This is a genomic window from Microvirgula sp. AG722, assembly GCF_003269145.1.
In the GTDB taxonomy this organism is placed as follows: domain Bacteria; phylum Pseudomonadota; class Gammaproteobacteria; order Burkholderiales; family Aquaspirillaceae; genus Microvirgula; species Microvirgula aerodenitrificans.
The window spans coordinates 112,142-223,751 of sequence record NZ_QLTJ01000005.1 but is presented as its reverse complement, the minus strand read 5'-3'; the positions used below and the strand labels follow the sequence as shown (position 1 = coordinate 223,751).

Sequence of the window (111,610 nt, the reverse complement as noted above, 5' to 3'; positions counted from 1 at the left end):
GTGGCGAGCTACCTGCCGGGTGGCCTGACGCCGGAACAGGCCAGCGTCTCGGCCAGCGACGCGCTGCAGGGCATGGCCGAAGTGGTGATTTACGCTGCGGGCAGCTGGATCGGCGAGATCGACAGCCGGCTGCCGGCGCACCGGCTGGTACTGAGCGCCGACCGGGTGAGCACGGATCCGGCGCGGCAGATCCGGCAGCGGATGGATTACCGGGACGGGCACGACCGGGCGTGGCGGACGGTGCAACTGGTCGAACCGGGAGACGGCTACCGGCTGAGCGAAAACGGCGACTTTGTCTACGACGAAAGCGGGGAAGCGGTCAGCGGACCGCTGGCGGTGCGCTGGCAGGTGGCGGCGGGAGACGAGTGCAGCGCGGGCGGGCTGGCGCTGCTGCAGTATCCGGGCTACTGCGTGGACCGCAGCCGGCCGGCACGCGAGGCGCCGCCGCTGCCGTTTGCGCAGCACTATCGGGATGCCACACGGAAGCCGGTGCTGGTCCGGCATGGCAACGGCAGCGCCCGTACACACGGCTATCGTCCCTGGTACTGCGTCGCGGCAGATGAAAACGACAGTGCCCGCCATGCCCCGCCGCCGCAGGTCTCCGCCCCCCGCCAGGAAAGCGACGCCTCCCGCCCGCGAGTCGGCATGAACGGCGAGCATATCGACTGGATCGGCCCGCGCAGCCAGTTGTACCCGCTCGGCAGCGGCGTACGCAGCTACGATCCGGGCATTCAACGCTTTCTGACACCGGACCCCTACAGCCCGTTTTCCGTCGGCGGCCTCAATCCTTATGCTTATTGCTTTGGCGACCCGGTCAATCTTGGCGACCCGTCCGGCTACGCTCCCACTGTCAGGGTTCGTCGCCTGAGCGCCAGTGCCAGCCTGTCCATAGCGGGAGGCAGCATCGGTCTGATTATCGGCGTGCTGAGTATTGTGGCCAGCCTGGCATCGGGCGGGTGGCTGACCATTCTGCTGGGCGTCATGACCGGCTTCATGGTATCGACAGGGGCGGCACTGCAAATCGCCTCAGGCAGCTACCTGGACACCGACCCGGGCCTGGCGACAGAGTTGGGAGACATGGCAAATGTGTTCTTTCTTGTCGGCGCCCTGATGAGCGCACCACTAATGCTGAAAGAGGCGTTTCTCGGCATGAAGGCGCTCGTGTCTTTTTCCAGAAAATTATTGTTCGGCAGCCCGTCACGACAATCCATTGCCGGCATGGCAACACATGGCAGCACACAGATAGCCCGCACGCTGTCTGCGCCATTGCCCCGTACTCTTCAGCTTCCCCGGGTTGTCATCTCGCAGTCCACCCCCAACCTGGGCCTGGTGAGAAAATTGACCATGCCGAAAACAGCACCCACCACGCAAGTATCCATGGAAAGCCTGTACTACACAGCGCAAACCTCTCCGGCATCATCGCTTCAACATTCCATGGCAAATTTCAACCTCATGCCCTGAGCCTGGAAGCGAAAACAGGAAAGCACTGCCATGCTTTTTTATTCCAATGCATTCAATCTGACAGATTGGGAACAAGAAGGCGTCGACCCAGCAACAGGAATATATATCCGGCACATCCCCATTGCCAGCCTGTCTGCCAATCGTCTGCTCGGACCCACCTTCACGCTGGCGCTGCGATTCAACCTTTTCAACCCTATTGATTATGGGTTTGGTACTGGCTGGGAGTTGAATCTGACACATATCGACACCGAGCAGCCGTCAGACAATACACAGCCTGCCATCGATACGCTGGTACTGGCAGACGGGCACAGATATCGCCTGCAAGCGGGCAGCGAAGAAGAGAGCATTCTTAAATACAAACGAACAAACACCTTCCAGATTTTCAAGGATACCGATACGACCTACACGCTGGTTTACAAAAACGGCACAACAGAGACCATTGAAAATGGCAAAACGACAGTCATAAAATCCGCCAATGGAAAACAAGTCAACATCAGCTGGTCTTCGGATAATTCATTTAAAATGACCGACAATGACGGCACGGTTCTGCTTTCCACTGCCCTCAGCAGCACCGCCCCCCCGGGTGCTGCCAGCAATTTCAGGAACCACGTTGTCACCACCGCACGCAGCGTACTGACGTTTTACTGCAACCAGTCCGGCATCCCGCGTCTGGAGCGGGTCAAACAGACAACTGCCACCTCGTCGAGCCTGTTGTACAGCATCGCCTACGGCACGCACAATACGTCCTTTCTGCGCATAGACTCCTGGCAATCTTTTGTCGATTACTGCCAGCGGGATACCGTCCGCTATCTCACCCTGCCTTCGCCAGACGGCCTGGGAAAAGCCGTGCCGGCCACCTCATCGATCACGCGCAGCATTTGCTCCCGCATAGGCCAGCCGGCAAAAAACCGTACGATCACTTATCAGTATGGTGAAAAAAATTATCTTGGTTATCCTGATGTAACAATATGGAATGACAGCACCGACAACCTGGAAGGGCTGCCGGACAGTTTTTCCTATCAAACCACAGAAACCATTGGTGATCCTGCCCGCCCCGCCCTGGTCACGACCCGAACCTACAACAAGTTCTATCTGCTGGTCCACAGCACACCCCGCGGCCCTTCCCCGCTCCGGATCAAGGACCATGCCTATACCTACCCGCTGACCCCGAATGCCGGCATTGATGCCCAGCCGCCCGCTTTCACGCTGTATACAAAAGACGAGCAAACCTGCACGACGCAAACGGGCCAGACAAGCAGGCAGACCAGCCAGTCCACGGTACGCGAGTACGACGATTATGAAAACCTGACCAGGGTCTGCCCGCCGTCCGGCATGACGGAATGGAATACTTATTATCCGGCGGCAGGAGAAATGACCGAAGACGGCACCATTCTCTGCCCGGCAGACCTTTATGGGTTTGTAAAATATCTGAAAAACCAGGTTATTTCCTCCGGAAGCAATGCAGATGCCGTTCCGAAAAAAATATGGCAATACACCTATAGCCAGATGCAGGACACCAACCTGGTTCAGATCAATGAAGAGCAGTACTTCATGCAGCCTGCACTCCCTCCCGTCACGCGTCTGACGGCACTGAAGAAAACGGCCTATCTGTATGATAATGCAGGGCGGCCCACGCAGATCACGTCAAGCATGGCCAGGATAACGGCCCCCAACACCCCGCCTTCCTACTTGCCGACTACAACCTGCTTTACCTATACGGAAAGTAGCGCTGACAGCACAAGCACCATCGCCAAGGAAACGACCGGCTACGATAGCAGCACGGTAAAGAAAACGGAATCGCTGACCCAAGCATTCATTACTGCAGAGACCTTGTCCGTTATCGACACCAACGGCATTGTTTCGTGTTTCGAATATGATGCACAAGGCCGCGTCACCAGGAGCACTCGTGCAAAAGGAACAGAAAACGAAATCACCACACTGGCCACTTTCCAGCCCATGTCCAACCGGAGCCTGACTAAAAAAACATCCAGCCAGTTTACGGAAGTCACCGTAACCGACGATCTGGGCAATCCATCAGAAGTGTTCTGGACCCTGCCAGCCTCTTCGACCCATGCGGGCATGAGTTACAAGATCTGCAGTTATGCCTACAATGACCTGGATCAGGTCATCACGGAAAATGAATACGACTATATTCAGCAGACCACGTCAAAAATAATCATTCCCCCCGACATAACGCAAACGACAAAATTTGAATGGAATGTTTATGGCGAACCTGTTTCCAGGCAAAATCCAGATACCAGCACTATTTCCTACGTTTATGATGCCCATAGCAGAAATGACTACCCTGCATCGATTGCTGTTACATATTACCCTGGCGGCAGCACGACCCTGTCCTACTATAATGCAATCGATCAGCTATTCCTGCAGGAAACTTATGCGAGCCACGCCAGAAAAAAACCGGATACTGCCCAGGAGTTCAGTTACGATCCGTTCATGCGCGAAAGCAAGTCCACGCTCAGCGGGCAAGAAACTTTTACATATGAATACGATGCCTTTGATCGGCTAATCGTCAAGAACGGCAGCGCAAGCGGCAAACAATCTTTTTTTTACGCCCCGCACAGCGCCGCCCCCCTGGTTTCCGTCATCGATGTAGACGGTACGGTCATGGGAGAAAAAAGTCATGATGGTCTCGACAGGGAAATATCGACCACCATCAATGGCGTCAAGACCCGATACGACTACAGCGGATCGTCCGTCTTCTCCCGACCCGCTCTGGTCTCGATTACCGGAGGCCGGCAATGGGCATATAAATATCACCCTGTATTCGAAAGCATTACAAGAGAAGCCATCGAAAACAGCGTTGCCATCCCCCTTGCCATCATGTCGTTCAGCTACGCGCCGGATTCCGGGCGGTTGATGGGGGAAAAAACGGTGCGGCGAGCTTACACGTATTCCCGCACACTGAGTTACGACGCATTTGACCATCTCTGTGAAGATGCTGCCGCCTGGGACAGTAGCGATCTCGGCAAATACAAAACCACAATCACCAGCACAGTGCGCGGCAAGCCTGTCGAAATTTCAGTCCAGTTCAACAGCGAAAGCACCACCATAAAAAAGCAGTATGTGTACGATGATTGCGGGCGGGGAAAAATCATCCGCTACCTGTCGAGCGATACAAACCACACGAACAAAATACTCAGCGCCTCCTATCTTCACCGGTCAAAATCGACGGGCAATCTGACCCAGATAGACAATTACGCCATGACAATTTACAACAATTTCAGGCACATAAAACAAAACCAGACTTACAATCAATACAATGATGAAAAAAGCCGTTCCCATTATTTGTTTTCACATTACGTATTCGGATGCAAAATATCATATACCCCACACCGGAAACTCAAAAAGGTTTCGTACACGTTTCAGGCACAGCATGCGTATCAATGGGATGAGAGCTATACATATAATGACAGGGGCGCCTTGCTGTCCTGGAAGAGAAACGGGAATGTCACGTATCGCAATGAGTATGGTGACACGGTTCTGAAACAATCCTTCATGCGGGACAGACTGGGAAATATTTCAACCATCAACAGCGAGCTCAGCCAGGGCAGCCTGCTTTCACGCTACGCGTATGAAAACAAAACAAACCTGGTAAAAATCGACAACTCGGCAATCAGCGGAAATTCAAATACCCCAGAAAAAATAGATTTCAAATACGATTCCGAGGGCAATACCACAAGCCAGATCTATCAAACAGCCAATGGCACATCGGAAAAACATTACCATTATGAAGATTCAAAAAACATCAGCTACATGGCCGACAAATACAACGATGTCGATACTTCTGCTTTTTATTACTACGATGCAACAGGGAGAAAAATATGGACGACCGTCAGCAGCAAAACCGGCACGCTCTATTCTGCCAATATCTATGTCGATGGACACCTGCAAATCGACCAGCACCAGACCAACAGAACCGACCCCCCCTTTTTTATTCTCTATCATCTTGTCGACGGGGAGACCATGTTCATTACTGAAGTCAATGCGCAAGGCGAAGCAAATGTCCACCCCTGCCTTAATGGTCCGCATGGCACACCGGTCGTGGAAGGCCATCAGTACGTTACGTACGGGATAGCGACCACCGAGACACGTGTTTTTTACCGCTATTACAATTTCCATATCCGGGGCCAGAATGCCTACGGACTGACGTTCGACCTGGGGGCCAGCGAGTATGATGCCAACCGCAGTGCCGATCTGCCCGAAGAATAGACACCCCGCTCCGGCCGGGAATTGGCGATAATGTTTGTCCCTGCCCTGCATTGCCCGCCATGATTCCCATCGACGCCCCGCTCGCCCAGACCATCGTCGACCGCACAATGTGCATTCTCGACTGCAACGTCAATGTGATGGACGCCCACGGCACCATTATCGGCAGCGGCGACGCCTCGCGGCTCGGGCAGATGCACGACGGTGCCTTGCTGGCCCTGTCCCAGGCACGCACGGTCGAGATCGACGAAGCCATGGCCAGCCGCCTGTATCAGGCCCGGCCCGGTATCAATCTGCCGCTGCGCAGCGATGGCACCATCGTTGGCGTGGTCGGACTGACCGGTCAGCCCGACCAGGTCCGCCATTTCGGCGAGCTGGTGCGAATGACGGCCGAGATGATGCTGGAGCAGTCGCGACTGACACGGCTGATTGCCCGGGACACCCGCCAGCGCGAGGAATTGCTGCTGAACCTGATCCGCAACGACACGCTGAGCCCGGGACTGACAGACTGGGCCCAGCGGCTCGGGCTGGATCTGGACCAGCCGCGCGTGGTCGCGGTGATCGAGGTCGACAGCCATACGCTCGGGGTCGATGCCACGCTGGCGGAGCTGCAGCAGCTGCAGGTGCTGCTGACCACGCCGGAACGCGACAACCTGATCGCCACGGTATCGCTGAACGAGATTGTGGTGCTGAAGCCGGTCGAGGTCCGCGCCGACGGCTGGAATGCCGATGCGCACCGCGAACGCGTGCACCGTCTGCTGTCGCGCATGCGCGATGGCAGCGAACTGGGGGTGCGTATTGCACTGGGACAGTATTTCCCCGGCCCGGGCGGCATTGCCCGCTCCTACCGCACGGCGCTGTCGACACTGGATGTCGGCCGCCGGCGAGCGCCTGACGAGCGGGCCTATTTCTATCAGGACCTGATGCTGCCCGTGCTGCTGGACAGCCTGCGCGACGGCTGGCAGGCCGACGAATTGCGACGCCCGCTGCGGACACTGGCCGAGCACGATCCGCACGGGCTGCTGCAGCGCACGCTGACGGTGTGGCTGGCCCACGATGCGCAGCCGGGCGCGGCGGCCCGTGCACTGCACATCCATCGCAATACCCTCGATTACCGGCTGCAACGAATCGGTGCCTTGTGCGAACTGGACCCTGGCCGGCTCGACGACCGGCTGCTGCTGTATGTGGCGCTGCAGCTGCATGCCGGTGCCCGCCCGCAGGCAATTTGTAAAAACGCCTAATAAATTCTGTTTTCATCTCCGGTTTTACGGGCATTCGCACGAGGCCGGAAAATGACGGCATCGTTACCCTTGCCGCTTTCCGAAATCGCCCGTTACGGGCATGCAAGGAGCGGCATGGTCGAGGTATCCACACTGGGCGCGCTGGCGGCACTGGTCGTCGCCATCGTACTGATTCTGAAGAAGGTCCCGCCGGCTTACGGCATGATGGTCGGCGCCCTGGTCGGTGGCCTCGCCGGCGGCATCGACATGTCGCAGACGGTCGATCTGATGATGGGTGGTGCCAAGGGCATCATCCCGGCGGTGCTGCGCATTCTTGCCGCCGGTGTGCTGGCCGGCGTGCTGATCGAATCCGGCGCTGCATCGACCATTGCCGAGACCATCGTCAAGCGCCTCGGCGAAACCCGCGCCCTGCTGGCGCTGGCGCTGGCCACCCTGCTGCTGACCGCGGTCGGCGTGTTCATCGACGTTGCCGTCATTACCGTGGCACCGATCGCGCTGGCGATCGCCAGCCGGGCCGACCTGTCGAAAATGGCCATCCTCATCGCCATGATCGGGGGCGGCAAGGCCGGCAACGTAATGAGTCCGAACCCGAACGCCATCGCGGCGGCCGACGCGTTCCACCTGCCGCTGACCAGCATCATGACCGCCGGTATCGTGCCGGGGATTTTCGGCCTGATCGTGACGTATCTGATTGCCAAGCGCCTGGTTCAGCGCGGCAGCAAGGTGGCGCCGGAAGAGCTGATCTCCCACGAGCATGCAGCCCTGCCCGGCTTCGGCCCGGCCATGGTCGCGCCGCTGGTCGCCATCGCCCTGCTGGCCCTGCGCCCGCTCGCCGACATCAAGATCGACCCGCTGATTGCCCTGCCGCTCGGCGGCCTGCTCGGCGCGCTGGCCATGGGCAAGCTGCGTCACAGCAACCAGTATGCGATCGCCGGCCTCGGCCGCATGGCGCCGGTGGCGATCATGCTGCTCGGCACCGGCACCCTGGCCGGCATTATCGGCTCGTCGGCGCTCAAGACGCTGCTGATCGACGGTCTGCAGGCGTCCGGCATGGCCCCGTACCTGCTGGCGCCGGTGTCCGGCGCGCTGATGTCGCTGGCAACCGCCTCGACCACCGCCGGCACCGCCGTTGCCTCGCAGGTGTTCGGCAGTACACTGCTGGAACTGGGCGTACCGGCGCTTGCCGCCGCGGCCATGATTCACAGCGGCGCCACGGTCTTCGACCACATGCCGCACGGCAGCTTCTTCCACGCCACCGGCGGTGCCGTGAACATGAGCATGAAGGAACGCCTGAAGCTGATTCCGTACGAAACGGCCATCGGTCTGGTCATCACCATCGTGTCGACCCTGCTGTTCGGCGTCTTCAAGGTCTTCTGAGAAAACGTGCCATGAAAATCGTCATTGCCCCCGACTCGTTCAAGGAAAGCCTGACCGCGCTCGAAGTCGCCACCACGATAGAGAACAGCATGCGCGAAGTCTGGCCAGACGCCGAGTTCGTCAAGCTGCCGGTCGCCGATGGCGGCGAAGGCACGATGGAAGCGCTGGTCGCCACCACCGGCGGCCGCCGTATCGATCTGGCCGTTACCGGTCCGCAGGGCGATACCGTCCAGGCCTGCTACGGGCTCAGCGGCGACGGTGCAACCGCCATCGTCGAGATGGCCACGGCCAGCGGGCTGGCGCTGGTGCCCCCCGGCTCGCGCAATCCGCTGCAGACCACGACCTATGGCACCGGCGAGCTGATCAGCTCGGCACTGGATGCCGGGGCGCGGCGCTTTATCGTCGGCATCGGCGGCAGCGCTACCAATGATGGCGGCGCCGGCATGCTGCAGGCGCTGGGCGTGCGCCTGCTCGACGAGCATGGCCGCGAAATCGGCCCGGGCGGCGGTGCACTGGCACGGCTGGTCCGCATTGATGCCGGCGACCTCGACCCGCGGCTGGCAGACTGCCGCATCGACGTCGCCTGCGATGTCGACAATCCACTGACCGGTCCGGACGGCGCCTCGCACGTGTTTGGCCCGCAAAAAGGCGCGACACCGGAAATGGTCCGCCAGCTGGATGCCAATCTGAAGCACTTTGCCACCCTGATCGAACGCGATCTCGGCGTGCAGGTGGATGGCGTGGCCGGCGCCGGTGCCGCCGGTGGCACCGGTGCCGCGCTGCTGGCCTTCCTCGGCGCGCGGCTGCTGCCGGGCATCGAAATCGTGATGGAAGCGGTCGGACTCGACGCCGTGGTGCGCGATGCCGACCTGGTCATCACCGGTGAAGGCCGCATCGACAGCCAGACCATTCATGGCAAGACCCCGATCGGCGTCGCCCGGGTCGCCAAGCGGCACCATGTCCCGGTCATCGGCATTGCCGGCTGCCTGACGGCGGATGCGGAAGTGGTCCACGCCCACGGCATCGATGCCGTGTTCAGCGTGCTGTACCAGGCCTGCTCGACCGCCGAAGCCCTGCGCGATGCCGCCGACAACCTGCGTCTCACCGCCCGCAATATCGCCGCGACCCTCGCCATCGGCCAACGGCTGGGGCATGCCGGTCGTGGCGGCTGACCCCTCACCGGAGACCCGCATGTCCAGAGGCACCAAGATTGTCGCCACGCTCGGCCCGGCCAGCAGCGATCCGCACACGCTGGAACGGCTGATCGTTGCCGGCGTGAACGTCGTCCGGCTCAATTTTTCCCATGGCAGCGCGGCCGACCATATCGCCCGCGCCGGGCTGGTACGCGAAACGGCCGATCGACTCGGTGTATCGGTCGGCATTCTGGCCGACCTGCAGGGTCCGAAGATCCGTGTCGGCGCCTTTGCCGACGGTGCCGTCCAGCTGCACCCCGGCGACCCGTTCGTTCTCGATGCCGCCTGCACGCTGGGTAACGCCGGCCGGGTCGGCCTCGACTACAGGGATCTGCCGCGCGATGTCGAAGCCGGCGCCGTGCTGCTGCTCGACGACGGTCGCATCGTGCTCGATGTCGAGCGGGTGACCGGCGGGGAAATTCATACCCGTGTCCGCGTCGGCGGCACGCTGTCGAACAACAAGGGCATCAACCGCCAGGGAGGCGGCCTGTCCGCACCGGCACTGACCGGCAAGGACCGCCAGGATCTGCAGACTGCCGTCGCACTCGGCGCCGACTATATTGCGGTATCGTTCCCGAAGACGGCTGCCGACATGCACGAGGCGCGGGCGCTGGTCGCGGCAGCCGGCGGCAGCAGCATGCTGGTGGCCAAGATCGAGCGCTGCGAGGCCATTGCCAATCTGGACGAGATCCTGCTCGCCTCCGACGGCATCATGGTCGCGCGCGGCGACCTCGGCGTCGAGGTCGGCGACGCGGCGGTGCCAGCCCTGCAAAAACGCATGATTCGCGAGGCGCGCCAGCACAACCGCTTTGTCATCACCGCCACCCAGATGATGGAATCGATGATCTCGGCGCCGATTCCAACCCGGGCCGAAGTGTCCGATGTCGCCAATGCCGTGCTCGACGGTACTGATGCCGTAATGCTGTCGGCGGAAAGCGCCACCGGCCGGTATCCGGTAGAGACGGTCGAGGCGGTGGCCCGGATCTGCGTCGCGGCCGAGACCTCGTCCGTGAACACCTTCGACAAGGAACTGCTCGACCGGCCGCAAACCCGCGTCGATCAGTCAATCGCCATGGCCGCGCTGTTTACCGCCGGCCACATAGGCGCCCGTGCCATCGCCGCGCTGACCCAGTCCGGCTCGACCGCACTGTGGATGAGCCGGGTCGACGGCGGCGTGCCCATCTATGCGGTCACGCCGGAAGAATCGACCCGCCGCAAGGTATGCATTTTCCGTGGCGTCTATCCGGTAAAAACGGTGAACAATGCCAGCACGCGCGAAGAAGCGGTTGCCCAGGCCGAACGCGCACTGCGCGAGCTGGGCGTCGTCGGCCATGGTGACCGGCTGCTGGTCACGCTCGGCGAATCGATGGGCCAGCCGGGCAGCACCAATACCCTGCTGATCGTCGAAGTGGCCTGAGCAAGGCAGCGGGCACCGATGCCACGCCGGCCATCGGTGCCCATTTCCGCATGATGCCTAGAACTGCCGCAGCCAGTTCGCCATCACCCCCCGGTCCGGCAGGCCGTCATCCCGGCTCAGATACGCACCGAGGGTGAATCGCGTCCCCCGCCCGTGATGACTGAGGCTCAGGCGGCTGTCGTAGCTGAATCTGCCCCTCGGCCCCTCTTCCAGTGCAAAACGCTGTCCCGGTGCGGCAGTGAACTGCGCATCGCGCGTACCGGCCCGTCGATACAACGTCGGCCGGCCCTTGACCTCGAAGCCCGCCAGCCAGCCGCGGCCGCTCTGCCTGCCGTCATGGTCGAGCCGCAATCCGACGACCCCCTCCAGCGCCGTTTCCCGCCGGGCAGCGATTTTCAGGGCAGCGATGCCACCGTCCCGCTCGTTCAGCGCCGCATCGCGGGAATGGTGCAGTTTCAGACCGGCCAGCGGCGTCAGCGCCCAGCCGCTCGCCGAGACCCACGGTCTGGCAACCCGCAGCACCTGGCCAGTAAAGTGGTCGCGACGCTGGTCGGCACGCGGCCGGGCATCGACCACGACCCGCTCCTGCTCGGGAACCTGCAGCTCGTCCTGGCCGTAGCGTACCGTGCGCCGGGTGCTGACCTGGTGCAGTGCATAGCGAAACTCGCTTTCCAGCAGCGGTCCGTCCTTCCCCCCGCTGGCTGACAGCGGCTGCTGATGACTCACGCTCAGCAACTGGCTGCTGCCGCTGAGGCCGGTGTCGTCCGTCCCGTCCGGCTTCACCCGGGCGATCCCGTAACGCACGGCCACCTGCCCGTGGCCGGCGATGTCGAAGCGCTGTTGCAGCGCAACCATGTCATAGGACGAGGCGCCAAGCTGCGTGCCGCGCTGGCCACGGCTGAGCAGGTTGAAGCCGAAGCCGGAGCCCAGATCGACCGCCGCATCATCGGCCAGACGTGCAAAACGGCGTTCCAGCACCTGCACCGGACGCAGTGCCTGCTGGATGCCGGCACCGGACAGCTGCCGGATCGCCTGGGCGATATCCTTGCGATGCATCAGTTCCAGGCTGCGGAACAGCGCGCCCGCGTCGTAGCCCTGCTGCAGCGCCCCGGCCACCCGGCGCAACGACGCGTCATCCACCAGATCGCGGTAATCGTTCTTGATCATGGTGACACCGACATCGCCACTGGCATCCCGCCAGCCGACGGCGCGCCAGGCATCCGTCATCGAGCGGATGCCGTCGACGCCTTCGATGTAACCGGCTCGCGCCAGCCTGGCAAAATCCATGCGCGTGGCCGCCGAACCAAGGGTAAAGCTGGTGTCGACCCTGACTTCGTCAAGATTCAGGGCATCCCCGTCCAGCGTGCCGATCCGCCCGTCCGGCCTGGTCATCGCCACATAACCGCGCAACGAGGCCGAAGAGAGTGCGTCACCGCCGCCGAGCAGGCGTTCTTCGTTCTGGCCGGTCCGGTCCTGCGCCCTGGTAGACTCATCCCCGAACGTCCCGCAACTTTCGTCGCCACACTGTGCATGGACCTTCCCGCGATTGACCAGGAAGCCGATTGCGTCCCCGTTGCCCCCGGCAATGCTGAAAGCATGGGAGTTCCTGGCGTGGATATTGATAATGCCAGTGTGATCATTGACGATGGCGGCCTTGCGCGCCGGTCGGCCGGGCTCGCCATTTGCCGAGGGCCCCCGCTGCCCGAGTTCCATCGCGATCATGCCGGTATCGGTCGTCCCGGCTTCGCCCAGATTGATCGTTCCGCGATTGATCAGCCGCGTGTTTTCGCCATGGCTGCTCATGGCGACGGCACCGTTGCCGCGGACGGTAATCTCGCCGCCCGCCGCATTGATCAGGGTATTGTTGTCGCCAAAGGACCCGATCTGCAGCGCACGCGTCGTCCCGCGGGCCGCAGTAAAATCAATGCTGCCGTAGTTCAGAAAACTGCGCCGTCCCATGCTTCCCCTGGCAGCCAGCACCCGATAGCCGTCGCGGGCGACCAGCTTTCCGTGGTTGGCGAGCTGCATATCGGGGTCGTTCTCCCGGACGCCGAGGTCCAGCGACAGCATCACCGGCTCGATGGCACCGGCCTCGGGCCGTTCGGCCAGCACCGTGCCACGATTGCTGAACTCGCTGCGGAACGACAGTTCGATTCGCCCCTTGCCGGACAGGTTGAAGGTGGCACCCTCGAAGTTGGTCAGTGCGGCATTTCCTATTCCCCTCAATGGCAACGTCGCCGCCAGTGTCCCGTGATTGTGCAGCTGCGAGAGGAAATAGCTCGGCTCCGGCCCGGCCAGTGACAGCGTGGCGCCAGCGCTGTTCGTCACGTCCCCTTCCGCTGCCAGCATGACGCTGCGGGTTCCGGTATGGGTATAGTTCTGGCGGGCCGGGACAATCAGCGATGCCGGCGGCTGCGTCGGGTCGGGCAGTGCCTGCAGCGGCGGCGGCACATAGTCGTACTCGAGCCCCTGCACTTGCCAGGCAGTCCGGTCAAGTGAGCTGGTATGCGTATCCTTGAAGTGACTGCAACTGCTGTTTCCGCAGAGCCGTTCCACCCGGCCGCGGTTCAGCAGATAGGCGCGGGTCCTGGTGTCATCGGCAATGAGGAATGCGTGCGAATTTTTCGCATGGATATTGATGACCCCGCTGTCGTCGTTGAGCAGGACCGACGTCCTCGTTGCGGGATCGGGCTGGCCGGGCCGGTGCCGCGCAGCCCAGGCGCCAATTTCCAGCGCCACCATGCCGGTATCCTGCGTACCGGGCTCGCCCAGGTTGATCGTGCCACGGTTGACCAGCCGCGAATTCTCGCCATGGCTGCTCATGGCAACGGCACCGTTGCCGCGCACGGTGATCGAGCCCCCCACGTCGTTGACGATATCGTTGTATTCGCCGTACGACTCGATCCGCAGTGCCCGCCTGACGCCGCCCTCGGCCGTGAAATCGATGGTGCCGTGGTTGATGAAGCTGCGCCGTGCATTCTTCCCCGCCGCCCCGAGCCCGAGCACGGAGTAACCGCCGCGGGCAATCAGCGTCCCCAGATTGCGGTGAATCCGCTCGCCCTTGTCGGATGGCCCGGCCGTCACCATGTTCACCATCTCGCGCTGCCCCTGTTCGGGGTTGAAGGATTCAGCGGTGATCTTGCCGTAATTCATGAATTTGCTGTTGAACACCATCTTCATGTGCCCGGCACCGGAGAAACGGATATCGCCGTTTTCGAAGTTGACCAGGTTACCATTGCTCTCGGCCAGCAGCGCTGTCGCCGATACCTCCAGCCGGCCGCGATTGTGCAGCCCGCTGCTGAAGCGGCTGCTTTCCTCCCCGACCAGCGTCAGCGTGGCATCGGCATTGTTTACCAGCAGTCCTTTTGCCCTCAGCAGGGCATTCAGGCTCGTGCCGTCGTGGACGTGGCTGCTGCCCTCGGCGACCACCAGCGGCACCGCGTAGGAGAAGGCCCGCCCTTCAGGAGAAAGGGTCCGCTCCCGGGCCGTGCTGTACGGGTTGTGGAATTTCCTGCAACTGTTGTCACCGCAAAGCGAGCGCACCTTGCCGAAATTGAGCAGATAACCGAGATCACGGCTGTCGTTTTCTATCCGGAATGCGGATGAGTTCTTTGCATGAATGTTGATCACGCCGGCATGATCGTTGACCAGCAAGGCTGTTCGCGGGCGCTGGTCGGGCGCCCCCTCCCCCCAGCGTCCCAGCTCCATCGCGACCATGCCGGTATCGTTGGTTCCCGGATCGCCCAGATTGATCACGCCGCGGTTGATCAGCCTGGAGTATTCGGCATGACTGCTCATGGCAACGGCGTGGTTGCCGCGCACGGTAATCTCGCCGCCGACATCGTTGACCAGCGTGTTGTGATTGCCGAACTGCTCGATATGCAATGCACGCGTCCTGCCGTTCCCGGCAGTGAACTCGATCCGGCCGCGATTGATGAAGGTCCGCAGCAACTCCGGCCTGGCACTGCGCACACTCAGTACGCCGTAGCCGTCACGGGCAATCAGTTTGCCGCCATTGATGATTTCGCTTGTCCGGTCATTGCCCTGCTGCACATTGTGCAACGTCAGCAGATGACGCTCGCTGTTGGTGTCGGCCAACTCATGCGCAACAATCGTGCCGTCATTGCGGAACGAAGCACCGGGCGACAGCACCATGACGCCGTCGCCATAGAACTGCATCAGCCCGCCCTTGCTGTTGATCAGATCGCTCCCCTCCGATCCGGTCAGCCGGGTGGCCACATTCAGGGTGCCGTCGTTGCGGAGCATGGCGTGGTACCAGCTGCGATCTTCTCCCTCCAGCACCACGGCGCCACTGGCCGTGTTGTGCACGTTGCCCTTTGCCTCCAGCGTGATGCCCCGCAGGATCCCGGTATTGGTGTGCAGACGCGCCTTGCCGACGGGCAACCGGACCTGCACCTGTGACTGCGGCTGCGGCAGCGTGGCCGGCAGCGCATAAGAGAATTGCGAATCCTGCACCCGGCCGCTCAGGTCATGCAGCCGGGTATGCTCGGTCTTGAAGAATCCGCAACGGCCCATGTCACCGCATGCCACATCGACTTGACCACGATTGAGCAGGTACCCGGTTTTGTGCGGAGAGGCCCCCTCTTCAATGTTGAATGCATAAGAGTCTTTGGCATGGATATTGATCCGGCCACCGTAGTCATTGACGATAACCGCGCTGAGTGACGCCGGCACGCCTCCCCATTCGCCTGATGGTTCCATCCTGTACCCCTGAAGGGACAACTGCATGGCCACCATCCCGGTATCGGTCGTGCCGGGCTCGCCCAGATTGATCGTGCCGCGGTTGATCAGGTGCGAATATCCACCATGGCTATTCATGGCGACCGCATTGTTGCCTCTTACGGTAATCACGCCGCCACGGTCGTTTATCAGGTCATTGTAGTCGCCATACGGTGCCACATTCAGCGCCCGAGTCATGTGGTCCGTGGCGGTGAAATCGATGGTCCCGCGGTTGATGAACTGGCGTTTTACCGAACCATGTTCCGCACTGACCACGCCAAAACCGCCACTGGCAGTTATCTTTCCGTTATTGACGACCGGCCGGCTCCCTCCCCGGGATCCGTTTCTGGCGCTGCCGCCGGCCATGCTCAATATCACCGGCGAACGCAGAGCGCTCTGGTCATTCCCGGATGCCGTGATCTCACCATCGTTGACGAGGGTACTGCCCGGCGAGAGAAAGAAGGCAGCATGTCCCTGCAGCGCGATTTTGCCACCGGCCTGGTTCAGCATTTCGCTCTGCTGCAGCACATTCAGCCGTGCCGTCAGGTTCAGGACGCCGTCATTTCGCAATACCCCGCCATAAAGCGCATTCGAATCCCGGGAGGGGGTCACATCCCCGACCATGTTCAGGATCCCGCTGCCGAGATTGTGCAATTCACCCCGCACGGTCAGGTTCACATTGCTTTCCGGACCAGCATGCATATGGGTCTGCTCATTTGCGACGGAGAGCAGGACAGTCGGGGATACAGCAGCGGTCAAGCTACCACCCGGGGTTCCTCCAACCGTGCCGCCAGTACCGCTGCCCGGATTTACTCCTCCCGCGCCGCCAGAACCGCTGCCCGGATTTACTCCTCCCGCGCCGCCAGAACCGCCGCCCGGATTTACTCCTCCCGCGCCGCCAGTACCGTCACCCGGATTTACTCCTCCCGCGCCGCCAGTACCGTTGCCCGGATTTACTCCTCCCGCGCCGCCAGTACCGTTGCCCGGATTTACTCCTCCCGCGCCGCCAGTACCGTCACCCGGATTTACTCCTCCCGCGCCGCCAGAGCCGCCGCCCGGATTCACTCCTCCCGCGCCGCCAGAACCGCCGCCCGGATTTACTCCTCCTCCCGCGCCGCCAGAGCCGCCGCCCGGATTTACTCCTCTCACACCGCCAGTACCGTCACCCGGATTTACTCCTCCCGCGCCACCAGTACCGTTGCCAGGATTTACTCCTCCTCCCGCGCCGCCAGTACCGTTGCCAGGATTTACTCCTCCCGCGCCGCCAGTACCGTTGCCCGGATTTACTCCCCCCGCGCCGCCTGTACCGCCGCCCGGATTTACTCCTCCCGCGCCGCCAGAGCCGCCGCCCGGATTTACTCCTCCCGCGCCGCCAGTACCGTTGCCCGGATTTACTCCTCCCGCGCCGCCAGAGCCGCCGCCCGGATTTACTCCTCCTCCCGCGCCGCCAGTACCGTTGCCCGGATTTACTCCTCTCGCGCCGCCAGTACCGTCACCCGGATTTACTCCTCCCGCGCCGCCAGTACCGTCACCCGGATTGCCGCCTACTGAGCCGCCAGGACCGCTGCCAAGATTGCCTCCTCCCGCGCCGCCAGTACCGTCACCCGGATTTACTCCTCCCGCGCCGCCAGTATCGTCGCCCGGATTACGGCTGGGGTTAACGCTGGCCACGCCCTTTACCTGCGATGTTGCAACCGGGGTATCAGGCGCAGCGCCCTTTCCTCCCGAGGTTTTCTGCTTGTCATCCGATGAGGATCCCCCGCCGCCCGCCGACACCAGCAACGCAATCCCCCCCCCTGCGGCCAGCGCATACCCGATTGTGCTTATCGACGGCATGCTCATGCCGCCGCCTTCCGCCTTCTCCTCCAGTTGGCGGAGGCAGGGAAGTGGCTGCCCGGTGAGCGGGTCGGTACCGCAGGCCATGGCTTTTGCGACCTGAATGTCAGACGTGTCGCCGCGGCTGCCCTGACCGGCCATGGCAGCCTGTCCGACCAGGGCCGTCAGCAGTGCAGCACGCCCGCCACGGAGTACGGCGGCAAACATCCAGCGCAACCAGCCCGGCATCGCCCGGCCGTTTCGCCACTGCTGGTACTGCAGTGCAGACTGTCGCCGGACCAGCACGCCGAGCCAGAAACGGTCCAGCCGGCGGCGCCGTTTTGCATGAAGCGGTTTACGCCAATGACCATTCCGCGCGGATGACCCGCTGATGCCCCTGGATCCCGTGGATGCATTCTTCACAATAACCTCCATAGATTAATAGCGCAGTCCGCCATCGGAGGAAAACCCGACAGAAACCGCATGGCCATGGCACGCAAATCCAATACGGAGCGTGCTGGCCATCGAAATGTTTTGATGAAAATTGCCCGAAATGAGCTGGCAAAAAACGCAGTGATCACTTGACCATCAGCGAAACAATCACTCAAGAGGAATACGCTGTAATTTCATTGCAAAACCACAGCCATGGCACGTAATAATGCTTGTTTATTTTCAAGAAAATTCTTTAACCGATTAAATTCCGCATTCAATTCTGAAGGAAAGAAAGCGGGGGGGGGCGAATCGGCGCGGTAACATCCAGCACGGATTCAGCCGCCTGTCAGCGACGCCTGGCGGCCTTGACCCCTGGCGCAAAGAAACGCCAGGCCAGTGTCAGCGCATCAGGTCCGCCCGGATCAGAAAATGCCTGCCGTGCCGCGCCACCACTCCAGGCATGGCCCAGCCCCGCTATCCGGATCTGGCGCACATGGCAGGTGCTGCCCAGCATCCAGTCAGTCTGGGCAAAAGCACGCCGCGCGCCGCGCTGCAGCGTGCGCGTCGGCCCGGGCTGCGGCATTTCGCCAGGCAGCAGGTCCAGCCACAGCTGAGTCGTCGCAGCAGCGTTGTCGATCGACACGACGGCATCGTCGTCACCGTGCAGCACGATCAGCGGTGGCAACCGCCCCCCCGCCAGCCGCAGGCGCAGGCTGGCCAGGTCCGGTTCGCGGTCGCCGCGCATCGCCAGCCGGCCCTGCAGCGCATTGCTGGCGCTGTGCGGTACCGCGCCGGAATGGGCACCCACGGCGGCAAAGCGTTCCGGAAACTGCAGGACCAGGGTCAGCGCCATGCTGGCGCCGGCCGACAGTCCCATGACATAGCGCCGCTCGCGTCGCACCGGATAGCGCCGGCTGACCTGCTCGGTCAGCGCCATCAGGATGGCCGACTCGCCCGCCACCTGGGTATCGGAGCGAAACCAGTTCCAGCAGCGATACGGATTGGCGTGCAGCGATTGCTCCGGCAGCAGGACGATGCAGCGTTCTGCCCGGGCCAGAGCCGCCGCCCGGGTCGTCGCCGCGAAGCTGGCGGCGTCCTGCTTGCAGCCGTGCAGCAACAGCAGCAGTGGTGCCGGCCGCGAAGGCGTCACTCCGGCCGGCACAAAGACCAGGTAGCGGCGCATCAGGGCCGGCCCCAGGCCCCCCTGGCCGCTTTCCCAGCGCCCGCTGCCGCGACTGGTCGGCGTCGCGGTGGGCGATGCCACGCCGGTCAGCGCCTTGCGCGCGGCCCGGCTGGCGGCATTGGCCTGTTCGACAGCGGCGTTGACCATGCTGCGCGCCACCGCCCGCTGCAGGCGGGTGGCGCTTCTGGTTGTGGCATCGGACAACGCGGTCCAGATGCTGACCGGTTTGCTGCGCTTGCGTCCCATTACTTCTCCAGACTGTCCGCCCGGCCCCGCCGCTGGCAGCGACGGGATGCCGGACCGGTTTCCCGCCCGATCACGCGTTCACTCCAAGCACTTTTTGTTATTTGTTTTCCATTTAATCGTTTTTCCGGTTTTAAGGGAGCGGCGTAAAGTGCGTTCAACGGTGTACCGACACCGTAGCCGATTTTCCCCCTTTCCACTGTGACAACAGGACTTCTTCGTGACTGACGCCATCACGCCACGCAACGCTTCCTGCCGATGTCGGCACCGCTGACGAGACGCATCGCCATTTGCCATCCGGCCCCCGGCCGGACCGACCAGACCCAGGAGTCCCGGAACATGAAACGCCTTGCCACTCTGACTGCCGCGCTGTCGCTGCTGTCCGCCTCGCTGTCCTTCGCCGCTGCACCGGTCAAGCTGACCGTCGCCGCCTCCGCCGTCCCGCATGCCGAAATCCTCGAAGCCATCAAGCCGACGCTGGCCCGGGAAGGGGTCGATCTCGATATCAAGGTCTTCAACGACTACGTGCAGCCCAATGTGCAGGTCGAGGAAAAACGCCTCGATGCCAATTACTTCCAGCACATTCCGTACCTGGACGAGTTCAACAAGACCCGCAACACCCATCTGGTGGCGGCCAGCAAGCCGATCCATATCGAGCCGTTCGGCGCCTATTCGCGCAAGTTCAAGCGCATCAGCGATCTTCCGGATGGCGCCACCGTCGCCATTCCGAACGATCCGGTCAACGCCGGCCGCGCGCTGCTGCTGCTGGACAAGAACAAGGTGATTGCGCTGAAAGACCCGAACAACATTACCGCGACGGTCAAGAGCATCACCTCGAATCCGAAACACCTGAAGTTCAGGGAGCTGGAAGCCGCCACGCTGCCGCGCGTGCTTGATCAGGTCGATCTGGCGCTGATCAACGCCAACTACGCACTGGAAGCCAGACTGGTGCCGACCCGCGACGCGCTGTTTGTCGAGACCCGCTCCCCGTACGCCAATCTGCTGGTCGCCCGCGACGACAACAGAAACAGTGACGCCATCAGGAAACTGGCCGCCGCCCTGGCCAGCCCGGAAGTGAAGCAGTTCATCCAGAGCCGCTACAAGGGTGCGGTGATCCCGGCATTCTGAGCCGGGCAGATGACAGCCAGCCGGGCGGTGCCATGTTCCGGGGCGTCTCCCCGGCATTGACACCCGCCCTGCCCACCGGTAGGTTTGGCGCATGAACAGCATCCTGCAGACTCTCACTACCACCGCGACCGCTTATGGCGGGTCGTGAGGTAGCGGTATCGGCACGATAACGCGCACTGTCCCACAGGCCCCGCCCGCACCGGACGGGGCCTGATCGTTTCTCCGTCCGTGCCGGCACACTCAGGAGAAACGGCATGAATCCCGCCCACCCCGCACCGCGCGCACTGCTGATCGTCGACATGCAGGTCGGCCTGTTTCACGGCCCGGAACGACCATGGCACGGCGACCGCGTGCTGGCGAACATCAACCGGCTGATCCACGCTGCCCGCGAGGCCGGCGCACCGGTCTTCGCCGCCCGCCACACCGGCGCGCCCGGCTCCCCGATCGAGGCCGGCAGTCCGCTGTGGCAACTGCTGCCGGCACTGGACGTGGATGAAAACCGCGACACGGTCTTCGACAAGACCCGGCCCAGCTGCTTCCATGGCACCGGCCTGCAGGCCCGGCTGGTACAGGCCGGTATCCGCGAACTGGTCATCGCCGGCATGAAAACCCAATACTGCATCGACACCACCTGCCGCGTGGCGACCGAACTCGGCCTGCAGGCGCTACTGGTCGCCGATGCCCATACCTGCATGGACACCCCGCTGCTGACGGCGGAAGCGATCGTCGCCCACCACAATGCGACCCTGGGCGGGCCGCTGGCCCGGTTGATGGAAACGGAGGAGGTGCGGTTTTGAGTGCGGGGCCGGGGAGCAAGGCCTTTTTTCCCCGCGCTACAGACTGCCAACTCCCCCATCCACCAGCAACTCCGTCCCCACCACGAACCCGGCCTCGTCCGATGCCAGAAACACGGCGGCCTGTGCCAGTTCGCGCGGTGTGCCCAGGCGCCCGATCGGCACCAGTTTGAGGATCTCGTCGTTCAGCACCGCCAGTTGTTCCGGCGGCAGGCCGAGCTTGCCCAGCGCCGAGGTCCGGGTCGGGCCGGGGCTGAGGCCGTTGACGCGGATGCCGCGCGCCAGCCACTCGCCCGACAGCGTGCGCGCCAGCGACAGCAGGCCGGCCTTGCTGGCGGCGTAGGCGCTGCTCTGCGGCAGGCCGATGCGGGCGCTGACCGAGCCGCACAGGATGACCGACGAGGGATTGGCCAGCAGCGGCAGCAGCGCCTGCAGCAGAAAGAACGGGCCTTTCAGATTGGTGGCCATCAGCCGGTCGTAGCTGTCCTCGTCCCAGTCCTGCACCGGCCGGTGCGTGACATCGCCGGCGTTGACGAACAGCACATCGAGTTGCGACCAGTGTGCGGCCAGTTGCTGCGCCAGTTCGCGCTGGTCGGCCAGCTGGCCGGCGTCACTGCGGATCAGGATCACGTGTTCGCCGAGTTCGCGGCCGGCGGCGGCCAGCGCATCGGGGTTGCGGCCGGTGATCGCCACCCGGGCGCCTTCGGCCAGGAACTGGCGTGCAGTTTCCAGGCCGATGCCGCTGGTGGCACCGGTAATGAGGGCGGTCTTGCCTTGCAGGCGTGGCATGTCAGGGTCTCCGTTCTGTGTCAAAACCCCAGTGTCAACGCATTGGTACCCAATGTATAGTAGGCACCAATTTGATACCAAAGAGGAGACTGGATAGCCATGCCGACGAATCATGCACAGCGGGACACGCCGCCGGAACCCTGCCCGATGGTGCAGTTTGTCGGGCTGATTTCCGGCAAATGGGCGATTCCGATCCTGTACCGGCTGATCGTGATCGACGGGCCGGTCCGTTTTGGCGAGTTGCAGCGCGCGGTGGCGCCGATCACCCAGAAAGAGCTGACCCGGCAGTTGCGCCTGTTCGAACAGAAGGGGCTGTTGCGGCGTCAGGTCTATGCCGAGGTGCCGCCCCGGGTCGAATACACCGTCACCGCCCTGGGCAAGACCCTGCGTCCGCCACTGGATGCACTGGCCGACTGGATGCGTACGCACGCGGCCGACCTCGGCGCGGAGGCCTGACGCCGCAGGCGCTCAGGGGCGGCGCCGGGCGCCGAGCGCCTTTTCGATTTTCCTGTCGGTCTTGTACTGGCTCAGCGCATAGACCGACCAGATCGCCGCCGGAATCCAGCCGATCACGGTGAGCTGCAGCAGCAGGCAGAACAGGCCGGAAAACGGCCGGCCAATGGTAAAGAACTGCAGCCACGGCAGGAAAATGGCGAGCAACAAGCGCATGAATCTCTCCAGACAAGACAGGGAAGCCGGACGCGGCGTCGCCGCTACCCGTCAGGCACCTTGCCACAATGCCGTCGGCATCATCAAGCCGACCCACATCACGCCAGATTCAACTTGGTCAGTATTTGACATTTTTTGAACGGTTTTTGGAATGGCAGCACTCGGGTGGGCGCGTACAAATATCGGCGTGCAAGACACACATCCACACGAGAAAAGGTGATTTACCATGACCAAGATCGTTAATTCCTGGAATGACTTTGATCCGCTGAAACACGTCATTGTCGGCCGTGCCGATCACAGCTGCGTGCCGCCGGAAGAACCTGCCACTTCGGAAAAGGTACCGATCGACAGCCCGATGCGTGGCATGTGGGGTCCGCGCCCGCTGGAAACGGTGGAAAAGGCCAATGCGCAGCTCGACAATCTGGCCCGCATCCTCACCGAGCGCGGCGTCAGGGTGGACCGTCCGGAACCGCTGCAGTGGAACCAGCCGGTCATTACCCCGGACTTCCGCACCGGCTCGATGATGACCTGCATGCCGCCGCGCGACACGCTGCTGACCATCGGCAATGAAATCATCGAGGCGGCGATGTCGTTCCGCTGCCGCTACTGGGAATACCTGGCCTTCCGTCCGCTGCTGTCGCAGTACTTCAACGAGGACCCGGAATTCCTGTGGAGCCAGGCGCCGCGTCCCCGCCTGTCCGACAAGTCGTACAAGCACAACTACTACGACGAGAAAATTTCGCTGGAAGAGCGGCTGGTCCGCACGGCGAACAAGGACTTCGTCACCACCGAGGAAGAAATCCTGTTCGACGCCGCCGACGTGATGCGGCTGGGCAAGGACCTGTTCATCCAGCACGGGCTGACCACCAACCGCAAGGCGATGGAATGGTTCAAGCGCCGCTACCCGGAACTGCGGGTCCATGCGGTCAACTTCCCCGGCGACCCGTACCCGATCCATATCGACGCGACCTTCGTGCCGCTGCGCCCGGGCCTGATCATCAACAACCCGCACCGGCCGCTGCCGAAGGCACAGCGCGAGATCTTCGAGAAGAACGACTGGCAGATTGTCGAAGCTGCCATGCCGGCCCACAAGGAACCGCCGCCGCTGTGCTACAGCTCGGTGTGGCTGTCGATGAACTGCCTGGTACTCGACCACAAGACCGTGATCGTCGAAGCGTCCGAAGTGAACCAGCTGGAACAGATGGACAAGCTCGGCATGAACGTGATCCCGGTGCATTTCCGTGACGCCTATGCGTTCGGGGGCGGCCTGCACTGCTCGACGGCGGACGTGTACCGCGAGGGCAGTTGCCTGGACTACTTCCCGAAACAGGATTTCAACGACATCACCCGCGTGTAACCCGGGACATCACCCGCGCCAGCCCGGTCATCGTTCGCCTGCATGACCGGGCTTTTTGGCCACGTGACATCCCCCAGGAGCTTCGCCATGTCCACTGCCGTCCCGGCCGACAACAAGAAACTCGGCTTTGCCAATGCCTTTATCGCCGCCACCCTGATGGGGTTCGTCGGCTTCTTCGCCCGCCATATCGATGCTCAGGGCGATTTGATCGCCTTTTCGCGCATGCTGTGCGGCGGCATCCTGTTCTTCGCCATCCTGGCCTGGAAGGGCCGGCTGTCCGAGCTGCGCAGCTACCGCATTTCGGCCGGCATGGTCGCCAGCGGTTTCTTCATGGGCAACTGCCTGTCGGCCTATATCGCGGCGACCCAGCTGACCTCGATCGCCAATGCGGTGTTCTTTATCTATATCGGGCCAATCATTTCCACCCTGCTGGCTGTGATTTTTCTCAAGGAAAGGATGAAATTCGCCACCTGGTTCGCAATGGCAGCCGTGTTTGCCGGCATGATGCTGATTGTGGGGCTGGTGTCGGTCGACGCCGGTGGCGTTCACTTCGGCATGACGTTTTCCAGCAAGACCTTCGTCGGCGACATGCTGGCGCTGTATTCGGGCGTCGGCTATGGCCTGTTCCTGTTCTTTGGCCGCTTCCGCACCGATGTTCCCGGCGAAACCCGCGCCTTCTGGAACTTCGTGTTCGCGCTGGCCGGCATCAGCATCCTGTTCCTGTTCACCCGCCCCGGCGTGGCGCAGATGGCGACAAGCGACTGGCTGTGGTGGATCGGCATCGGCATTGTCTGCGGCTTCGGCGCGCTGGGCGCGTGCACCATCGCCACCCGCCATCTCAAGGCGGCCGAGTTTGCCTGCGTGTCGTACTGGGAGTGCGTGGTTGCCGCCGTGTTCATCGGCTGGCTGGTGTATGGCGAGGTGCTGTCAGCGGTGCAGTTGCTGGGCGGGCTGCTGATCATTGCCGGCGGCACCGGCGAGATGGCCATCGGCCTGCTCGGCCGCGGTCTGAAGCGCAGGAAAGTACCGGAAACCCGACCGGTCTGACGCCAGACCCCGGTTCCCCGCTCCCGGCACGCGCACTGTGCCCCTCGACCCCGACGGGAAGAAAAACATGACCACCCTGACCGACAGACAGCCTCTCGCCCCCCACGCCAGCGATCCGCCCCGGGCCTTGCGCCGGGCAGCGACCGCCAGCTTTATCGGCAATTTCGTCGAATGGTTCGACTACGCGTCCTATGGCTATCTGGCCGCCATCATCGCCGTGGTGTTCTTCCCGGCCAGCGATGCCACTACCGGCCTGCTGGCCACCTTCGCCGTGTTTGCCCTGTCCTTTGTCATCCGCCCGCTGGGCGGTATTTTCTGGGGCCATCTCGGCGATCGCGTCGGCCGGCGCAGCGCGCTGTCGCTGTCCATCCTGCTGATGTCCGGCGCCACCTTCTGCATTGCCTTCCTGCCGTCCTACCAGCAGGTCGGCATGCTGGCGCCGCTGCTGTTGCTGCTGATCCGCCTGGTGCAGGGGTTTTCCGCCTCGGGCGAGTACGCAGGCGCCGCCGCCTTCCTGACCGAGTATGCGCCGGAAGGCCGGCGTGGCCTGTATGCCAGCATCGTGCCGGCCAGCACCGCGGCCGGGCTGCTGTTCGGCTCGCTGTTCGTGGTCATGCTGCATGCCTGGCTGACGACCGAGCAGCTGCACAGCTGGGGCTGGCGACTGCCGTTCCTGCTGGCCGCCCCGTTCGGTCTGGTCGGCCGCTATATCCGTCTGCACCTGGAGGACACGCCACAGTTCCGCAGCATGGCGCGCCAGATGGAACGCAAGGCCCCGGACAGCGCCATCCCGATCCGGGTGCTGCTGACCACCTACCGCAGCAAGGTGGTGATCGCTTTCGGTGTCACCTGCCTGAACGCGGTCGCGTTCTATCTGATCCTCAGCTACATGCCGACCTATCTGTCAGCAGAGCTCGGCGTGCCGGAAACCGAGTCGTTCATGGCATCGACGGTGTCGCTGACCGCCTATATCGGCTTTATCTTCCTGTCCGGCGCGCTGTCCGACCGGCTCGGGCGCAAGACCATGCTGATTGCCGCGTCACTGTGCTTCATCGTGCTGACCGTGCCGCTGTTCATGCTGCTCGACCATGCCGGCTTTCTGACCCTGATCCTGATCCAGATCGTGTTTGGCGCGCTGCTGACGCTGAACGACGGCACGCTGGCCAGTTTCCTGTCGGAAATCTTTCCGACCCGGGTCCGCTACAGCGGCTTTGCCTTCAGCTACAACATGGCCAATGCGCTGTTCGGCGGCACCGCGCCATTTATTGCCACCTGGCTGATCAGCGTCACCGGCAGCAAGCTGGCACCGGCCTGGTATCTGGTTCTGGCCTCGGTCGTCGCCCTGCTGGCGATGCGCTGCATCCACGAAACGGCGCACCGGCCGCTGGACGACCGCTGAGCTCGTCTCAGGCCGTTACCCGCGCCGCATCCAGCGCGGCCATGGCCGGGTCGATCATGGCCAGCAGCCGGGCCCGGCTCACGCCATCCCGGGCCTGCACCGACAGGCCGTGCAGCAGGGTGGCGTAATAGTCACCCAGTGCGGCAACATCGACATCGGCCCGCAACTCGCCACCGTCCTTCGCTGCCTGCAGCCGGTCGATGATCGAGCGGGTGCGCTGGCGCCGGTGTTCGGCCAGCCAGTCCAGAACCCCGTCGTTCTCCACCGTGCAGTTGGTCGCTGCCGACACCACCAGGCAGCCATGCGGATGGCCACGCCGGGTATAGATCGTCACTGCGTCGCGCAACAGGCGCTCGACCGCCGCCCGCGCCGAGTGCTCTCCGGCCAGCGCGCGGGTGGCGAAGCCGCCGTCCCCCGCCTCGTACAGCGCCACGGCCTCGCGGAACAACTGCTCCTTGCTGCCGAATGCCGCATAGATGCGGGCCGAAGCGATGCCCAGTGCGTCGACCAGACTCGCCATGGACGTGCCTTCATAGCCGCGTTCCCAGAACGCGGTCATCGCCCTTTTCAAGGCCAGATCCCGGTCGAATTCCCTTGGTCGTCCCGCCATTGCTCTCCTGCCCGTCCATGCCGACTGGCGGAATTCTAACCCGGTCCGCACTTGACGCGAGCGGGAATCTCGCTCTATTCTTTGTCGATCGACAAAGAATTAGGACATGGAAAATCATGCAGACCATCAAGGGCCCCAGCCTTCATCTCGCCCAGTTCAGCGACAGCACACCCCCCTTCGACAGCCTGGCCTCGATGGCCGGCTGGGCGGCACAGACCGGCTTCAAGGCCTTGCAGATCCCGGCCTGGGACGCACGCCTGTTTGATGTCAGAACCGCCGCGCACAGCCAGGGCTACTGCGACGAAATCAACGGCCTGCTGGCCGGGCACGGGCTGGTCATCAGCGAGCTGACCACCCACCTCCTCGGTCAGCTGGTGGCGGTACACCCGGCCTACGATGCCCTGTGCGACAACTTCGCTCCGGCCGTGCTGCGCGGCAGGCCGCAGGCACGGACCGAGTGGGCACTGGAGCAACTGGCGCTGGCGGCCCGCGCTTCACGCCGGCTGGGCCTGACCGAGATGGGGACGTTCTCCGGCTCGTTTGCCTGGCCTTACCTGTTCCCGTTCCCGCAACGTCCGGACGGGCTGATCGACGCCGCTTTCGACGAGCTGGCGCGACGCTGGCGCCCGATTCTCGATGCCTGCGACGAACAGGGAGTCAATCTGTGCTACGAAATCCACCCGGGCGAGGACCTGCACGACGGCACCACCTTCGAGCGCTTCCATGAGCGGGTCGGCCGGCATCCGCGCTGCCACATCCTGTTCGATCCGAGCCATTTCGTCCTGCAGCAACTCGACTATCTGGCTTTCCTGGATCGGTATCGCGACCACATCCGCATGTTTCACGTCAAGGATGCGGAGTTCAATCCCGATGGCCGGCAGGGCATCTATGGCGGTTACAGCAACTGGGTCGACCGCGCCGGCCGTTTCCGGTCGCTGGGAGATGGCCAGGTGGATTTCAGGGCGATCTTTTCCCGGCTGGCCCAGTACGACTATCAGGGCTGGGCCACGCTGGAATGGGAGTGCTGCCTCAAGGACCAGGAGGATGGCGCGCGCGAAGGCGTCGCCTTCATCAACGACCACATCATCCGGGTGACCGACAAGGTGTTCGATGACTTCGCCGGTGCCGCCGTCGACCGGGCACAGATCCACGCCATGCTCGGCATTGCCTGAGCCCTTTTCGCCCCTTCCTTATTTCCCGAGTCCATACCGATGACAATCCGGAACGACAGACCGCATCCCGATACTTCTTCCTTCACCCACCGCTATGTACGCATCGACGGCCACCGCGTGCACTGCGTCTGCGCCGGCCACGGCCGCCCGGTCCTGCTGATTCCCGGCTGGCCGCAGACCTGGTTCGCCTGGCGCCATGTCATGGCGGCACTCGCCGGCCACGGTTTCATGGCCATTGCCGTCGACCCGCCCGGCACCGGCCATTCCGACCGGCCGCAAGACGGCTACGACACCGGCAGCATCGCCGCCACCCTGCACCGGGTCATGCAGACTCTTGGTCACGAGCGCTATCAGGTCGTCGGCCACGATGTCGGCATGTGGGTCGGCTACGCGCTGGCCAGCGACTTCCCGACGGTCGTGCAGCGACTGGCGGTCACTGAAGCCGTCATTCCCGGACTGGCAACGGCGCCGTCGATTTTCGTCCCGCCGGAGCAGAACGTCTTCCTGTGGCATTTCCTGTTCAACCAGCTGGCGGACCTGCCGGAAGCGCTGACTGGCGGGCGCGAGACGGCCTATCTGAGCTATGTGTTCGATACCTGGTCACATCACCGCGACCGGGTGGCAACCCGGGTATACATCGAGGCCTACTCGGCACCCGGCGGCCTGCGCGGCGGCTTTGCCTACTACCGGGCCATCCCGGAAACCATCCGCCAGAACCGGGTGCGCGCCGGGCGGAAGCTGGGGATGCCGGTACTGGCGATCGGCGCCGAGTTCGCCACCAATGACGCCCCACTGCTGACCCTGCGCGACCATGCGACGAATCTGCGTGGCGCGATCATCCCGGATTGCGGCCATTTCATCATGGAGGAAGCCGATCAGGCGTTTATCGCCCACCTGCTGCCCTTCCTGGACGGAGGCCACTGACCATGCCGCTCGACACCCGAATGGCCGCATTCCTCGCCGATCGGCCGGCTGCATCCGCGCTGCCGCCACTGGCGGAAATCCGCAAGGCGTCCGACCTTGAGCTGGCCAGCCTGCAAGGACCGCCGGAAGCGGTCACCGACATCACGACCCTGGTGACGACCACGGCGGACGGGTATCCGCTGCGGGTGCGCATCTACCGCCCGGCCACGCTGGACGAGCCGTCCGCACCGGCACCGGCCATCGTGTTTGCGCACGGCGGCGGCTGGTTCCAGTGCTCGCTGGCGCTGTATGACAATCCGTGCCGGGCACTGGCCAATGCGACCCGCTGCGTCGTGCTGTCCGTCGACTACCGGCTGGCCCCGGAGCACCCGTTTCCGCAGCCGCTCGAAGACGTCTATCACGCCCTGGTCTGGGCGGCAGGTCATGCCGACACGCTGGGCATCGACCCGCACCGGCTGGCGGTGGGCGGAGACAGTGCCGGCGGCAACCTCGCTGCCGCCGCCGCCCTGCTCGCGCGCGATCGCGGCGGCCCGGCAATCGCCCACCAGTTACTGCTGTATCCGGCGCTGGATCACGCCATGAACACCGACTCGTACACACGCCATGCCAGCGGTTACTACCTGACCCGCGACATCATGCAATTCTGCTGGTCCGTCTATCTGGAATCCGCAGCGGATGGCGCTTCGCCCTATGCATCCCCGCTGCAGACGCCCGATCTCGCGGGACTGCCGGCGGCAAGCATTCTGGTCTGCGAATACGACCCGCTGCGCGACGAGGGCATCGACTATGCGCGGCGTCTGCGCGAGGCGGGCGTCGAGGCCCGTGCCGAACAACTGGACGGCATGATCCACGCCTGCATCCACATGTCGGGCCTGACACCGGCGGCCAGGCGACTGTTCGAGCGCGCGGGCAGCCTGGTCGTGCAGGCGCTGGCATAGCCGGAGGCCACAGACCCGCCCTCCGGCTATGCCCGCTCCGCCGGCCATGCCGGCCAGCGGGGCAGATCGTCACCGGCCAGCCACGGCGGCGAATCGGCGGTCCAGATATGCTGCTGCGGCCGCAGGCCGGGATCGTCGTCGAGCGTCGCCACACGGACAATGACATGCGCCTGGTGCGGACGTTCCGCTACCAGGTGCGAACCACACTGCGAACAGAAATACCGCCACTTGCCCGGAGAGGACTCGAAGCCCGACAGCAGGTCTTCGCCTTTCAGCCAGCGAAAATGCGAACGCATGACCCCCGCCGTGGTCGCAAAGGCCGCTGCGTGGGCCTTGCGGCAGGTCCGGCAATGACAATGCCCGATCGGCATGTCGATGCGGTCGATCTCGTATTCAATAGCCCCGCACAGACAGCTGCCCTTCATGCATCACTCCGGTCGAACACCGGCTCGCAACGCACCTCGCTGCGGACCGAGTTGGCGATATAGCACGCATCATGTGCCTGATGGTGCATCTGTTCGATCTGCTCTCGCGTCGGCAGCCGCTCGCCGGAAAACTGTACGTCCGGCCGCAGCGTGACCACCGTCATCGCCACCCGGCCATCCGCGTTCTGGCCCATGACGCCAACCGCCGCATCGAAGTAGCGGTCGACGCAGAAACGTCGCCTGGCAGCAATGGACAGGAACCACAGCATGTGACAGCTGGACAGGGACGCGACAAAGGCTTCCTCCGGGTCGACCGCCGAGGCATCGGACATCGGCAGCGGCACGACATGCGGTGACGACGAGCCGGCGACTTCCGCACCACCATCAAAACGCAGCACATGCCGGCGGCTGTAACGGTTGCCCAGAAAATCCTGCTCGTCGCGTTGCCAGAGTACTTCTGCACCGTATTCAGCCATGTCGGTCCTTTCGGTTTTCGGGTATTGCCGGCGCCCTCACACCAGCTATAGGGTGTCGATTCTGGTCATGCCGGACACAGTCAGGCAAGCGAAAAGACCGCGCCGGGCAGCGAACCCGCTGCCCGGCCGCCCTGGCCTTATCCCTTCAGCCACACGCCTTCCAGCACCACATCGAGCGGCGGGGTCGCCGCCTGGAAGGTCAGGCTGCTCAGGCTGCCATCCAGTTGCGGCGCGACGGCCTCGATCCGGGTCGGATTTTCCCGATCCAGATCCACAGGCAGCTGCAACTGCTGTCCCTGGTCGTCCGTCAGGGTCAGCGCAAACGCCCCGCTGCCGGTCAGCGTCAGCACGCCCCGCGGCGGCAGGCCGATATCCCTGGCCAGCGGGAATGTCCGCCCCTGTCCTGCCAGTTCCGTGGCGCTCAGGATCGTGATGCCGTCGTCGGCCACGTCCGGGTTCCATCCTGCACTCAGATCGACCCCGGCCAGCTGGACGCGCACGCTGGCCGACTGGGTCATCAACTGATCCAGGTCGAGCAGCAGGCGGTCCCGCAGCGACGGCAGTTCGTCACTGGCCGGCCGCGGCCGTGCGGCAGCGGCTTCCACCAGCTGGCCGACCAGCTTCTGGGCATCGGCGGCGACGCGGGTGGAATAGGAGGCCAGCATGCCGAACGGCGGCGACAGCTCGACCTGGGCGCCCCTCTCCTGCATCGCCTGCGCGACCAGATAAGCATTGACCTGCTCGCTGTCCCACAGCATGCCCAGCAGGCGTGCCATTTCGTCGGGATCGACCCCGGCCAGTCCCAGGAACAGGGCCAGCCGCGACAGGCTCTGGTCCAGCGCCAGCATTTCCTGCTGGCAGTCGATCGGGATGCGCCGGTTGTAGTAGCCGATCCAGCGCTGCTGGATCTCCCAGGCCGAATGCGCGAGGGCGACGAAGTTGTCGTTCCCGCTTTGCAGCAGGGCGGCGCCAATCAGCCGCCCGTCCTGCAGGCTCAGGCTGGCGACAGGGGTGACCGTGCCATCGACGTCCAGGTACAGCGTGCGCTGCTGTTCGTCACCGTGAATCAGCAGCTTGCCGACACCCAGTGCATGCCCCAGTGTCAGCGTGCATTCGATCTTGCTTTGCCGCCAGCTGCCGGCCGGCGCGCTGAAGAAGGCGTGGAAATCGGCCAGATCCTGCTCCAGCCGTGCGGCCAGATCGGTCTCCACCGTTTCACTGGCAAGGTGCAGCAGGTTCAGGTCCGGATAGCGGTCGAACATGGCCGGTATCATGAAGGCCGGATTGGTGAGCTGCGAGGTCGGGAAGTTGAACGTCTGGCCGTACTCGCGCACCACTACGTTCAGGCTGGCCTGCTGCAATGCCAGCGCAGCATCCAGTTGCTGGTCGATCAGCACACCAAAGAATGCGCTATCGCGCAGATCGCACAGGAACTGCCGCGATTTGGCGGCGGGTGCCTCGACCAGTTCCTGCACGCTGCGCAACAGGCTCAGCGGGCTGTCCAGACTGGTCCCATACCATGATTGCAGCAGCAGATAGCGCCGGGCCAGTGGCAGGGCCAGCGCGGTCGAGCCCCAGACCTTGCTCGAACGGTCATAGGAGTCCGCCTTTTTCTTCGAGTAGTAGTACGCATAGCACTCGGAGAAGCGGTTGGTGGCGGCGTCGGTCACCGCCGCCATGACCGAGCCCGGACCGAAGCCGCTGAAGCACAGATCCGCCAGCGGCCGGTCTTCGCCACCGGCCAGCAGCTTGTGGCGGATGCCGTTGTCCAGCCGGTCCCGCAAGTCCTGCAGCCGGACCGGATCTTTCTGCAACGGGACCAGCCCGCTGCGGGGGTTGATCTGCTCGTTTTCGGCATTGCTGACGACGATGTCCACCAGGCGCAGATCGTTCAGCATTTCCACCGACATCATCGCCTGCAGGCTGGCCAGGTTGGCGCGCAACCCCTGATTGGCCAGGTCAATGCGCTGCGCCAGATCGTCATGGCTCCAGACGATGCTGGCCAGCGTCTGCTGGGTCGCGGCGCGCAGTTCGACCCGCGTGGTACGGAAGCCGCTGGCAATGGCGCTGCTCAGCTGCTCCAGGCTCCGGGTCATTTGCGCGGCGACATCGTCGATCTGGCGCTGCACCGCGTCGAAGCGCTCGTCCATCTGGACGCTCAGTGCCGACATCTGCCAGTTCAGGCTCTGCATCTGGTCCATGATCTGGTCGAAGCGCTTGTTCATCACCTCGTATACCTGGGTGATCTGCTTCGAGATCGCCTTGGCCGCTTCCAGATACGGGTCGGGCTGCGGGAAGAAGATGTTCGACACCAGACCGAACAGGCTGGCAGCCGCGCCGATCAGGCCGAACACCCCGCCCATGGTGCTGGTTTTCATCATCTGCATGGCGGTGTTGACGGCCTGGGCCACCTCCACCACGGCAGCAACGGTGGCGAGCCCCTTGTCGACCCAGTCCATCGCCTGGTTGAAGGCATCCTTGCTGTCGCCGTCGCTCATGAAGTGACCGACGATCTTGCGCGTGAATGACGACAAGCCCTGCATGCCGGCCACCACGCTGCGCATGGTGTCGATGCGGTCGTTCCACTGCCGCAGGGCGGCGCGACGCTCATTCCATATCCGGACCGACGGATCGTCGTCCACCTCGGTCGTGCGCTTGTCGATCAGGCCCTTCAGTGCCTTGCGCTGGGTGTCGATGGTGGCATTGCCGGCCTCGACCGTGCCCTGCGCCTCGGCGCGCTTCCGGTTCAGGTAAGCGAGCTTCTGCGGCTCGGTCAGGTCATCGCCTGTCCCCATGCTGCTGCCGTCGTAGACCTTGTCGAACGCCAGGCGAACCGATACCGAATTGTTGGGATCGTAGTGCAGATCGGTATCGAGGCGGTGCTGGGTATCCTGCACCGCCTTTTTCACCTGATCGAGCTTGCTCTGGGTCTCGGTGATCTGCCCGGTCAGCGGGTTCAGGCGCTCGACCGCCTCGCGGTTGCGCTCGCGCTTGTAATCGAATTTTTCGGTCGCCCGGCGGTTCTTCTCCCGCATCTGGTCGATCGACTGATTGGCGCGCTTGATGTAATCGATCGTGTCGCGCGCCTCCTGTGCCGGGTCCGGCGGGGTCGACGGCTGCAGGCTGCCGCCGCTCCCCCGTGCAGACGAAGCGGCCGACGACGATGCGCCACCCGTCGTTCCGCCATCCTGCTGCGCTGCCGCCGGCACGGTGCCGATGGGCGGATCGAACGCCCAGTTGGCCCAGCCCTGCGGCTGACCGAACGGATCGACAGCCGCCGCCCAGGGCTGCACGCTGTTCCGGTTCAGAAAATCGGCGGCCTGCTGGTGGGAGAGCCCGGGCCGCACCGTCGCCACCAGCAGGCTGCGTACGGCCTGATGCGCGCGCCCCCAGGCATCGGCACTGACTCTCGCCTCGCTGGCGTCGTTGTGGCTGTCCGGCAGTTGCTGCACAAAGTCGCTGACCAGCCGTTCCAGCTCGAACGACCACCTGGCCAGCAATTGCGCCATGACCCGTCCGGCGGCAGGGTACAGCGTGAGGAAATCGCGCGTAATCTGCGGCAGGTCGGCCAGCCCCAGCCCGGGTTTGACTGCCAGCAGATTGCCCTCCTGCGGCAGCGCCAGCTCGGCGAAGCGGTCGAGCAACAGTTGCTTCTGCAGCGCAGGCAGCGCTTGCTGCAGGGTCAGGTCGAGGAATTGCACCAGGGTGTCGCAGCCAAGCTGATACACCGACAGATCGTAATTCGCCTGCCCCTGCAGGCCGGGGTCGACACGGCGCACCGCACTGACCAGGGTGTTGCGGCCGGCGTCATCGAGAGGGATGTCGCCCAGCGCGGCCTGTACCGCCGACTGCAGTGCCGCCTGGTCGGCGAAGGTTTTGCCGGCCAGGGTCTGCAGTGCCGGAAGCACTGCACGTCCCGGCTCGCTCGCTTGCAGCGTCGCCATCGCGTCGCTGTCGAAGGTGAACACCGACAGCAAGTCCTGCAGCAGGCTGGCCAGCGCCGGTTCCAGCATCATCAGGCTGTTCGCCATCCGTACCGTCAGGGTCGGATTGGCGCGCAGGAAAGCCCGCATCGGATCGGGCAGTTGTGCGGTCCGGACATCCGGTTTCAGCACCGGCGTGACCATGCTGCCTGGGATGGCCTTGCGCAGGCTGGCCGGCAGCAATCTGGCCATCAGCAGCTCGTCCAGCGGATCGCCATGCTGCCCGGCATACGACGGCTGCCACACCGGCGCCCCCGCTGCCAGCAATGCACCGACATGGTCGGGCAGTGCCGCATTCAGCGCCTCGGCCAGCAGCGTCGGCCGGCCGGGGGCGGTCTGCAGGCCCGGCGGCGTGCCGGCCGCCAGCGCGCTGCGCAGATTGTCGGCATGGCCGGTACGTGCCATCCAGTGCACGCAGGTCCGGCCGTCGGCATCCATGCCCGACCACGGCGTGCTCTGCTGCAGCGTGACCCGGGGCCAGCACGGGAAATCCAGCCGCAGCAGATTGCTGCCCTGTGCCAGCACGAGCGCACCGTCGCTGGTCACGGTCATGCCGCTGGCCTGATCCAGCACGATCTGCTGCTGGACCTCAAAACCCTGTTCCATGCCGCTGGCCCCGCTGGGGCTCCACAGCAGCAACCGGTCCGCCGCCAGCGTGGCAAACGCCCCGTTGGGCAGCGCGGCCGCGGTGATCCAGGGCCGGGCCTCGTCGATACGCAGCGCCCTGACCTGCAAACCGGCAAGCTGCTGCTGTGCATCACGCTGGACGTCCCACAGCGCAAGCTGGCTGCCGGCGCCGAAGGCCAGCAGGCGCCCGTCATTCAGCAGCAGCAGTCCCGTCGGCACACGGACACTGCCGGCCAGTGTCTTCAGGCTGGCGTGCTCGCCCTGCCCGTCCAGCACCAGCACCGCGCCCTGACCGGTAACCACTAGCGGCTGCCCTCCTGCCAGCACGCCCAGCGCGACCCCGGCGGCAGGCAGGGCCACCGGTGCCTGCGACACAAAGGGACCATCGTCGACACTGCGCCACTGCAGCAGGGTCTGTCCCTGCACGGCAAACACGCAGCCCGGCCCGGCCTCGACCATTGCGGAGACCTGCCGGCCCAGTTCCTGATCGACACGGCAGACCTCGTCTTCAAAGCACAGACTCTGCAGGCGGCCATCGGCATAGCGCACCAGCACACGCCCGTCGCGCAGCGGCAGCAGCGCCGCCACGTCGCCCTGGTAGCCGACGCTGCGAGCGGTGGAAAAATCGCCCGGGCCCAGCGGTTGCAGCATGCTGATCGGCGCGCCCGGGCCACTCAGTGCCAGCGCGCCGACCGGCAGCGCCGCCATCACGGCAATGGCCGGGCCACCGAGAACCTGCAGGTGGCGGCGTGGCGCAGCACCATAGTCCTGCACCTGGCTTTTGAGCGGCCAGGGCGGCAGCGCTTCACCCAGCTTCGCTGCGTCGATCCACGGTCCCGTCGGCGTCTGCCGGGTGAAGTGGAACTGGCTGGCCGGATGGCTTTGCCGCAGTTCATCCGCCACGGCGGCCAGCAGGGACGCCGGCTGGTCGGCGGCCACGTCGCCGGACAGGTCCCATACCATCACTCCGCCCAGTTGTTCGGCCAGGGCATAACGCACTTTCTCGCGCAGCGAACGCGGGTCGTCATAGGTCAGCGACAGCCCGGTTCGTCCCTGGCTGCTGCTGCGATAGGCATAGGGCGCGCGGGCCTCGCCCTCCAGCGCATCGACAAAGACCAGCCCCGGCCAGCCGGCCGAGGGTGAATGATCCTCCTTTGCCGGCAGATAGCCGCCTGCCGCTTTGGCCGCCACGATATCCCGGTACAGCGGCGGCTCGTCCAGCGAGGCGTCCCCTGCCGCCAGCACCGGCTTCTTGTTGATGGCGCAAATCAGCCCCCGGTTGTGGTCGTCGGCACCGTCCACCGCGACCACGCGACCATAGGCGGCCAGCCCCAGCGCCAGCTGGCGGCGGGTCAGGCAGTTCTGCGCCACCAGTTGCAGGAACTTGTCCAGTGTGGCGGTCACGCAGAAAGTCGGGTCCAGATCCCGCGCCGCCTGCTTGTCGGCCGGGATCTTCATCGGGGCGTTGAACCAGGAATAGTCGGACCAGCTGCCGTAATAGTCGTAACTCATCACATTGACGTGGTCGACCAGCTGGCCGATGGCACGCCACTGTTCGGTGCCCAGCGCATCGACCCGGGAGGGGGCGGCCGGGGCCGCTATCGCCAGTTCGGCCTCGCCTATCGCCTGCCGGGTTGCCTGCAGCAGCTGCACATAACCGTCGCCATCACCGGCGTCCGGGTATTCCCAGTCGATTTCCAGTCCGTCGAAGCCCAGGGTCCGGATCGCGCTGGCAGCCGATTGCGCAAAGCGCTGGCGGCGGACGGGATCGCGGGAGATCAGTCGCAGCAAGGCCGAGAATGGCGCCACCGCCTCACTGGCATGGAAGGCCGTGGCCAGTTGTTCGAGGATGGCCAGCAGGGTCTCCCCGTCGGCGCTGACATCGCAATTGTCGTAAGAGGCGCCAGGCCCGGACAGCAGCGCGAACAGCGCCCGCCGCGGCGCGTCGGGATCGAATACCCCGCCGGGGTCACTGCTGCTGGAGCCATAGGGTGCGGGAGCGCCATCGATCGACAACGGCGTGCCGGTGCCATAAAAGATGCGCCATTGCTGCTTGCCGCTGACGTGATAGATCCAGAAGTCATCGGCGTTCTGCGCCGTGGCGGGAAAATCCGCCGGCCCGGCCACGGTGCGGAAATGCAGCATCGGGCTTTTCGGCCAGCCGCCGACGATCAGCGAGACTCTCAGGGCAGGATTCAACTGCTTCATGTATTGCAGCGCCGCCACTTGCCAGTTGTCGGCCCATTCGTCGCTGCTGCTCAGACTGCCGTCGAGTTCCAGCCCCATCATGCCGTAGGAAATGCAGTTCACCAGGTCAACCGGGATATCGGTGACAAAGTAATTGCGCTTGTACATGAAGTAGTTGGCGTAATAACCGACCAGCCGGCGGGTCAGATCCGCGGATCTGGCCTTGTTGGCCATGCGCGTGTCGAGTACCCGCTGTCCGGTTTCGGCATTCAGGATCATCGCTGCCAGCTCCAGCACCTTGGCCCCCGTCGGGCTGGTGCCGGGCCGGGCCAGCGCGTCCACTTGCTGCCGGGTGTCCCGGTACTGCGGCCCCTGATCCAGTTTCACCGACACCCGGGGCAGGTATTGCACGCCGCGGATCGGCGAACGGATCGGCAGGCCGTGGAAGGAGTTGGAATAGGACAGGGTCAGCCGTTCGTACGGCCCGATGGTGACCGGTTTGGCATAGGACAGCGTGAACACGTAGCGCTCGGCGTTCTCCTTTCGAGACACCGTCAACTCCTGCGGCCCGTAGTACAGCGAGCCCCACGGCGTGAAGAACATGTTGAGCGCCTTGTTCAGCCCGTGTACCTGCACCTGTTCGCCGAAGAAGGCGATTTTCTGCTCGTTGCTGGGCTCGACACCTGCGGCCAGATAAAACCGGTCGCGTGTCTCGTTCGTGAGATTCCGCTCCCCGTCATGACCGTCGCCCACAAAGACATTGGTCTCCACCTCGACCCGACTGATCTTGAGGGGGTCCTTGCTCTGGTTGTAAATGTGGATGTTGTCGACGCCCTTGCTCTTCTCGAACAGGAACTGCAATCCGCTTGCACTGCTGTCAGCCATGGTCCACCCCTTGTTCTTCCCGCCCCGCGGTATATTAAACGCATCAAAACTCACAGAATCTCAGAACAATAGCATTGTTTGTGGCCGCAGCATGCCCTGCCATCCATGTCACGGGTGGCAGACACCGTGGAACGGGCTTCAGTCGTCCCGCGTCAGCACTTCCAGCAGCTCGATATCGAAGATCAGGTCCGAGTTCGGCTTGATATGGGCGCCGATCTGCCGCTCGCCATAAGCGAGATGGGCGGGCACATGCAGCCGGCGCCGGCCGCCGACCTTCATCCCGATCAGTCCCAGGTCCCAGCCCCTGATCACCCGCCCACTGCCGATCACGCACTGGAACGGCTTGCCGCGCGCCCGCGACGAGTCGAATAGGGTCCCGTCTTCCAGAAAGCCGTCGTACTCGGCAGTAATCAGGGCACCCTTGACGACGGCCTTGCCCTCGCCGGTCAGGATGTCTTCAATATGCAGTTCGGTGATCATGGCGTGTGCCCGGTAAAGAAGTGCCGGGCGTTTTCTCAGGAATACCGCCGTCTGGCAAGCCCCGGCCGCTCAGCAGGCCCGCGCCACACCCTGTTTGCGCCGGTATTGCCCCGGCGTCAGCCCCTGGCGGCGCTTGAAGGTCATGGCAAAATGCGATGCAGAATGGAAGCCGAGCCGGTCGGCAATGTCCTGGATCGAGCGCGGTGACGAGTCGAGCAGATAGCAGGCGGCCTCGAAGCGCTTGCCCAGCACGTAGGCGTAGAACGGCTGGCCGAAATAGCGCTTGAAGAAGCGGCAGAAATTGGACGGTGACATGTGGACCATGGCCGCCGTGCTGTCGATGTCGAGCTCGCCGCCGAGCCCGTTGCGGATATGTTCGGCAATGGTCTGGCACAGCTCGATCTCGCGCCGGTCCGGTGGCTGGGCAATGTCGACCGACAGGCGCCGCCGCGCCGGCGCCAGCGCCAGCCCGCTCATGATCCGCAGCGCCGTCAGCAGGTGCGCCATATGGAACACATTGTCCAGCGTGGCGAATTCGGCCCGGCAATGGCGCGCTGCTTCGCCCTCGAACAGCACGCCATAGAAACCGTCCTGATAGAACTGCCGGATCGGCCGGGTATACGGCATGGAAAAGAAATCGTCGCCCAGCCGGGCCAGGTTGACCGACAGCGAGTCCCAGTGCCCCCCCGGGCGTTCCAGCCAGACATGGTGACGGACGAACGGCGACAGGAACAGCACGCTGCCGGCCGGCAGCGGGTGGGCGTCGCCTTCACCGATACGCACCACAACGTCGTCACCAAACGGCAGCACCAGCTGGCCATACGGATGAAAGTGTGCGGCGGTTTCCGTCACCGCCGGTTTCTTGTCGAACAGCACAAAATCCAGGGTATTGCAGTACGTGTAATGCATGGTCCGCCCAGACTGTTCCTCCATCACGGCAGTATATCAGTTTAGTCTGAAATGCTTTATTGATGGACGGAGCGGCGGATATGCCGGATCAGCGCCATGGCCGCCGGTGCCTTTTCGTGCCGGCGATAGGCCAGCGCCAGTTCGGACGGAATCGGTTCGCCATTCAGTTCGCGATAGACCACTTTCGGCATGCGCAGGCACTCGGCCAGCACCCGCGGCACGATGGCCACCCCGACCCCGAGCGACACCTGGGTCACCACCGCCACCAGCCCGCCGGCACGCGGCCCGAGCCGGGGCATGAAGTCGCCGCGCCGCGACACTTCGTGGGTGCCATAGTCCTGCTCCGGCAGGATGAACGTGTCGTGGCGCAGCCGCGCCGCCGGAATCGACGCCAGTTTCGCCAGCGGGTGCGCATCCGGCAGTACGACGACAAAGTGATCACGATGCACGGTGACAGTGTCGATGCCGTCCGGGAAATCCAGCGGCGGACGGACAAAGGCCAGATCCAGTCCGCCATCGTCCAGCATGGTCGGGATGCGCTCCATCGACAGCTCGTGCAGGCGCAACTCGACCCCCGGCATATCGAGGCGGAAGCGGGCCAGATAGGTCTGCAGCACGCTGCAATAGGCCGCCGATGCCACATAACCGATCTCGATGCGCCCGCTCTCGCCGCGCCCGGCACGACGCACCCGCTCCTCGGCGCGGTCGCACTGCAGCAGCGCCAGTCTGGCCTCGGTCAGCAGCACCTCGCCGGCGGCGCTCAGCGCCACGCTGCGCTTGGTGCGGTGGAACAGGCTGACGCCGAGTTCGCGCTCCATGTCCTGGATCTGCCGGGTCAGTGACGGCGGGGTGATACCGAGCAGCTCGGCCGCACGCGCAAAGTGCAGCTGCTCGGCCACGGCAATGAAGTAGCGATACTGTCTGAGTTCCATGTCGCGACGGCCTCTTCCGCCAACAATTAGCCTGCAGGCAATTAATTTGCCAGATTACCGCAATGACGGCTAATTCAGTGTTGCCTACCATGGCGGCTGCGTTACTTCATTTCCGGTAGTCCGCCATGTCGCTTTCCGATTTTCTCCCGCAACGGCGCCCGGTCTGGGTGCTGATGACCGCCTCGGCGGTGTGCAGCCTGATCGTGCTCGACACCAATATCGTCGCAGTGTCGCTGCCGGCCATCGCCCGTTCGCTGAATGCCGGCTTCGCCGATCTCGAATGGGTGGTCAGCGCCTATATGCTGGCCTTTGCCGCCTGCCTGCTGCCGGCCGGCAGCATTGCCGACCGCTGGGGGCGGCGGCGCACCATGCTGGTCGGCCTGGTCGGTTTCATTCTGGCGTCGCTGGCCTGCGGTGCGGCGGAAACCACCACGGCGATGAACATCGCCCGCGCGATCAAGGGCGTCGGCTCGGCCCTGCTGCTGACCTCGGCGCTGGCGGTCATCGGCCACACCTTCCACGAGGAGCGCGAGCGGATGCGCGCATGGTCGTTCTGGGGTGGCTGCATGGGGCTGGCCATGACCATCGCCCCGGTATTCGGCGGCATCGTCACCGCCTGGCTCGGCTGGCGCTGGATTTTCTATCTGAACCTGCCGATCGGCCTGCTGCTGCTGACCCTGGTCTGGCGCTGTATCGACGAGTCGCGCGATCCGCAGGCAGCCCGGCTCGACCCGCTCGGCAGCCTGTGCTTCAGCGCCGGCCTGTTCGGCGTGATCTGGGCGCTGATTGGCGGCAGCGAGGCCGGCTGGACCAGCACCGCCACCCTCGGCCGCGCCGGGGCCGGCGTGCTGCTGCTGATGCTGTTCATCGTGGTCGAGCTGCGCCAGCAGCGGCCGATGGTCGATCTGGCGCTGTTCCGCAGCCCGCGCTTTATCGGTGCGGTGCTGGCCATGTTCGGCTATGCAACGTCGGCACAGGTGATGATGACCTTCCTGCCGCTCTACATGCAGAACGCGTTCGGCCATACCTCGGTCGGCGCCGGTCTGGCCATGCTGCCGTTCGCCATCTCGATGGTGATCTGGCCGCGCATCGGCCCGTGGCTCGGCCGTCATCTGCCGATGCATGGCGTGCTGGTGCTCGGCCTGGTGCTGGTCGGCATCGGCAATGCGCTCACCGCACTGGCCGCACCGACGCTGTACTACGGCTGGGTGGCGCTGGGCATGCTGGTGACCGGCGCCGGGGCGGGTCTGCTCAATGGCGATACCCAGAAGAACATCATGGCCTGCGTGCCGCGTACCCGCACCGGCATGGCATCCGGCATCAGCACCACCACCCGTTTCACCGGCATCGTGCTGGCGGTCGGCGGGCTTGGCGGGGTTCTTGCTACCCGGACCCGGGCCATGCTCGACAGCGGGACGGCACCGGCCGATGCGGATTTCGTCCAGCGCGTGCTGTCCGGCGATGCGCTGCAGGCGGCGCTGGCACTGCCGCCAGCCCTGCGCGACAGCGCGCTGGCGCTGGCCCGTGACAGTTTTGCCCACGGTTTCGCCAGTCTGCTCGGCGCGGCGGCCGTCGTGGCACTGCTGTCGGCACTGGCCGTGCATCTGCTGATGCGCGAGCAGCCGCTGTCCAGGCAGTCGGCGCGCAGACCGCGCCCGGCCGCCGACTGGGTCGGCCCGTAATCCGGAGAGGAACACCGCCATGAACAAGCCGCGTTTCAGCGACATGCAGATTCTGGCCATCCTGCGCGAGGCGGCCAACGGCGCCCAGGCCGCTGTCCTGTGCCGGAAATACCATATCAGCGACACCACGTTCTACAACTGGCGCCGCAAGTTCGGCGCGGCCGTGCCGCCCGCCTCGCCCGACCAGCTGTCGCGCGAGAACCGGCTGCTGCGCCAGCGGCTGTCGGCGCAGGAGCGGGAACTCGCCAGCCTTCGCCAGAGGCCAGGCTCACGTTGACGCCACAAGTGGAGACCCGCCGCAGCCCGTTACGCGGCGGGCATTTTTCGCTTCTCTATACCCCCCGTCTGCGCGACACTATCGGGGATTCTGTATGGAGAATGAACACAATTGGCTATCCAGATTAAAACCCGGCAGGAAATCGAATCCCTGCGCATTGCCGCCCAGCTCGCCTCCGACGTGCTGGACATGATCGGCGAGCATGTCCGCCCCGGCATCAGCACCAACGAGCTCGATCGCCTGTGCAACGACTATATCGTCAACACGCAAAAGTGCATTGCCGCCAATGTCGGCTATCACGGCTATCCGAAGACCGTGTGCATTTCGCTGAATGAAGTCGTCTGCCACGGCATCCCGGACGCGCAGACGATCCTCAAGGACGGCGACATCCTCAATATCGACGTGGCGCTGATCAAGGACGGCTGGCATGGCGACACCAGTCGCATGTACAGCGTCGGCACGATCGACCCGCAGGCCCGCAAACTGATCGACGTGACCCACGAGGCGATGATGCTCGGCATCGAAGCGGTCCGCCCCGGCGCCACGCTCGGCGATATCGGTCACGCCATCCAGCGCCACGCCGAAGCCGCCGGTTTTTCGGTGGTGCGCGAATATTGCGGACACGGCATTGGCCGCGTCTACCATGAAGATCCTCAGGTCCTGCACTACGGCCGGCCCGGCATGGGCACCCGGCTGAAGCCCGGCATGACCTTCACCATCGAACCGATGATCAACATGGGCAAGCCCGGTACCGAAGTCCTGCCCGACCGCTGGACCGTGCTGACCCGTGACCGTTCGCTGTCCGCGCAGTGGGAACACATGGTCGCCGTGACCGAAGACGGCGTCGACCTGCTGACCCGCTGAGCCTTTTACCCGTTTCGTCTTACCAAGGAGAACGCATGTACAAGCACATCCTCGTCCCCGTCGACGGCAGCCCCGCTTCGTCCCATGGCCTGCATGAAGCCATCGCGCTCGCCGCGCGCCTCGGCGCCACGCTGAAGCTGTTCCACATCATCGACCCGATGATTGCCTATGCTGCCATGAGCGGCGGCGCCGGTGCCGATCTGACCAGCGAACTGCGTGAAGCCGGCCAGCAGATCATCGCCGACGCGCACAAGCTCGCCGCCGATCATGGCGTCACGGTCGAAACCGCGATCACCGAAACCGCCGCCCACAGCGTGGCCGACCTGATCGTCGAGCAGGCCAAAGCCTGGCCGGCCGACATGATCGTCATGGGCACCCACGGCCGCCGCGGCCTGACCCGGCTGCTGATGGGCAGCGACGCCGAAATGGTGCTGCGCAACAGCCCGGTGCCGGTGCTGATGGTCAAGAGCGAGTAATAGCGCCCGCAAACGAAAGGCCCGCTCCGTCGTTTTCACGACGGAGCGGGCCTTTTGCATGATGGTCGGCATGGGCAACCTCCGTACACCAGACGGTTGAACTCAGTCTGGTACGGAGGCTGCACAGCAATACGCTGCCCTTACAGCGTCACCAGCCGCGGGCGGGTCAGCGATTCCGGGTTCAGCACGGCATCGAGCTGATCGCGGGTCATCAGGCCCCGCGCCAGCACGATGTCGGCCACGCCACCGCCATGGGCATGAGCTTCTGCAGCCACTTCGGTGGCGGCCGCATAGCCGATAAACGGGTTCAGTGCCGTGACCAGCCCGATCGAGTTCTCGACCTGGGCGCGCAGGAATTCGCGGTTGGCGGTAATGCCCTTCACGCAATGCTCGGTCAGCGTGCCGCAGGCGTTGGCGAGGTGGCTGACGCTGCGGAACAGGCTGTAGGCAATGACCGGCTCGAACGCGTTCAGCTGCAGCTGGCCCGCTTCAGCGGCCATGGTCACGGTCATGTCGTTGCCGATGACTTCATAGGCGACCTGGGTCACCACTTCCGGAATGACCGGATTGACCTTGCCCGGCATGATCGACGAGCCGGCCTGACGGGCCGGCAGGTTGATTTCGCCAAAGCCGGCGCGCGGGCCGCTGGACAGCAGGCGCAGGTCGTTGCAGGTCTTGGACAGCTTGACCGCCACGCGCTTGAGCACGCCGGACAGTTGCACGAAGGCGCCGCAGTCCTGGGTGGCTTCGATCAGGTTCGGGGCGGTAATCAGTTGCTGGCCGAACAGCGCCGACAGGTGCTCGCGCACCCGGGACGGGTAGTCCGGGTGGGCATTGATGCCGGTGCCGATCGCGGTCGCGCCGAGGTTGATTTCCAGCATCAGCTGGCTGGCTTCACCCAGACGCAGTTCGTCTTCGCCGAGCATGACCGCATAGGTCATGAATTCCTGGCCCAGCGTCATCGGCACGGCGTCCTGCAGCTGGGTACGCCCCATCTTCAGCACGTCCTTGAACTCGTCCGCCTTGGCGGCAAAGGCGTCGCGCAGGGTGGCCATGGCGCCGACCAGCCGTTGCACGCCGGTCCAGGTCGCCAGCCGCAGCGCGGTCGGGTAGACGTCGTTGGTCGACTGACCGAGGTTCACGTGTTCGTTCGGGTGCAGGTACTGGTATTCGCCCTTGGCATGGCCCAGCCGTTCCAGCGCCAGGTTGGCGATGACTTCGTTGGCATTCATGTTGGTCGAGGTGCCGGCACCGCCCTGGATCACGTCGACGACGAACTGCTCGTGCCAGCGACCGGCACGGATGTCCTCGCAGGCGCCGACGATGGCGTCAGTGCGGCGCTGGTCGAGCAGGCCCAGATCATGGTTGGCCAGCGCGGCGGCCTGCTTGATGAGTGCCAGCGCATTGATCAGTTCCGCATAACTGGAAATGGTCTGCCCGGTGATCGGGAAATTCTCGATCGCCCGCAGCGTATGCACACCCCAGTACGCATCGGCGGGAACGTCACGGTTGCCAATCAGGTCATGCTCAATCCGGGTACTCATCGGGTGCCTTTCGGGGCGGAGAAATGCGAAGGAGCGCACTCTAGGCGCGACCGGCAAATCCTGACCAATTCCGAATGCCGATCGGGTCATGATTTTTTTGCATAACCTGCACAAAAGCGGATTTTGATGACGCCTGGGCACAGGGGCATGCCGTCAGATCGGTGCGTACTGATCCTGCAGGAACAACCAGAATGTCTCGACGGCCGGCCGGGCCGGTTTCAGCCGCCGGTAGACGCGGATCTCCATATCGACCGCCCACTCGTCGCCGGCGGCCGGCGCCAGCTGGCCATGGCGGACTTCGCGCGTGACCGCGCTCTGCGGCAGAAAGGCGATGCCATGCCCTTCCAGCGCCATGTTCTTCAGCCCTTCGGCCATATCGGTTTCATAGCGCAGCGTCAGGTGGCACGGCTCGGGCGCATTGTCGAGAATCAGCTCGGTCATCAGCCGGAAATACGCATTCGCCGCATAGCCGAGCAGTGGCGCCGGCGCCTCGCGGGTGCCCGGCAGGCGAAAGCGGGGCTCGCGGTCCCGGCCGCAGCGCGCATACGGGCGCAGACTCTCAACGCCCAGTCGCAGCCCGGCGTAATGCGTCGGCGGCAGCTCGACCGGTTTTTTCGGATGGTGATAGCACAGCAGCAGGTCAGCGCCGCCTTCGACCAGCGACAGCAGCGCGTCGTGGACGTTGCTGGCCTGCAGCCGGCAGGCCAGCTGGCCGAAGCGCGCTTCCATCTGCGTCAGCCATTTCGGGAAGAACGAAAACGACAGCGTATGCGGCACCGAGAACGACAGCGTGTCTTCCGGCAGCGGCTTCATGCCCTGCAGCAGCGCGCGCGTCGCCAGCACCTGGTTCAGCATGTCGGCTGCGCGTTCGCGAAACACCACGCCGGCCGGGGTCAGCGTGGTCGGATAGGAGGTCCGGTCGATCAGTTCGGTACCGACCCAGTTCTCCAGTGCCTGGATCCGGCGCGAAAAGGCCGGCTGGGTCAGGTGGCGCGCCTGCGCCGAGTGGGTAAAGCTGCCGGTTTCGGCCAGCACCAGAAAATCTTCCAGCCAACGGGTTTCCATCATCGCTCCAGACTCGCCGGACGGGCGGGCAGGCGCCGTCAGCACAGACTGCCATTGTACCGCCGCGCATGGGGCTCGCGGCACGGCGCACTTGTCGCGATAATGCGCATTCCCGACAGAAATGCGACCCCGAGATGAAGCATCGTTCCGCCCAGGGGGGCCTGGTCTACTCGACCGAACACGGCAGCATGTGCCCTGCCTGCCGCCAGCCGCTCGACCACTGCCAGTGCCGGGCCGCCCTGCCCGCCGCCGGCGACGGCATCGTGCGCGTCGCGCACGAAAGCAAGGGCCGGCGCGGCAAGGATGTCACCACGGTGCGCGGCGTGCCGGTCGATGCCGTGGCGCTGGCCGCACTCGGCAAGCAGTTGCGGACCCGCTGCGGCAGCGGCGGCACGGTCAAGGATGGCGTCATCGAGATCCAGGGCGACCATCGCGATACGGTGATCGCCTGGCTGGGCGCGCAGGGCCATACCGTCAAGCGCTCGGGGGGCTGAACCGGCACAGGTTCAGTCGCCATGCGCTGTTGCAGCGGCGCGGTCCACCGGTTGCTCCGCCAGCTTCAACCCCATGGTCGGGCTGCGTCATCAGGGCATCACGGGTTTCCGATTGCGTCAGCCTCCCGTCTTCCAGCACCGGAATGCGGCCGGCGCACCACGCCATGCACCAGGACGGTCGGGCGACCGCCGATGCCGGTCACTTCGCCATCGACCCGGTAGACGCGGGCCAGCAGTTCGCGGTCGATGACCGCACCGGGCTTGCCGTCGGCCACCAGCCGGCCGTCATGGAGCACCAGCACCCGATCGGCAAAGCGCAGCGCCAGATTGATATCGTGCACGACCAGCAGGGTGATCAGCCCGCGGGCGCGGGTTTCGCGACGGATCACGTCAACGGCCCGGTACTGGTGGTGGAGGTCCAGCGCACTGGTCGGTTCATCCAGCAGCAGCACGGCGGGATCGCGTACCAGCGCCTGAGCCAGCCCGACCCGCTGCCGCTGGCCGCCGGACAGCGCATCGATGCCGCGATCGGCCAGCGCCGTCAGGTCGAGCCGTGCCAGCACCGCATCCACGGCATGCAGGTCGGCAGCAGCGGCATGGCCCCGCCCCGGACGAGCGGCCATCGCCGCACTGAGCACGGCTTCGAACACGCCCAGCCGGGATCGACCGGGCAGGGTCTGCGGCAGATAGGCCATGCGCCGCGCGCGCTCCGCCTGCGGGCTGCGGGCCAGGTCTTCCCCGTCGAGCAGCACCCGGCCCGAAGCCGGTGCCAGTCCGGCCACGCCGCGCAGCAATGTGGACTTGCCGGCCGCATTCGGACCGATCAGTGCGGTCAGGCTGCCGGCAGTCAGTGCCGGCACCCGGATGTCGTCGAGCACCCGGCGCTGTCCGTAGCGCATGCCGAGGCCGTCAATATCGAGACGCTTCACGCCGGCGTTCATGACTGTTCTCCCCGTGTCCGCGCCACAATCAGCATGAACAGCGGAATGCCGACCAGTGCCGTCACGATGCCGACCGGAATCAGCACGCCGGGGATCAGCGTCTTGCCGGCCACCGAGGCCAGCGACAGGATCAGCGCGCCGGCCAGCACGCTGCCCGGCAGCAGCAGCCGGTGGTCATCGCCGACCAGTTGCCGGGCGATATGCGGCGCAATCAGGCCGATAAAGCCGATGGTGCCGACAAAAGCCACCGACAGCGCCGTCAGCAGACTGATGCGCAGCAGTGAGAAGCGCCGCAGCCGCGCCACGTCGACGCCGAAACTGCGCGCGCGCGTCTCGCCCAGCGTCAGTGCCGTCAGCGCCCAGCTCTGGCGCATCGACCACGGCAGCAGAATCGCCAGCGCCAGTGCCAGCAGGCCCAGCGTGTCCCAGCTGGCGCGCGCCAGACTGCCGAGGGTCCAGAACACCAGCTGCTGCAGCGTGTCCTGGCTGGCGACGAACTGCAGCAGCGCCACCAGCGCGTTGAAAGCAAAGACCAGCGCAATGCCGAACAGCACCAGGCTTTCGACGCCAAAGCCGCGCCAGCGGGCCAGCAGGTACAGCAGGACGACCGATGCCAGTGCAAACACAAAGGCATTGGCCGGGACCAGCCAGGCCACCGGCACGCCGGGCAGGCCCACGCCGAGCACGATCGCCAGCGCGGCGCCAAATGCCGCCGCCGACGACACGCCGAGCGTGAACGGGCTGGCCAGCGGATTGTTCAGCACGGTCTGCATCTCGGCGCCGGCCAGTCCCAGCGCCGCGCCGACCAGTACCGCCATCAGCGCCTGCGGCAGCCGTACGTCCCAGACGATGACCCGGTCGATGCGCGACGCGGTGTCAGGGTGCAGCAGCACGCGCAGCAGATCGGCGTAGCCAAGGCCGGACGGCCCGCTGACGATGTCCAGGACCAGGCTGGCCAGCAGCGCCACGGCCAGCGCGCCGACCAGGGTCGCGCGTCGGGCGTGACGGCGGCGGTAGCCGGCACTGCCGCCGGGGGTCTGCGGGATTGTGGCGGCCGTCATGGCGCCACCGGTCCGATGGTGAACACGCCGCTGGCCGGAATCGGCATGAAGCGCGCATACAGCTCGGCGCGGGTCCGCTCTGGGTCCAGGTCGGGGAAGCGGGACGGATGCAGCCACCGGGCCAGCGCCTGCAGCGCGATCAGGTGTTCGGGCGAGTCATAGAACACATGCCACAGGCCGAATGCCCGCCCGCTGCGCACGGCATCCAGCTCGCGGGTTTGCGGACGATTCGCCACCTGGCGCAGGCTGGCACGGGCCTGGGCCGGCGTCGCCTGGTAGCCCAGCGTCACCCCGCCCTGCCCGGCCGCGAACACACCGGTCGCCACGTAGACGTCCGGGCGGCTGGACAGCAGATATTCGACGCTCAGGGTGCCGATCGGTCCGGGAATGCGGCCGGCGCCGATATTGTCACCGCCGGCGGCGGCGATCAGGTCGCCGAGATTGCCCTTGCCCGGCGAGCCGCAGCAGTCGCGCAGTCCGGCCAGCATGTCGACAAAAACAGTCGGCCGCCGCCAGTCGGGCCGACGCGCGGCGGCATCGAGCACCCGGGTCACCCGGCCGACTTCGCGGGTATAGAAGTCGATAAAGGCGGTGGCCTGGGCATCGCGGCCGATCGCACGGCCCATCGCGCGCAGGCTGGGTACGGTGTTCTGCAGCGGGTGATTGCTGAAGTCGACGAACACCACGGGCACGCCGGCAGCCTGCAACTGCCGCACGGCCTCGCTGCCCGGCGTCGGCCCGTGGCCGCCGGACAGGGTCATGAAGGCAATGTCGGGTCGTACCGACAGCGCCTTCTCGACGCTGAAGGTTTCCGGCGAGGTGCCGCCGACCAGCGGGATCGCATCCGCCTGCGGGAAGACGCGGCGAAACGCCGCGTAGCCCTGCACGTCAAGGCCGCGGAAATCGCCCTGCCAGCCGGCGACGCGGGCGAACGGCCGCTTGCCCTCCAGCAGCGCCAGCGTATAGATCAGTCGCCCTTCTCCGAGCAGGATGCGCTCGACCCGGTCGGGGACGACCACGGTGCGCCCGGCAGCATCAACGACGGTGGCGGCGATGGCGGTCTGGCCAAACGCCAGCCAGGCCAGCAGCAGGCCGGACCACAGCGGGGGAAACAGGAAACGGAACACGGACATGGGGCTCTCACGGGGAAAAAGGACAGGCCGCGGGCAAGCCCGCGGCGAAACGGAACCGGGCGTCAGAAACTGGCGCGCACGGTCAGCGTGGCATTGCGCGGGTCGCCGTAGACATTGCCGAAGCTGGCCGGGCCGAAGCCGCTGCTGCCAAGCCGCTGGTAGTACTCGCGGTCGAACAGGTTGTTGACGTTCAGGCTGGCCGACCAGGTCTTGTCGAAGCGGTAGCCGACGCGGGCGTTCCAGACCGCGTAGCCGCCCTGGGCCACGCGCACCGACGGCCGGCCGCCTTCGCTGAAAATGGCGCTCTGCGCACTGACGCCGCCGCCGATATCCCAGCGGTTCCACTCGCCGGGCAATTGATAGCCGGTCCACACCCGCAGCAGATGGCGCGGCGTGAACGAGCGGAAGTTCTGCCCGCCTGCCGTGGGGTCGCTCTTGTATTCACTGTGATTCCAGGTGTAGCCGGCCGCCATCTGCCAGCCGGGCGACAACTGCCCGGACAGCTCGGCCTCGAACCCCTGGCTCTGCACCTTGCCGCTGTCGGCGTAGCAGCAACCGCCGGCCGCCACCGGCGATACCAGCACCGCGCGGTGGGTTTCGTCGATGCGGAACACGGCAAACGACGCATTCAGACCGCCGTCGAACCACGCCCCCTTGATGCCGGCCTCGTAGTTGGCGCCGATCACCGGCGGCAGGCGGCCACCGCTTTCGTCGAGCTTGTCGCTCTGGACCCGGAAGATGTCGGCATAGCTTGCATACAGCGACCAGGTCGGATCGAGGTCGTAGACGATGCCGGCATACGGCGTGACCCGGCCATTCTGGCGATAGTCGCTGCTGGTGGCACCGGTCAGCCGGTTGTGTGCCTCGCTCTGCCACCAGCTGACCCGGCTGCCGAGGATCAGCGTCAGCGGATCGGCCAGTTTCAGTCGCGCCACGCCGTACAGGCCGCTCTGGCGGGTATCGGTGCGGTTCTTGCTGGTCCAGCGCGGACTGCCGGGGTCGGCGATGGCACCGGGATGGAAGTTGAATACGTCGACGGCCGTGCCGCCGAAGCCGGGCAGCACGCCGCCGTCGGCATCGGCCTCGCGCCGGTACAGATTGCCGCCGACCACCACTTCATGACGACGGCCAAACGCCTGGAATGCGCCGGACAGCATGGCGTCGATGCCGAGCTGGCTGTTGCGGTACGCATTGGCGCCACCGGCCAGCTTCGGCCCGGCCAGCGTGACCCGGTCGACCGCACCGCTCACATACGCGTATTTCAGGTCACTGGTTTCCCGCTCGCCGCTGGCGCTGATTTTCAGTTGCCAGTCGTCGTTGAAATCATGGGTCAGATCGGCAAACAGCTGGGTAGTCTCGAAATTCCAGTGCGACCAGGGGGTGCTGAGGAAGGTCTTGCGACCGAGGCCGAGGTCGCCGCCATCCTTGTAGCGCGGCAGCCCCATCATCGGCGGCACCCAGTCGCGTTTCTGGTAGCTGACACCGACCGACGCCCGCGTGCGCGACCCCAGATCCGCTTCCAGGATGCCGTACAGCGCCGTGCGTTCGCTGTTGGCAATATTGACCGGGTAATCCTGCTCCGCATACGACATCGCCACCCGGCCACGCACGGTGCCGCTCTCGTTCAGGGCCGAACTGGCGTCAATCTCCCCGCGCCAGCTGTCCCATGAGCCCGCGCTCAGCGCCACCGACGCATGCGGCGCGGCGGTCGGCCGCTTGCGCACCAGATTGATCACGCCGCCCGGCTGGCCGGCCCCGTTGAACAGCCCGGCCGCCCCGCGCAGCATTTCAACCCGGTCGTACATCAGCAGATCGGGCTGGGTCCACGACGAGCCGCCGGTCTGCAGCGGCACGCCGTCGAACTGGAAATACTCGATCGGAAAACCGCGCGAGTAGAACGCCGGCACCACGGCGGTGCCGGACAGGTCGACGGTTACACCGGTAGTTTGCGCCATCGCGTCTTCGAGCGAGGTCATGTTCTGCTCCTCGATGCGACGATGGGTGATGACGCTGACCGACTGCGGCGTTTCCTTCAGGCTGGCGGGGATTTTCGAGCCGACGCTGACCGCCGGCACGGTGTACGAGCCGGTCTGCGCCGAGGGCAGATGACGTGGCGCGGCGGCATCGACCGTCACCGCCGGCAGGCGGATCGCGTCGTCACCTTCGTCGGCCCACGCCGGCAATGCCGTGCACAGCGTCAGTACGGCGAGCGCAACCGGTTTGTGGCGCGACGGCGGTCGGCGAAGCGGGGCGGGTAACGGCATGGTGGCAATGTCCTGGACAGTAAACAGATGAGAATGAATCTCGATACTGTACGGTGTTGCCAGTGCAGGCGCTTTCGCCCGCCGGGCTTTGACATTCGTGATCTGGACGGCCGGTCAGCCCTGGCCCAGCTGGCTGGGCGGCAGGCCGAAGCGCTTGCGGAACAGGGTCGAGAAATGCGGAATCGCATAGCCGACATGGCAGGCGACTTCGGACACGCTGTAGGCGCCGGTCGACAGCATGCGGTGCGCCTCGGCCAGCCGCACCTCCTGCACGTGGCCGAATACGCTGGTGCCGAACAGCTCGCGAAAACCGGAAGTCAGTTTCTTCACATTGACGCCGACCCGGCGTGCCAGCTGATCCAGCGTCAGCGGCGCATGGGCGTGGGCAGTGGCCAGGGCGCGCGCCTGCTCCAGCCGCTCGATGTCGCCGGCCGACCAGCGCCGTGCTGCCGGCCGTCCCGCGACGGCCAGCGCCTGGCGGGTGGCGATGGCGGTCAGTTCCAGCCCCTTGCCGGCCAGGTACAGATCGCGCAAGCCGCCGTCCAGCGGGCAGGTCAGGATCTGCGAGGCGATGGCGCGCAGCGACGGTGTCAGCGGCTGGCGGCGGACGATGATGGCATCAGTGCCCAGCCGTTCACCGCCGGCCTGCGCAATCCGTTCCAGGTCCAGCCCGTGACGCTGCGCCGCCTGGCGGTCGATGCCGATCTTGACGTAGCGCTGCAGCGTGCCGGGCGCGAAGCGGTCGCGCCCCTCGTGGCGACCGGCCGCCAGCACCAGGTAGACGCCGGCATCGGCGACATCGAACGGTCGCTGACCGTCGATGCTGGCCGACAGCCTGGCACTGAGCGAGACGATGACCTGCAGCCCCTCGAACACCGGTTCGCGCACGTCCAGATAGTCGCTGTGGACCCGCGAACCGGCAGACAGGGTCATGTCGGACACGATGTGTCTCGACCAGCATGTTTCGGCCATTGGCACAGCTCCCGTTCGAAATCAAACGAGAATGATAATGATTATCACCATGCTGCGCAATGCAGGTACCGGGTATGTCCTAGCCGTGTCCGGTGCCGTGCGACAGGTGCTTGCGCACCAGATCGGCAATCGACGCCGCATCGAGCTTGTCCATCAGCCGCGACTTGTGCACCTCGACCGTGCGCACGCTGATGCCGAGCAGCTCGGCAATATCGCGGTTGTGCCGGCCATCGACGACCAGTTGCATGATTTCGCGCTCGCGCGGAGTCAGCGTCGCGTAACGGCGCGCATGTTCGTCACTGCCACGGCGCTGGTGCTGCGCCGCGGTCTGGCTGGCACAGGCTTCCTCGATCGCCTGCAGCAGCCGCTGCTCGTCGACCGGTTTTTCCAGGAAGTCCAGCGCCTGCGAGCGAAAGGCCTGCCGCGCCGAATCGACGTCGCCATGCCCGGTCAGGATGATGACCGGCAGCCGGCAGCCCCGCTCGCGCAGGGTCTGCTGCAGGGTCAGCCCGTCCATGTCCGGCATGCGGATATCCAGCAGCAGGCAGCCGCTCAGGCCCGGAGTCCAGCGCTGGAGGAAGTCGGCGGCGGTCGAGAACAGCGCGGTGCGATAGCCGTGCAGGCTCAGCAACAGGCTCAGCGCATCGCGCACGCCGGGGTCATCGTCGACGATGAAAACCGTCAGGTCAGTGTGGGTCATCGGAAGTCTCAACGTCACCGGCATCGAGCGGAAGCCGGATTTTCAGAATGCCGTGCGTGCCGGCCTCGACCGTCAGCGTGCCGCCGTGGGTTTCGATGATCACCCGGCTGATCGCCAGGCCGAGCCCCATGCCGCTGGCCTTCATCGACACGAAGGGCTCGAACAGCCGGGCGCGGATCTTGTTCGGAATGCCGCTGCCGCTGTCGCGAACGCGTATCCACGCCCAGCCGTCACCGGCGCCGCTTTCGACCACCACCCGCGGTGAGGCGATCGACGCCTGCTCGACCTCCTCGAACGCATTGCTGAGCAGATTGCGCAGCACAATCTCAAGCTGAACCCGGTCACCGAGCAGACAGGCTTCCGGCGCCGGCGCCACCACGAACTCGACACCGCGCAGACGCGCGCGCTCGACAAACGGTGCGGTGGCGGCAGCTATCAGGCGCGCCACGGGCAGCGGTTCCAGCGCCGTCGAACCGGAGCGGAAGAATTCCCGCAGACGCTTCAGCACATCCGAGGCCCGCCGCGACTCGGCCACCATGGCGCCGACGGTCTTTCTCAGCAGCGCATCGTCGCCATTGCTTTCGATCAGCCGCGCGCAGGCACTGCCGTAGGCGGACAGCGCCGTCAGCGGCTGGTTCAGCTCATGCGCCAGCGCTCCGGCCATTTCACCGGCCGCAGCCAGCCGCAGCGACTGGCGCAGCTCGGCGCTGGCACGCCGCGAGCGATCGACCGCCACCCCGGTCAGGAAGCCGGCCAGCGTCAGTGTCAGCAGCAGTACCTGCACGTCCGGCATCTGCGGCCCCGGCCAGCCGGCCAGCAGGATGGCGGTGGTCACGCCGGCCTCCAGCACCACGGCCGCGACAATGACCCCGGCCATGCCCTGCCGTGCCGCCGCCCAGGCCAGCGGCAGGAACAGCAGATAGAACGTCAGGATGCGGTCATCCGGTCGCAGCCATGCGCCGGCCAGAATCACGCTGATCGCCAGCGCACAGCTGAGCGTCTCGCGCTTGCAGACCGCCTGCACGAAGTCGGCACGCGAATCCTCGCGGCACAGCAGGTAGAACAGCGGCATGCCGATCAGCATGCCGGCGATCTCGGCCATCCAGTAACGGATCAGCACATCGACGCTCAGTATCTGGGTATTGCCACTGATCGCGACCAGTGCACCTGTATGCAGCAGGGTGCCGAACAGGGCGCCGGCCACGATCACGCCGGTCAGCCGCAGCAGGCTGCGGTGGTCGGCAAAAAAGCCGCCGTCCGGCAGGCCGCGCCGCAGGGCATGGGCGGTGGCGACATAGGCCAGCACCGGCATCAGGCCGGGCAGCAGGGTATTGACGGTGTTCTCGACCGGAAAGGGGGCCAGCCATTGCGCCAGCACGATGGTCAGCAGCAGTGGCAGCAGCGCCTTGTTCCCTTCCAGCAGCAGGAACACCAGCGCCAGGCCGGCGGCCGGGTGCCAGACCTGGCCATTGGGCAGAAAAGCGGCGTACGGGCCGGTGAACAGGTCCAGGACCACGTAGACGGCCATGAAGGCGAACACTCGCCAGATGCGATGGACATCGCGCATGTCAGTCATGACACATGATATCCGGAATTCAACAGCCGCCCAGTATCCCCGATTTTCATCACCGCGCGGAAGCCGGCGGGGCGGATGCCGGTTGACGTCCTTTATTGTGACACGTAACATGAAACACGAAACATGACGAAAGGGCTGCCATGCACGACGACGATTCCCGGTCGGACCCGACCGCTGTGGCGCTGTTCATCATCGCCCGCCTGTTCGGCGTGGCGCTGCTGCTGTACGGGCTGGCCATCGCCGGCGCCCCGGCCGATCACGCAGCCGACCGGACGGCCCTCCGCGTCGCCAGATCGCCGGCCGGCGACTGCGCCGCACCGGCCGCAGCGGCTGGCGCGGCACACGGAGACTGAGCGGCCGGGGCACAGGCGCGGTACGATAGCACCCCTGACCACTGCCCCGCCTGCCATGACCAAGCCCTTGTCCCGTTCCACCCTCAGCAGCGACGCCTATGCGACCGTTCGCGCCATTCTGCTCGATGGCGAGCGCCATGCGCCGGGTGACAAGATCAGTGTCGAGGCGCTGGCGCAGGAACTGGGTGTCAGCCGCTCGCCGCTATGGGCAGCGATCTCCCGGCTGGAAGCCGAGGGGCTGGTCGAGGTGCGGCCGCGCCAGGGGGTGTTCATGCCGGCCTTCCGTGCCGACGAGGTACGCGACATCGCCCGGGCCCGGGAGGCGCTGGAGGGCATGGTGGCCCGGCTGGCCGCCGCCCAGGCCGACGAGGCGCAGATCGCGGTCATGGCCGATTCGATCGACCGTCAGGCACAGGCCATAGCCGCCCAGGACCGCGCCGGCTATGCCAGCGCCAACCAGCATTTCCACGAAGCGCTATTGGCTGCTGCCGGCAGTCCGACGCTGTCGCGCCTGCTGCATGCGCTGTATGGACAGATGATGGCCATGTGCGGCCGGCGGCCGTTCAGCTTCGACCAGCTGGCGTGCAATCGCGGCGAGCATGTCGCGGTGCTCGATGCAATCCGCCGGCGCGACAGCGACCGTGCCGACGCGATGGCCCGGCAACACGTCAACTCCCTGGTGCAGGCGCTGCTGGCCGCCGGAGACTGACGGGCCGGGACGGCGCAGGCAGCCGTCCGCCTGATGAAATCCCGCCATGCCCGTCCGTTCTTCGCTGCCATGACGGGCGGACCGCCCGACCCTACGGGTTTCCCTTACGCGCCGCCCGAATTTTCCGTATCCCCACCATCTGCAATACTGTAAAGGTATGCCGGGTCTGCGGCGCATGACGGACAAATCAAGGGGCGCGATGGATTCGACGAACAGGGTACTGATTGTCAGCGACGGCGTGGCCGATGAGCAGCCGCTCATCGACGCCGCCGTCGCGCTCGGCACGCCGGCCTCCGCCGGCGGCACCCTGTTGCGCATCGCCCCGCCCGCCTGGTCACCGCTGGCGCCCTTGCCGCGCCCGCTGCCCCGGTTCCCGACCGGTGGCGACTGGCAGGTACTGGCCGATGCCAGTCTGGCCGAGCTTGATATCCAGCGCCAGCGCCACCCGCTGACCCTCGCCGCCCACCAGCCGGCTCCGTGGCCGCGCGAGGGGCTGACGGCCCTGACCCGTCAACTGCTGACCCCGCCGCACGGCACACTGCTGATCGTCCGCCGCCCCGGCGCCGCACCGTACCGGCGTGTGCTGGTCGCCATCGAACTGTCGGCGGACCGTGCGGCGGACTGCCTGCAGCTTGCGCGCCGCTTTGCGCCGGCAGCCGAGCTGACCGTGCTCCATGCCCTGCCCCGGCAGCCGGACGCGGCCGACCAGGCCTGCCCGCCAGACCAGCGCGAAGCCGCGCTCGACCGCCTCGATGCGCTGCTCGACCAGGCCGGCCTGTCGCCGCGACAGGCATTCAAGATTGCCGAATGCGCCCATGCGCCCGAACTGATACTCGACAAGGAACGCGAATTGCTAGCTGATCTACTGGTGATCGGCGGCCGGACCCCGTCCGCGCTGCGACGCCTGTTCTACCGCGGCGTCATGCCACAAGTGCTTGCCCAGGCCGGTTGCGATGTGCTGATCGCACCGGCCCAACCGCGATGACGGGAACACCATGTCGCTGATCCTGATCGTCCTGCTCCCCTTTATCGGCAGCCTGCTGGCTGCCTGCATGCCATCCAATGCGCGCAATGCCGAAGCCTGGCTGGCCGGCGGCGTCGCCGTGGTCTGCGCCGCGCTGGTCATCAGCCTGCAGTCACAGGTCGCCGACGGCGGCGTGGTCCGCCATGCGCTGCCGTGGATCGCCGGGCTCGATTTTTCGCTGCGTCTCGACGGGTATGCGTGGCTGTTCGCGCTGCTGGTCGCGGTCATGGGCGGCCTGGTGGTGCTGTATGCCCGCTATTACATGTCGCCGGACGATCCGGTGCCGCGTTTCTTCTCGTTCTTTCTCGCCTTCATGGGGTCGATGCTCGGCGTGGTGCTGTCCGGCAACCTGATCCAGCTGGTGATGTTCTGGGAGCTGACCAGTCTGGCGTCGTTCATGCTGATCGCCTACTGGAACCACCGTATCGACGCCCGGCGCGGTGCGCGCATGGCGCTGATCGTCACCGCCACCGGCGGACTGTGCCTGCTGGCCGGCGTGCTGATGCTCGGCCAGGTGGTCGGCAGCTACGATCTCGACCGGGTGCTGGTGGCCGGCGACCGGGTACGCGCCCATGCGTGGTATCCGGCGATCCTGGCGCTGATTGCGCTCGGGGCGCTGACCAAGAGCGCGCAGTTCCCGTTCCATTTCTGGCTGCCGCACGCGATGGCGGCGCCGACGCCGGTGTCGGCGTATCTGCACTCGGCAACCATGGTCAAGGCCGGCGTGTTCCTGCTGGCGCGCTTCTGGCCGGTGCTGTCCGGCAGCGAGGAATGGTTCTGGCTGATCGGTGGCGCCGGGCTGTGTTCGCTGGTGCTTGGCGCCTATGCGGCAATGTTCCAGCGCGACATGAAGGGCGTGCTCGCCTATTCGACCATCAGCCATCTCGGTCTGATCACGCTGCTTCTGGGCATGAACAGCCCGCTGGCGCTGGTCGCCGCGGTCTTCCATATCGTCAACCACGCCACGTTCAAGGCCTCGCTGTTCATGGCCGCCGGCATTGTCGATCACGAAACCGGCACTCGCGATCTGACCCGGCTCAGCGGCCTGGCCCGGGCGATGCCGATCACGGCGACGCTGGCCATGGTGGCGGCGGCCTCGATGGCCGGTGTCCCGCTGCTGAACGGCTTCCTGTCCAAGGAAATGTTCTTCGCCGAGACGGTTTTCACCGCCCACAGCGGCTGGCTGCCGGTGGCGGCGGTGATTGCCGGCATTTTCAGCGTCGCCTACTCGCTGCGCTTCATTCTGCAGGTGTTCTACGGCCCGGCGCCGCACGATCTGCCGCGCGCGCCGCATGAACCGCCACGCTGGATGCTGGTGCCCAGCGCGCTGCTGGTACTGGCCTGCCTGCTGGTCGGCATCCTGCCGGGTCTGACGGTCGGCCCGTTCCTCGACAACGCGGCACAGGCCATTCTCGGTGTCGACAAGCCGGCATACAGCCTGGCGATCTGGCACGGCTTCAATCTGCCGCTCTTGATGAGCCTGGTCGCACTGGTCGGCGGTGTGCTGCTGTACCTGTGGCTGCAGTGGCGCCAGGCCAGCGGCGGCATCCTGATCTACCGCTTTGACGGCAAGCGCGCGTTTGAATTCGTGATGGCGACCAGCATGTCGGCGGCCGACCACCTGATGCGCTATGTGTCCTCGCGCCGGCTGCAGGTGCAGTTGCTGCTGCTGGTGTGCGCAGCCTTCACCGCCGCGCTGATTCCGCTGTGGCCGCACGGCTTCCGCTTCGGCGACAAGCCGCTGGCCCCGCTGGACCCGGTGTTTGCGCTGCTGTGGCTGAGCGGCGCGGCCTGCGCCGTCGGTGCCGCGCACCAGGCCAAGTACCACCGGCTGGTGGCGCTGATTCTGGCCGGCGGCGCCGGGCTGGCGACCTGCCTGACCTTCGCCTGGTTCTCCGCGCCGGATCTGGCACTGACCCAGATCACGGTCGAGGTGGTCACCGTGGTGCTGATCCTGCTCGGCCTGCGCTGGCTGCCGCGCCGCATCGAGCAGCCGGGCCAGGCTGGTGCCGGCAGCGTCATCGCCTACAGCCGCCGGTTGCGCGACTTCGGCATTGCGGCACTGGTCGGCTGCGGCATGGCCGGGCTGACCTTCGCTGTCATGTCGCGAACGGCCATCGAGGGTATCGCGCCGTTCTTTATCCGTGAATCGCTGCCGCAGGGCGGCGGGCTGAATGTGGTCAACGTGATTCTGGTCGACTTCCGCGGCTTCGATACCCTGGGCGAGATTACCGTGCTCGGCATCGTGGCGCTGACGGTCTACGCGCTGCTGCGCCGCTTCCGCCCGGCGCCGGAAAGCGTGGCGCCGCCACAGCAGCAGCTCGACCAGCCGATGATGGCCGCGCCGAATCCGGATGCGGCCCTGCCGGCCGGCTACCTGATGGTGCCGACGGTGCTGGTGCGGCTGATCATGCCGGTCGCGGCGCTGGTGTCGCTGTACTTCCTGCTGCGCGGCCACAACGCCCCCGGTGGCGGCTTTGTCGGCGGGCTGATCCTGTCGACGGCGGTGATCCTGCAGTACATGTTCGGCGGCATTGTCTGGGTCGAGTCGCGCTCGCGGCTACACCCGCAGTACTGGATCGCCATCGGCCTGCTGGCCGCCGGCAGTGCCGGCATCGGCTCGTGGTTCGCCGCGCGGCCGTTCCTGACCAGCCTGGCCGGGGATCTGCATCTGCCGCTGATCGGTGCGGTGCACCTGTCCAGCGTGCTGCCGTTCGATATCGGCGTCTACATGCTGGTGGTCGGCGCGACCACACTGGTGCTGGTGGCGCTGGCCCACCAGTCGCTGCGTACCCAGCATCGCAAACCGCTGCCCACACAACAGGAAAGGCAGGCCGACTGATGGAAATCGTCTATGCACTCGCCGTCGGCGTTCTGGCCGGCGCCGGCGTCTGGCTGCTGCTGCGGCCGCGCACCTTCCAGGTGATCATGGGGCTGTCGCTGCTGTCCTATGCCGTCAACCTGTTCATTTTCGGCATGGGCCGGCTGACCATCGACCGCGCGCCGATCGTCGACCCGAGCCAGGTCATGGACCCGTCGCGTTATGACGACCCGGTGCCGCAGGCACTGGTGCTGACCGCCATCGTCATCGGCTTCGCCACCACGGCACTGTTCCTGGTGGTGCTGCTGGCCTCGCGCGGCCTGACCGGCACCGACCATGTCGACGGGCGGGAAAGCGGGGGCGACTGGTGAGCGACTGGACTTCCCACCTGCCGGTGCTGCCGGTCATCCTGCCGCTGCTGGCCGGCGCCCTGATGCTGACGCTCGGCGACGCACGCCGCAATACGCGCGCCACCATCGCCGTGCTGTCGACACTGGCGCAACTGGCGGTCGCCGCGGCGCTGCTGGCCGGCGCGGCGGCAGCAGCGCCGATCGCGGTCTATCAGGTCGGCAACTGGGCCGCGCCGTTCGGCATCGTGCTGGTGGTCGACCGGCTGGCCGCGCTGATGCTGGTGCTCAGCGCCGTGCTCGCCCTGGCGACGCTGATCTACTCGCTGGCGCGCTGGGACCGCTCCAGCGTCCACTTCCACCCGCTGTTCCAGTTCCTGCTGATGGGGCTGAACGGCGCATTCATGACCGGCGACCTGTTCAACCTGTTCGTATTCTTCGAAATCCTGCTGGCTGCGTCGTACGGGCTGGCGCTGCACGGTTCCGGGCTGGCGCGGGTCAAGGCCGGCCTGCCTTACGTGGTGGTCAACCTGGTGGCATCACTGATGTTCCTGATCGGCGCCGCGCTGATCTACGGCGTGACCAGCACGCTGAACCTGGCCGATCTGGCGCTGAAAGCACCGCAGCTGGCCGGCGACGAACGGCTGCTGTTCGAGGCCGGTGCGGCCGTGCTCGGCGTGGTGTTCCTGGTCAAGGCCGCCGCCTGGCCGCTGAATTTCTGGCTGCCGGGTGCCTACGGGGCGTCGTGCGCGCCGGTCGCGGCAATGTTCTCGATCATGACCAAGGTCGGCATCTATGCGCTGCTGCGGCTCGGCAGCCTGCTGGGCGCCGATGGCGGCCTGTTTCCGTATACCGGCGACTGGCTGTTCGGCATCGGCCTGCTGACGCTGCTGTACGGCACGGTCGGCGTGCTGGGCGCGCAGCAGATGGAACGGCTGATCGGTTTCTGCGTCATCGTCTCGTCCGGCACGCTGATGGCGGCGATCGGCATCGGCACGCCCGGCACCATTGCGCCAATGCTGTTCTATCTGCTGAGCTCGGTGCTGGCGACCGGCGCCTTTTTCCTGCTGGTCGAGATGGCCGAACGCAGCCGCGCCTTCGGCGCCGACCTGCTGGCCGTGGCCATGGAAGCCTTCGGACTGGAAGACCCGGAGGACAAGCGCCATTCCGACGATGTGGTCGGCGTCGCCATCCCGGCGGCCATGGCCTTTCTCGGCCTGGCTTTCGTGATCTGCACGCTGCTGGTCGCCGGCCTGCCGCCCCTGTCCGGCTTTGTCGCCAAGTTCTCGCTGCTGTCGGCCGCGCTGGCCGGCGCCACTGACGGCACGACCCCGCTCAGCGCCTGGGCATTGACCGTCGCCGTGCTGCTGTCCGGGCTGGCCGGGGTAATTGCGCTGTGCCGGATGGGCATGCGCATTTTCTGGAGTTCGGCCCGCACCGTGCCGCGCCTGCGGGTGATCGAGGCCGGGCCGGTGGCCGGACTGATCGGTCTGTGCGTGGTGATGGCCATTGCCGCCGGGCCGGTGATGGGCTATCTGGTCGACACTGCCAGCGCGCTGCAGAACCCGCAACGCTATATCGACGCGGTGCTGACACCGCAGAACGGAGCACGCTGATGGCCCGCAAACTCGTCTGGCTGCCGCTGGCCGCGGCGCTGCTGCTGCTGTGGCTGATCCTGAACGACAGCCTGTCGCCCGGCCAGATCGTGCTGGGTGCGCTGCTGGCGACGACACTGTCGCTGCTGGTCGCGGCCATGCGGCCGCTGCGGGCGCGGCTGCGCCGGCCGGTGGTCGCACTGTCGCTGCTCGGCCATGTGCTGGTCGACATCGCCCGCTCCAATCTGGCCGTGACCGGCATCATCCTCGGCCCGCCCGAGCGGCGCGCGCACTCGGGCTTCATGCGCATCCCGCTCGACCTGCGCGATCCGCACGGCCTGGCCGTGCTGTCGATCATCGTCACCGCCACCCCCGGCACGGTCTGGTCCGGCCTCGACCCCGACAGCCACACGCTGACGCTGCACGTGCTTGAGCTGCACGACGAGGCACACTGGATCGAGACCATCAAACAGCGCTACGAGCGACCGCTGATGGAGATTTTCGAATGAACATGCTGCTGACCCTGGCGGTGAACTTCGCCCTGCTCTGCTTCGTGCTCGCCATGTGCTGCGCCGCCTGGCGCATGCTGAAGGGCCCCGGCGCCAAGAACCGCATCCTGGCACTCGACGCGCTGTATATCAGCGGGATGCTGACCGTGCTGACGCTCGGCGTGCGTTCCGGCGCGGCGGTGTATTTCGACATCGCGCTGCTGATCGCCCTGTTCGGCTTTGTCGGCACCTGCGCCATGGCCAAGTTCCTGCTGCGCGGCGAGGTGATCGAGCCATGAACCAGCTTCCGCTGTGGGCCGCGATCCCGGTCGTGCTGTTGCTGTGCGCCGGCGGTGTGCTGACCCTGATCGGCGCGATCGGCCTGTTGCGTCTGCCGCACTTCTACGCACGCATGCACGGCCCGGCGCTCGGCAATACGCTGGGCGCGGCCTGCGTGCTGCTGGCGTCGATCCTGGCGTTTTCGGTGCTCGGCCAGCGCATGGTGGTACAGGAAGTCCTGATCAGCGTATTCCTGCTGATGACCTCGCCGGTCACGGCCATGCTGCTGATGCGTGCCGCCCTGTTCGAGGATGGCCGGGACAAGACCGACTGAGCGACGACAGAAATCCGAACGGAATCAGTCCGTTCGGGTCTTTCCGCCGATAAAGATGTAATTTTTATATTGCTTTTGATGCGGACAAAAAGATAAGCTTCATTCCACATACCAGTTCATCCCCTTCAAGGAGCCCGCGTCATGAGTGAAGTGCTTATCGATGTCCGTCAGATCCCGCCGCGCGACCGTCACCCGCTGATCTTCGGCACGTTCGACAGCCTGCAAACCGGCCAGTCGCTGCTGCTGTGCAATGACCACGACCCGAAGCCGCTGCACTACCAGTTCATGGCCGAGTACGCCGGGCAGTTTGACTGGCAATATCTGGAACAGGGCCCGGACGAATGGCGCGTGCGCATCAGCCGCGTCCAGGCGGCCTGATCACGCCATGCCCATGACCACACTGTACGACCAGGCGCCGCGCATCACCGTGCGCGACCCGCTCGCCGACTTTCTCGGCGCAACCGACGACGGCCTGCTGACCTATCGCTATCTGGACGCGGTCCGGCTGGCCGGCCACTCGTGCCCGACCGTGGCGTCGGCTTTCCTGATGACCCGGGCAGCGCTGGCCGCACTGTACCCGGACAGCGTGCCGGAGCGCGGCGCGCTGCATGCCGCGCTGTCGGCCGCGCAGACCGACGGGGTGTGCGGCGTGATCGCCAGTGTGGTCACGCTGCTGACCGGTGCCACCGGCGACGGCGGGTTCAAGGGCATCGGCGGACGTTTCGACCGGCGCCAGTCGCTGCACTTCGGCACCGGGGCGGCGGACACCCTGCAACTGCGTCGCACCGATACCGGTGCCGCGGTCGGCGTCAGCGCCCGGCTCGACCGGGTGCCGGCCGCGCCGGACGGCGGTACGCTGATGCAGCGCGCCCTGTCAGACACGGCCTCGCCGGCCGAACTGGCCGCCTTCCGCCGCAGCTGGCAGGACCGGGTCCGCCGCCTGCTGCTGGAACACGCCGACGATCCGGCGGTCTTTGTCGTGCGCCCGCTGGACCCGCCGGCATGAAGCGCCACCCGCTGCTGCAGTCGCTGTCGCGCGAGCACCAGCCGGCGCTGTCGCTGGCCGTGCGCCTGAAACGCGCCGATGCCGGCCAGGCCGTCAGCGTGTTCGCGCAACTCGACCAGCCGGCACTGCTGACCCATTTCGAGGAAGAAGAGCGCGACTGGCTGCCACTGCTGCTGGCCGACGACGAACGGCCACTGCGCGAGCGGACACTGACCGAACACCGCCAGCTGCGCGCGCAACTGACGGCGATCAGTGAAGGCGACAGCACGCGGATCGCCGACTTCGCCGTGGCGCTGGAAGCCCACGTCCGCTTCGAGGAACGCGAGCTGTTTCCGCTTATCGAGCGTCACCTGCCCGGATAAGCCCCTGCCCGTCGGCGCCGATGCGGTCGCTGACGAAATCCAGAAAGCAGGCGATCCGTGCCGCCAGCTGGGTATTGCGGTAATAGACGGCGTGGATCGGCTGACGCACGTCCAGGGTGATCTCTGCCAGTACCGGCAGCAGCGTCCCTGCCTGGCGGTCGGCACCGGTCATGAAATCCGACAGGCAGGCGATACCCTCGCCGGCCAGCGCCAGCTGGCGCAGGGTTTCCCCGCTGGACGCAGCCAGTGTCGGCCGGATATGCAGCAAGCCGCCATCCGCGTCGCGCACCGGCCAGTCATTCAGCGAGTCCGGCCGGGTAAAGCCCAGCAGCGCATGACGGTCAAGGTCGGCGACCGTGGCCGGCCGGCCCTGCACGGCAAGATACGCCGGGCTGGCCAGCAGCCGCAGCCGGCTGCTGCCGAGCGCGCGTGCATGCAGGGTCGAGTCGCGCAGCGGCCCGATGCGGATGGCCACGTCAGTGCGCTGTTCAAGCAGGTCGATGACCTGCTCGCTGCTGTGCAGTTCCAGCGCAATCTGCGGATACAGGCGACGAAAGTCGCCAACCAGCGGCACCAGCACATGCAGCATGAATGGCGACGCCGCGTCGACCCGCAGGCGACCGGCCGGCGTCTGCCGCCGCCGGGCCATCTGCTCTTCGGCATGGTCGACCGAAGCCAGAATCTGGCGGGCATGAACCAGAAAAGCCTCGCCCTCCTCCGTCAGCGCCAGCCGGCGCGTGGTCCGCTGCAGCAGCGTCGTGTCCAGCCGGCTTTCCAGCCGTCCCAGCGACCGGCTGACGCCGGACACGGTCAGCCCGAGCTGGGCCGCCGCCGCGGTAATCGAGCCGTGGTCGACCACAGCGACAAAGGCCTGCACTTCTTCCAGGGTCAGGTTCATTGTTGATTTTCAGTCAATTATCTTGCGAGGATAACGGGCTTAATCTGCAAATGTAAATCAGGGACACTGCGCGGCATCCCAACCCGGAATCCCGCCATGCCCATCGCCCTGCTGGCGCTGACCCTCAGCGCCTTCGCCATCGGAACGACCGAATTCGTTATCGTCGGACTGATTCCGACCATTGCCACCGACCTCGGCGTCGACCTGCCGTCCGCCGGCCTGCTGGTCAGCCTGTACGCACTGGGGGTCGCCGTCGGCGCCCCCGTGCTGACCGCACTCAGCGGCAAATGGCCGCGCAAGACCCTGCTGCTGTCACTGATGGCGCTGTTCACCGTCGGCAACCTGCTGGCCTGGCAGGCGCCCGGCTACGAATCGCTGATCGTGGCCCGCGTGCTGACCGGTCTGGCCCACGGCGTGTTCTTCTCCATCGGCTCGACGCTCGCCACCGGGCTGGTGCCGAAGGAAAAGGCCGCCGGTGCCATCGCCATCCTGTTTACCGGCCTGACCGTGGCCCTGGTGACCGGCGTGCCGCTCGGCACGTTCATCGGTCAGCACTTCGGCTGGCGCAACACCTTCCTGCTGGTGTCCGCGCTCGGCGCCATCGCCTTCTTCGGCAGCCTGGCCTTCGTGCCGTCCGGCCTGCGTCACACCCGCCCGGCCTCGCTGGCCGAACAGCTCCGGGTACTGGCCAGGCCCCGTCTGCTGCTGGTCTATGCCATGACGGCCGTCGGTTACGGTGGCACGTTCACGGCCTTCACCTTCCTGGCGCCGATTCTGCGCGAGGTGTCCGGCTTCAGCGCCGATGCCGTCAGTCTGGTGCTGCTGGTCTATGGTGTGTCGGTGGCCTTCGGCAATCTGTACGGCGGCCGGCTGGCCGACCGCATCGGCCCGGTGCCGGCCCTGAAGCGCATTTTCCTGGTCCTGGCACTGGTGCTGTTTGCGCTGACCTTTACCGCCGGCAGCAAGGTGCTGGTGCTGCTGACCGTACTGGCCTGGGGGGCGGTCGCCTTCGGCAATGTGCCTGGCCTGCAGCTGTACGTGGTACGCCAGGCCGAACGCGAAGCCCCGCGTGCGCTGGATGTCGCCTCCGGGCTGAATATCGCCGCCTTCAATCTCGGCATCGCCGGCGGCGCCTGGGGCGGCGGGCTGGTGGTCGCGCATCTCGGCATCATGCAGACGCCGTGGATCGGGGCGCTGGTGGTGCTCGGCGCGCTCGGGCTGACCGCACTCAGCGGCCATCTTGATCGCAGGACCATCGCCGCGGCAGATGGCGAGGCCGCGCTGGCCACCGCCTGCGCCGACTGACTTCTCCTTCAACACCCTAACGACAAGGCAGATCCATCATGAACATGCCCGCCATCGGCCTCGGCACTTTCCGCCTGCAGGGCCAGACCGTCATCGACTCGGTGCTCACCGGTCTCGAACTCGGCTATCGCCATATCGACACCGCACAGATCTACGGCAATGAGGCCGAAGTCGGCCAGGCCATTGCCGACAGCGGCATCGAGCGCGCCTCGCTGTTCGTCACCACCAAGATCTGGACCGAAAACCTGTCCGCCGCCGCGCTGGCACCGAGTCTGGAAGCCTCGCTGGCCAGGCTGCAGCTGGACCAGGTCGACCTGACGCTGATCCACTGGCCATCGCCCGGAGACGCGGTCCCGCTGGCCGAATCGCTGACCGCGCTGGCCGAAGCAAAGGCACGCGGGCTGACCCGGCATATCGGCGTTTCCAACTTCACCCTCGCCCAGTTGCAGCAGGCCATCGACCTCGTCGGTGCCGACCGGATCGCCAGCGTGCAGATCGAGATGCATCCGTTCCTGCAGAACCGGCGCGTGGCGCGCCTGGCCGGCGAGAACGGCATCCCGGTCACCGCCTACATGCCGCTGGCTTACGGCAAGGTCATGCACGACCCGGTGCTGCAGCGGCTGGCCGTGCAGCACGACACCAGCCCGGCGCAGGTCGCGCTGTCGTGGTTGCTGCAGCAGGGTTTTGCCGTGATTCCGTCCTCGACCCGGCGCGAACATCTGCAGGCCAATCTGCAGGCGGCACGGGTCCGCCTGTCGGCGGCGGACAGCGCCGCCATCGCCGCTCTGGAGCGGGGCGAACGACTGGTCAACCCCGATTTTGCGCCGCAATGGGACCCGGACGCCTGAATCTGCCGCGGTTTTGCCCGCTGCCCGCCACATGGTAAGGTTTCCCGCCCGGTGATCGCGGGACCGGCCGGTCCGTCGCGCGATCCCTGTACAAGGAGGCGAAACGGAAAGTGACGAGCATGAATTGGGAAGTGTGGATGAGCGAGCCATGGGCACAGTGCGTGGCCGGGCTGCTGGTATTGTCGCTGGTCGCGCTGGTGGCGCAGTTCCTGGTCGAACGGGTGCTGGTTCGTGCCGTGCATGTCATGACCCGGCGCAGTGTCTGGGAATGGGACGACATCCTGTTCGAACAGCGCGTGCTGCACCGGCTGGCGCAGGCCACCCCGTCGCTGGTGGTGCAGTTCGGCCTGCGTTTCGTGCCGGCGCTGCCGGCCGGGCTGGAAATGGTGCTGCTGAACGTGGCACTGGCAACCACCGGCCTGTTCTGCCTGCTGGCGGTCAGCGCGCTGCTTAACGGGGTGCAGGAGATCTATGCCCGTACCGAGCATGCGCGCACGCGCTCGATCAAGGGCTTCGTGCAACTGGCCAAGATCGCCGTATTCACACTGGGCGGGATCTTTATCGTGTCGACGCTGATCGACCGCTCGCCACTGATCCTGCTGTCCGGCCTCGGTGCGATGTCGGCAGTGCTGCTGCTGGTGTTCAAGGACACCATCCTGTCACTGGTTGCCAGCGTGCAGTTGAGCACCAACGACATGCTCAGCGTCGGTGACTGGATCGAGATGCCCCAGGTCGGTGCCGACGGCAGCGTGGTCGATATCGCGCTGCATACGGTCAAGGTGCAGAACTGGGACATGACCATCACCACCATCCCGACCTGGCGGCTGATCTCGGAGAGCTTCCGCAACTGGCGCGGCATGCAGCAGTCGGGCGGGCGCCGCATCAAGCGCACGCTGCGGCTTGATGCCGGCGGCGTGCGCTTCCTCGACGAGACAGATCTGGCGCGGCTGCGCGACATCCGCCTGCTGGCGCCATATCTGGACGGCAAGAGCGAGGAGCTGGCCCGCAGCAACAGCGCGCTGGGCCATGCGGTCCCGCCGGCCAATCTGCGCCGGCTGACCAATATCGGCACCTTCCGCGCCTATGCCCAGGCCTATCTCGACGCCCATCCCGACATCCACCACGACATGACCTGCATGGTGCGGCTGCAGGAGCCGCAGCCGGAAGGCATCCCGATCGAGGTGTACTGCTTTACCGCAACCACGGTCTGGGCGCAGTACGAGCGCATCCAGGGCGATGTGTTCGATCACCTGCTCGCCATCCTGCCGGAGTTCGGTCTGTCGGTGTACCAGAGCCCGAGCGGCAATGACCTGCGGGCGGCCTTGCGCCCTTCTTCTCATGCCGGAACGGCATCGTCCCGGCCCGCGTAGCGGCAGCCGCCGCAGCCGGTCGCGTGCCCGCATTGCGCCACACCGGCAATTTGCCGATAATTAAGCGGCAAATTGCCGATTGGCCATTCCGGCCAGCGGTGGCGCCAATGCACCAGGAGGGCACGACATGACCCAGGCCATCTTTGCACCGACCCCGGACCGGACCGCCTGCGGCGGCCACTTCGAGCGACTGTCGGTCCTGCTGGGCCAGCCGGTGGATACCGATCTGGCGCTGGCCGGCATGGTCAGCGCCGGGGTGTCGCCGGGCGTGATCGACAATCTGGTCCGCTCCGGACTGACCCGCAAGGAGCTGGATTTCGTCATCAACCCGCGTACGCTGACCCACCGGCTGGCCCGGCACGAGTCGCTGACGCGCGAGGAATCCGAGCGCGCGGTGCGGGTGGCCAGCCTGCTGGCGCTGGCCGAGCAGGTATTCGGCGACCGCCATCTGGCCACCGACTGGATGCGCAAGCCGCTGCAACGTTTCGACGAGCAGTCACCGCTGGAGATCTCCCGCACCGAGCAGGGTGCGCGGCTGGCCGAAACCGCGCTGATCCAGATCGACGAAGGCTACTTCGCATGAGGCTGTGGCGGATCAGCCGCCATGCCGACCTGCGCGGTCAGGGCGGGCTGCGCGCCGGGGGGCGCTGGCACTCGCCCGGCCGGCCGGTCGTCTACCTGGCCGACCATTCCGCGTCGGCCATGCTGGAGATGCTGGTGCATCTGGAACTGGACGTCTTCCCGCGCCACTACCCGTTGCTGCAGATCGACATCCCGGAACCGGCATCCCTGTTGCATGCCGACATCAGTGCCCTGCCCGACGACTGGCGCGAACAGCCGCAGCTGCCCCGCCGGATCGGCGACGCCTGGCTGGAGCAGGCGCCGTCCGCGCTGCTGCAGGTACCGAGCGCACTGACGGTGGACGGCAGCAACTATCTGCTGAACCCGGCCCACCCGGCCGCCAGCGCCTGCCGGATCGTGTCGGTGCAGACCCCGCCACTGGACCCGCGCCTGTCGCCACGCCGCTGACAACTGTTCCTGCCACCCTGCCCGCCCATGCGGCGCTGCGGTAAACTGCGCCCACCATGCCGATATCCGTACACCCGTCCCGCAGCGAATTCCTGTCCGCCCATGGCCTGCGCCATCACATCCGCCGCTGGGGCACACCCGGCGCGCCGCGACTGTTCCTGCAGCATGGCTGGATGGACCATTCGGCCACCTTCCAGTTCATGGTCGACGCGCTGGCGCACGACTGGGACATCATTGCACCGGACTGGCGCGGTTTTGGCGCCTCCCAGCACAATACCGGCAGCTATTTCGCCGCTGATTACCTGGCCGACCTCGACGCGATCCTCGAACACTACTCCCCGCAGGCTCCAGTGCGACTGGTCGGCCACAGCATGGGCGGCATGGTGGCCAGCCTGTATGCCGGCATCCGGCCCGAACGCGTGGCGGCGCTGGTCTCGATCGAAGGCTTCGGCCTGCCGGCGACCTCACCCGACGAAGCGCCGGCCCGCTATGCGCGCTGGCTGGCGCAAAAACGCTCGGGCATGCGCTTCGGCCCGATCGGCGACCTGCAGGCGCTGGTGGCCAAGATGCTGAAACGCCAGCCCTTCCTGCGTCCGGACCGCGCCGCCTGGCTGGCCGGGCACTGGACCGAAACCGGCGACAATGGCGAGCTGCGCTATCGCGCCGACCCGAAGCACAAGATGGTCAACCCGGTGCTGTACCGGCTGGAAGAAGCCAGGGCCTGCTGGCGCCATATCACCTGCCCGGTGCTGTGGCTGGCCGGCGACTCGCCGGAGCCGAACAGCCTGACCTTCAATATTCTGGAACTGATGCGCGAGCGCCGCGACGGCTTCGCCGACCTGCGCGAAGCCAGCATCGCCAACGCCGGTCACATGGTCCAGCAGGACCAGCCCGAGGCGGTTGCGGCAGCGGTGGAGGCGTTTCTGCTGGAAACCACGGCATACGGCAAGGCAGGCTGAAGCATCGGCGCAAGTCCCGGGCACGCCTGCCGGTTTTCGCGCGTATGCCACAACCGCAGAACGTAGGGGATGGGTGCCTGGATTTCATGCCGCATTTCGCAGTGCCCGACGAAAATCCTGCGGACTTCACGCGGTTCGAATTCCTCAAGCCTTTCACCCACGCGCGGGTTGGTCAGCAAGCTGACTGGCACAAGGCCGGCCCTTACAGGAACCGGTCCAGCAGCTTGCGGCTGGTCTTGTCCAGCGCGTTCATGTCGCGGACCAGATAGTGGATGCCGTTGTTGTCGGTAATCAGCAGATTCGGCGGCGCCAGGCGGCGGATGTCTTCCTCGCCCTTCAGCACGAAAGCGGTTTCGCCGCGGTCGGTATCGACATACCACACGCACGGGCAGGCAAAACCGGACACCGCGCTCAGACGCCGGATCTCCGGCATGAACTCGCGCCCGGCCAGCTCTTCCTCGATCAGCGCGCGCGGGGCGGCCGGCAGCGCGGATGGCCGCGAGATCCAGACCAGTTCCTTGCCGTCATGGCTGAGCAGTGACAGGCCGTCGTCGGGCGCGGCAATCGGGAACGCGCGCACCGGGACGACATTCTCGTGCACCGTGCCGTCGGCAGTGGTCAGCACCAGGCGGCCGAAGGCGTTGCGGTCGAGGCTGAAATCGGTTTCGGTCATCGGTGTCTTTCTCAATCGTCCACGGTTTCCGACAGCGCGCCTTCCGACACGCCCTCGGCTTCCACCTGGCGCTGCTGCGCCTGGTACAGGCGGTAGTACGCCCCTTCGCGGGCGATCAGTTCCTCATGCCCGCCCACTTCGACGATCTCGCCCTTGTCCATCACCACCAGCCGGCTGGCACGACGCAGCGTGGACAGGCGGTGGGCAATGGCAATGGTGGTGCGGCCGCGCACCAGGTTGTCGAGCGCCTTCTGGATTTCCTTCTCGGTTTCGGTATCGACCGATGCCGTCGCCTCGTCGAGAATCAGGATGCTCGGGTTGATCAGCAGCGCACGGGCAATCGAGATGCGCTGACGCTCGCCGCCGGACAGGGCCTGGCCGCGTTCACCGACCAGCGAATCGTAGCCGTGCGGCAGGCGCAGGATGAATTCGTGGGCATGGGCGGCACGGGCGGCGGCGACGATTTCCTCGCGGGTCGCATCCGGCTTGCCGTAGGCGATGTTGTCGGCAATGGTGCCGAAGAACAGGAACGGCTCCTGCAGCACCAGACCGATATTGCGGCGGAAATCGGCCACGCGCAGCGAGCGGATATCCTCGCCATCGACCAGGATGGCACCATCGGCCACGTCGTAGAAACGGCAGATCAGGTTGACCAGCGTACTCTTGCCCGAACCGCTGTGGCCGACCAGACCAATCATCTCGCCCGGCTGGATGGTCAGGTTCAGGTTGCGGATCACCGAGCGGCTGCCGTAGCGGAAGCCGACGTCGCGCAGCTCGATCTTGCCGCTGACATTGCCGACCGACACCGGGTGGCTCGCCTCCGGCACGCTGGATACATGGTCGAGGATGTCGAAGATGCGCTTGGCGCCGGCGGCAGCCTTCTGCGTCACCGACACGATGCGGCTCATCGAATCCAGCCGGGTGTAGAAGCGGCTGATATAGGTCAGGAACGCGGTCAGCACACCGACGGTAATCTGGTCATGCGACACCAGCCAGATGCCGAATGCCCACACCACCAGCAGGCCGATTTCGGTCAGCAGGGTCACGGTCGGCGAGAACAGCGACCAGACCTTGTTGACCCGGTCGTTGACGGTCAGATAGTGGCGGTTGGCTTCGCGGAAGCGCCCGGTTTCCCGTTTCTCCTGGGCAAAGGCCTTGACCACGCGGATGCCGGGAATGGTATCGGCCAGCACATTGGTCACTTCGGACCAGATGCGGTCGATCTTCTCGAAGCCGTGGCGCAGGCGGTCGCGGACCAGATGGATCATCCAGGCGATGAATGGCAGCGGCAGCAGCGTGACCAGTGCCAGCCACGGATTGATCGAGAACAGGATCGCCGCCGTCATGATGATCATCAGCACGTCGGTGGCGAAATCCATCAGGTGCAGCGACAGGAAGATGCAGATGCGGTCACTTTCCGAGCCGATGCGCGCCATCAGGTCGCCGGTGCGCTTGCCACCAAAATACTGCAGTGACAATTTCAGCAGGTGTTCGTAGGTCGAGGTGCGCAGGTCCGCGCCAATGCGTTCACTGACCAGCGCCAGGATATAGGTTCGCCCCCAGCCCAGTACCCAGGCGAACAGCGCCGAACCGAACAGGCCGAGCAGGTACAGCTTGACCAGCCCGGTGTCGATCGGCGTGCCGTTCTGGTACGGGATCAGCACCTTGTCCATCAGCGGCATGGTCAGGTATGGCGCGACCAGGGTCGCCGCCGTCGACAGCAGCGTCAGCACGAAGGCGGTCAGCAGCCGGCCGCGGTACGGACGGGCAAAGCGCCACAGCCGGAACAGCGTCCAGGTGGTCGGTGGCGTGCCGGTCTCGCCGCTGCAGTGCGGGCAGTCGGCATCCGCCGACGCCAGTGTCGCATTGCAGTTCGGGCAGACGGCGCTGACTGCGAGTTCGGCAGCCGGCAGGCCGGCCAGATAACGGTCGCGGTGCAGCGTGAACTGGTCGACCAGCCGCAGCGCGGCCGGGTTCAGTCCCAGCGTGAAGCGCCAGTCGGCCAGGCGGGACTCACCGTCGACCAGCTCGATCGCGCCGACGCCGGCATGGTCGCTCAGGCGCAGGGCCAGGCCCTCGCGATAGCCCCAGATCTTCCAGCTCTTGCTGTCCGGCGCTCGCGCCAGCAGGCGGCGATCGGTCACGATCACCATGCCCGGCTGGAAATGCAGTCGCCGGTCCAGATCGACTTCCAGCCACGCCAGCACGGTTTCCCCGACCGACAGGCTGGACTGCACTTCATGTTGCCATTCGTCGGGCAGCGTGCTGCGGGAGTGGACGTTTGCTACGGATAAATGATTTGTCATTAGCTGATTTCTGGCGAGAGGGGCAACGGGCCCGACCGTGGTGAAGCTGCCTGTCCTGGAGACGATGACTGCACGCAGAAGAACGGACCGTTCACGTGCAATTCATTTCAATTCATTACACACCATTACATTCAATCGACTTCACAATCACCGCAATGCACTTGCGCGAATTGAAATAGTTTGTAATGAATTGTGCGTCACCGGCCATTCAGATTCCGCAGACGGTTTCACAACAAGGATTTAGCGCATCCGGACCGCGATGAAACTTGAATCCGCCTAGAGTTTAATTGCTGGAGAAGCAAGTGTATAGTACCTCCCGTTCCTACTCGGAGCTTCCAATGCCTCGCTGCCAGACCCCGCCCACCGGTGCGCCCCGCCTTGTCACCGGTCGTCGGCGATACGGCCACAGGTTTAAATGAAAGATTCAAAGTCAGGACTTGCTTGTTTCCATCTCGAACTCATTTACCCCTCACTTGAATAGCATTCTGATCAACGATTAATAATCGGATACAAATTGATCCAATCAGAAACATTTCAGGTACGGAAACCTACGGCATTATTTGGAACATGAAAAAGAAAGACATTGAAATTCTCCGCGTCATCTCCCTGCGCGGACCGAACATGTGGACCTACCGCCCGGTACTCGAGGCCTGGGTCGATATCGGCGAACTGGAAGAATGCCCGTCCAACACCCTGCCCGGCTTCTACGAGCGCCTGTCGAGCTGGCTGCCGTCGCTGATCGAGCACCGCTGCAGCTACGGCGAACGCGGCGGTTTTCTGCGCCGGGTCGAAGAAGGCACCTGGCCGGGCCATATCCTCGAACATGTCACGCTTGAACTGCAGAACCTGGCCGGCATGCCCGGCGGTTTCGGCAAGGCACGCGAAACCCCGATCCGCGGCGTGTACAAGGTCGTGGTCCGCGCCTGGCACGAAGATGTCACCCGCGCCGCCCTGTACGCCGCGCGCGATCTGGTCATGGCCGCCATCGAAGACCGCCCGTTCGATGTCGCCGCCGTGGTCGACACGCTGCGCGACCTGGTCGACGACCATTGCCTCGGCCCGAGCACGGCCTGCATCGTCGACGCCGCCGACGACCGCGACATCCCGTATTTCCGCCTGAACACCGGCAATCTGGTCCAGCTCGGCTATGGCGCACGCCAGCGCCGGATCTGGACCGCCGAGACCGACCGCACCAGTGCCATCGCCGAAAGCATTTCGCGCGACAAGGACCTGACCAAGACCCTGCTTGAAGCCTGTGGCGTACCGGTCCCGGAAGGTCGCTATGTGCGCAGCCCGGAAGACGCGTGGGAAGCCGCCGAGGAAATCGGCGTGCCGGTGGTGGTCAAGCCGTATGACGGCAACCACGGCCGCGGCGTGTTCACCAACCTGAACACCCGCGAAGAAGTCGAAGCCGCGTACAAGGTCGCCATCGACGAAGGCAGCGGCGTGATCGTCGAACGCTTTGTCGAAGGTCTGGAGCACCGCCTGCTGGTAGTCGGCGGCAAGCTGGTCGCCGCCGCCCGCGGCGAAGAAGCCTGGGTAGTCGGCAACGGTCGCGAAACCGTGCGCGAACTGATCGACAGCCAGTTGAACAGCGACCCGCGCCGCGGCCGCACCGAAGACCATCCGCTGAACACCGTGCGCCTCGACACCGCCGCCCGTCTCGACCTCAAGCGTCAGGGCTTCGAACCGGATTCGGTCGTGCCCGCCGGGGTCGACGTGCTGATCCAGCGCAACGGCAACGTCGCCTTCGACGTGACCGACATCGTCCACCCGGAAGTCGCCGCCGCCGTGTCGCTGGCCGCGCGCACCGTGGGTCTGGACATCGCCGGCGTCGATCTGGTCACCCGTGACATCACCCGCCCGCTGGAAGAACAGCGCGGCGCCATCGTCGAAGTCAACGCCGGCCCGGGCCTGCTGATGCACCTGCGCCCGGCCGACGGCACCCCGCGCCCGGTCGGCCGCGCCATCGCCGCCCATCTGTTCCCGGAAGGCGAAGACGGCCGTATCCCGATCGTCGGCATCACCGGCAGCAACGGCAAGACCGTGGTCGCCCGCCTGGTCGCCCGTCTGCTGCGCCTCAGCGGCGCCCACGTCGGCCTGGCCTGCAGCGACGGCCTGTTCCTCGACCGTCGCCAGGTGGAAACCCGCGACAGCGCAAACTGGGACGCCGCCCGCCGCATTCTGATGAACCGTGCGGTCGATGCCGCCGTGTTCGAGAACGACAGCGGCGCGCTGCTGAACGACGGCCTCGCCTACGACCGCTGCCAGGTCGGCATCATCACCAATATCGACAACCCGGATCACCTTGGCGACAACCATATCGATACTGCGGATCGCATGTTCAACGTGCTGCGCACCCAGATCGACGTGGTACTGCCGACCGGCGCCGCCATCCTCAATGCCCGCGACACGGACGTGGCCGAGATGGCTGCGCTGTGCGACGGCGAAGTGATCTACTTCGCCCTCGACGCCGACCTGCCGGTGGTGCAGGAACACCTGGCTGCCGGCAAGCGTGCCGTCGTGGTCCGCGACGAACAGGTCGTGCTGGCCACCGGCAGCGATGAAATCGTGCTGGCCCAGGTCGACGACTTCCCGCTGACCCGTGGCGGCCGCGTCGCCTTCCAGACCGAAAACGTGCTGGCCGCCATTGCCGCCGCGTGGTCGATGGGCCTGTCGACCGACCTGATTCGCGCCGGCATCGTCACCTTCGAGCCGGACCGTCACGATGCCACCGGCCGCTTCTCGGTATTCGAGAGCCAGGGTTCGACCGTGATCGTCGACGACGCCCACAATCCGGCCGCGCTGCAGGCGCTGGTCGATGTGCTCGGCCGCTTCCCGTGCAGCCATCGCACCGTCGTCTACGGCGGCGGCGTCGACCGCCGCGACGAAGATCTGGTCCGCCAGGGCGAAATCCTTGGCGCCGCCTTCGACCGAATCGTGCTGACCGACGACGCCACCGTATCGTCGCAGCGCCCGGCAGGCGCCGCCCGCGCCCTGCTGCGCCAGGGGCTGGCACAGGCGATCCGCGCCAGCGACATCCGCGAGGAAAGCGATGCGACGCGCGCCGTCGACGATGCCCTGGCCGCCCTGTCGGCCGGCGAATGCCTGATCATCCAGTGCGGCGAGGGGAATCCCCGGCCCGTACTCAACGCTGTCCGCCAGTGGGCTGGCCAGCAAACCCCGAACAACCGCTAAGCCCTACCGGACAGGACGCATCTCAAAATGGAAGTCTCCCGTATCCGCGCTCTGCGCGGCCCGAACCTGTGGAGCCGGTACACGGCGATCGAAGCCATCGTCGCCTGCACCGACACCGAACGCACGCTGGCCGGGATGGCCGGGTTCGAAGACCGGTTGCGCGGGCTGTTCCCGGAACTCGGCGCCCTGAAGACCCTGCGCCACGATGAAACCGTGTCGATGGCCCATGCACTGGAAGCCGTCGCCCTGGCGCTGCAGGCACGCGCCGGCTGTCCGGTCAGCTTCAGCCGCACCACGGCAACGCTGGAAGCCGGCATCTACCAGGTCGTGGTCGAATACACCGAGGAAGAAGTCGGCCGGCTGGCCTTCGAGCAGGCCGAAGCGCTGCTGAAGGCCGCCGACGCCGGCCAGCCGTTCGACGTGCAGGCCGCCCTGGCTGCCCTGCGCGATCTGGACGAGGATGTCCGGCTCGGACCGAGCACCGGCAATATCGTCGACGCCGCCGTTGCCCACGGCATTCCGTTCCGCCGCCTGACCAGGGGCAGCCTGGTCCAGTTCGGCTGGGGCAGCAAGCAACGCCGCATCCAGGCCGCCGAAGTCGACAGCACCAGCGCCATCGCCGAGGCGATCGCCCAGGACAAGGAACTGACCAAGGTGCTGCTGCACGCCGCCGGCGTGCCGGTGCCGAACGGCCGCACCGTGACCGATGTCGACGACTGCTGGGCCGCCGTGCAGGAAATCGGCGGCGCGGTGGTGATCAAGCCGCAGGACGGCAATCAGGGCAAGGGCGTTGCGGTCAATATCTCGACCCACGACCAGGTGCTGGCCGCCTACGCGGCAGCGTCGGAAATCAGCAGCCATGTGCTGGTTGAACGCTTTATTCCCGGCCATGACTACCGCCTGCTGGTGGTTGGCGACCAGCTGGTTGCCGCCGCGCGGCGCGAACCGCCGCAAGTGGTCGGTGATGGCGCCCTGACGGTGCGCGAGCTGATCGACGTGGTCAACCTCGACCCGCGTCGCGGCAGTGGCCACTCGACCTCACTGACCCGCATCCGCCTCGACGACATCGCCCTGGCCACCCTGCAGACCCAGGGCCTGGACGCCGACAGCGTGCCGGCCCGCGGCCAGCGCGTCGTGTTGCGCAACAATGCCAACCTGTCCACCGGCGGCAGCGCCACCGATGTGACCGACGACGTCCACCCGGAACTGGCCGCACGCGCCATCGCGGCAGCGCGAACCATCGGCCTCGACATTGCCGGCGTCGACGTGGTCTGCGACAGCGTGCTGCGTCCGCTGGAAGAACAGGGCGGCGGCATTGTCGAAGTCAACGCCGCCCCCGGCCTGCGCATGCATATCCAGCCGTCGTTCGGCAAGGGCCGCGATGTCGGCGAAGCGGTGATCTCGTCGATGTTCGCCCCCGGCGACAACGGCCGCATCCCGGTCATCGCCGTCTCCGGCACCAATGGCAAGACCACCACCGTGCGCCTGTCCGCCCACCTGCTGGCGCAGACCGGCAAGCGTGTCGCCATGACCAATACCGACGGCGTCTACATCAACGGCCGTCGCACCGATACCGGCGACTGCAGCGGTCCGCGCAGCGCGCGCAACGTGCTGTTCCACCCGGACGTCGACGCTGCCGTGTTCGAGACCGCGCGTGGCGGCCTGCTGCGCGAAGGCCTCGGCTTCGATGTCTGTGACGTCGCCATCGTCACCAACGTCGGCATGGGCGATCACCTCGGCCTGAACTACATCTCCACGCTGGAAGACCTGGCGGTGCTGAAGAGCATCATCGTGCGCAATGTGTCGACCACCGGCATGGCCGTCCTGAACGCTGCCGACCCGCTGGTGGCGCACATGGCCGACGCCTGCCCGGGCCAGGTCACCTACTTCGCCATCGACCCGACCCTGCCGGTCATGGTGTCGCACCGCGCCCAGGGCAAGCGGGTGATCTACGTCGACGGCGGTGACATCGTCGCCGCACAGGGCAGCAGCGAAGTCCGCCTGGCCCTGGCCGACATCCCGCTGACCGCCGGCGGCCGGATCGGCTTCCAGGTCGAAAACACCCTGGCCTGCGTCGCTGGCGCCTGGGCACTCGGCACCGACTGGGACACCATCCGTGCCGGCCTGCGCTCCTTCGTCAGCGATGCCGACACCGCGCCGGGCCGCTTCAACCTGTTCGAGTACAACGGCGCCACCCTGATCGCCGACTACGGTCACAACCCGGACGCGATCCTGGCCCTGACCCGCGCGATCGAAACCATGCCGGCCAAGCGCCGCTCGGTGGTGATCAGCGGCGCCGGCGACCGCCGCGACCAGGACATCCGTCAGCAGACCAAGATCCTCGGCGACGCGTTCGACGAAGTCATCCTGTATCAGGACGCCTGCCAGCGCGGCCGCGCTGACGGCGAAGTGCTCGCCCTGCTGCAGCAGGGGCTGGCCGGCGCCAGGCGCACCACCGCGATCGAGGAAATCCATGGCGAATTCCTCGCCATCGACACCGCCCTGTCGCATCTGCGCCCCGGCGACCTGTGCCTGATCCTGATCGACCAGGTCGAGGAAGCGCTGGCCCATATCGCCAACCGCATCCGCGAGGCGAACGACGGCATCGCCGCCTGACACGACTGCCAGGCCGGAACGCCGCTTTCCCGTTACGGGAAAGCGGCGTTTTCATTTCTCCGTGTAAACCGGGCTGCATACCGGCAGAAAAACGGGATGGACAATCAGAGTTTTCCAATGAAAAACAGGGGATTGTCTGAATGACAGCCCGAATCCCGTCGGCGTAGCGTGAAGTCTTCCGGTCATACCACGACCGCACAGGGAGAATCCGCATGCAGACCGCACCCAGCCCCCTCCAGATCGACCTTGCCAACCACCCCGTCGCCAGCCTCACCCCGCTGATCGGGCAACTGCAGTCCGCCGGCTGGCGCCAGCACAATCCGGAACAGGCCCTGTCCCACCTGTCGCTGCTGCAGGTCGCCGCGGCGCTGCACCCGCAGCATCCCGGCGTACAGCGCATGCTGGCCAATGCCCATGCCGGCCTCGTCGACGGCAACGCCGCCACGTTCTTCAGTCCGGACAGCGGCGCGACTGGCGGCCCCGGCAGCATCGACATCCTGCTCGGCGGAGCGGCCGCGGACATCGGCTGGGGCAGCAGCGCGGACGATGGCATCGCCGGCGGCGCCGGTGACGACATGCTGATCGGCAACGGCGGCAGCGATTTCCTGCTCGGTGGCGCTGGCGATGACCTGCTGATTGCGGACCATTACTGGTTCCGCCTCGAGCCCGGCGCCAACCCCGACAGCGCCAACCACCTTGAGGGCGGACGCGGCAACGACCAGCTTTATGGCGGCACCGGCGCCGACAACTACTACTTTTCCCCTGGTGACGGCATCGATACCGTCCGGGAAAACGGGTATTACGATTACCCCGGGTACGATACCGCCACCGATCGCATCGTGCTGGGTGCCGGCATCGCGCCGGCCGACGTTTCCGTCAGCCGCGAGCTTGCCAGTCTGGTTCTGGACTACGGTCCCGGCGGCGACCGGATCACCATTGCCGGCTGGTACGACTCGCCACACCAGCGCATCGAGCAGCTGGTATTCAACGATGGCACGGTCTGGAACGGAGACCAGCTGGAAGCGGCCGGGCAGCGCCGGATCGACCACCAGGTCGACCAGCTGGTCACGGCCATGGCGGCCTTCTCCCCGCCCGCCGCTGGCCAGACCACGCTGCCGGCAGCGTACCGCGACACGCTGGCACCGGTGATGGCGGCCAGCTGGTCATAGGCAGACGGACGTCAGAACGCCGCTTTCCCTCGCGGAAAAGCGGCGTTCCGGATGGCCAGGCGGCGCGCCCTCACGGACGCCCCGCCCCGCACTCAGCCCTGCAGTCTGGCCAGCTGGCTGCGGGTCTTGTCCAGCTTGGCGCCGAACTCGGCCAGTTGCGCCTTGTCGCGCTCGACCAGATGCGCCGGAGCGCGGGCGACGTAGGCGTCGTTGCCGAGCTTGCCGGACAGCTTGGCGACTTCACCTTCCAGCTTGGCGATTTCCTTGTTCAGGCGGGCGCATTCGGCGTCCTTGTCGATCTCGACCTTCAGCATCAGCCGCGCCGTGCCGGAGATGGCTACCGGTGCATCATCTTCCGGCAGCTTGTCGACCATGGCCGCGTCGGACAGGCGGCCAAGCAGGCGCGCATACGGCAGGAAATCGGCATAGTCGGCCGGGCCTTCGACCAGCAGCGGTGCCTTGACGGCCGGGCCGAGGTTCATCTCGCCACGCAGGTTGCGGATGGCGTTGACCATGTCCTTGAACGCATCCATGCGCGCATTGGCGACGGCGTCGATCTTTTCCGGCTGGGCCACCGGCCATCTGGCGATCATGATCGAGTCGGTATGCCGGGCGTTGGCCAGCGGCGCCACGGTCTGCCACAGCTCCTCGGTGATGAACGGCATCAGCGGGTGAGTCAGGCGCAGCGTGGTTTCCAGCACGCGCACCAGCGTGCGGCGGGTCGCGCGCTGCTGGGCGGCGTCACCGTTCTGGATCTGCACCTTGGCCAGTTCCAGATACCAGTCGCAGTACTCGTTCCAGATGAATTCGTAAATCGTCTGTGCGGCGATATCGAAGCGATAGCTGTCCAGCGCCTCGGTCACCTCGGCTTCGGCCTGCTGCAGACGGCCGATGATCCAGCGGTCGACGAAGCTGAACGACAGCGGCAGGCTTTCATCCTGACCGCAATCCTGCCCCTCGACATTCATCATCACGAAGCGGGTTGCATTCCACAGCTTGTTGCAGAAGTTGCGATAGCCTTCCGCGCGCTTGAAGTCGAAGTTCACCGAACGGCCGAGGCTCGCATAGCTGGCCATGGTGAAGCGCAGCGCGTCGGTGCCATAGGCCGGGATGCCTTCCGGGAACAGCTTTTCGGTCGCCTTGGCGATCTGCGGTGCCTTTTCCGGGCGGCGCAGGCCGGTAGTGCGTTTCTTGACCAGCGGTTCCAGCGCGATACCGTCGATCAGGTCCACCGGGTCGATGACGTTGCCCTCGGACTTCGACATCTTCTTGCCTTCGTGATCGCGCACGATGCCATGGATGTACACGTCACGGAACGGCACCTTGCCGAGGAAGTGCGTGGTCATCATGATCATCCGGGCAACCCAGAAGAAGATGATTTCATAGCCGGTCACCAGCACCGACGACGGCACGAAGGCGCGCAGTGCTGCAGTGTCGGCCGGCCAGCCCATGGTCGAGAACGGCACCAGCGCCGAGCTGAACCAGGTGTCGAGCACGTCCTCGTCGCGGCGCAGCGGCTTGCCGCCGGACAGTTGCAGCGCTTCGGCCTCGGTTTCGGCCACGTAGCAGCGGCCGTCCTCGTCGTACCAGGCCGGAATCTGGTGACCCCACCACAGCTGGCGGCTGATGCACCAGTCCTGGATATTGTTCATCCACTGGTTGTAGGTGTTGACCCAGTTTTCCGGGATGAAGCGCACTTCGCCGCTGGCAACGGCATCGATGGCCTTCTGGGCGATGCTCTTGCCGGTCGGGTCATTGTCGCCAACTTTGGACATGGCGACGAACCACTGGTCGGTCAGCATCGGCTCGATCACCGAACCGGTACGGTCGCCACGCGGCACCATCAGCTTGTGCGGCTTGACCTCGACCAGGAAGCCCTGGGCATCCAGGTCGGCCACGATCGCCTTGCGCGCGTCGGCGGTCGACAGGCCGGCATAGGCGGCAGGCAGGTCGATCGTGCCTTCGGCGGTGCCGTCGAACGCGAAGATCTGGGCCTTGGCCAGCAGGGTTGCCTGCAGGCTCATCACATTGATCAGTTGCGTGCCGTGGCGCTTGCCGACCTGATAGTCGTTGAAATCGTGCGCCGGGGTGATCTTGACCAGACCGGTGCCGAATGCGGCATCGACGTAGTCATCGGCAATGACCGGAATCCGGCGGCCGGTCAGCGGCAGTTCCAGCATCTGGCCAACCAGATGCGCATAGCGCTCATCACCCGGATTCACCGCCACGGCCACGTCGCCGAGCATGGTTTCCGGACGGGTGGTCGCCACCACGATCGACGCCTCGCTGCCGACTACCGGGTAGCGGATATGCCACATGTGGCCGTCTTCCTCGACCGACTCCACTTCGAGGTCGGACACGGCGGTGCCGAGCTTCGGGTCCCAGTTGACCAGCCGCTTGCCGCGGTAGATCAGGCCCTGACGGTACAGGCGGACGAACACGTCGGTCACGATGCCGGCGCGGGTGTCATCCATGGTGAAGTATTCGTTCGACCAGTCGACCGAGCAGCCGACGCGACGCATCTGGCTGGTGATGGTGCCGCCGGACACCTCCTTCCATTCCCACACCTTGCGGATGAAGGCATCGCGGCCGAGGTCATGGCGGCTGATGCCCTGCTCGGCCAGCTGGCGCTCGACCACGATCTGCGTGGCAATGCCGGCATGGTCGGTGCCGGGCACCCACAGCGTGTTGTCGCCCTTCATGCGATGGAAACGGGTCAGGCCATCCATGATGGTCTGGTTGAATGCGTGCCCCATGTGCAGGGTGCCGGTTACATTGGGCGGCGGCAGCTGGATGGCGAAGGACGGACGGGTTTCGTCCATGTTCGGCGCAAAGTGGCCGGCCTGTTCCCATTGATCGTACCAGCGGCGTTCGATGTCGCCCGGTTCAAAGCTCTTGGCGAGTTCCATGTGTGGATGCAGCAATTCAGGTGAAAAATGAGGTCGATTATAGCCGAAAGACTGCCTCGCGCCGGACTAAGCACAGCATCGCCATCGCGGGGGTACAATCGCCCTCTTTTTTGCTGAACCTGGCCGTATATCCATGAACGTTCGCCGCCTGAGCGCACTGACCTGCTCGCTGTTGCTGGCCGCCTGCGCCACCCAGACTCCCGTCCCGACGCCGACCACGCCGCCGGTGTCGCCGCCCACCACGCCGCAGCAGCCACCGGTCAAGCCGTCCGGCGCCAGGGCGACCTATCACCAGACCAGCTTCGCCACCCTGCCCGGCTGGCAGGACGGCGACACGGCTGCCGGCTGGCAGGCATGGCTGATCTCGTGCCGCACCGTGGCCAGGCGTGCCGGCTGGGGTGACGCCTGCGCGGCATCGGCCGGCGTCAACCCGCAGGACCCGGCGGCGATCCGCCAGTTCTTTGAATCCCGCTTCACCCCCTGGCAACTGGCCGACGGCCAGGAAACCGCCGGCATGATCACCGGCTACTACGAGCCGCTGCTGACCGGCAGCCGCACGCGGACCGCACAGTCGACCGTGCCGCTGTACCCGGTGCCGAACGATCTGATCAACGTCGATCTGGCCAGTGTCTATCCGCAACTGAACGGGTTGCGGCTGCGCGGCCGGCTGGTCGGCCGCAAGCTGGTGCCGTACTGGACCGCCGGCGACATCGCCGACGGCAAGGGCGTGTCGCCCGGCAACGCGCTGGTCTGGGTCAATGACCCGGTCGAAGCGATCTTCCTGCAGATCCAGGGTTCCGGCCGGGTGCAGCTGCCCGATGGCAGCATGGTCCGGGTCGGTTATGCCGACCAGAACGGTCAGCCGTACAACTCGATCGGCCGCTACCTGATCGACAAGGGTGAACTGAAGGCGTCCGAGGCGTCGATGCAGGGCATCAAGGCATGGGCGAAACGCAATCCGGAACGGCTGAAAGAGCTGTACACCGCCAACCCGAGCTATGTGTTTTTCCGTGATCTGGGCGCGGCCGAAGGTGGCCCGCTTGGCGCCATGGGCCTGCCGCTGACCGATGGCGGCAGCATTGCCGTCGACCCGAAGAGCACGCCGCTCGGCGCGCCGGTCTGGCTGTCGACCACGCTGCCGAACAGCAATGCGCCACTGCGCCGGCTGGTCGGCGCACAGGATACCGGCGGCGCGATCAAGGGCGCGGTGCGCGCCGACTTCTTCTGGGGCTTTGGCGACGAAGCCGGCGCACAGGCCGGCCGCATGAAGCAGCGCGGCCAGATGTGGTTGCTGCTGCCGAACGGCGTCAAGCCGCCGCAGGGCTGACCGGCACGACGGTCCGGCCGGCCACCCGGACCTGGTTGCGCCCGTTCTTCTTCGCCTCGTACAGCGCCTCGTCGGCCTCGACAAACAGCTCGCGCTGGTTGCCTTCCGCCCCCACCGCGCGGCAGACCACGCCGACGCTGCAGGTGACAATGCCGCCACCATTGGCCGGATGCGGAATCCGCAGCGCTTCGAGGTTGGCGCGAACGCTTTCCGCCACCGCATTCATCTCGCCCTTGCCGGCGCCGGGCAGCAGGATAGCGAACTCTTCCCCGCCGATACGGGCCGCCAGGCCCTTGCGCGGACAGGCTGCGAGCAGCACGCTGCCGACCCGGCGCAGCACATCGTCACCGGCGGCATGGCCGAAGTGGTCGTTGTACAGCTTGAAATTGTCGATATCGAGAATCATCAGCCCGATCGGTCGCTGCCGCCCGTTCGGCATGTTGATCGCGCTGCGGAAGGACTCGTTGAAGCACAGCCGGTTGCCGACCCCGGTCAGCGCATCGGTCAGCGCCAGCTTCTTGAAACGCTGCTGGTCAATGATGGACTCGACCAGCACCGACACCAGCAGAATCAGCGCCAGACTGGCGAGCGGCAGCCAGAACCGGAACGCAAAGTAGGCGGTGACACTGCACAGCAGCAGGGCCAGCGCCGCGCCACAGCCGACGGCCAGCACCGACGTCGGTCTGATGAACGGGTGCACGAGCAGCCACAGCAGCGCCGGGCACAGCAGCAGCCAGGTCAGCCAGTCGGCGTCCAGCGTCTTGATCAGGCTGCCTTCCATCGCCCCCTGGGTCGCGGCGGCATTGATGACCACGCCGGGCATGTCCGATACCGGCGTCCGGTACACATCGCCCATGCCGCGCACGGTCACGCCGACATAGACGATCTTGCCCTGGATGGCATCGATATTCCCGGTCGAGCCGAGCACATCGACATAGGACAGCGTCGGATAGCCGACCTTGCCGCTGAAATACGGAATCTGCCGTTCGCCCGAACGCGCCCAGCCATCGAGCGTCGCCATGCTGCCCGGCGGCACGGCCTTGCGTGTCGTGCCCAGCACGCTGGTGGCGAAAGCCGGCCACACCGGCGCCCCTAGCCCGCTGTGCAGATAGAAACGGCGAATCAGGCCGTCGCTGTCCCGCTCGAAATCCAGCGTCCCCAGCCCTTTCGCCGCAGCGACCAGCGCCGGCAGCGGCGCCACTTCCTTCGGCTTGCCTTCGGCGTTTTCGACCACGATCGGCAGGTAGACATGGCCGTGCCGGCGCATTGCCCGCGCCAGCTCCAGGTCGGATTCCGGCTGCGGCGACGGGTCGGCAATAATCAGGTCCAGCGCCACCGCCCGGGCCCCGTGCAGCCGGTCCAGCAGATGGGCATGCAGCTCGCGCGGCCACGGCCAGCTGCCAAGCTGGCTCAGGCTGCGCTCGTCGATGGCGACAATCACGATGTCATCACTGCTCGGGCTGGCCTTCAGCTCGGACAGGCCATCGAGCAGCCACAGATCGATCCGGGTGCTGCCCTGGTGCAGGATGACGGCAATCGTCAGCAGCATGACCACAATCGGCATGCCATGCCGGCGCAACCAGGCCAGCGTTCTGTGTTTAGCCAAGTATCTGGATCTCTTGCTGTTCAACCTCATGATAATCAGGCGCATCGATGTCGATGCGGGCCCGATAAGGACCGGACGGCAGCGTCTTCGGCAGGACCCAGACCGGCTGGCTTGCGACCTCGCGGTACACGACCTCCTGACCGGGGCGGCTCAGCGTCAGTGCATAGCTGGCGCCATCGACCGGGTGCGCACGTGCACGCACGGCCATGCGTACATCGTTGAGCCGGGCGCGGAAACCGGCGCCGGCCTCCAGCTGGCGATGTTCGCCGAAAGGGCCGGCCACGCCGCCGGCATCGAGCTGGGCGGCGCGCCAGAACCAGATCCCGGCCTGCGGCAGCGTGATCGACGCATGGTCGCGATCCATCTGCTGGCGCAGCACCGGCGCGGAAAATGCGCTGTCGCGGGAAAATTCGACCAGCCAGCGCTGCCCGTCCGTGGCGCCCAGGTTGAGGCTGACCTGGTTGCCGGCCGCCATGATGCCATTCATCGGTTCGACAATAAACGGCGGCGGCGGGAAAGCGTGCACGCGGAACGCATGCGAGGACGGATAACCATTAAGACCGCTCGGCAGCTTGCCGCGTACCGTCAGCAGATAGCGGCCATTGTCGCTGACCCGGACAACGGCCCGCGGGGAGGTGGTCTCGCCGCTGGCATACTGGCCGGACTCGCCCTGCAGCGAATACGCATAGGCGGTCGCACGCGGCACGGCCGGCCAGGCGAACTGCACGCCCGGAAACGCGCTGCCGGCCGGCAGCCCGGCCAGATCGGGCGCAGCCGGCAGCGACTCGACCCCGTTGTCGTCCCTGCCCTGACGCATCATCACGCCGTAGCCGGCGCTGACATTGACCGGACGACCGTCCTGCCGGACTTCGACCTTGCCCTCCAGCACCTCGGTGCCGGATTCGGCCGGGTCGTCGACGCGCACGCGGAACTGCGTACCACGCACCGCCGTCACCGCACTCGGGGTCTGGATGTCATACCGGTTCGGCATCAGCGGATTTCTGGTGATGCGGCTGTCAATGCTGCCGCGTTCGAGCCGGATATCGTTGCTGGTGGCCTGGGTGCTCGGGTAATGCGTGGTCTGCCTGATCGTCAGCCGGGACTTCGGCCCGATTTCACTGACCGAGCCGTCCTCGTAGCGAATGATGATGACGGCGTTCTCCGCCGTCTCGATGATGTCGCCGGCCTCCAGTTCCTGCTTTTCCACCAGCGGCCGGCTGCCGTTGTGCCGCTTCAGGCTGCCGTTGCCGGTCACGGCCATGACCACCGGCCGGCCGGGGCGCTGCTTCATCCACTCGAGCGGAATGCGGATATCCCTGCCGGTCAGGATGGCATGGGCGTTGGAAATGCGGTTCAGCCGCTGCAGCGCCGGGATATAGGACACATCCTTCAGGTGCAGGGTGGCAATGCTCCACAGGGTATCGCCCTGGTAGACGTGATAACGCCATTCAGTGACCGCTTCGGCAGCCAGGCAGCCGGGGGCCAGCAGCAGGCTGGCCAGCGCCGCCAGCGCAATTTTTTTCATTATGGGTTTCTGCCGTATCGAATCCCGGCCGGGCGTGCCGATGCCCGCGGGAAGTCCAGTCCCGCCGATAGCAGCCGTTCGCTACCGGTCATGGAAGATCTGATTCGTTCTTTTTTCAATAGCAGAAAGATTTATACAGCATATCCAGCCAAATTGACCGGATGTTCAGCAGCCAGACGGCGCGGGAACGGCATCCGGGAGTGGAAGTTGCTGCGGAATCGATACCGGAAAGCACAGTGAACACACAGCGGTTCCCGTTCGTCGGATTGCCCGGCCGGCGCGAACAGTGTTGTGGCAGCGACACAACAGTCATGGCACGCCAAAAGAAAACGGCGGCTGCCCGGGGCAGCCGCCATCTGTTCATTCATACCCTGCAACACCGTTTCCCGCGACAGCGGGAGGCAGGCAGTGCCTGCCTCGGTGAGTCGTCAGACGCGTTCGACCGCCAGCGCCACGCCCATGCCGCCGCCGATGCACAGCGTGGCCAGGCCCTTGCCGGCTTCGCGGCGCTGCATTTCATGCAGCAGCGTCACCAGCACGCGGCAACCGGACGCCCCGATCGGGTGACCCAGCGCGATCGCGCCGCCATTGACGTTCACCCGTGACAGATCCCATTCCAGTTCGCGCGTCACGCCGAGCGACTGCGCGGCAAACGCTTCGTTGGCTTCGATCAGGTCCAGATCGCCCAGCGACCAGCCGGCCTGCTTCAGCGCCTTGCGGGTAGCGCTGACCGGACCCATGCCCATGATTTCCGGTGCGCAGCCGGAGAGCGCATAGCCGGCGACGCGCGCCAGCGGCTTCAGGCCCAGTTCCTGCGCCTTTTTGGCCGACATCAGCATGACGGCGGCCGCGCCGTCGTTCAGGCCCGACGCGTTACCGGCGGTCACGGTGCCATCCTTCTTGAACGCCGGGCGCAGCTTGGCCAGGCCTTCCAGCGTCGCGCCCTGCTTGATGAATTCGTCGCTGTCGAACATCACCGGATCACCCTTGCGCTGCGGCACGGCGACCGGCACGATTTCCGCGGCGAACTTGCCGGCCTTCTGTGCGGCTTCGGCACGATTCTGCGACGTCACCGACAGTTGGTCCTGCTCTTCGCGGCTAATGCCGTACTTGGCAGCAATATTCTCGGCCGTAATGCCCATGTGGTACTGGTTGTACACATCGGTCAGACCGTCGTAGACCATGCTGTCCACCAGCTGGGCATTGCCCATGCGGAAGCCGTCGCGCGAGCCCATCAGCAGGTGCGGCGACAGCGACATGTTTTCCTGGCCGCCAGCGATGATGATGTCGGCATCACCCAGCGCAATGGCCTGGGCCGCCAGATGGGTCGCGCGCAGGCCGGAGCCACACACCACGTTCAGCGTCGAGGCCGGCGTGGTCACCGGCAGGCCGGCCTTGATCAGCGCCTGGCGGGCCGGGTTCTGGCCGACGCCTGCGGTCAGGACCTGACCGAGGATGATTTCGCTGACCGCTTCGGCACTCACGCCGGTTTCCGCCAGCAGCGCCTTGATCACGGTCGCGCCGAGATCAGGGGCACCGACCTTGGCCAGCGAGCCGGCGAAATTGCCGATGGCGGTCCGCTTGGCGGCAACGATGACGACTTCTTGCATACTTTTCTCCTGGGGGGCGACCGGCGGTTCATCGCCGCCGGCCTGGATCTCAATTGTAGGAAAAACGGACCGGTCAGGCCGAAACCATCACCCGCGACTGTTCCTTGACATAGCGGCCCGGTGCCGGCTCGATGACTTTATAGTCCTTGTTGCCCGGCGTTTTCGGTGCGGCAATTTCCTTGCCCGAACGCGGTGCGAGCCAGCTGTCGAAGTCCTGCCACCAGCTGCCCGGCCGCGACTCGGCACCTTCGAACCATTCGTCGGCCGAATTCGGCAGCGACTCGTTGACCCAATAGTTGCGCTTGTTCTTGCTGACCGGGTTGATCGAGCCGGCAATATGGCCCGACGCGCCCAGCACATAGCGGCGTTCCGGTGCGCCGGTCAGGTACTTGACGCCGGAGTACGACGATTTCCACAACACGATGTGGTCTTCGCGCGCAGCGAACACGTACAGCGGGATGTCGATGGTGCCGACGTCGATCTTCACGCCGCACAGCGTCAGCGCACCCGGCTGGATCAGCTTGTTGTTGGTGTACAGCTCCTTCAGCAGGAAGGTGTGCATCGGCATCGGCAGGTTGGCCGCGTCGTTGTTCCAGAACAGCAGGTCGAACGGCGGCGGGGTCTTGCCGAGCAGGTAGTTGTTGACGACGTAGTTCCACACCAGATCATTGGCGCGCAGGCTGGCAAAGGTCTTGCCGATCTCGATGCCCGACACGATGCCGCCGTTGCCGGTGGCGATAATGGCTTCCCGGGCGCGGATCACGTTCGGGTCGATGTACATCTTGATATCGCCCGGCTCGGCGTGATCGATCAGCGAGGTCATGAACGTGGCCGATTCGAACCAGTCGAGGCCGCGCGCCTTCAGCACGCACAGGGTAGTGGTCAGGATCACGCCGCCGACGCAGAAGCCCAGCGCATTGATCTTGTCCTGGCGGGTGATCTTGCGCACGGCATCGGCCGCCGTGATCACGCCGTCCTCGATGTAGTTGTCCCAGGTATAGGTCTTGATGCGCTCGTCAGCGGACTTCCACGACACCATGAACACGGTGTAGCCCTGACCGACCAGATAACGCATCATCGAGTTGTCCGGCTGCAGGTCCATCAGGTAGTACTTGTTGATGCACGGCGGCACCACCAGCAGCGGCCGCTCGTGAACCTTGGCCGTGGTCGGCGTGTACTGCAGCAGCTGGAACAGGTCGTTCTCGAACACCACCGCACCCGGCGTGACCGCCACGTTGACGCCGACCTCGAACTTCGAGTCGTCGGTCATCGAGATGCGGCCCTTCTGCATGTCGTCGAGCATGTGCTTCATGCCCTCGACCAGGCTCTCGCCCTTGGTCTCGATCGCGCGCTTCATCACCTCGGGGTTGGTGACGGCAAAGTTGCTCGGGCTCATGGCGTCGATGTACTGGCGGGTAAAGAACGCCATGCGTTCCTTCTGCTCTTCGTCCACCTGGGCACCGTCGACCATTTCGGTCAGCCACTTCGACGTCAGCAGGTAGTTCTGCTTCAGGAACTTGTAGTACGGATGCTCGTTCCATTCCGGTGCGGCGAAGCGCTTGTCGGCCGGCGCGCCCTCCTCGCCTTCGGCCGGCTTGCCGAGGAAGCTCATCCACATGTTCATCTGCTGCTGGTAGAACGATTGCTGCACGGCCAGCCAGCTGCTCGACTGCTCGGCCAGACTCCCCCACAGTTTCGTGAACGGCGCCATCTGGTCATCCGGCAGGTGCAGTTTGCTCATGTTGTTGACGATCTGCTGCAACATGGCCGTATTGCGCTCGGTCAGGCTGGTAAAGAAATTCTGAAGCAACTCGTTATTTGGTGTGTTGGAGTTCACGGTCGTCTCCTGCATTTGGGGCGATACGGTTCTAATCACACGCCGCCACCGGGTCCGACAGGGTACGTCGGTCCGGTGGCGGCCCAGTCGTTACAGGCCACCGCTCATGCCGGTGACCTGGCGATTCTTCACTGCCGGAAACCACGGGCAGTCGGGCATGCGGCGGGGGTCCGGATGCGCCCCCGGCCGGATCGTCAGGTTAATGGCTCAAGGTTACAGTCAATCAGGTTTCCCCATATTGCATTAAATCAATCGCTCCAGTTGCATCCATCATGCCAGAGATAGCCATAGCGGCATGGTCAACATGGCGGCAAATACATGCAGCGTAATGATCGACGCCACCAGTTGCCCGTCACCGCCCATGCGCGTGGCCAGAATGTAGGCACTCGACGCCGTGGGCAATGCAGCAAGAATCACTGCCGCCTGACGGTAGGTACCACCGACCTCCAGCAACGCCGCACAGCCGATCGCCACCGCCGGCAGCACCAGCAGCTTGACCACGGTCAGGTAGTTGACCAGGGCCAGCCGCGCCCGCAGCGCACCGAGCCGCAGCCCGGCACCGACGCACAGCAGGCCCATGGTGATCGCAGTGACCGAAAACAGGTTGCCGATCCGCTCCAGCGCCGCCGGCAGCTCGATGCCGATGCCCTTGCACAGCAATCCGCCCAGCGTCGCCAGGATCAGCGGGTTGCGCAGCAGTTCGCGCCACAGCGAACCGCCGCTGTGCCGGGCAAGAAACCAGACCGCCGCTGCATTCGCCAGCGGAATGATGAAGCCGACCAGCAGCGCGAATGTCGCCACCCCGGCCGGTCCCGCTACCCGGTCGACCACCGCCAGCCCGATATAGGTGTTGAAACGGAACGCACACTGCACGCTGGAAGCGAACGAGCGCGAATCGTCACGCGACAGCCAGCGACCGGCCATGCCCAGCCCGACACCGGTCAGGGTAAACGCAAAGCCGACCAGCACCATGTCGCCGGCCTCGCGCAGGTCGAGGCTGGAGCCGACCACCGACCGGAACAGCATGACCGGGAACAGCACGTAGTAGACCAGCTTCTCCAACTGGAGCCAGAAGTCGCCGCCATAACCGAAGCGCCGCTTGAGCAGGCAGCCAAACAGGATGATCAGAAAGTCCGGCAGCAGGATGAGAGCGTTGTCGAGCATGTATTCTTTTGCGGGTCCCGTGCGGATAGCTGCGATGCAATATGACATTCACGCTACACGTTGTACAAGTGTCGGGCAAACAAAATGCAGCCATTTCGCTTCTGGCCCGGCCCGCTTGCCCCCTGCGAGCGCGGTCTTCGGTAGAATCCGTTGTCATGACTGATCCCTGCTTCCATTGCGGTCTGCCGGTGGCCGACGGCATCCACTTCCCCATCCGTTACCGGCAATCCGACAAGCCCGCCTGCTGCGCCGGCTGCCAGGCGGTGGCGCAAACCATTATCGACGCCGGCCTTGACGGCTACTACGAGCACCGCACGCTGGATGCCCGGCGCGCCGAGCCGCTGCCGACCGAGCTGGTCGAGCAGATCCGGCTGTATGACGCACCGGAACTGCAGCACAGCTTCGTCCATGCCGAAGGCGATCTGCGCGAGGCGTCGCTGATTCTGGAAGGCATTACCTGCGCCGCCTGCGTATGGCTGAACGAACAGCATCTGAAGCGCCAGCCGGGCGTGATCTCGGTCGACGTCAACTATGCCAGTCATCGTGCCCGGGTAAAGTGGGATTCGACCCGCATACAGTTGTCCGCCCTGCTTGAAGCCATCGCCCAGATCGGTTACCGCGCCCATCCGTACGATGCCGACCGGCGCGAGAAGCTGGCGGAGCAGGAACGCAAGGGCCAGCTCAACCGGTTGTGGGTCGCCGGTCTGTCGATGATGCAGGTGATGATGTACGCGGTGCCGGTCTATCTGGATACCCAGGGCGAGATGAGTGCGGAATGGATGTGGCTGCTGCACTGGGCCAGTTTCTTCCTGACCCTGCCGGTGGTGCTGTACTCGGCATGGCCGTTCTATGTCGGCACCTGGCGCGACCTGCGCAACCGCCGCGCCGGCATGGACGTGCCGGTCACCGTCGGCGTGCTGACCTCCTTTGTCGCCAGCAGCTGGGCACTGTTCAACCATATCGACCATGGCATTTATTTCGACTCGGTGTCGATGTTCGTCTTCCTGCTGCTCGGCGGCCGTTACCTCGAAGGCATGGCGCGCCGGCGTGCCGGCGACGCCGGTGAGCGGCTGGTCAAGCTGATTCCGGCCTTCACCCAGCGCGTGGCCGACTGGCCGGCCGATCGCGACACGCACATGGCGACCGTCGCCAGCGTTCGCCCTGGCGAAGTGCTGCTGGTCAGGCCGGGCGAGACGGTACCGGTCGACGGCGAGGTGCTGGACGGCCATTCCAGTGTCGACGAATCGCTGCTGACCGGCGAAAGCCTGCCGCAGCCGAAGCAGTCCGGCGACACGCTGATTGCCGGCTCGGTCAACGTCGCCAGCCCGCTGTATCTGCGCGCCACCCATACCGGCGAGTCGACCCGGCTGGCCGGCATCGTCCGTCTGCTCGATCAGGCAATGAGCGAACGGCCCCGGCTGGCGGTGCTGGCCGACCGGGTGTCGGCGTGGTTCGTCACCACCCTGCTGCTGGTCGCCGTGCTGACCTATGCCGGCTGGTATATGGTCGACCCGGAGCGCGCGCTGTGGATCATGGTCGCCGTGCTGGTGATTTCCTGCCCGTGCGCCCTGTCGCTGGCCACGCCGGCCGCGCTGACGGCTGCCAGCGGCACGCTGGCCGGACGCGGCGTACTGCTGGCCAGGGGCACGGCGCTGGAATCGCTGGCGCAGATTACCGATGCGGTCTTCGACAAGACCGGGACGCTGACCTGGGGTGACATGCAGCTGAAGGACCAGCTCGTGTTCGATGCCCGCATCGACGCCCTGGCACTGGCGCAAGGGCTGGAAGCCGGCAGCGAGCACCCGCTGGCCCGCGCCCTGCTGGCGGCCGGTGGCGAGCCGTTGCGCTGCACCGGCCTGCACAGCGTGGCCGGTCAGGGGGTCGAGGGCGAGTTCGCCGGACGCCGCTACCGGCTCGGCAAGCCCGCCTTCGTTGTCGCCGTCGCCGGGGAGGCACCGGACGCACTGGCCGGATTCGGCGGCAACGACAGCGTGATCGCGCTCGGTGACGCCGGCGGCTGGATCGCCGCCTTCGCCATTGGCGACCGGCTGCGCGACGACGCGGCCGCCGTTATCGCCGCGCTGCGCGCGCGCGGCATCCGTACCCACCTCGCCAGCGGCGACCGCGCCGAAACCGCCGCCGCCGTGGCGGCCACGCTGGGCATCGATCAGGCCCGGGGCGGCATGACCCCGGAGGACAAGCTGGCCTGTGTGACGGCACTGCAGCAGCAGGGACGCCATGTGCTGATGGTCGGTGACGGCGTCAACGACGCCCCGGTGCTGGCCCGCGCCGATGTCAGCGCGGCCATGGGCAGCGGCACCGACGTCGCCCGTCTCAGCGGAGATCTGGTGCTGGTCGGCAACGGCCTGTCGCCGCTGGTCGATGCACTCGGCATCGCCCGCCGCACCCGGCGCATCATCCGCCAGAATCTGGTCTGGGCGGTCGGTTACAACCTGGTTGCGCTGCCGCTGGCCATCGGCGGCTGGATCACGCCGTGGATCGCCAGCCTCGGCATGGCGCTGAGTTCACTGCTGGTGGTCGGCAATGCGCTGAGATTGTCGGGACGGACGGTGGGCGGCAAAAAGGGGGAACGGGGCAGCGTGAATCAATAACCGGCTTATGGCGAATTGCCTTGCAATCACCGCCCCCGCCGCTGCCGATAACGCCACGGCGCCTGCGGGCGGGACTGTCGCCACAGGCCGAGGCGATGGCTGCGCGCGTAGTGTTGCGCGGACTGGTAGCGGGCAAAGCTGGCGCCGCCCTGTATGCGCTGCGCGTGATGCACATCGTGCCAGGCCAGCCCGGCGCCAAGCAGCGCGCAATTGATGTCGGTCCGGGCCAGCCAGACCTGACCGAGGACCCGGCCGTAGCGGTCACCGCTCAGTGGCCGCACCTGCACCCGTCGACCGAGCACGCGTTCGGCCAGTCCGTCACGCGCCTGACGCCAGTGGGCCTGCCCGCGTTCCGGGGCATCGACAAAGGCCAGCCGTATCCGCAATGGCGGGTGCCCGGTACGCTGCAGCGTCAGTGTGTCGCCGTCGATCACGTCCACCACCCGGCCGGCCAGCGTGCCCGCCGCCGACGCCGCCAGACTGGCGACGACCAGCAACAGGCCGGCAAGCCGGGCGGCGGGCGGGGTCACGGCCGGATCACGGCGCGGTCTCGCCGGGCGCGGCGTCGCGTCCCGGCTGCCACAGCACGTCGCTGCCGCCAGCGTACCGGTTCAGATAGCGCGCCATGACGAACAGCGTGTCCGACAGCCGGTTCAGGTATGGCTGCAGATCCGGCGACAGCGTCTCGAACGTCGCCAGCGATACCAGCGTGCGTTCGGCACGGCGCGCCACGGCGCGGGCCACATGGGTCTGTGCCGCCGCCAGGCTGCCGCCGGGCAGGATGAATTCCTTCAGCGGCGCCAGGTCGGCATTCATCTGCGCGGTCATCGCTTCCAGCCGCGCGATATGCACCGGCTTGATGGCGACATGCCCGGGCACGGCCAGTTCGCCGCCGCAATCGAACAGATCGTGCTGGATGGTCAGCAGCCAGCCGCGCACCTCGTCCGGTACGCCTTCGCCGGCCAGCAGTACGCCGATCTGGCTGTTCAGTTCGTCGACATCACCCAGCGCATGAATGCGTGCATCGTCCTTGGCCACGCGACGACCGTCGCCGAGGCCGGTAGTGCCACCGTCGCCGGTGCGGGTAGTGATCTTGCTCAGTCGATAGCCCATCGGGGGGTTCCGTGATGTGCACGGCAGCCGGCTAGCGTCCTGCCATGTCGTGATAAGTGGTGTCCAGCCCGGCCCGCTTGTAGGCCCGGGCCACGTCGCGCGCGCGCGCCAGCTGCGCGTCGTCCTCGCCGACGATCTCCAGAATGCGCGGGTAGGCGGTGAAATTGGCCGGCTCGCCGAGCGACAGGTTCAGCAGTACGCCGGTGACCGGCGTCGCCGGCAGCGCGGTGGTCAGCAGCACCGGGGTTTCCGCCGCCAGCGGATCGTCGAGCCGGACGTGGGGGACGAAGCCCTGCGGCGGGAAACTCCACAGCCGGGTATCGAACCCGGCCAGCGCCGCCTCGTCGGCCAGCAGCACGGTCAGCCGCTCGCCATGCCGGATCACCGTCGCCGCCAGCCGGCAGGCAAACCCTGCCGGGTCGGCGACGTGGTGGTAGAAATCAATCTGCGTCATCGTCACTGACCACTTCGACCGGATCACGGCGCGGGCGACCGCGACGCACGGTCTGGCCGGTGGCCAGGTCGGCGCGATCGCGCAGGAACTGGGCCAGCAGCGACACCGGACGGCCGGTCGCCCCCTTTTCCTTGCCGCTCTTCCAGGCGGTGCCGGCAATGTCCAGGTGCGCCCAGTCGTACGGCTTGACGAAGCGGGACAGGAAGCAGGCGGCGGTGACCGACCCGGCCGGCCGGCCGCCGATATTGGCCATGTCGGCAAACGGGCTCTTCAGCTGCTCCTGGTAGTCCTCCCACAGCGGCATGTGCCAGGCGCGGTCACCGACTTCGTCGCCGGCAGCGATCAGGTCGCGCGCCAGTGAATCCTGGTTGGAGAACAGCCCGGTGGCGACATGGCCCAGCGCGATGATGCAGGCGCCGGTCAGCGTGGCGACGTCAACGATCACTTCCGGCTCGAAGCGGGCGGCATAGGTCAGCGCATCGCACAGGATCAGCCGGCCTTCGGCGTCGGTATTGAGAATCTCGATGGTCTGGCCGGACAGGCTGGTGACAATGTCACCCGGCTTGCATGCATTGCCGGCCGGCATGTTTTCGCAGGTCGGCACCAGCGCGACGATATTGATCGGCAGCTTCATCCGCGCGGCGGCGACAAAGGCGCCAATCACGGTACCGGCGCCCATCATGTCGTATTTCATCTCGTCCATGCTCTCGCCCGGCTTCAGCGAGATGCCGCCGGAGTCGAAAGTGACGCCCTTGCCGACCAGTACCACCGGACGGTCGTGCTCGTCCCCGCCCCGGTGCTGGAGGATGATGAAGCGCGGCGGTTCGGCGCTGCCTCGGGCCACGGCGAGGAAGGCGCCCATGCCGAGCGCGGCGATGTCGTCCTGTTCCAGCACCTGGCACAGCCCGCCGGCGGCCTCGACCGCCACCCGCGCCTGCTCGGCCAGCCAGGTCGGGGTGCAGACATTGCCCGGGGTATTGCCGAGATCGCGCGCCAGCCTGATGCCGGCGCCGATCGCCTGCCCCTGCACCAGCCCCTTCTCGCCATCGGCGAGGTCGCTGCGGCGCGGAACCGACAGCACCAGCTTGCGCAGTTCGCGTTCGCGCTGCGGCGTCTCGTCCGGCTTGCGGCTCTTGTACTGCTCGAACTTGTACAGCACGTCGAGCGTGGCGACGGTCGCCTGCTCGATCATCCATTCGACATCACGCTTTTTCAGCGTCAGTTCGGTCAGATAGCTGACCGCCTCGACCGCCGCGGTCTGCGCCAGTGCCCGGACCGAGCTGCGCACCGCCTCGCGGTATTCCTTTTCGCGGAAGTCGCGCTCGCGCCCCAGCCCGACCAGCATCACCCGATCGCACAGCGTGTGCGGCACATTGTGCAGCACCAGCGTGGTGCCCAGCTTGCCGTCCATGTCGCCGCGCTTGAGCACGTCGGACAGGAAGCCGTTGGAAATGCGGTCGAGCAGATCCGCAGCGAAAGTCAGCTTGCGGGACTCGAACACCCCGACCAGCACGCAGGCGACGCGCTGCTTTTCCGGGCTACCGCTTTTTATGCTAAATTCCATCGTCAGTCTCCTGAAGGGCGGCGTACGCCTGGCGGGTCGGAATGGTCGGAAAGACTGACGGCGTCAGCGTTTCGTTCCGGTTGCCGATATCGGTTAAACCTAGCCGACCAGCGCGAAAATTTCAAAAATTGTAAATTTTTCGTTTCATTTCGATTATCTCCATCTTTTCCGCAAAAAGTCAAAAAGGCCAGCAGCCATGATTTTTTACCGCAGCGTGTTACGCGAACTTACCGCTGTGGCCTTCGCCGTGTTTAGTGTCCTGCTCGCCATCATGACGGTGACGCAGGTCGTCAAGCTGTTCGACAAGGCCGCGGCGGGCGTGCTGCCCACCGACGCGATCGTTGCGATGATCGCCTTCTCCACGCTGAGCTATTTCGGCACCCTGCTGTCGATCACCCTGTTCATTTCGGTGCTGGTCGTGCTGACCCGCACCTGGCGCGATCACGAGATGGCGGTCTGGCTGACCTCCGGCCTGTCGCCGAATCGCTGGATACAGCCGATCCTGGCCTTCTCCGTGCCGCTGACCATCCTGATCACCATCGTCAGCCTGTATCTGGGACCATGGGCGGCGCGCAAGGGCAGCGAGTATTCGGACGTGCTGCGCCAGCGCGAGGAAGTCAGCGCACTGGCCCCGGGCGTATTCAAGGAGTCGCGCAGCGGCGACAAGGTCTACTTCGTCGAGAACTATTCCGGCGAGGCCGGCGCGGCCTACAACATCTTTGTGCGCAGCGTGACCGACGGCAAGACCAGCATCGTCTTCGCCCGCGAGGGCACCGTGCGCACCGAGCCCAACGGCGAGCGCTACCTGCACCTGAAGAGCGGCCGCCGCTATGAGGGCGAGGCCGGTCATGCCGACTGGCGCGTGGTCGAGTTCGACCGCTACCGGGTCAAGATCACCCAGAACATCCGCAGCAACGAGGATTCGCGCACCAAGACCGCCGACATGTCCCGACTGGTCGGCAGCGACCGCAGCGAGGACAAGGCCGAGCTGGCCTGGCGCATCTCGCTGCCGATTGCCTCGCTGATCCTGGCGCTGATCGCCATCCCGCTGTCGTACTACAATCCGCGCAGCGGCCATACCTTCAACCTGCTGATTGCCCTGTTCGTGTACCAGCTCTACTACAACCTGATCAGCCTGATGCAGAGCTGGATCGCCAAGGGCGTGCTCTCGTCCTACTGGGCACTGGCCCTGCTGCATCTGCTGATGGCCGGCGTATTCGTGCTGCTGATGCTGTGGCGCCGCAAGCCGCTGAAGCTCTGGCTGCGCAGCCTGGGCGGGAGCCGCGCATGAAAATCCTGACCCGTTACATTTCCGGCAACGTCATCATGGTGTCGTTCTTCGCCCTGCTGGCGCTGCTGTCGCTGTTTGCCTTCTTCGACGTGCTGGGCGAAGTGTCCGAGGTCGGCCATAACGGCTACACCTTCCGCGCCGCACTGATGGTGGTGGCATTCAAGGTCCCGCGCCATGCCTTCGAGCTGATGCCGCTGGCGGTGCTGATCGGCACCATGGTCGCCATGAGTCTGCTGTCCGGCACCTCCGAATACGCCGTCATGCGCGCATCCGGCCTGTCGCTCGGCCAGCTGGCCCGCACCCTGGCCTGTATCGGTCTGGTGTTCGCTGCCCTGACCATGCTGCTCGGCGAGTATATCGCCCCGCTGGCCGAGCAGGCCGGCGAACGCACGCGGCTGCAGGCCACCAATTCGGCGGTGGCGCAGGACTTCCACTCCGGTTTGTGGATCAAGGATGACAACCACTTCATCAACGTCGGCGAGATGCTGCCGGACAACACGCTGCTCGGCATCCGCATCTACACCTACGACAAGGACCTGCGGCTGACCGACGAGCGCTATGCGCGCCGCGGGCTGTACCAGGTCAACGGGTCCTGGCAGCTCGAGGACGTGCAGCGCACGCGGATCTTCAGCAACCACACCGAAGTCGAACACCTGAAGACCCAGCGCTGGGAGTCCATCCTGCAGCCGGAAATCCTGTCCACCCTGCTAGTGGTGCCGGAACGGATGTCGGCCGCGGCGCTGTCGCGCTACATCGAGCACCTGAAGACCAACAAGCAGAGCACCACGCGTTATGAAATCGCACTGTGGAGCAAGCTGTTCTATCCGCTCGCCTGTCTGACCATGGCCCTGGTGGCCCTGGCCTTCACCCCGGTCAGCCAGCGCCATGCCAGCCTCGGCATGCGCATTTTCACCGGCATCCTGATCGGGCTGGCGTTCTACTTCTTCAACCGCCTGTGCGGCCACCTCGGGCTGCTGTACGGCTGGTCGCCGCCGCTGGTCACGCTGGCGCCGACCCTGATCTTCCTGCTCGGTGGCGGCTGGTTCCTGATCCGCCAGGAGAAACGCTGACATGAATGCGCCCGCCCTGCCGTTTCCGGAACTTCGTGATGAACTGATCGCGCACCGCGCGGCACTGTGGGCCCATTACCGCGACGCGCGACAACCGTTCCCTGCCCTCGCCGCCCATGCCGGGCTGATCGACGGCATCATTGCCCGGGTCTGGCAGGCGCAGGGGCTGGAAGCCGAAGTGGCGGTCATCGCCGTCGGCGGCTACGGTCGCGGCGAGCTGTATCCGCACTCGGACATCGACCTGCTGATCCTGCTGCCGGACGAGCCGGTCGCCGCACTCGAATCCAGGCTGGAAGACACCATCAGCGCGTTCTGGGACCTGGGGCTGGAGGTCGGCCACAGCGTGCGCACCATCGACCAGTGCCTGGAGGAGGCCGGTCGCGACGTCACCGTCGAGACCACGCTGCTCGAACAGCGGCTGATTGCCGGCCCGGATGCGCTGCACGCCCGGCTGCTGGCCGCGCTGGAGCGGCGGCTGGACCCGGTGGCATTCTTCGAGGCCAAGCTGCTGGAGCAGCAGCAGCGGCACAACAAGTCGTTCGGCGTCGCCAACAACCTCGAGCCCAACGTCAAGGAAAGCCCCGGCGGTCTGCGCGACATCCAGACCATCCTGTGGATCGGCCATGCGCTCGGTCTTGGCGACAACTGGAATGCGCTGGCCAAGCGCGCCATCCTGACCCGGGCCGAAAGCCGGCTGATCCGCCATGCCGAGCGGCAGCTGGCACGCATCCGCCTCGACCTGCACCTGATCGCCAACCGGCGTGAAGACCGGCTGGTCTTCGACCTGCAGCAGCAGGCTGCCGCAGAATGGGGGCTGGTCGACACGCCGGCGCAGCGCGCCAGCGAGCAGCTGATGCAGATTTACTATCGGGCTGCGCGCACCATCATCCAGCTCAACGGCATCCTGCTGCCGAACTTCCGCACCCGGCTGTATTCGCAGACGCCGTATCTGAGCCGCCCGGTCAACGAGCGCTTCAAGGCCGTCAACGACATGCTGGCGCTGCGCGACTTCGACGAATTCGAGCACAACCCGTCCGCCATCTTCGAAGCTTTCATCCTGCTGGCACGCAATCCGGAACTGACCGGTCTGGCGCCGCGCACGCTGCGCGCGCTGTGGCATGCGCGCGGCAGGATCAACGACCGCTTCCGCCGCGACCCGGCCAATCACGCCCTGTTCATGACCCTGCTGCGCGAACCGAGCGGCGTGACCCGCGCCCTGCGGCGCATGCACCTGTATGGCGTGCTCGGCCGCTATATTCCGGCCTTCGGCCGCATCACCGGCCAGATGCAGCACGACCTGTTCCACGTCTATACCGTCGACGAACACATCCTGATGGTGGTGCGCAACCTGCGCCGCTTCGCCGTGCCGGCCTTCAACCACGAATATCCGCTGCAGAGCCAGATCATCGGCAAGTTCGACCAGCCTGACCTGCTGTACCTGGCCGGCCTGTTTCATGACATTGCCAAGGGACGCGGCGGCGACCACTCACAGCTCGGCACCGCCGACGCACGCGAGTTCTGTATCGAGCACGGGCTCGACGACGAGCAGACCGCGCTGGTGGTCTGGCTGGTGCGCGAGCACCTGACCATGTCCGCCGTCGCCCAGAAGGAAGACATCTACGACCCGGACACCGTGGTGCGCTTTGCCGCCTTCGTCGGCACGCCGCGCCGGCTGGCCGCGCTTTACCTGCTGACCGTCGCCGATATCCGCGGCACCAGCCCGAAGGTCTGGAACGCGTGGAAGGCCAAGCTGCTGGAGGACCTGTACCACGCCACGCTGCGCATCCTGCGCAGTGCCGACGATTTTGACGTCCGCACCCTGCTCGGCGAGCGCATGGACGAGGCACGCGCCCTGCTGCGGCTGGCCGCCGTACCGGAAGGCGTGGAAGAAAAACTCTGGCGCCATCTTGACGATGTGTACTTCATGCGCCACGAGCCGCGCGACATCGCCTGGCACGCACGGGTGCTGAACCGGATCACCGACACGCGCGAACCGGTCGTGCGGGCCCGGCTGTCGACCAGCCGCGAAGGCATCAAGGTGCTGGTCTACCTGCCCGACCAGCCGGACCTGTTTGCGCGCATCTGCAGTTTCTTCGGCAATACGACCTACAGCATCGCTGACGCCAAGGTCTACACCACGACCAATGGCTACGCGCTGGACACCTTCCATGTGTTCGTGCCCGAGCACTGCGACGAAGCCTACCGCGACATGATCAACTTCATCGAGTTCGAGCTGGCGGCCACGCTGGCGCGGCAGGATGCGATCTGTCCGCCGCGCACCGGCCGCATCGACCGCCATCTGAAATTCTTCCCGATCACGCCGCAGGTCAGCATCCGCTCCGACGACCGCAACGACTTCCATGTGCTGTCCATCGTCGCCGGCGACCGGCGCGGCCTGCTGGCAAACATCGCCTGCGTGCTGGCCCACTACCAGATTGCAGTCCACTCGGCCAAGATCATGACGCTGGGCAGCCGGGTCGAGGACTCGTTCCTGCTGACCGGCGCCGCGCTGAAGGACCCGCGCACCTCGCTGGCCATCGAAGGCGAACTGCTCGACATCCTGCAGGTGTGACGCCCGGCCGGCGCGTCAGCTGGCGCGCCGCAGCGTGACCCACGTCGTCACCGCCAGGATCACGGCGCCGCCGGCCAGCATGCGCAGCCCGGGGACTTCGCTGAACAGCAGCCAGGCCAGCGCAATGCCGTAGACCGGTTCCAGCGCGGCTATGACGGCAGCGGTACGCGCCGGCACCGTCTGCAGGCTGGCAATGAACAGGCAGTGCGCCAGCGCCGTGAACACCACCCCGAGCACAGCCACGATCAGCCACTGATCCGGCGGTGCAGCCAGCAGCACCGGCAGGCCCAGCGGCGCCAGCATCAATGCGGCCACCCCGTTCTGCCACAGCGCCACCCGTACTGCACCCAGTTGCGACAGCCGGCGGTTGGCGATGGCCAGCAGCGCGAACAGCGCGCCGGACAGGATCGCCCAGGCCAGGCCCTGGGTCGCCTGGTCGCGCCAGTCGAACGATGGCGTGACCAGCACCAGCCCCAGCGTGACCAGAGCCACCATCCAGCGCTCGGCCGGCGGCAGCGGTCGCCGGTCCAGCCAGGACTCCAGCCCGGCGACAAACAGCGGGAAGGACGCGAAGCCGAGCAGGCCGATGGCGACGCTGGACACGGCAATCGCATGGAAGAAGGTCCACCAGTGCACGGCCAGCAGCACGCCGCACAGCGCCAGCCCGCCGGCGCTGCGGGCATCGACGCGCAGGCTGCGCCGGGTCAGCACGGCGAACAGCAGCAGGGCCACCGCGGCGAACGACGTCCGGCCGAACACGGTCAGCGTCGCGCCGCCGACGATCAGCTTGCCGAACAGACCGGACGCGCCGAACAGCAGTACGGAAAAGTGAAGGAACAGGAAGTGTCGCTGGCTGGATTGCGGCATGGAGGCACCCGGGGAAAACGCGACCTTACCATGCCATCCGGCTGCGCTGCCTCAGTCGATATCGGTTTCTGCGTCGGCAATCTGCGGGAACAGCGTATCGACAAAACCGAACTGCGCCATGTCCTTCATCCGCATCGGATACAGGAAGCCCCACAGATGATCGCACTCGTGCTGGACCAGACGGGCATGAAAACCGTCGACGGTCCGGTCGATGCTGTCGCCATGCTGGTCGAAGCCCTGGTAGCGCACCTGTGCATAGCGCGGCACCAACCCGCGCAGTCCGGGCACCGACAGGCACCCTTCCCAGCCGTCTTCCATCGTCGCACCCATCGGCGTGACGGTCGGATTGATCAGCACCGTCGGCGGCACGATCTCGGCCTCCGGATAGCGCGGATTGAGCATGCCGGTGCCAAACACCACGACCTGCAGCGGCACGCCGATCTGCGGTGCCGCGAGGCCGGCGCCCGAGCGACTGTGCATGGTCTCCCACAAATCGGCGACCAGCAGTTCGAGCTCCGGCGTATTGAATGCCGTGACCGGTTCCGCCCTCGCCAGCAGGCCGGGTTCCCCCATCTTGAGTATCGAGTGCAAGGCCATTTTTCCTCCTCGTGGCAACAATGCATGACGCCTGAATAGTACGCCGTTGCCGGCGCGGACCACAAACTTTGACATGGAGCCAGTGACGGGCCAATTCAACACAAACCGCCATTATTGATTTGTATGACATCCCGGCGACGGTGCAAATCGGGAAATTTCCGTGCATTCATCCTGCAACCGGCACCCTGACGCCGGTTTTCCGCTTTCGCCATCCATCCTGTCCAGTTGCCCTACAAGCGGCAAGCGGGTACCGTTTACCTACCTAGCAGTTGCTTGAATTTTGTCCGCGCCGACGCGCGGCCACGACGGGTCGCCAGAACACCGCATGGAGGAGAAATCTATGAGTCACACGCTGCAAGCGTTTCACCGCCGGTCCATCGAGTCGCCGGATGCCTTCTGGGACGAGCAGGCACGCCGTATCGACTGGCACACGCCGTACCGGCAGGTACTCGACGACAGCCAGCCGCCGTTCCGGCGCTGGTTCGTCGATGGCACCACCAATCTGTGCCACAACGCGGTCGACCGCCATCTGGCCGAACGGGGCGACCAGGCAGCGCTGATCCATATCTCGACCGAGACCGGCGCCGAGCGCCAGTACAGCTACGCCGAACTGCACCGGGAAGTGAACCGTTGTGCCGCCGTGCTGAGCAAGCTCGGCGTCAGCAAGGGCGACCGCGTGCTGATCTACATGCCGATGATCCCGGAAGCGATCTTCGCCATGCTGGCGACCGTCCGTCTCGGCGCCATCCATTCGGTAGTCTTCGGCGGTTTTGCTTCGGCCAGCCTGGCGACACGCATCGATGATGCGCAGCCGAAGGTCATTTTCACCGCCGACGCCGGCATGCGCGGTGGCAAGCACATCCCGTACAAACCGCTGGTCGATGCCGCCATCGACCTGGCCGGGCACAAGCCCGAGCACGTGGTCATCGTCGAGCGCGGGCTGGACCCCGACATGCCGATCACCCAGTGCCGCGACCTGATCTACGCCACCCTGCTGGGCCGGCTGGAGCAGACCGAAGTCCCGTGCGAATGGGTCGAATCGAATCATCCGAGCTACATCCTGTACACCTCCGGCACCACCGGCAAGCCGAAGGGCGTCCAGCGCGACACCGGCGGCTACGCCGTCGCGCTGGCGGCGTCGATGGAAAACATCTACTGCGGCGCGCCGGGTGAAACCTTCTTCTGCACCTCGGACATCGGCTGGGTGGTCGGCCACTCGTATATCGTCTACGCGCCGTTGCTGCGCGGCATGACCACCATCGTCTACGAAGGCCTGCCGACCCGTCCCGACCCGGGCGTCTGGTGGTCCATCGTCGAGAAGTACCGCGTCAGCGTGATGTTCTCGGCGCCGACCGCGCTGCGCGCGCTGAAAAAGCAGGACCCGGCCTGGCTGAAAAAATACGACCTGTCCTCGCTGCGCTACCTGTTCATGGCCGGCGAGCCGCTCGACCAGCCAACCGCGGACTGGATCACGGCCGAACTCGGCGTGCCGGTGGTCGACAACTACTGGCAGACCGAAACCGGCTGGCCGATGCTGTCCGCCATGCCGGGCATCGAGAAGACGCCGCTGAAGAACGGCAGCCCGAGCTTCCCCGTCTACGGCTACAACGTGCAGTTGCTGAATGAAGTCACCGGCCAGCCGGTTGCTCGCGGCGAGAAAGGCGTGATTGCCGTGCTGCCGCCTCTGCCGCCCGGCTGTCTGAGCACGATCTGGCAGCAGGACGAACGCTATGTGAACACTTATTTCCACAGCTTCGGCGGCACGCTGGCGTATTCGAGCTTCGACTGGGGCACCCAGGACGAAGACGGCTATTTCTATGTGCTTGGCCGCACCGATGACGTGATCAACGTCGCCGGCCACCGCCTAGGCACCCGCGAGATCGAGGAAGCGGCCAGCAATCACAGCGCCATTGCCGAAGTAGCCGTGGTCGGCGTTGCCGACGCACTCAAGGGTCAGGTGCCGGTAGCGTTCGCCGTGCTGAAGGACCCGTCGCTGATCCACGACGATGCCCAGCGCGAGGCACTGGCGCGCGACGTGATCGCCATGGTCGGCCGGGAGCTGGGCGCCATCGCCAATCCGTCCGACGTGATGTTCGTCACCCAGTTGCCGAAGACCCGCTCCGGCAAGGTGCTGCGCCGCTCGATCCAGGCCATTGCCGAGGGCCGCGATCCGGGCGATCTGACCACGCTGGATGACCCGACCGGCCTCGACCAGGTCAGGCAGGCCGTGGCCGCCAGGCACGGCACCGACTGACGGCCTTGCGCCGGGCGCCGTTCAGCGCCCGGCGGTCGCCGCGGCCAGCCACTGCCGGCAGGCGGCCGCCGTCTTCAGCGGCCGGATGTCATCGAACAGACGGCCGGCTTCATCCGGCCAGCCGCTCGGCAGCCGCAGCAGTTTCAGCCACTGCTTCAGCCGGGCCGGCAGGTACTGGCCATCGGGATCGGCCGCATACAGCCGTTCGGCAAAGGCGGCGATCCGCACCAGCATGTCCGCCCACGGCAAGGGCTCGACCTCCTCACCATTCGCCGCCGCGCGGATCTGCCGCGCCAGGTCCGGCCGGGCCACCAGCCCGCGCCCGATCATCACGTCCTCGCAGCCGCTGACGGCGCGGATACGCCGCCAGTCGTCAACCGTCCACACTTCGCCATTGGCAATCACCGGTACCGATACCCGCTCGCGGATCCGCGCAATCCATTCCCAGTGCGCCGGCGGACGGTAGCCGTCAAGCTTGGTGCGGGCATGGACCGTGATCGCTGCCGCTCCGCCGTCTTCCAGCGCCTGTGCGCAGTCGAAGGTCAGTGAGGTATCGGCGAAGCCGAGCCGCATCTTGGCCGTCAGCGGCACGTTGGCCGGCAGCGCCTGCCGTACCGTGCCGACGATGCGCTGCATCAGCGCCGGCTCCTGCAGCAACGCCGCCCCGCCCCGGTGCTTGTTGACCGTCGGCGCCGGACAGCCGAAGTTCAGGTCAATGACCGGCGCCCCGAGCGACACCGCCCGCAAGGCGTTTTCCGCCAGCCGCTCCGGGTCCGAGCCCAGCAGTTGCAGCCGCACCGGCACACCGGCCCGGGTACGCCAGTCACCGGCATGCTCGGGCGCCAGCCGGCGGAAGGTCGGCCACGGTAGCGCGGAATCGGTCACGCGGACAAACTCGGTCACGCACCAGTCGACCCCGCCCATATCGGTGATCAGTTCGCGCATCGGCGCGTCGACGAGCCCCTCCATCGGGGCGAGAGCAATCTGCATGGTGGACGATCTGCGAATAGAGTCTGGCGGCGCGCGATTGTAACAGGCGGCCCCCGCCCCCCGTTCTTCCCTTTCGCTATATCGGGAAAAGGACTATCCGTGTATGAAGCACCCTGCCATTGATGAGGAGACTGACATGAGTGAATCCCCCCTTGCCACCCTGGCCGGCGGCTGCTTCTGGTGTCTGGAAGCCGTGTTCGCCGAGCTCGACGGCGTGCTGGCGGTCCATTCCGGCTATACCGGCGGCGAGGTCGAATCGCCCGGCTATCACGCCGTCTGCAGCGGCAGCACCGGTCATGCCGAGGCGGTCCGGATCGAGTTCGACCCGGAGCGGATCGACTACCGCACCCTGCTCGACGTGTTTTTCGCCATCCACGACCCGACCACGCTGAACCGCCAGGGCTACGATATCGGCAGCCAGTACCGCTCGGCCATCTTCTGCCACGATGCCATTCAGCGCCGGGACGCCGAAGCCGCGATCGCCGAACTGGAAGCCAGCGGCAGTCTGGCCGATCCGGTGGTCACCGTCGTCGAGGCGGCCGGACCGTTCTGGCCGGCGGAAAGCGAGCACGACGGCTACTACGCCCGGCACCCGACCCAGCCGTACTGCCAGGCCATCATCGCGCCCAAGCTGGCGAAGCTGCGCCAGCACTTTACCGCCCGTCTGAAGCCGGGCAATCCGGACGGCGGACGGCACGCCACGTAACTATTGGCGGATTTCCCGCAACAAGGTATCATTCGCTTTCTATGGCGGGTCTCCCCGCATGGCTAAACGGTGAATCTGGTCAGGTCCGGAAGGAAGCAGCCACAGTCGTTGATGCCAGTGCCGGGGGTTAGGCTCGCCACCTTTACGCCTGCGAATATCAAGTTTTTCTAATATTGCGAAATGATTTTATGAATAAAGGAACTTTGCAGGCAGTACATTGTCTTTTTTTCATGACGTCGTCTATCATCTGGGACAGATGACGCAATACGTAGTTTTACTTAATCTGCGTCGACAGTCCGGACGACGCGATTCGTCACTGCCCCCACCCTCGCGCCATACAAACACAACCGGGGGGGCACGATAGTGAACACGAGAGGAAAATCATGAAATTGTTCGAAAAAATCCCGAACCCACGGGAAATCCGCCGCAAACTTGGTCTGAACCAGCAAGAGTTCTGGAGCCGCATCGGCGTCACCCAGTCCGGTGGCTCCCGTTACGAGTCGGGCCGCAACATGCCGAAGCCGGTGCGCGAACTGCTGCGCCTGGTCCATATCGAGCAAATCGATCTGACCAAGGTCAAGCGTGAAGATTTCGAAATCATTGAATATCTGAAGGAAACGCACCCTGACCTGTACAAGAGCCTGAAGAAGGCAGTCAAGGCCAAGGTTGAAGGCACCGAAGCGGTCGCCGCTCAGTAAGACAGTCGTTCAATGAAAAATCCCTCGGTGCAGACCGAGGGATTTTTACTTTACGGATGATGCCAGCTCCCTATATTTCGCCGGACTACCGCCCATGAGGCACCCCTCCATCATGTCCGCTTGCTCACCTGCATTTCGACACGCAGGCCAGCCATCGAGGCCATATTCACTAGAGTATCGAGGCCGAACACATCAACCTTGCCGCGTGCGAGATCCGAGATGCGCGGTTGTGTCACGCCAAACACCCTGGCCGCTTGCGACTGGCTCAAATGAGCGCGCACGATGTAGTCCGCGAGCGCCGACATCAATACGGTGCGCAGCTTCACGCTTTCGGTTTCGGTCGCAGCCGTCACACCGGAATCGGCGGGCGCATCGAGAAGATCGCCTGGCGCCCCTGCTGCCGGCTCATCCAGCAGAAGGCTGTCCTGGCTCAGCGCAGCAAGCTTTGCGGACAGGCCAATCTTTTCCTCGGCCTTGGCACGTGCGTGCTCCGACATGAAGTGAAGCAGATGATCGAGGCCGGATTTGTCACCGACTGTCACGAAGTCCTTGCTCCTGTTGACGAACACAACAGATTTCTTCCTTGCCTTCAGCAGCTCGATAACGTTGCTGAGTGTACCGGTGCTTTTGCAATCCCAGACCATCAGGCCGAAATCGCTGTTCCTGGCCATCTCCACGTCTTTCGCCGTGAAAAAGGCCCGTGTTCCAGCCCGGGCTTTCGACTGGACGCGATGCACAGGCCAGTCCGCGATGTTGTTGCGCGGTGCTTCTCCCGTGCAATAGACCGTGACCTTGCTGGCATGACAGGCGCGCAAGCATTCCTGGATGGACGTATCGGCACCATCGGCATCACCCACCACAACATTGAGATCCGACGAAACAATCTTGAGGATTCGGCCCTGCACTTTTTCATGCAGCCGGCTGATGGAAATTGATCCGGCAATGAACACTGTTGTCATGGTCTATTTCCAGGTAATCGCGGCTGCATAGATGTTCTTGATCTTTCGATAGGTACGTAACGCCTGACACACGGCGTCCATTGTCGC

The 111,610-nt window shown here is 65.4% G+C and carries 89 protein-coding genes and 1 other RNA gene (1 of these 90 only partly in view); 52 read left to right on the top strand and 38 right to left on the bottom strand.

Annotation, left to right across the window (positions count from 1 at the left end; all coding sequences use genetic code 11):
• From DFO50_RS19370 to pyk, 6 genes are all read left to right on the top strand, one after another.
• On the top strand, positions 1–1,461 hold a 1,461-nt coding region (locus DFO50_RS19370; RefSeq protein ID WP_199489792.1), incomplete at its 5' end, for an RHS repeat-associated core domain-containing protein.
• A gap of 30 nt (positions 1,462–1,491) precedes the next feature.
• Positions 1,492–5,691, top strand: a complete 4,200-nt coding sequence (locus tag DFO50_RS09885) for a hypothetical protein (protein WP_112692425.1) — start codon at positions 1,492–1,494, stop codon at positions 5,689–5,691.
• 59 nt (positions 5,692–5,750) lie between these two features.
• Positions 5,751–6,929: a sugar diacid recognition domain-containing protein gene (locus DFO50_RS09880; protein ID WP_112692424.1), complete on the top strand. Its 1,179-nt coding sequence runs from the start codon at positions 5,751–5,753 to the stop codon at positions 6,927–6,929.
• Positions 6,930–6,980: 51 nt separating this feature from the next.
• Positions 6,981–8,306, top strand: coding sequence for a GntP family permease (locus tag DFO50_RS09875; protein ID WP_233495232.1), 1,326 nt, complete (start codon positions 6,981–6,983; stop codon positions 8,304–8,306).
• 11 nt (positions 8,307–8,317) lie between these two features.
• Complete coding sequence (locus DFO50_RS09870) at positions 8,318–9,478, top strand: glycerate kinase (RefSeq protein ID WP_028500383.1); 1,161 nt, start codon at positions 8,318–8,320, stop codon at positions 9,476–9,478.
• Between the two features lie 19 nt (positions 9,479–9,497).
• Entirely contained in the window at positions 9,498–10,916 is a 1,419-nt protein-coding gene (gene pyk / locus DFO50_RS09865; protein WP_112692423.1) for a pyruvate kinase, read from the top strand.
• A 57-nt stretch (positions 10,917–10,973) separates the two neighbouring features.
• Here pyk and DFO50_RS09860 read toward each other — a convergent pair whose 3' ends face one another.
• A complete protein-coding gene (locus DFO50_RS09860) occupies positions 10,974–16,334 on the bottom strand; it encodes an autotransporter outer membrane beta-barrel domain-containing protein (protein ID WP_146745042.1) in 5,361 nt (1,786 codons plus the stop codon).
• Positions 16,335–16,358: 24 nt separating this feature from the next.
• Between DFO50_RS09860 and DFO50_RS19790 the strand changes: the two genes are divergently transcribed.
• Positions 16,359–17,207: a hypothetical protein gene (locus DFO50_RS19790; RefSeq protein WP_112692421.1), complete on the top strand. Its 849-nt coding sequence runs from the start codon at positions 16,359–16,361 to the stop codon at positions 17,205–17,207.
• A gap of 1,042 nt (positions 17,208–18,249) precedes the next feature.
• On the opposite strand, the gene DFO50_RS09845 is transcribed toward DFO50_RS19790, so the two are convergent.
• Complete coding sequence (locus tag DFO50_RS09845) at positions 18,250–19,332, bottom strand: PHB depolymerase family esterase (protein WP_028498731.1); 1,083 nt, start codon at positions 19,330–19,332, stop codon at positions 18,250–18,252.
• Between the two features lie 336 nt (positions 19,333–19,668).
• Between DFO50_RS09845 and DFO50_RS09840 the strand changes: the two genes are divergently transcribed.
• Together DFO50_RS09840 and DFO50_RS09835 are read left to right on the top strand one after the other, a co-directional pair.
• The gene (locus DFO50_RS09840; protein ID WP_107890358.1) at positions 19,669–20,457 is read left to right on the top strand and encodes a MetQ/NlpA family ABC transporter substrate-binding protein; all 789 of its coding nucleotides are present in this window, start codon (positions 19,669–19,671) and stop codon (positions 20,455–20,457) included.
• A 254-nt stretch (positions 20,458–20,711) separates the two neighbouring features.
• Positions 20,712–21,254 carry a cysteine hydrolase family protein gene (locus DFO50_RS09835; RefSeq protein WP_028498733.1) on the top strand — a complete coding sequence of 181 codons (543 nt, stop codon included), beginning with the start codon at positions 20,712–20,714 and terminating at the stop codon, positions 21,252–21,254.
• A gap of 36 nt (positions 21,255–21,290) precedes the next feature.
• Here DFO50_RS09835 and DFO50_RS09830 read toward each other — a convergent pair whose 3' ends face one another.
• Positions 21,291–22,040: an SDR family oxidoreductase gene (locus tag DFO50_RS09830; protein WP_107889763.1), complete on the bottom strand. Its 750-nt coding sequence runs from the start codon at positions 22,038–22,040 to the stop codon at positions 21,291–21,293.
• Positions 22,041–22,139: 99 nt separating this feature from the next.
• On the opposite strand from DFO50_RS09830, the gene DFO50_RS09825 reads away from it, so the two are divergent.
• A complete protein-coding gene (locus DFO50_RS09825) occupies positions 22,140–22,496 on the top strand; it encodes a helix-turn-helix domain-containing protein (RefSeq protein ID WP_036385594.1) in 357 nt (118 codons plus the stop codon).
• A 12-nt stretch (positions 22,497–22,508) separates the two neighbouring features.
• Here DFO50_RS09825 and DFO50_RS09820 read toward each other — a convergent pair whose 3' ends face one another.
• Positions 22,509–22,709: a YqaE/Pmp3 family membrane protein gene (locus DFO50_RS09820; RefSeq protein ID WP_028498736.1), complete on the bottom strand. Its 201-nt coding sequence runs from the start codon at positions 22,707–22,709 to the stop codon at positions 22,509–22,511.
• Between DFO50_RS09820 and DFO50_RS19155 the strand changes: the two genes are divergently transcribed.
• The 4 genes from DFO50_RS19155 to DFO50_RS09805 all read left to right on the top strand — a co-directional run bounded on the left by DFO50_RS19155 (position 22,708) and on the right by DFO50_RS09805 (position 26,512).
• Positions 22,708–22,848 (top strand): hypothetical protein, encoded by a 141-nt coding sequence (locus DFO50_RS19155; protein ID WP_156952487.1) that lies wholly within the window; start codon positions 22,708–22,710, stop codon positions 22,846–22,848. The two genes, DFO50_RS09820 and DFO50_RS19155, sit on opposite strands and share 2 nt — an antisense overlap.
• Positions 22,849–22,935: 87 nt before the next feature.
• The gene (locus tag DFO50_RS09815; protein ID WP_028498737.1) at positions 22,936–24,066 is read left to right on the top strand and encodes a serine/threonine protein kinase; all 1,131 of its coding nucleotides are present in this window, start codon (positions 22,936–22,938) and stop codon (positions 24,064–24,066) included.
• 87 nt (positions 24,067–24,153) lie between these two features.
• The gene (locus tag DFO50_RS09810) at positions 24,154–25,113 is read left to right on the top strand and encodes a DMT family transporter (RefSeq protein ID WP_112692419.1); all 960 of its coding nucleotides are present in this window, start codon (positions 24,154–24,156) and stop codon (positions 25,111–25,113) included.
• Between the two features lie 67 nt (positions 25,114–25,180).
• On the top strand, positions 25,181–26,512 hold the full coding sequence (locus tag DFO50_RS09805; protein ID WP_028498738.1) for an MFS transporter: 1,332 nt from the start codon (positions 25,181–25,183) through the stop codon (positions 26,510–26,512).
• Between the two features lie 7 nt (positions 26,513–26,519).
• Here the strand turns inward: DFO50_RS09805 and DFO50_RS09800 are convergent, their stop codons facing one another.
• The gene (locus DFO50_RS09800) at positions 26,520–27,071 is read right to left on the bottom strand and encodes a TetR/AcrR family transcriptional regulator (RefSeq protein ID WP_028498739.1); all 552 of its coding nucleotides are present in this window, start codon (positions 27,069–27,071) and stop codon (positions 26,520–26,522) included.
• A gap of 167 nt (positions 27,072–27,238) precedes the next feature.
• Here DFO50_RS09800 and DFO50_RS09795 point away from each other — a divergent pair, with 167 nt between their 5' ends.
• Genes DFO50_RS09795 through DFO50_RS09785 form a run of 3 tightly spaced genes read left to right on the top strand, consistent with a single transcriptional unit; the run spans position 27,239 to position 30,156 of the window.
• Positions 27,239–28,294, top strand: a complete 1,056-nt coding sequence (locus DFO50_RS09795; protein ID WP_028498740.1) for a sugar phosphate isomerase/epimerase — start codon at positions 27,239–27,241, stop codon at positions 28,292–28,294.
• Between the two features lie 39 nt (positions 28,295–28,333).
• Entirely contained in the window at positions 28,334–29,218 is an 885-nt protein-coding gene (locus DFO50_RS09790; protein ID WP_028498741.1) for an alpha/beta fold hydrolase, read from the top strand.
• Between the two features lie 2 nt (positions 29,219–29,220).
• Complete coding sequence (locus DFO50_RS09785; protein WP_028498742.1) at positions 29,221–30,156, top strand: alpha/beta hydrolase; 936 nt, start codon at positions 29,221–29,223, stop codon at positions 30,154–30,156.
• A gap of 26 nt (positions 30,157–30,182) precedes the next feature.
• On the opposite strand, the gene DFO50_RS09780 is transcribed toward DFO50_RS09785, so the two are convergent.
• From DFO50_RS09780 to DFO50_RS09755, 6 genes are all read right to left on the bottom strand, one after another.
• Positions 30,183–30,581 carry a GFA family protein gene (locus DFO50_RS09780; protein WP_028498743.1) on the bottom strand — a complete coding sequence of 133 codons (399 nt, stop codon included), beginning with the start codon at positions 30,579–30,581 and terminating at the stop codon, positions 30,183–30,185.
• Positions 30,578–31,057 carry an OsmC family protein gene (locus DFO50_RS09775; RefSeq protein ID WP_107889761.1) on the bottom strand — a complete coding sequence of 160 codons (480 nt, stop codon included), beginning with the start codon at positions 31,055–31,057 and terminating at the stop codon, positions 30,578–30,580. The genes DFO50_RS09780 and DFO50_RS09775 overlap by 4 nt, the downstream gene beginning before the upstream one ends.
• Before the next feature lie 137 nt (positions 31,058–31,194).
• On the bottom strand, positions 31,195–38,739 hold the full coding sequence (locus DFO50_RS09770; protein WP_112692418.1) for a glycoside hydrolase family 18 protein: 7,545 nt from the start codon (positions 38,737–38,739) through the stop codon (positions 31,195–31,197).
• 138 nt (positions 38,740–38,877) lie between these two features.
• Positions 38,878–39,219: an FKBP-type peptidyl-prolyl cis-trans isomerase gene (locus DFO50_RS09765; RefSeq protein ID WP_028498746.1), complete on the bottom strand. Its 342-nt coding sequence runs from the start codon at positions 39,217–39,219 to the stop codon at positions 38,878–38,880.
• A gap of 69 nt (positions 39,220–39,288) precedes the next feature.
• Positions 39,289–40,128, bottom strand: a complete 840-nt coding sequence (locus DFO50_RS09760) for an AraC family transcriptional regulator (protein WP_028498747.1) — start codon at positions 40,126–40,128, stop codon at positions 39,289–39,291.
• A 56-nt stretch (positions 40,129–40,184) separates the two neighbouring features.
• Positions 40,185–41,060: a LysR family transcriptional regulator gene (locus tag DFO50_RS09755; RefSeq protein ID WP_028498748.1), complete on the bottom strand. Its 876-nt coding sequence runs from the start codon at positions 41,058–41,060 to the stop codon at positions 40,185–40,187.
• A gap of 125 nt (positions 41,061–41,185) precedes the next feature.
• Between DFO50_RS09755 and DFO50_RS09750 the strand changes: the two genes are divergently transcribed.
• The 4 genes from DFO50_RS09750 (at position 41,186) to DFO50_RS09735 (ending at position 44,359) form a co-directional block, all read left to right on the top strand.
• A complete protein-coding gene (locus DFO50_RS09750; RefSeq protein WP_051528746.1) occupies positions 41,186–42,742 on the top strand; it encodes an MFS transporter in 1,557 nt (518 codons plus the stop codon).
• Between the two features lie 19 nt (positions 42,743–42,761).
• On the top strand, positions 42,762–43,019 hold the full coding sequence (locus DFO50_RS09745; RefSeq protein ID WP_028498750.1) for a transposase: 258 nt from the start codon (positions 42,762–42,764) through the stop codon (positions 43,017–43,019).
• 111 nt (positions 43,020–43,130) lie between these two features.
• Positions 43,131–43,883, top strand: a complete 753-nt coding sequence (gene map, locus DFO50_RS09740) for a type I methionyl aminopeptidase (RefSeq protein ID WP_028498751.1) — start codon at positions 43,131–43,133, stop codon at positions 43,881–43,883.
• Positions 43,884–43,918: 35 nt separating this feature from the next.
• Positions 43,919–44,359, top strand: coding sequence for a universal stress protein (locus DFO50_RS09735; RefSeq protein ID WP_028498752.1), 441 nt, complete (start codon positions 43,919–43,921; stop codon positions 44,357–44,359).
• Between the two features lie 140 nt (positions 44,360–44,499).
• On the opposite strand, the gene aspA is transcribed toward DFO50_RS09735, so the two are convergent.
• Together aspA and DFO50_RS09725 are read right to left on the bottom strand one after the other, a co-directional pair.
• A complete protein-coding gene (gene aspA, locus DFO50_RS09730; RefSeq protein ID WP_028498753.1) occupies positions 44,500–45,903 on the bottom strand; it encodes an aspartate ammonia-lyase in 1,404 nt (467 codons plus the stop codon).
• Positions 45,904–46,056: 153 nt separating this feature from the next.
• Positions 46,057–46,971, bottom strand: a complete 915-nt coding sequence (locus tag DFO50_RS09725; protein ID WP_233495231.1) for a LysR substrate-binding domain-containing protein — start codon at positions 46,969–46,971, stop codon at positions 46,057–46,059.
• Positions 46,972–47,102: 131 nt separating this feature from the next.
• Between DFO50_RS09725 and DFO50_RS09720 the strand changes: the two genes are divergently transcribed.
• Positions 47,103–47,462 (top strand): translation initiation factor Sui1, encoded by a 360-nt coding sequence (locus tag DFO50_RS09720; RefSeq protein ID WP_028498755.1) that lies wholly within the window; start codon positions 47,103–47,105, stop codon positions 47,460–47,462.
• A gap of 98 nt (positions 47,463–47,560) precedes the next feature.
• Here DFO50_RS09720 and DFO50_RS09715 read toward each other — a convergent pair whose 3' ends face one another.
• The 7 genes from DFO50_RS09715 to DFO50_RS09685 all read right to left on the bottom strand — a co-directional run bounded on the left by DFO50_RS09715 (position 47,561) and on the right by DFO50_RS09685 (position 56,109).
• Positions 47,561–48,403, bottom strand: a complete 843-nt coding sequence (locus DFO50_RS09715; protein ID WP_199489791.1) for an ABC transporter ATP-binding protein — start codon at positions 48,401–48,403, stop codon at positions 47,561–47,563.
• Complete coding sequence (locus DFO50_RS09710) at positions 48,400–49,464, bottom strand: iron ABC transporter permease (RefSeq protein WP_107889757.1); 1,065 nt, start codon at positions 49,462–49,464, stop codon at positions 48,400–48,402. Before DFO50_RS09710 ends, DFO50_RS09715 begins: the two co-directional genes overlap by 4 nt.
• Positions 49,461–50,597, bottom strand: coding sequence for an ABC transporter substrate-binding protein (locus DFO50_RS09705; RefSeq protein ID WP_051528748.1), 1,137 nt, complete (start codon positions 50,595–50,597; stop codon positions 49,461–49,463). The genes DFO50_RS09710 and DFO50_RS09705 overlap by 4 nt, the downstream gene beginning before the upstream one ends.
• A 62-nt stretch (positions 50,598–50,659) precedes the next feature.
• Positions 50,660–52,861, bottom strand: coding sequence for a TonB-dependent siderophore receptor (locus DFO50_RS09700; RefSeq protein WP_112692417.1), 2,202 nt, complete (start codon positions 52,859–52,861; stop codon positions 50,660–50,662).
• Positions 52,862–52,975: 114 nt separating this feature from the next.
• Positions 52,976–53,794, bottom strand: coding sequence for an AraC family transcriptional regulator (locus tag DFO50_RS09695; protein ID WP_233495233.1), 819 nt, complete (start codon positions 53,792–53,794; stop codon positions 52,976–52,978).
• Between the two features lie 118 nt (positions 53,795–53,912).
• Positions 53,913–54,533: a response regulator transcription factor gene (locus DFO50_RS09690; protein ID WP_028498759.1), complete on the bottom strand. Its 621-nt coding sequence runs from the start codon at positions 54,531–54,533 to the stop codon at positions 53,913–53,915.
• Positions 54,520–56,109: an ATP-binding protein gene (locus tag DFO50_RS09685; RefSeq protein WP_158537431.1), complete on the bottom strand. Its 1,590-nt coding sequence runs from the start codon at positions 56,107–56,109 to the stop codon at positions 54,520–54,522. Before DFO50_RS09685 ends, DFO50_RS09690 begins: the two co-directional genes overlap by 14 nt.
• Positions 56,110–56,249: 140 nt before the next feature.
• Here DFO50_RS09685 and DFO50_RS18845 point away from each other — a divergent pair, with 140 nt between their 5' ends.
• From DFO50_RS18845 to DFO50_RS09630, 12 genes are all read left to right on the top strand, one after another.
• Entirely contained in the window at positions 56,250–56,462 is a 213-nt protein-coding gene (locus DFO50_RS18845; RefSeq protein WP_036385599.1) for a hypothetical protein, read from the top strand.
• Positions 56,463–56,529: 67 nt separating this feature from the next.
• A complete protein-coding gene (locus tag DFO50_RS09680; protein ID WP_158537430.1) occupies positions 56,530–57,171 on the top strand; it encodes a GntR family transcriptional regulator in 642 nt (213 codons plus the stop codon).
• Between the two features lie 199 nt (positions 57,172–57,370).
• Complete coding sequence (locus DFO50_RS09675) at positions 57,371–58,156, top strand: universal stress protein (protein WP_146745040.1); 786 nt, start codon at positions 57,371–57,373, stop codon at positions 58,154–58,156.
• A gap of 10 nt (positions 58,157–58,166) precedes the next feature.
• The gene (locus tag DFO50_RS09670) at positions 58,167–61,037 is read left to right on the top strand and encodes a monovalent cation/H+ antiporter subunit A (protein ID WP_036385603.1); all 2,871 of its coding nucleotides are present in this window, start codon (positions 58,167–58,169) and stop codon (positions 61,035–61,037) included.
• On the top strand, positions 61,037–61,387 hold the full coding sequence (locus DFO50_RS09665; RefSeq protein WP_028498762.1) for a Na+/H+ antiporter subunit C: 351 nt from the start codon (positions 61,037–61,039) through the stop codon (positions 61,385–61,387). The genes DFO50_RS09670 and DFO50_RS09665 overlap by 1 nt, the downstream gene beginning before the upstream one ends.
• On the top strand, positions 61,384–62,979 hold the full coding sequence (locus tag DFO50_RS09660; RefSeq protein WP_112692414.1) for a monovalent cation/H+ antiporter subunit D: 1,596 nt from the start codon (positions 61,384–61,386) through the stop codon (positions 62,977–62,979). The genes DFO50_RS09665 and DFO50_RS09660 overlap by 4 nt, the downstream gene beginning before the upstream one ends.
• Positions 62,979–63,467 carry a Na+/H+ antiporter subunit E gene (locus tag DFO50_RS09655; RefSeq protein ID WP_112692413.1) on the top strand — a complete coding sequence of 163 codons (489 nt, stop codon included), beginning with the start codon at positions 62,979–62,981 and terminating at the stop codon, positions 63,465–63,467. The genes DFO50_RS09660 and DFO50_RS09655 overlap by 1 nt, the downstream gene beginning before the upstream one ends.
• Positions 63,464–63,745 carry a K+/H+ antiporter subunit F gene (locus DFO50_RS09650; protein WP_028498765.1) on the top strand — a complete coding sequence of 94 codons (282 nt, stop codon included), beginning with the start codon at positions 63,464–63,466 and terminating at the stop codon, positions 63,743–63,745. Before DFO50_RS09655 ends, DFO50_RS09650 begins: the two co-directional genes overlap by 4 nt.
• On the top strand, positions 63,742–64,059 hold the full coding sequence (gene mnhG, locus DFO50_RS09645; RefSeq protein ID WP_028498766.1) for a monovalent cation/H(+) antiporter subunit G: 318 nt from the start codon (positions 63,742–63,744) through the stop codon (positions 64,057–64,059). The genes DFO50_RS09650 and mnhG overlap by 4 nt, the downstream gene beginning before the upstream one ends.
• 141 nt (positions 64,060–64,200) lie before the next feature.
• Entirely contained in the window at positions 64,201–64,437 is a 237-nt protein-coding gene (locus tag DFO50_RS09640; RefSeq protein ID WP_028498767.1) for a DUF2249 domain-containing protein, read from the top strand.
• Positions 64,438–64,444: 7 nt separating this feature from the next.
• Positions 64,445–65,065, top strand: coding sequence for a hypothetical protein (locus DFO50_RS09635; RefSeq protein WP_112692412.1), 621 nt, complete (start codon positions 64,445–64,447; stop codon positions 65,063–65,065).
• Positions 65,062–65,427, top strand: coding sequence for a hemerythrin domain-containing protein (locus DFO50_RS09630; RefSeq protein ID WP_112692411.1), 366 nt, complete (start codon positions 65,062–65,064; stop codon positions 65,425–65,427). Before DFO50_RS09635 ends, DFO50_RS09630 begins: the two co-directional genes overlap by 4 nt.
• On the opposite strand, the gene DFO50_RS09625 is transcribed toward DFO50_RS09630, so the two are convergent.
• Positions 65,402–66,325, bottom strand: a complete 924-nt coding sequence (locus DFO50_RS09625; protein ID WP_112692410.1) for a LysR family transcriptional regulator — start codon at positions 66,323–66,325, stop codon at positions 65,402–65,404. The two genes, DFO50_RS09630 and DFO50_RS09625, sit on opposite strands and share 26 nt — an antisense overlap.
• 96 nt (positions 66,326–66,421) lie before the next feature.
• Between DFO50_RS09625 and DFO50_RS09620 the strand changes: the two genes are divergently transcribed.
• The 6 genes from DFO50_RS09620 (at position 66,422) to DFO50_RS09595 (ending at position 71,836) form a co-directional block, all read left to right on the top strand.
• Positions 66,422–67,630 (top strand): MFS transporter, encoded by a 1,209-nt coding sequence (locus DFO50_RS09620; RefSeq protein ID WP_112692409.1) that lies wholly within the window; start codon positions 66,422–66,424, stop codon positions 67,628–67,630.
• Positions 67,631–67,668: 38 nt separating this feature from the next.
• Positions 67,669–68,478 carry a 2,5-didehydrogluconate reductase DkgB gene (dkgB, locus tag DFO50_RS09615; protein WP_112692408.1) on the top strand — a complete coding sequence of 270 codons (810 nt, stop codon included), beginning with the start codon at positions 67,669–67,671 and terminating at the stop codon, positions 68,476–68,478.
• A 119-nt stretch (positions 68,479–68,597) separates the two neighbouring features.
• The gene (locus tag DFO50_RS09610; RefSeq protein WP_112692407.1) at positions 68,598–69,848 is read left to right on the top strand and encodes a mechanosensitive ion channel family protein; all 1,251 of its coding nucleotides are present in this window, start codon (positions 68,598–68,600) and stop codon (positions 69,846–69,848) included.
• A 127-nt stretch (positions 69,849–69,975) separates the two neighbouring features.
• On the top strand, positions 69,976–70,431 hold the full coding sequence (locus tag DFO50_RS09605) for an antitoxin Xre/MbcA/ParS toxin-binding domain-containing protein (RefSeq protein ID WP_112692406.1): 456 nt from the start codon (positions 69,976–69,978) through the stop codon (positions 70,429–70,431).
• Positions 70,428–70,877 carry an RES family NAD+ phosphorylase gene (locus tag DFO50_RS09600; protein ID WP_112692405.1) on the top strand — a complete coding sequence of 150 codons (450 nt, stop codon included), beginning with the start codon at positions 70,428–70,430 and terminating at the stop codon, positions 70,875–70,877. The genes DFO50_RS09605 and DFO50_RS09600 overlap by 4 nt, the downstream gene beginning before the upstream one ends.
• Before the next feature lie 56 nt (positions 70,878–70,933).
• Positions 70,934–71,836, top strand: coding sequence for an alpha/beta fold hydrolase (locus tag DFO50_RS09595; protein ID WP_112692404.1), 903 nt, complete (start codon positions 70,934–70,936; stop codon positions 71,834–71,836).
• 202 nt (positions 71,837–72,038) lie between these two features.
• On the opposite strand, the gene DFO50_RS09585 is transcribed toward DFO50_RS09595, so the two are convergent.
• Both DFO50_RS09585 and DFO50_RS09580 read right to left on the bottom strand, forming a co-directional pair.
• Entirely contained in the window at positions 72,039–72,509 is a 471-nt protein-coding gene (locus tag DFO50_RS09585; protein WP_028498773.1) for a DUF1854 domain-containing protein, read from the bottom strand.
• A gap of 11 nt (positions 72,510–72,520) precedes the next feature.
• Positions 72,521–74,815, bottom strand: coding sequence for an ABC transporter ATP-binding protein (locus DFO50_RS09580; RefSeq protein WP_112692403.1), 2,295 nt, complete (start codon positions 74,813–74,815; stop codon positions 72,521–72,523).
• A gap of 567 nt (positions 74,816–75,382) precedes the next feature.
• Here DFO50_RS09580 and cphA (DFO50_RS09575) point away from each other — a divergent pair.
• From cphA (DFO50_RS09575) to DFO50_RS09565, 3 genes are all read left to right on the top strand, one after another.
• The gene (cphA, locus tag DFO50_RS09575) at positions 75,383–78,013 is read left to right on the top strand and encodes a cyanophycin synthetase (RefSeq protein WP_112692402.1); all 2,631 of its coding nucleotides are present in this window, start codon (positions 75,383–75,385) and stop codon (positions 78,011–78,013) included.
• Positions 78,014–78,040: 27 nt separating this feature from the next.
• On the top strand, positions 78,041–80,629 hold the full coding sequence (cphA, locus tag DFO50_RS09570) for a cyanophycin synthetase (RefSeq protein ID WP_112692401.1): 2,589 nt from the start codon (positions 78,041–78,043) through the stop codon (positions 80,627–80,629).
• 212 nt (positions 80,630–80,841) lie between these two features.
• A complete protein-coding gene (locus DFO50_RS09565) occupies positions 80,842–81,798 on the top strand; it encodes a calcium-binding protein (protein ID WP_112692400.1) in 957 nt (318 codons plus the stop codon).
• Positions 81,799–81,890: 92 nt separating this feature from the next.
• On the opposite strand, the gene DFO50_RS09560 is transcribed toward DFO50_RS09565, so the two are convergent.
• The gene (locus DFO50_RS09560) at positions 81,891–84,707 is read right to left on the bottom strand and encodes a valine--tRNA ligase (RefSeq protein ID WP_112692399.1); all 2,817 of its coding nucleotides are present in this window, start codon (positions 84,705–84,707) and stop codon (positions 81,891–81,893) included.
• Positions 84,708–84,840: 133 nt separating this feature from the next.
• Between DFO50_RS09560 and DFO50_RS09555 the strand changes: the two genes are divergently transcribed.
• Positions 84,841–86,034 carry a murein transglycosylase A gene (locus DFO50_RS09555; RefSeq protein ID WP_028498779.1) on the top strand — a complete coding sequence of 398 codons (1,194 nt, stop codon included), beginning with the start codon at positions 84,841–84,843 and terminating at the stop codon, positions 86,032–86,034.
• On the opposite strand, the gene DFO50_RS09550 is transcribed toward DFO50_RS09555, so the two are convergent.
• From DFO50_RS09550 to DFO50_RS09530, 5 genes are all read right to left on the bottom strand, one after another.
• A complete protein-coding gene (locus tag DFO50_RS09550) occupies positions 86,015–87,640 on the bottom strand; it encodes a CHASE2 domain-containing protein (RefSeq protein WP_158537429.1) in 1,626 nt (541 codons plus the stop codon). The genes DFO50_RS09555 and DFO50_RS09550 overlap by 20 nt on opposite strands.
• Positions 87,633–89,165, bottom strand: coding sequence for a FecR domain-containing protein (locus DFO50_RS09545; protein WP_112692398.1), 1,533 nt, complete (start codon positions 89,163–89,165; stop codon positions 87,633–87,635). The genes DFO50_RS09550 and DFO50_RS09545 overlap by 8 nt, the downstream gene beginning before the upstream one ends.
• 428 nt (positions 89,166–89,593) lie before the next feature.
• Positions 89,594–90,775 carry an acetyl-CoA C-acetyltransferase gene (locus DFO50_RS09540; RefSeq protein ID WP_107889741.1) on the bottom strand — a complete coding sequence of 394 codons (1,182 nt, stop codon included), beginning with the start codon at positions 90,773–90,775 and terminating at the stop codon, positions 89,594–89,596.
• Between the two features lie 73 nt (positions 90,776–90,848).
• Positions 90,849–92,612 (bottom strand): alpha/beta hydrolase, encoded by a 1,764-nt coding sequence (locus DFO50_RS09535; protein ID WP_233495230.1) that lies wholly within the window; start codon positions 92,610–92,612, stop codon positions 90,849–90,851.
• A gap of 270 nt (positions 92,613–92,882) precedes the next feature.
• Positions 92,883–93,776, bottom strand: a complete 894-nt coding sequence (locus DFO50_RS09530) for an AEC family transporter (protein WP_028498784.1) — start codon at positions 93,774–93,776, stop codon at positions 92,883–92,885.
• 155 nt (positions 93,777–93,931) lie between these two features.
• On the opposite strand from DFO50_RS09530, the gene DFO50_RS09525 reads away from it, so the two are divergent.
• Complete coding sequence (locus DFO50_RS09525; RefSeq protein ID WP_112692396.1) at positions 93,932–96,388, top strand: heavy metal translocating P-type ATPase; 2,457 nt, start codon at positions 93,932–93,934, stop codon at positions 96,386–96,388.
• 26 nt (positions 96,389–96,414) lie between these two features.
• On the opposite strand, the gene DFO50_RS09520 is transcribed toward DFO50_RS09525, so the two are convergent.
• The 4 genes from DFO50_RS09520 to DFO50_RS09505 are packed head-to-tail and all read right to left on the bottom strand — an operon-like array spanning position 96,415 to position 99,519.
• Positions 96,415–96,918, bottom strand: coding sequence for a thermonuclease family protein (locus DFO50_RS09520; RefSeq protein ID WP_036385609.1), 504 nt, complete (start codon positions 96,916–96,918; stop codon positions 96,415–96,417).
• Between the two features lie 7 nt (positions 96,919–96,925).
• Positions 96,926–97,501, bottom strand: a complete 576-nt coding sequence (locus DFO50_RS09515; protein ID WP_112692394.1) for a cob(I)yrinic acid a,c-diamide adenosyltransferase — start codon at positions 97,499–97,501, stop codon at positions 96,926–96,928.
• A 31-nt stretch (positions 97,502–97,532) separates the two neighbouring features.
• Entirely contained in the window at positions 97,533–97,955 is a 423-nt protein-coding gene (locus tag DFO50_RS09510) for a DNA polymerase III subunit chi (RefSeq protein ID WP_028498786.1), read from the bottom strand.
• Positions 97,942–99,519: a leucyl aminopeptidase gene (locus DFO50_RS09505; protein ID WP_028498787.1), complete on the bottom strand. Its 1,578-nt coding sequence runs from the start codon at positions 99,517–99,519 to the stop codon at positions 97,942–97,944. Before DFO50_RS09505 ends, DFO50_RS09510 begins: the two co-directional genes overlap by 14 nt.
• Before the next feature lie 196 nt (positions 99,520–99,715).
• Here DFO50_RS09505 and lptF point away from each other — a divergent pair, with 196 nt between their 5' ends.
• The 3 genes from lptF to DFO50_RS09490 are packed head-to-tail and all read left to right on the top strand — an operon-like array spanning position 99,716 to position 104,452.
• Positions 99,716–100,810 (top strand): LPS export ABC transporter permease LptF, encoded by a 1,095-nt coding sequence (gene lptF / locus DFO50_RS09500; protein ID WP_028498788.1) that lies wholly within the window; start codon positions 99,716–99,718, stop codon positions 100,808–100,810.
• Positions 100,807–101,880 (top strand): LPS export ABC transporter permease LptG, encoded by a 1,074-nt coding sequence (gene lptG / locus DFO50_RS09495; RefSeq protein ID WP_107889737.1) that lies wholly within the window; start codon positions 100,807–100,809, stop codon positions 101,878–101,880. Before lptF ends, lptG begins: the two co-directional genes overlap by 4 nt.
• A 1-nt stretch (position 101,881) precedes the next feature.
• The gene (locus DFO50_RS09490) at positions 101,882–104,452 is read left to right on the top strand and encodes a [protein-PII] uridylyltransferase (RefSeq protein ID WP_112692393.1); all 2,571 of its coding nucleotides are present in this window, start codon (positions 101,882–101,884) and stop codon (positions 104,450–104,452) included.
• 15 nt (positions 104,453–104,467) lie between these two features.
• Here the strand turns inward: DFO50_RS09490 and DFO50_RS09485 are convergent, their stop codons facing one another.
• Entirely contained in the window at positions 104,468–105,319 is an 852-nt protein-coding gene (locus DFO50_RS09485) for a DMT family transporter (RefSeq protein ID WP_112692392.1), read from the bottom strand.
• 51 nt (positions 105,320–105,370) lie between these two features.
• Positions 105,371–105,916 (bottom strand): peptide deformylase, encoded by a 546-nt coding sequence (locus tag DFO50_RS09480; protein ID WP_028498791.1) that lies wholly within the window; start codon positions 105,914–105,916, stop codon positions 105,371–105,373.
• A gap of 340 nt (positions 105,917–106,256) precedes the next feature.
• Between DFO50_RS09480 and DFO50_RS09475 the strand changes: the two genes are divergently transcribed.
• The gene (locus DFO50_RS09475) at positions 106,257–108,170 is read left to right on the top strand and encodes a propionate--CoA ligase (protein WP_028498792.1); all 1,914 of its coding nucleotides are present in this window, start codon (positions 106,257–106,259) and stop codon (positions 108,168–108,170) included.
• A 21-nt stretch (positions 108,171–108,191) separates the two neighbouring features.
• Here the strand turns inward: DFO50_RS09475 and DFO50_RS09470 are convergent, their stop codons facing one another.
• Positions 108,192–109,160, bottom strand: coding sequence for a tRNA-dihydrouridine synthase (locus DFO50_RS09470; RefSeq protein ID WP_107889735.1), 969 nt, complete (start codon positions 109,158–109,160; stop codon positions 108,192–108,194).
• A 136-nt stretch (positions 109,161–109,296) separates the two neighbouring features.
• On the opposite strand from DFO50_RS09470, the gene msrA reads away from it, so the two are divergent.
• The 3 genes from msrA (at position 109,297) to DFO50_RS09455 (ending at position 110,564) form a co-directional block, all read left to right on the top strand.
• Positions 109,297–109,866 (top strand): peptide-methionine (S)-S-oxide reductase MsrA, encoded by a 570-nt coding sequence (gene msrA, locus DFO50_RS09465; RefSeq protein ID WP_028498794.1) that lies wholly within the window; start codon positions 109,297–109,299, stop codon positions 109,864–109,866.
• Positions 109,867–109,909: 43 nt separating this feature from the next.
• Positions 109,910–110,007: signal recognition particle sRNA small type (gene ffs / locus DFO50_RS09460), an RNA gene on the top strand.
• 242 nt (positions 110,008–110,249) lie between these two features.
• The gene (locus DFO50_RS09455; RefSeq protein WP_028498795.1) at positions 110,250–110,564 is read left to right on the top strand and encodes a DNA-binding transcriptional regulator; all 315 of its coding nucleotides are present in this window, start codon (positions 110,250–110,252) and stop codon (positions 110,562–110,564) included.
• A gap of 110 nt (positions 110,565–110,674) precedes the next feature.
• Here the strand turns inward: DFO50_RS09455 and DFO50_RS09450 are convergent, their stop codons facing one another.
• Positions 110,675–111,523 carry a helix-turn-helix domain-containing protein gene (locus DFO50_RS09450; RefSeq protein WP_107889734.1) on the bottom strand — a complete coding sequence of 283 codons (849 nt, stop codon included), beginning with the start codon at positions 111,521–111,523 and terminating at the stop codon, positions 110,675–110,677.
• A gap of 3 nt (positions 111,524–111,526) precedes the next feature.
• Positions 111,527–111,610, bottom strand: partial view of a ComF family protein gene (locus DFO50_RS09445; protein ID WP_107889733.1) — the 3' end only. The gene runs 507 nt beyond the window's last position; 84 of the gene's 591 nt are visible here — the last part of the coding sequence; its start codon lies beyond the right edge, outside the window; its stop codon occupies positions 111,527–111,529.

Excerpts from the sequence above, each read along its gene's own strand:
- DFO50_RS09885 (WP_112692425.1), top strand. The coding sequence starts at position 1,492 with ATGCTTTTTTATTCCAATGCATTCAATCTGACAGATTGGGAACAAGAA.
- DFO50_RS09880 (WP_112692424.1), top strand. The coding sequence starts at position 5,751 with ATGATTCCCATCGACGCCCCGCTCGCCCAGACCATCGTCGACCGCACA.
- DFO50_RS09875 (WP_233495232.1), top strand. The coding sequence starts at position 6,981 with ATGACGGCATCGTTACCCTTGCCGCTTTCCGAAATCGCCCGTTACGGG.
- DFO50_RS09870 (WP_028500383.1), top strand. The coding sequence starts at position 8,318 with ATGAAAATCGTCATTGCCCCCGACTCGTTCAAGGAAAGCCTGACCGCG.
- pyk (WP_112692423.1), top strand. The coding sequence starts at position 9,498 with ATGTCCAGAGGCACCAAGATTGTCGCCACGCTCGGCCCGGCCAGCAGC.
- DFO50_RS19790 (WP_112692421.1), top strand. The coding sequence starts at position 16,359 with ATGGGTCTGCTCATTTGCGACGGAGAGCAGGACAGTCGGGGATACAGC.
- DFO50_RS09845 (WP_028498731.1), bottom strand. The coding sequence starts at position 19,332 with ATGGGACGCAAGCGCAGCAAACCGGTCAGCATCTGGACCGCGTTGTCC.
- DFO50_RS09840 (WP_107890358.1), top strand. The coding sequence starts at position 19,669 with ATGAAACGCCTTGCCACTCTGACTGCCGCGCTGTCGCTGCTGTCCGCC.
- DFO50_RS09835 (WP_028498733.1), top strand. The coding sequence starts at position 20,712 with ATGAATCCCGCCCACCCCGCACCGCGCGCACTGCTGATCGTCGACATG.
- DFO50_RS09830 (WP_107889763.1), bottom strand. The coding sequence starts at position 22,040 with ATGCCACGCCTGCAAGGCAAGACCGCCCTCATTACCGGTGCCACCAGC.
- DFO50_RS09825 (WP_036385594.1), top strand. The coding sequence starts at position 22,140 with ATGCCGACGAATCATGCACAGCGGGACACGCCGCCGGAACCCTGCCCG.
- DFO50_RS19155 (WP_156952487.1), top strand. The coding sequence starts at position 22,708 with ATGAATCTCTCCAGACAAGACAGGGAAGCCGGACGCGGCGTCGCCGCT.
- DFO50_RS09820 (WP_028498736.1), bottom strand. The coding sequence starts at position 22,709 with ATGCGCTTGTTGCTCGCCATTTTCCTGCCGTGGCTGCAGTTCTTTACC.
- DFO50_RS09815 (WP_028498737.1), top strand. The coding sequence starts at position 22,936 with ATGACCAAGATCGTTAATTCCTGGAATGACTTTGATCCGCTGAAACAC.
- DFO50_RS09810 (WP_112692419.1), top strand. The coding sequence starts at position 24,154 with ATGTCCACTGCCGTCCCGGCCGACAACAAGAAACTCGGCTTTGCCAAT.
- DFO50_RS09805 (WP_028498738.1), top strand. The coding sequence starts at position 25,181 with ATGACCACCCTGACCGACAGACAGCCTCTCGCCCCCCACGCCAGCGAT.
- DFO50_RS09800 (WP_028498739.1), bottom strand. The coding sequence starts at position 27,071 with ATGACCGCGTTCTGGGAACGCGGCTATGAAGGCACGTCCATGGCGAGT.
- DFO50_RS09795 (WP_028498740.1), top strand. The coding sequence starts at position 27,239 with ATGCAGACCATCAAGGGCCCCAGCCTTCATCTCGCCCAGTTCAGCGAC.
- DFO50_RS09790 (WP_028498741.1), top strand. The coding sequence starts at position 28,334 with ATGACAATCCGGAACGACAGACCGCATCCCGATACTTCTTCCTTCACC.
- DFO50_RS09785 (WP_028498742.1), top strand. The coding sequence starts at position 29,221 with ATGCCGCTCGACACCCGAATGGCCGCATTCCTCGCCGATCGGCCGGCT.
- DFO50_RS09780 (WP_028498743.1), bottom strand. The coding sequence starts at position 30,581 with ATGAAGGGCAGCTGTCTGTGCGGGGCTATTGAATACGAGATCGACCGC.
- DFO50_RS09775 (WP_107889761.1), bottom strand. The coding sequence starts at position 31,057 with ATGGCTGAATACGGTGCAGAAGTACTCTGGCAACGCGACGAGCAGGAT.
- DFO50_RS09770 (WP_112692418.1), bottom strand. The coding sequence starts at position 38,739 with ATGGCTGACAGCAGTGCAAGCGGATTGCAGTTCCTGTTCGAGAAGAGC.
- DFO50_RS09765 (WP_028498746.1), bottom strand. The coding sequence starts at position 39,219 with ATGATCACCGAACTGCATATTGAAGACATCCTGACCGGCGAGGGCAAG.
- DFO50_RS09760 (WP_028498747.1), bottom strand. The coding sequence starts at position 40,128 with ATGCATTACACGTACTGCAATACCCTGGATTTTGTGCTGTTCGACAAG.
- DFO50_RS09755 (WP_028498748.1), bottom strand. The coding sequence starts at position 41,060 with ATGGAACTCAGACAGTATCGCTACTTCATTGCCGTGGCCGAGCAGCTG.
- DFO50_RS09750 (WP_051528746.1), top strand. The coding sequence starts at position 41,186 with ATGTCGCTTTCCGATTTTCTCCCGCAACGGCGCCCGGTCTGGGTGCTG.
- DFO50_RS09745 (WP_028498750.1), top strand. The coding sequence starts at position 42,762 with ATGAACAAGCCGCGTTTCAGCGACATGCAGATTCTGGCCATCCTGCGC.
- DFO50_RS09735 (WP_028498752.1), top strand. The coding sequence starts at position 43,919 with ATGTACAAGCACATCCTCGTCCCCGTCGACGGCAGCCCCGCTTCGTCC.
- aspA (WP_028498753.1), bottom strand. The coding sequence starts at position 45,903 with ATGAGTACCCGGATTGAGCATGACCTGATTGGCAACCGTGACGTTCCC.
- DFO50_RS09725 (WP_233495231.1), bottom strand. The coding sequence starts at position 46,971 with ATGATGGAAACCCGTTGGCTGGAAGATTTTCTGGTGCTGGCCGAAACC.
- DFO50_RS09720 (WP_028498755.1), top strand. The coding sequence starts at position 47,103 with ATGAAGCATCGTTCCGCCCAGGGGGGCCTGGTCTACTCGACCGAACAC.
- DFO50_RS09715 (WP_199489791.1), bottom strand. The coding sequence starts at position 48,403 with ATGAACGCCGGCGTGAAGCGTCTCGATATTGACGGCCTCGGCATGCGC.
- DFO50_RS09710 (WP_107889757.1), bottom strand. The coding sequence starts at position 49,464 with ATGACGGCCGCCACAATCCCGCAGACCCCCGGCGGCAGTGCCGGCTAC.
- DFO50_RS09705 (WP_051528748.1), bottom strand. The coding sequence starts at position 50,597 with ATGTCCGTGTTCCGTTTCCTGTTTCCCCCGCTGTGGTCCGGCCTGCTG.
- DFO50_RS09700 (WP_112692417.1), bottom strand. The coding sequence starts at position 52,861 with ATGCCGTTACCCGCCCCGCTTCGCCGACCGCCGTCGCGCCACAAACCG.
- DFO50_RS09695 (WP_233495233.1), bottom strand. The coding sequence starts at position 53,794 with ATGACCCTGTCTGCCGGTTCGCGGGTCCACAGCGACTATCTGGACGTG.
- DFO50_RS09690 (WP_028498759.1), bottom strand. The coding sequence starts at position 54,533 with ATGACCCACACTGACCTGACGGTTTTCATCGTCGACGATGACCCCGGC.
- DFO50_RS09685 (WP_158537431.1), bottom strand. The coding sequence starts at position 56,109 with ATGACTGACATGCGCGATGTCCATCGCATCTGGCGAGTGTTCGCCTTC.
- DFO50_RS18845 (WP_036385599.1), top strand. The coding sequence starts at position 56,250 with ATGCACGACGACGATTCCCGGTCGGACCCGACCGCTGTGGCGCTGTTC.
- DFO50_RS09675 (WP_146745040.1), top strand. The coding sequence starts at position 57,371 with ATGGATTCGACGAACAGGGTACTGATTGTCAGCGACGGCGTGGCCGAT.
- DFO50_RS09670 (WP_036385603.1), top strand. The coding sequence starts at position 58,167 with ATGTCGCTGATCCTGATCGTCCTGCTCCCCTTTATCGGCAGCCTGCTG.
- DFO50_RS09665 (WP_028498762.1), top strand. The coding sequence starts at position 61,037 with ATGGAAATCGTCTATGCACTCGCCGTCGGCGTTCTGGCCGGCGCCGGC.
- DFO50_RS09655 (WP_112692413.1), top strand. The coding sequence starts at position 62,979 with ATGGCCCGCAAACTCGTCTGGCTGCCGCTGGCCGCGGCGCTGCTGCTG.
- DFO50_RS09650 (WP_028498765.1), top strand. The coding sequence starts at position 63,464 with ATGAACATGCTGCTGACCCTGGCGGTGAACTTCGCCCTGCTCTGCTTC.
- mnhG (WP_028498766.1), top strand. The coding sequence starts at position 63,742 with ATGAACCAGCTTCCGCTGTGGGCCGCGATCCCGGTCGTGCTGTTGCTG.
- DFO50_RS09640 (WP_028498767.1), top strand. The coding sequence starts at position 64,201 with ATGAGTGAAGTGCTTATCGATGTCCGTCAGATCCCGCCGCGCGACCGT.
- DFO50_RS09635 (WP_112692412.1), top strand. The coding sequence starts at position 64,445 with ATGCCCATGACCACACTGTACGACCAGGCGCCGCGCATCACCGTGCGC.
- DFO50_RS09630 (WP_112692411.1), top strand. The coding sequence starts at position 65,062 with ATGAAGCGCCACCCGCTGCTGCAGTCGCTGTCGCGCGAGCACCAGCCG.
- DFO50_RS09625 (WP_112692410.1), bottom strand. The coding sequence starts at position 66,325 with ATGAACCTGACCCTGGAAGAAGTGCAGGCCTTTGTCGCTGTGGTCGAC.
- DFO50_RS09620 (WP_112692409.1), top strand. The coding sequence starts at position 66,422 with ATGCCCATCGCCCTGCTGGCGCTGACCCTCAGCGCCTTCGCCATCGGA.
- dkgB (WP_112692408.1), top strand. The coding sequence starts at position 67,669 with ATGAACATGCCCGCCATCGGCCTCGGCACTTTCCGCCTGCAGGGCCAG.
- DFO50_RS09610 (WP_112692407.1), top strand. The coding sequence starts at position 68,598 with ATGAATTGGGAAGTGTGGATGAGCGAGCCATGGGCACAGTGCGTGGCC.
- DFO50_RS09605 (WP_112692406.1), top strand. The coding sequence starts at position 69,976 with ATGACCCAGGCCATCTTTGCACCGACCCCGGACCGGACCGCCTGCGGC.
- DFO50_RS09600 (WP_112692405.1), top strand. The coding sequence starts at position 70,428 with ATGAGGCTGTGGCGGATCAGCCGCCATGCCGACCTGCGCGGTCAGGGC.
- DFO50_RS09595 (WP_112692404.1), top strand. The coding sequence starts at position 70,934 with ATGCCGATATCCGTACACCCGTCCCGCAGCGAATTCCTGTCCGCCCAT.
- DFO50_RS09585 (WP_028498773.1), bottom strand. The coding sequence starts at position 72,509 with ATGACCGAAACCGATTTCAGCCTCGACCGCAACGCCTTCGGCCGCCTG.
- DFO50_RS09580 (WP_112692403.1), bottom strand. The coding sequence starts at position 74,815 with ATGACAAATCATTTATCCGTAGCAAACGTCCACTCCCGCAGCACGCTG.
- cphA (WP_112692402.1), top strand. The coding sequence starts at position 75,383 with ATGAAAAAGAAAGACATTGAAATTCTCCGCGTCATCTCCCTGCGCGGA.
- cphA (WP_112692401.1), top strand. The coding sequence starts at position 78,041 with ATGGAAGTCTCCCGTATCCGCGCTCTGCGCGGCCCGAACCTGTGGAGC.
- DFO50_RS09565 (WP_112692400.1), top strand. The coding sequence starts at position 80,842 with ATGCAGACCGCACCCAGCCCCCTCCAGATCGACCTTGCCAACCACCCC.
- DFO50_RS09560 (WP_112692399.1), bottom strand. The coding sequence starts at position 84,707 with ATGGAACTCGCCAAGAGCTTTGAACCGGGCGACATCGAACGCCGCTGG.
- DFO50_RS09555 (WP_028498779.1), top strand. The coding sequence starts at position 84,841 with ATGAACGTTCGCCGCCTGAGCGCACTGACCTGCTCGCTGTTGCTGGCC.
- DFO50_RS09545 (WP_112692398.1), bottom strand. The coding sequence starts at position 89,165 with ATGAAAAAAATTGCGCTGGCGGCGCTGGCCAGCCTGCTGCTGGCCCCC.
- DFO50_RS09540 (WP_107889741.1), bottom strand. The coding sequence starts at position 90,775 with ATGCAAGAAGTCGTCATCGTTGCCGCCAAGCGGACCGCCATCGGCAAT.
- DFO50_RS09530 (WP_028498784.1), bottom strand. The coding sequence starts at position 93,776 with ATGCTCGACAACGCTCTCATCCTGCTGCCGGACTTTCTGATCATCCTG.
- DFO50_RS09525 (WP_112692396.1), top strand. The coding sequence starts at position 93,932 with ATGACTGATCCCTGCTTCCATTGCGGTCTGCCGGTGGCCGACGGCATC.
- DFO50_RS09515 (WP_112692394.1), bottom strand. The coding sequence starts at position 97,501 with ATGGGCTATCGACTGAGCAAGATCACTACCCGCACCGGCGACGGTGGC.
- DFO50_RS09510 (WP_028498786.1), bottom strand. The coding sequence starts at position 97,955 with ATGACGCAGATTGATTTCTACCACCACGTCGCCGACCCGGCAGGGTTT.
- DFO50_RS09505 (WP_028498787.1), bottom strand. The coding sequence starts at position 99,519 with ATGGAATTTAGCATAAAAAGCGGTAGCCCGGAAAAGCAGCGCGTCGCC.
- lptF (WP_028498788.1), top strand. The coding sequence starts at position 99,716 with ATGATTTTTTACCGCAGCGTGTTACGCGAACTTACCGCTGTGGCCTTC.
- lptG (WP_107889737.1), top strand. The coding sequence starts at position 100,807 with ATGAAAATCCTGACCCGTTACATTTCCGGCAACGTCATCATGGTGTCG.
- DFO50_RS09490 (WP_112692393.1), top strand. The coding sequence starts at position 101,882 with ATGAATGCGCCCGCCCTGCCGTTTCCGGAACTTCGTGATGAACTGATC.
- DFO50_RS09485 (WP_112692392.1), bottom strand. The coding sequence starts at position 105,319 with ATGCCGCAATCCAGCCAGCGACACTTCCTGTTCCTTCACTTTTCCGTA.
- DFO50_RS09480 (WP_028498791.1), bottom strand. The coding sequence starts at position 105,916 with ATGGCCTTGCACTCGATACTCAAGATGGGGGAACCCGGCCTGCTGGCG.
- DFO50_RS09475 (WP_028498792.1), top strand. The coding sequence starts at position 106,257 with ATGAGTCACACGCTGCAAGCGTTTCACCGCCGGTCCATCGAGTCGCCG.
- DFO50_RS09470 (WP_107889735.1), bottom strand. The coding sequence starts at position 109,160 with ATGCAGATTGCTCTCGCCCCGATGGAGGGGCTCGTCGACGCGCCGATG.
- msrA (WP_028498794.1), top strand. The coding sequence starts at position 109,297 with ATGAGTGAATCCCCCCTTGCCACCCTGGCCGGCGGCTGCTTCTGGTGT.
- DFO50_RS09455 (WP_028498795.1), top strand. The coding sequence starts at position 110,250 with ATGAAATTGTTCGAAAAAATCCCGAACCCACGGGAAATCCGCCGCAAA.
- DFO50_RS09450 (WP_107889734.1), bottom strand. The coding sequence starts at position 111,523 with ATGACAACAGTGTTCATTGCCGGATCAATTTCCATCAGCCGGCTGCAT.